Below are 94,030 nucleotides of genomic sequence, written 5' to 3'. Positions count from 1 at the left end.
TGCGCGAGGCGGTTCCGGGCCTGGGTCCCCTCAGCGTGCTGGGGCCGGTGCCGACCGACGACGGCGCGCGTGCGCTGGTGCGGGTCGACTACGCGCACGGGCGGGCGGTGGCCGAGCAGCTGCGGGCCTCGGTCGTCGCCGACGCCGTCCGCGGTCGACGGCGGGGTCCGGGGCCGCGGACTACACTCAGGGTTCGGCTCGATGTGCCCGAGCTCGATCTGTGAGGACCTGAATGCGCGTCGTTTTCGCCGGAACCCCCGAACCGGCCGTCCCCTCGCTCCGCGCCCTCGCGGCTTCGTCCCACGAGATCGTCGGCGTCGTCACCCGTCGCGACGCCCCCGTCGGACGCAAGCGCGTGCTGACGCCGTCCCCGGTCGCGGTGGCGGCCGAGGAGCTCGGACTGACCGTCGTCAAGGCCGACCGGCTCGACGAAGCGGCGACCGCCGAGATCGCCGCCCTCGGCGCGGACCTCGGTGTCATCGTCGCGTACGGCGGTCTCGTGCGGGAGCCCCTGCTCTCGACGCCCCGGCACGGATGGATCAACCTGCACTTCTCGCTGCTGCCCAAGTGGCGCGGCGCCGCGCCGGTGCAGCACGCGCTCATCGCGGGCGACCGGGTGACGGGCGCCGCCGTGTTCCAGCTCGTCCCGGCCCTGGATGCGGGCGACGTGTACGACGAGATGCGCTACGACGTCCCGCGCGGGGCGACCGCAGGTGACGTGCTCGCCGACCTGGCGGTCTCGGGTGCTCAGCTGGTGTCCGGCGTCGTCGACGCGATCGATGACGGCACCGCCGCCCCGACCCCGCAGCAGGGGGAGCCGACGCTCGCGCCCAAGCTCACGCAGGCGGACGGTGCGCTCGACCTGACGCAGCCCGCCGACCGGGTCGTCGACCGCTTCCGCGGGACGACCCCCGAACCCGGCGCGCACCTCTCCGTCGGCGGCGCCCGCGTGAAGGTCCATGCCGCCCTGCGCGGTCCCGACATCGACCTCGAGGTCGGCCGGCTCGCTCTCGTCGGCCGGGACGTGCTCGTGGGGACGGGGGAGGGGACGCTGCTCCTGCGCACCGTTCAGCCGGCCGGCAAGGGCGCCATGCCCGCCGCGGACTGGTGGCGTGGCCTCCGGTCCGACGATCCGCGCGCCGACCTGCCGGGGGAGTCCTCGTGACCGCGCGTGACGTCGCGTACACCGTCATCCACGCGGTCGGTGCGGAGGACGCCTACGCCAACCTCCTGCTCCCGCGAGAACTCGAGCGTGCCCGTCTGTCGACGGCGGATGCCGCCCTCGCCACCGAACTCACCTACGGCACGCTCCGCCGGGTGGGCACCTACGACGCGATCATCGAGATCGCCGCGGCACGCCCGGTCTCGGGCATCGACCCCGCCGTCCTGGACGCGCTGCGGCTGGGGGCGCATCAGCTGCTGGCGACGCGCGTCCCCGCGCACGCCGCGGTCCACGAGACGGTCGACCTCGTGGGGCGCGTCGCCGGACGTCGTGCGACGGGTTTCGCGAACGCCGTCCTGCGCCGCGTGTCCGAGCGGGACGAGGAGGAGTGGCTGTCGCGCATCGAGGATGCTGCCCGCTCCGACGACGAGCGGCTGTCGGTGCGCTTTGCCCATCCCGTCTGGATCATCCGCGCCTTCCGACGCGCCCTCGCCGCGGAGGGGCGCGAGGCGGAGCTGCTCGACCTGCTGGCGGCGGACAACGCCGCGCCCACGGTGACGCTGTCGGCCCTCCCGGGCGTGGGCGAGATCCCGGCGGACGCCGATCGCACGCCGTTCTCGCCGCTGGGCTTCCGGCTCGCCGGCGGTGACCCCGATCGCATCGTGCGCGCCTCGGGCGGCGCTGTGCGCGTCCAGGACGAAGGGTCCCAGCTCGCCGCCCTCGCGTTGTCCCGTGCGCTGCCCGTCCGCAAGGGCGAGCGCTGGCTCGACCTGTGCGCCGCTCCGGGCGGCAAGACGGCGGTCCTCGCGGCCGAGGCGGTCGCGCACGACGCCCGGCTCGAGGCGAACGAGCTCTCCCCGGCACGCGCGCGACTGGTGCGCCAGTCGGTCGCCGCGGTCCCGCTCGAGGTGCCGGTGTCGGAGGAGGACGGCCGCTCGCGTGCCGGGCGGGGCGTCTACGATCGCATCCTCGTCGACGCGCCGTGCACCGGACTCGGTGCCCTCCGTCGGCGCCCCGAGGCGCGGTGGCGCAAGGCCCCCGCCGACGTCCCCGAGCTCACGCAGTTGCAGACCGAGCTCCTCACCGCGGCGGTCGATGCGCTCGCTCCCGGCGGGGTCGTCGCCTACGTCACGTGCTCCCCGCACCTGGCCGAGACGGCGGGTGTGGTGGCCGAGGTCGAGCGTCGTTTCGGCGCCGAGATCACCCAGCTCGACGCCCGCGCGGTGCTCCGTGAGATCTCCGGCGGCGACATCGATCTCGCCGCACCGGCCGACGGTTCCGGTCGCGCGCAGCTGTGGCCGCACCGTCACGCGACCGACGCCATGTCGATCTGGCTCCTGCGCCGTTCGTGACCCTGCAGGAAAGACGACGGGGCGCCGGGATAATGGCTGACGTGGCCCATTCCGACGTACGCATCAACCCCAGCATCCTCGCCGCCGACTTCGTGAACATGCAGGCCGAGCTCGCCCGCATCGCGTCGGCGGACTTCGTCCACGTCGATGTGATGGACAACCACTTCGTCCCCAACCTGACGTTCGGCCCGCAGATGGTCGAGCGCATCCAGGCGACCAGTCCGGTGCCGCTCGACGTGCACCTCATGATCAGCGACGCCGACCGGTGGGCGCCGGGCTACGCCGAGATCGGCGCGGCATCCGTCACCTTCCACCTCGAAGCGGCCGCCGAACCCGTCGCGCTCGCGCGGCGCCTGCGTGACATCGGGGCGCGCGCCGGTGTCGCCGTGAAGCCGGCGACCCCCGTCGAGCAGCTCTTCGACGTGCTCGACGAGTTCGACCAGATCCTCGTGATGACCGTCGAGCCCGGCTTCGGCGGGCAGAGCTTCATGGCCGACCAGATGCCGAAGCTCCGTCGCCTGGCCGACGAGGCGCGCCGGCGCGGGTCGCAGGTCTGGTTGCAGGTCGACGGCGGTATCGGCGAGTCGACCATCGCGCAGGCGGCGGAGGCCGGGGCCGACACGTTCGTGGCGGGCTCCGCGGTGTTCGGCGCCGAGGACCCCGGCGCGGCGATCCGCGCCCTCCGGTCGGCCGCGGCATCCGCTCACCGGCACTGACGGCATCGTCACGGGAACCGGACCGCGGCGCCGTGCCGGTACCCTGGATGGTGTGAAGACCTTCGACGGACTGTTCTCCGAGCTGACCGAGACGGCGCAGACCCGTCCCGAGGGATCCGGAACCGTCGCGCAGCTCGACCGGGGCGTCCACGCGATCGGCAAGAAGATCGTCGAAGAGGCGGCCGAGGTCTGGATGGCCGCCGAATACCAGTCCGACGCCGAGACGGCCGAGGAGATCTCGCAGCTGCTGTACCACCTGCAGGTGCTGATGCTCGCGAAGGGGCTGACGCTCGAGGACGTGTACCGACATCTCTGATCGGTCCTTCCCGCCGTCCGCATACCTCACACCGAAAGACGTTCCATGCTGCGCATCGCCGTCCCCAACAAGGGCATGCTCGCCGAGACCACGGCGGGGATGCTCGCCGAAGCCGGGTACACCGGCCGACGTGACCCCAAGGACCTCCACGTCATCGACCCCGTCAACGACGTGGAGTTCTTCTACCTCCGTCCGAAGGACATCGCGACCTACGTCGGTTCCGGCGCGCTCGACGTCGGGATCACCGGCCGCGACCTGCTGCTGGACGCCCGGATGCCGGGGGCCCGCGAGATCGAGCAGCTCGGCTTCGGCGGCTCGACGTTCCGATTCGCCGGTCCTCCGGGACGCTTCACCGAGCTCTCCGACCTCGATGGTCTGCGTGTCGCGACGGCCTACCCGGGCCTCGTCGACGGCTACCTCGACGAGCACGGCGTGGCTGTGGACCTCGTGCCCCTCGACGGAGCGGTCGAGTCCGCCGTGCAGCTGGGGGTGGCGGATGCCGTCGCCGACGTGGTCTCGACGGGGACGACGCTCCGCCAGGCCGGGCTCGAGATCTTCGGCCCCGTCCTGCTCGAGTCCGAGGCGGTCCTCATCGGCGCCCCGACCGAGGCGCCCGGCACCGAGACGCTGCTGCGGCGCCTGCGCGGCGTGATGGTCGCCCGCCGCTACGTGCTCATCGACTACGACCTGCCGGCGCACCTCGTCGACCAGGCGGTCGCGCTGACCCCGGGCATCGAGTCCCCGACGATCTCGCCGCTGCGCGACCCGGAGTGGGTGGCCGTGCGCGTCATGAGCCCGCGCAAGACCGTGAACCAGGTCATGGACGCGCTGTACGAGATCGGCGCCCGCGCGATCCTCGTGACGGCGATCCACAACGCGAGGCTCTGACGTGTCGCTCGTCTGCCGGGTCATCCCGTGCCTCGACGTGGCCGCCGGCAAGGTCGTGAAGGGCGTCAACTTCGAGAACCTGCGCGAGATGGGCGACCCCGTCGAACTCGCCCGCCGGTACTACGAGCAGGGTGCGGACGAGATCACCTTCCTCGACGTCACCGCGACCGTCGACGCGCGCGACACGACCTACGACGTCGTGCAGCGCACCGCCGAGCAGGTCTTCATCCCACTCACGGTCGGCGGCGGCGTGCGCTCGGCCGAGGACGTCGCCCGCCTCCTCGGCGTCGGTGCCGACAAGGTCGGCGTGAACTCGGCGGCCATCGCGCGGCCGGAGCTCCTCGGCGAGATCGCCGACCGGTTCGGCACGCAGGTGCTCGTCCTGTCGCTCGACGTCAAGCGCGCACCGCACACTGCCTCCGGGTTCGCCGTCACGACCCACGGCGGCCGCACCCTGACCGACCTCGACGCGCTCGCCTGGGCGCGTGAGGCGATCGAGCGCGGTGCGGGCGAGCTCCTCGTCAACTCGATCGACGCGGACGGTACGAAGGACGGTTTCGACCTCGAGCTCGTCGCCCTCATGCGCGAGGTCTCGTCCGTGCCCGTGATCGCCTCGGGCGGCGCCGGCGACGCGGCGCACTTCGCCCCGGCGATCGAGGCCGGCGCCGACGCGGTGCTCGCGGCATCCGTCTTCCACTCCGGCCAGCTGACCGTCGGCGACGTGAAACAGGCCCTCGCGGCCTCGGGTGTGGAGGTGCGGCGATGACCGGATCGATCGACGAACGCATGGCGCGGGTCGTCTACAACGCCGACGGCCTCGTGCCCGCGATCGTGCAGCAGCACGACACGCGCGAGGTCCTCATGCTGGGGTGGATGGATGCCGAGGCCCTCCGCCGCACGCTCACCGAGGGTCGCGTGACGTTCTGGTCCCGGTCGCGGCAGGAGTACTGGCGCAAGGGCGACACCTCCGGCCACGCGCAGTTCGTCCGCGGCGTGCGCCTCGACTGCGACGGCGACACCCTCCTCGTGAGCGTCGAGCAGGTCGGGGCCGCCTGCCACACCGGCGACCGCACGTGCTTCGACGCCGACGACCTCGACCCCGTGATCGGCGAGTTCTCGTGACCGAGGCCACCGCGCGCCGGATGCGGCTGTCCGCCGTGCTGGCGATCCTCCTCGGCGGCGCGGTCGGCATCATCGGGTCGACCCAGACCTGGCTGAACGCGACCTTGAACGACGGCTCGCAGCTCGCGGTCCCGGTCCCCGGCGCCGACGCGCTGGCGGTGCTCGCGCCGCTCAGCCTCGCCGCGCTCGCGCTCGGCCTCGCGCTCACGATCGTCGGGCGTGCGCTCCGCTACGTCTTCGCGGTCGTCGCGATCGGCCTGGGGGCGGGGCTCGGCTGGGGCTCGTACCGCATCGCAGCGGAGCAGCCCATCGACGCCGTCGCAGGGCCGGTGACGGATGCCACGGGCCTCAGCGGCGCGCAGGGTATCTCCGGCATCGTGTCCGGGATCACGGCGACGCCCTGGCCCGGGGTGACGGCCGCGGCATCCGTCCTCATCGTGCTGGGCGGCGTCCTCATCCTCGCGACCGCCCACCGGTGGAGCGCCGGCGGCCGCAAGTACCGCACGACGGGGGCCGCGGGGACCGGCCCCCGCGACAGCATCGATTCCTGGGACGACCTGTCCCGCGGTGAGGATCCGACGAGCTGACGCGTCCGGGGCGGGGGGAGGGTGCCCGCCCCGCTAGACTGGTGGTGCGGCTCCGGCCGCCCCGAACCTGCATGCGAAGGAGAACAATGAGCGGCATCGAGGACCCCGGCCACGGACACTCCCCGGCGGCATGGACGACGGTCGTCATCATGCTCATCGCCCTGACGATCGGCACCGTTTTCTTCTTCCTCGAGATGCCGCTCATGGTCTGGCTCTCGGTCGTCCTGCTGGTCATCGGCCTCATCGTCGGCTACATCATGACCAAGGCGGGCTACGGCGTCGGCGGATCCAAGACCGTCTCGAAGCAGCACTGACGTGCTCGCCGACCTGACGGCCGGCGCGGTGGAGGATGCACGGGAGCGGGAGACCGTCCGCCCCCTGGCCGTGGTGGAGAAGCTCGCGCTCGCGCAGCCTGCCGCCATCGATGCGCTGGCCGCTCTCGCCCCCGCCGACAGCGTCAAGATCATTGCCGAGGTCAAGCGCGCGAGCCCGTCGCGCGGTGATCTCGCTGACATCCCCGATCCCGCGCTGCAGGCGCGTCGCTACGAGATCGGGGGAGCGTCCGCGATCTCGGTGCTCACCGAGGGGCGCAAGTTCAAGGGTTCGCTCGCCGACCTCGAGTCGGTGCGGGCAGCCGTCACCCTCCCGGTGCTCCGCAAGGACTTCATCGCGACGCCGTACCAGGTGTTCGAGGCCCGCGCCGCCGGCGCCGACCTCGTTCTCCTCATCGTGGCGGGTCTCGAGCAGCGCGTGCTGGCCGAGCTGTACGACCTCGTCGTCGAACTCGGCATGACGCCGCTCGTCGAGACCCATTCCGCCGAAGAGGTCGCGCGCGCGGGCGACATCGGCGCGCGCCTGGTGGGTGTCAACGCCCGCAACCTCTCCACCTTCGAGCTCGACCGGGACCTCTTCGGCCGGCTCGCCCCCGAGCTGCCGGACGGCGTGATCAAGATCGCCGAGTCCGCCGTGCTCTCACCCGCCGACGTCGCCCATTACCGCGGCGCCGGCGCCGACGTCGTCCTGATCGGCGAAGCGCTCGTCACGAACGACCCCGTGTCGACGCTCGCCGCCTTCCTGGAGGCAGGCTCATGAGTCTTCGCGCAGTGAACGGTCCCTTCTTCGGCGAGTTCGGCGGGCGATACATGCCCGAGTCGCTGATCGCGGCGATCGACGAGCTCACGGCGGTCTACGAGGACGCGAAGGCCGACCCCGCCTTCGCGGCCGAGTTCGCCCGCTTGCTGAACGTCTACGCGGGGCGGCCCTCCGCCCTCACCGAGGTGCCACGGTTCGCCGAGCACGCCGGCGGCGCACGCATCTTCCTCAAGCGCGAGGACCTCAACCACACCGGGTCGCACAAGATCAACAACGTGATCGGTCAGGCGCTCATCACGCAGAAGCTCGGCAAGAAGCGGGTCATCGCCGAGACCGGCGCCGGCCAGCACGGCGTCGCCACCGCGACCGCCGCCGCGCTGTTCGGCTTCGAGTGCACGATCTACATGGGCGAGGTCGACACCGAGCGCCAGGCCCTCAACGTCGCTCGGATGCGGCTGCTGGGCGCTGAGGTCGTGCCGGTCACGACCGGCTCCCGCACCCTCAAGGACGCCATCAACGAGGCGTACCGCGACTGGGTCGCCTCGGTCGAGACGACCAACTACATCTTCGGCACCGCCGCGGGCCCGCACCCGTTCCCCGCGATGGTGCGCGACTTCCAGAAGGTCATCAGCGAGGAGGCGCGTCAGCAGCTCCTCGACGAAACCGGCCGCCTCCCCGACGCCGTCATCGCGTGCGTCGGCGGCGGGTCGAACGCGATAGGCATGTTCGACGCGTTCCTCGACGACGAAGGCGTCGCGCTGTACGGAGTGGAAGCTGCCGGTGACGGCGTCGACACGCCGAAGCACGCGGCGTCCATCGAACGCGGCCGTCCCGGCATCCTCCACGGTGCGAAGACCTTCGTCCTGCAGGACGAGGACGGGCAGACGACCGAGTCGCACTCGATCTCCGCCGGCCTCGACTACCCGGGCGTCGGGCCCGAGCACGCGTGGCTCGCGAGCATCGGCCGCGCGCGGTACATCCCCGCGACCGACACCGAGGCCATGGAGGCGCTGCGCCTGCTGAGCCGCACCGAGGGCATCATCCCCGCGATCGAATCGGCGCACGCCCTCGCCGGCGCACTCCGCATCGGCCGCGAGCTCGGTCCGGGCGCGATCCTCGCCGTCAACCTCTCCGGCCGCGGCGACAAGGACATGGACACCGCCGCGCGCTGGTTCGAGCTGTACGACGCCGACAAGGAGCCCGTCGAGATCCCGGCCGACCCCGAGCACGGCAGCGGCGAAGGGGTCGAGCTGTGACCTCGCGCGTCGCCGCCGCGATCGCCGCCGCGAAGGAATCCGGTCGGGGCGCGTTCGTCGGCTACCTCCCGATCGGATACCCCGACCTGCAGACGAGCATCGACGCCGCCGTGGCCCTGGCCGACAACGGCGCGGACATCCTCGAGCTCGGCCCGCCTTACTCCGACCCCGTCATGGACGGCGTCGTCATCCAGGAGGCCACGCAGGCCGCCCTCGCGGCGGGCTTCCGCTTCCGCGACACGTTCACGGCCGTCCGCGCCATCGCCGAACGCGTCGATGTGCCGATCGTCGTCATGACGTACTGGAATCCTGTGTTCCAGTACGGCGTGGACCGGTTCGCCGACGACCTCGCCGCCGCCGGCGGTGCGGGACTCATCACCCCCGACATCACGCCCGACGCAGCGGCCGAGTGGATCGCCGCGTCCGAGCGCACCGGGCTCGATCGCATCTTCCTCGCGGCACCGTCCTCGACCGACGAGCGCATCAGGATGATCGCCGAGCACTCCACCGGTTTCGTGTACACCGTCTCGACGATGGGCATCACGGGGGAGCGGACGGAATTGGATGCCGCGGCCCGCGCCCTCGTCGATCGCCTGCGCGCGCACGGCGTCGAGAACGCCTGCGTCGGCATCGGCATCTCGACGGCCGACCAAGTCGACGGTGTCCTCGACTACGCCGACGGCGCCATCGTGGGCACCGCGCTCGTGCGCGCGCTCCGCGACGGCGGTGTGGACGGCCTCGCCGCGACGACCCGTGAGCTGTCCCGCGGCGCAGGTCCGCGTCCGGGCACCGCGTAGACTCGCCGTCGTGACTTCTGCAGCCCTCTCCGTCGTCGCGAGCATCCCCAGCCCGCCGATCAACTCGTTCCAGCTCGGCCCACTGACGATTTACTTCTACGCCCTCTGCATCCTCGCGGGCATCGTGGTGGCCACGTTCTGGACCAACCGCCGTCTGACCAAGCGCGGCGCGGAGCCGTGGGTCGTCATCGACATCGCGCTGCTCGCGGTGCCGCTGGCCATCATCGGCGCACGCATCTTCCACGTCCTCACGCACCCGGGGTTCTACTTCGGCGAGGACAAGGACCTGTGGGCGATCTTCCGCATCTGGGAGGGCGGCATCGCCATTTTCGGCGCCCTGATCGGCGGCGCCGTGGGTGCGTGGCTCGGCTGCAAGTGGAGCGGCATCCGCTTCTGGACCTTCGCCGACGCGCTCGCGCCCGCGCTCCTGCTGGCGCAGGCGTTCGGCCGCTTCGGCAACTGGTTCAACCAGGAGCTCTACGGCCTGCCCACCGACCTGCCGTGGGGCCTGGAGATCAGGTACCCGAACCCGGCCTGGCCGGCGGGTCTGCCCGAAGGCACCCTCTTCCACCCGACCTTCCTCTACGAGGTCATCTGGAACGTCATGGGTGTGATCATCATCGCCGCGGCCGGTCGCCGCTTCCGTCTGCAGTGGGGCCGGCTGTTCGGCCTCTACCTCGTCTGGTACTGCGCCGGTCGCATCGTGTGGGAGTCCATCCGCATCGACCCGAGCGAGGTCTACCTCGGTCTGCGCACCAACGTGTGGGCCGCGATCCTCGGCGTCGTCGTGGGTCTGGTCATCATGATCGTGCAGAAGCGCCGGCACCCCGGGTTCGAGCCGTCGCCGTATCAGCCGGGACGCGAATGGACGCCTCCGGGCGCGGTACATTCGCAGGGAACCGATGACTTCGTCGACGTGAGCGCACCCCCCGCGTCCGAAGAATCCTCCGACTCGGCCACAAGCTCAGTCACCACCCGATAGCACCGCAGGGCCGACGTCGTCCCAGGTTGAGCACCCATGTGAGGACGGTAGGCATGCCCTCGAGCTCCCGTCACGAAGACACCACGACCCGGTCGGCCGGGACCATCGCCGGTGGTTCGTTCCCTGCGAAACAGGGGATGTACAACCCGGCGTTCGAAAAGGACGCCTGCGGTCTGGCGATGGTCGCGACGCTGCGCGGTGAGGCGGGCCACGACATCGTGGACCTCGCCCTCACCGCGCTGCGCAACCTCGAGCACCGCGGCGCGATCGGGTCGGATGCCGGTACCGGTGACGGCGCCGGCATCCTGACGCAGATGCCCGACGCGTTCCTGCGCGCGGTGGTCGACATCGACCTGCCGCCCGTGGGGGAGTACGCCGCGGGACTCGCGTTCCTCCCGACGGACCACGACGAGCGCGCGGCCCAGAAGAGCGCGATCGAGGCGATCGCGCGGAGCGAGGGCCTCACCGTCCTCGGCTGGCGCGTGGTGCCGACGGCCGACGAGAACCTCGGCAAGCTGGCGTTCCACGCCCGTCCGGCCTTCGAGCAGCTGTTCGTGTCGCGGCCGGCGGTCGGCGACGCGCCGGCGCTGTCGGGCATCGCGCTCGACCGGCGGACCTACCGCCTCCGCAAGCGCGCCCAGCACGAGCTGGACGCCTACTTCGTCTCGCTCTCGAGCCGCACCCTCGGCTACAAGGGCATGGTCACGACCCTGCAGCTCGAGCCGTTCTACCCGGACCTGCAGGACGAGCGGTTCGCGACCGAGCTCGCCGTCGTCCACTCGCGGTACTCCACCAACACGTTCCCGTCGTGGCCGCTCGCGCAGCCGCTGCGCATGCTGGCGCACAACGGTGAGATCAACACCGTCAACGGCAACCGCAACTGGATGCGGGCGCGTCAGTCGCAGCTCGAGTCCGAGCTGCTCGGCGACATCCGTCCGCTCCTGCCGATCTGCAGCCCGGGCCAGAGCGACTCGGCCTCGTTCGACGAGGTGCTCGAGCTGCTGACGCTGACCGGGCGCAGCCTGCCGCACGCGATCATGATGATGGTGCCCGAGGCTTACGAGAAGCAGGCCGACATCCCGGCCGACCTGCGCGCCTTCTACGAGTACCACTCGATGCAGATGGAGCAGTGGGACGGCCCGGCCGCCCTCATCTTCACCGACGGCTCGCTCGTGGGGGCGACGCTCGACCGCAACGGCCTGCGTCCGGGTCGGTGGACCGAGACCACCGACGGACTGGTCGTCATCGGCAGTGAGACCGGTGTGCTCGACTTCGAACCCGAGCGCATCAAGCGTCGCGGTCGTCTGCAGCCCGGACGCATGTTCGTCGTCGACACCGCGCAGGGGCGCATCGTGGAGGACGAGGAGATCAAGCGCGACCTCGCCACCCTGCACCCGTGGCAGGAGTGGTTGGACGAGGGTCGCGTGCGCCTCAAAGACCTCCCCGAGCGCGAGCACATCGTGCACCCCATCGCCTCGATCACGCGCCGCCAGCGCACCTTCGGCTACACCGAGGAGGAGGTCCGCATCCTCCTGACGCCGATGGGCCAGACGGGCGCCGAGCCGCTCGGTGCGATGGGTTCCGACACCCCCATCGCCGTCCTCAGCGAGCGTCCCCGCCTGCTGTTCGACTACTTCGTGCAGCAGTTCGCGCAGGTCACGAACCCGCCGCTGGACTCCATCCGCGAAGAGGTCGTCACCTCGCTCGGGCTCGGGCTCGGTCCCGAGCGGAACCTCCTGGCATCCGGACCGGACCACACGCGCGTCATCACGCTCGACTTCCCGGTCATCGACAACGACGAACTCGCGAAGCTGCAGAACATCGACCGCGCCCTCCCCGGTCGGCGCTCCATCACGATCCGCGGTCTCTACCGCGCCGACGACGACGCGGACTCGCTCCGTGCGCGCCTCGACGAGATCAACGCCGAAGTGGATGCCGCCATCGCCGACGGCGTCGAGTTCATCATCCTCAGCGATCGCGACTCCACCTCGGACCTGGTTCCGATCCCGTCCCTGTTGACGCTCTCGTCGGTGCACCACCACCTCATCCGCAACGAGAACCGCATGAAGGTCGGTCTCGTCGTCGAGGCGGGCGACGTCCGCGAGGTGCACCACGTCGCGACCCTGATCGGCTACGGCGCGTCGGCGGTCAACCCGTACCTCGCGATGGAGACGGTCGAGTACCTCGTCCGCGCGGGCTACATCACCGGTGTCGAGCCCGAGAAGGCCGTCCGCAACCTGATCTACGCGCTCGGCAAGGGCGTGCTGAAGATCATGTCGAAGATGGGCATCTCGACGGTGTCCTCGTACGCGGGAGCGCAGGTCTTCGAGGCCGTCGGCCTGTCGCAGGAGTTCGTCGACACCTACTTCACCGGCACCGAGACGAAGCTCGGCGGCATCGGGATCGAGGAGATCTCGCGCGAGAACCTGGCCCGTCACGAGTTCGCGTACCCGGCGGACCAGGCCGCCCGTGCGCACGAGCGGCTGTGGACCGGTGGCGAGTACCAGTGGCGTCGCGACGGCTCGCCGCACCTCTTCAACCCCGATACGATCTTCCGTCTGCAGCACGCGACGCGAACCCGTCGGTACGACATCTTCCGCGAGTACACCCACCTGATCGACGAGCAGGCCGCCGAGCTCAAGACGCTCCGCGGACTGTTCCGCCTCAAGACCGGAGTGCGTCCGGCGGTGCCGATCGACGAGGTCGAGCCGGTGTCCTCGATCGTCAAGCGCTTCTCGACGGGCGCGATGAGCTACGGCTCGATCTCGAAGGAGGCGCACGAGACCCTCGCGATCGCGATGAACCGTCTCGGCGCGAAGTCCAACACGGGTGAAGGCGGCGAGGACGTCGATCGTCTGCTCGACCCCGAGCGGCGCAGCTCCATCAAGCAGGTCGCGTCGGGACGCTTCGGTGTCACGAGCATGTACCTCACGCACGCCGACGACATCCAGATCAAGCTCGCCCAGGGCGCCAAGCCCGGCGAAGGCGGTCAGCTGCCCCCCGGCAAGGTGTACCCGTGGATCGCCCGCACGCGCGGCGGCACCCCGGGCGTCGGCCTGATCTCGCCCCCGCCGCACCACGACATCTACTCGATCGAAGACCTCAAGCAGCTCATCTTCGACCTGAAGCGCGCCAACCCGTCCGCGCGGGTGCACGTCAAGCTCGTGAGCCAGTCGGGCATCGGCGCGGTCGCGGCCGGCACCGCGAAGGCGCTGGCCGACGTCATCCTCGTCTCCGGCCATGACGGGGGGACGGGCGCGAGCCCGCTCAACTCCCTCAAGCACGCGGGCACCCCGTGGGAGCTCGGTCTCGCCGAGACGCAGCAGACGCTGATGATCAACGACATGCGCGGCCGCGTCGTCGTGCAGGCCGACGGTCAGCTCAAGACCGGGCGCGACGTGCTCATCGCCGCGCTCCTGGGCGCCGAGGAGTTCGGTTTCGCGACGAGTGCGCTCGTGGTGGAGGGGTGCATCATGATGCGCGTCTGCCACCTCGACACCTGCCCCGTGGGTGTCGCGACGCAGAACCCCGAGCTGCGCAAGCGCTTCACGGGCAAGGCGGAGCACGTCGTCAACTTCATGGAGTTCATCGCCCAGGAGGTCCGCGAGTATCTCGCCGAGCTCGGCTTCCGCTCGATAGACGAGGCCGTGGGGCACACCGAGGTCCTCGACGTGCAGCCCGCCGTCGACCACTGGAAGGCGCACGGCCTCGACCTGTCGCCCATCCTGCGGGGTCCCGCCTTCTCCGACGACGCGCCGCGACGCCGGGTGCAGGAGCAGGAGCACGAGCTCGAGGAGCACTTCGACGTCGCCCTGCTCAACCGGGCGCGCGACGTCGTCGAGCACGGCGGCCACCTGACGATCGACCTGCCGGTGCGCAACACCGAGCGCGCCGTCGGCACGATGCTCGGCCACCACGTCACCAAGGTGCACGGCGAGAACGGTCTGCCCTCCGGCACGATCGAGGTCAACCTGACCGGGTCGGCGGGGCAGTCCTTCGGCGCGTTCCTCCCCTCGGGGATCACACTGCGCCTGGAGGGCGACTCGAACGACTACGTCGGCAAGGGACTCTCCGGAGGCGAGATCGTCGTCCGGCCGCCGCGTGCGGCGACCTTCGACGCGTCGAAGAACGTCATCGCCGGCAACGTCATCGGCTACGGCGCGACGCGGGGCTCGATGTTCCTGCGCGGCGTCGTCGGCGAGCGGTTCCTCGTCCGCAACTCCGGCGCGACCGCGGTCGTCGAGGGTGTCGGCGACCACGCGCTCGAGTACATGACCGGGGGACTCGCCGTCATCCTCGGCCCGACCGGGCGCAACCTCGGGGCGGGCATGTCGGGCGGTTCGGCCTACATCTACCGGCTCGACCGGGCGCTCATCAACCGCGAGGCGCTCGCGACCGGCGAACTCGAGCTGCTCGAGCTGGGTGCCGGCGACGTCGAGATCCTCCGCGACCTGCTGAGCCGTCACGCCGAGGAGACCGGATCGGACCTCGCCGAGCGACTGCTCGCGAACCTCGACACCGAGGTCGCGAACTTCACTCGGGTCCTGCCGCGGGACTACGCGGCCGTTCTGAAAACCCGCCAGGAGGCGGCCGCCGAGGGGCTCGACCCCGACAGCGACGTCGTCTGGACCCGCATCCTGGAGGTGACCGGTGGCTGATCCGAAGGGCTTCCTCAAAGTCACCGAGCGCGAGCTGCCGCCGCGCCGGCCCGTTCCCGTACGCATCATGGACTGGAAGGAGGTGTACGAGCAGGGCGACCAGGCCGTGCTCCGCCGACAGGCCGGCCGCTGCATGGACTGCGGTGTGCCGTTCTGCCACCACGGATGCCCGCTCGGCAACCTCATCCCGGAGTGGAACGACCTCACCTGGCGGGGCGAGGGTCGTGCGGCCATCGAGCGGCTGCACGCGACGAACAACTTCCCCGAGTTCACGGGTCGACTGTGCCCGGCCCCCTGCGAGAGCTCCTGCGTGCTCGGCATCAACCAGCCGGCCGTCACGATCAAGCAGATCGAGGTCTCGACGATCGACGAGGCCTTCGCCAACGGCTGGGTCGAGGCCGAGCCCCCCGGGCGCCTCACCGGCAAGACGGTCGCGGTCGTCGGCTCGGGGCCCGCGGGTCTCGCCGCCGCTCAGCAGCTGACCCGCGCCGGTCACACCGTGGCCGTGTACGAGCGCGACGACCGCATCGGCGGTCTGCTGCGCTACGGCATCCCGGACTTCAAGATGGAGAAGCGACACCTCGAGACGCGCCTGCGTCAGATGCGCGACGAGGGCACCCGCTTCCGCGCGGGGGTCGAGATCGGCAAGGACCTGTCGTGGGCGGACCTGCGCGCCCGCTACGACGCGGTCGTCGTCGCCACCGGCGCCACCGTTCCGCGCGACCTGGCGATCCCCGGGCGCGACCTCGACGGGGTGCACTTCGCCATGGAGTACCTCGTCGAGTCCAACAAGGCCGTCGCGGGCGACCAGGTTCCCCACCAGATCCACGCCGAGGGCAAGCACGTCGTCGTCATCGGGGGTGGCGACACCGGTGCGGACTGCATCGGCACCGCTCACCGCCAGGGCGCGCTGAGCGTCACCAACCTCGCGATCGGCAAGCAGCCGCCGAAGTCGCGGCCGGACCACCAGCCGTGGCCCATGATGCCCACGATCTTCGAGGTCGCCTCGGCGCACGAAGAGGGCGGCGAACGCTCCTACCTCGCCTCGACGGTCGAGTTCCTCGGCAACGAGGCGGGCGAGGTGCGCGCCCTGCGCGTGGCCGAGACCGAGTTCGTCGACGGCCGCCGCGTCCCCAAGAGCGGGACCGAGCGCGAGATCCCCGCCGACCTCGTCCTCATCGCGATGGGCTTCACCGGCCCCGAACGCACCGCCCTCGAGGAGCAACTCGGCGCCGTGTTCGACACGCGCGGCAACGTCGAGCGTGCCGATGACTGGCAGTCGACCGCCCCGGGCGTGTTCGTGGCGGGGGATGCCGGGCGCGGCCAGTCCCTCATCGTCTGGGCGATCGCGGAGGGACGCGCGGCCGCTTCGGCTGTCGACGAGTACCTCATGGGATCGACCAGCCTCCCGGCGCCGGTCCGTCCGACCGACGTCGCGATCGGTCTCCCGCACGCCTAGGCTGTAACCGATCCCAGATCCCGAATCACTACCCGACGGAGCTATTTCTGTGAGACGCGCGAAGATCGTCGCCACGCTGGGTCCTGCCACCGAGAGCTATGAGATGGTCCGCGCGATCATCGACGCCGGTGTGGACGTGACCCGTTTCAACCTCAGCCACGGCGACTACGCCGACCACGACGCCCGACTGGCCAACGTCCGGAAGGCGTCGGACGACGCCGGCCGTGCCGTCGCCGTCCTCGTGGACCTTCAGGGACCGAAGATCCGTCTCGGTCGCTTCGCCGAAGGCCCCCACTTCCTCGCCGTGGGCGACGTCTTCAAGATCACGACCGAGGACATCGCCGGCACGAAGGAGATCGTCGGAACGACCTTCAAGGGTCTGCCCGACGACGTGAAGAAGGGCGACTTCCTCCTGATCGACGACGGCAAGGTCCGCGTCCAGGTCACCGGTGTCGAAGGCCCCGTCGTCACGACCGAGGTGATCGTCGCCGGCTACGTGTCCAACAACAAGGGCATCAACCTGCCCGGTGTCGCCGTCAACGTCCCCGCCCTCTCCGAGAAGGACGAGGCCGACCTCCGATGGGGTCTCCAGGCCGGTGCCGACATCATCGCGCTCTCGTTCGTGCGCAACGCCGCCGACGTGACGCGGGTGCACGAGATCATGGCGGAGGAAGGCCGCAAGGTCCCCGTCATCGCCAAGATCGAGAAGCCCCAGGCGGTCGACGCGCTCGAGGAGATCATCGACGCCTTCGACGGCATCATGGTCGCCCGCGGCGACCTCGGCGTCGAGCTCCCGCTGGAGGCCGTGCCCATCGTGCAGAAGCGCGCGGTCGAGCTCTGCCGTCGCATGGCCAAGCCCGTCATCGTCGCGACGCAGATGCTCGAGACGATGATCGAGAACCCCGTCCCCACCCGCGCCGAGACCAGTGACGTCGCCAACGCCGTCCTCGACGGTGCGGACGCCGTCATGCTCTCGGGCGAGACGAGCGTCGGCAAGCACCCCGTCGGCGTCGTCGAGACGATGGCGCGCATCATCGATGCCACCGAGACCCACGGGCTCGAGCGCATCCCGCCGCTGACGGCCAAGCCCCGCACGCAGGGTGGCATCATCACCCTCGCTGCCAACGAGGTGGCCGAGTTCGTCGAGGCGAAGTTCATCTGCCTGTTCACCGAGTCGGGAGACACCGCCCGCCGCATGTCGCGGTTGCGCCCCGGCATCCCGATGCTGGCGTTCGCGATCGACCCGGCGATCCGTCGCCGTATGGCGATCACGTGGGGCATCCAGTCGGCCCTCGTCGAGCATGTGGCCCACACGGACCTCATGTTCCTGCAGGTCGACGACTACTTCCTCTCGCGCGGTCTCCTCGAGGAGGGCGACAAGGTCGTGGTCATCTCCGGTTCCCCTCCCGGGATCATCGGGGCGACCAACGACATCCGCATCCACAAGATCGGCGACGCCGTCCACGGCAAGGCACCGATCTACAAGGCGGAGAGCTGACGCCTCACGGTCGTCGGAAGCGGGCAGTCCTTCGGGACTGCCCGCTTTCTAGCACTCGGGATGCCGCGGCGGAAGGCCCCCGGCCGGAGGTTCCGGCGGGCGTAGGGTCGGGCGGCAGGTAGTCACCACCCGATCACAGGAGGTCATCATGGGATTCTTCGGTTTTCTGATCCTGGGGCTCATCGCCGGCGCCATCGCCAAGCTGATCCTTCCGGGCAAGCAGGGCGGGGGCTGGTTCGTCACGCTCATCCTGGGCGTCGTCGGAGCGCTCTTGGGAGGGTGGCTGGGCAGCGTGCTGTTCAACGCGCCCCTCGAAGAGTTCTTCAGCATCCAGACGTGGCTGCTCGCCATCGGCGGCTCGCTCATCGTCCTGCTGATCTACGGCCTGATCGTCGGCCGTCGTCGGACCACCTGACGACGCGGAGAACACGGAACGGCGCCCCTGCGGGGGCGCCGTTCCGCTGTGGTGCCGGTGGTGGGAGTCGAACCCACACGCCCTTTCGGGCAACCGAGTTTGAGTCGGTCGCGTCTGCCATTCCGCCACACCGGCGCGAGCCTCAACGACGATACCGCAGGATGGCGGGTCGCCCTGGCCTAGGATGGACGGGTGACTGAGCAGGAACCCTCCACCGCCCCCCAGGCTGCCCCGGCTCCCCGACGCGTCGTCGTCGCGGAGGACGAGTCGCTGATCCGCCTCGACATCGTCGAGATCCTGCGTGACAGCGGCTTCGACGTCGTCGGCGAGGCGGGCGACGGTGAGACCGCCGTCCAGCTGGCCACCGAGCTGCGTCCCGACCTCGTCATCATGGACGTGAAGATGCCGATCCTCGACGGGATCAGCGCGGCGGAGAAGCTCAGCAAGAACCACGTCGCCCCCGTGGTCCTCCTCACGGCCTTCAGCCAGAAGGAGCTCGTCGAGCGGGCGAGCGAGGCGGGCGCCCTCGCCTACGTCGTGAAGCCGTTCACCCCGAACGACCTCCTGCCGGCCATCGAGATCGCCCTCGCACGCTACGAGCAGATCATCACGCTCGAGGCCGAGGTCGCCGACATGGTCGAGCGCTTCGAGACCCGCAAGCTCGTCGACCGCGCCAAGGGCCTGCTCAACGAGAAGATGGGCCTGTCCGAGCCCGAGGCCTTCCGTTGGATCCAGAAGGCGTCGATGGACCGCCGACTGACCATGCAGGACGTCGCGAAGGCGATCATCGAGCAGCTCGCGCCCAAGAAGTCCTGACGCGGTCGCCGTGATCGACGAGTTCGATCTCCCGGTCGACCTCGCCTCCCCTCGCGGCACGATCACGCTCCGCGGTGCGGAGGAGGGCGACCTCGACGCGATCGTCGCGCTGCTGTCGGACGACCCCGTCAGCGCAGGCCGCGGCGACGTCGCGGCATCCGACGCTCGTCCGCTCTACCTGCGGGGGCTGCGGCGCATCCTCGCCGCGGAGGGCAACGACCTGCTCGTCGTCGAGCGCGAGGGTCGCATCGTCGGGACGATGCAGCTGACCGTGGTGCCGGGCATGGCGCGGCGGGGGAGCACACGCCTCATGGTCGAGGCCGTGCGTGTCGCCGGCTCGCAGCGCTCGGGCGGGATCGGAGCCGGGATGATGACGTGGGTCACCGACGTCGCGGCGCGTGCCGTGGGCGCATCCCTCGTCCAGCTCACGTCGGATGCCGCGCGCACCGAGGCGCACCGGTTCTACACGCGGCTGGGCTTCGTCGACTCGCACATCGGCTTCAAGTACCCCGTCTCGCGCTGAGCCGGTCAGGATGCCGGCCGGTCCCGCACCATGTTGGTGATCCGGACCGTCGAACACCGCCTGCCCCGGTCGTCGGTCACCACGATCTCGTGCACCGTGAGGCTGCGGCCGAGATGCAGCGGGGTGCACACGCCCGTCACCCAGCCCTCCGTCGCGGAGCGGGTGTGGGTCGCGTTGATGTCGATGCCGACGGCGAGGCGGCCGGGTCCCGCGTGCAGGTTGGCGTGCATCGATCCGAGCGATTCGCCCAGCACGACGTAGGCGCCGCCGTGCAGGAGACCGACCGGCTGGGTGTTGCCGGCCACCGGCATCCGTGCCACCGCCTTCTCGAGGGTGAACTCGACGAGCTCGATCCCCATCTTGTCGGCGAGGGCGCCGAGGCCGCGGTCTTTCGCCCAGCTCAGGCCGTCGCCGGCGGAGAGGGCGTCGGGGGAGGGGGCGTTCTCGGACATGGCTCGGACCTCGGCTTCGGGTGGCGCCGACCCGGCGCCGCTGCGGGGGAGTCGATGTCGCACGCCCGAACTAGGCTGGCTGGGTGAGCGACTCCGCACAGCCTACTCTGCTCGTCGTCGACGGCCACTCGCTGGCCTACCGGGCGTTCTTCGCGCTCCCGGTCGACAACTTCTCGACGAAGGACGGCCAGCACACCAACGGCATTTACGGCTTCCTGTCGATGTTCGTGAACCTCGTGAAGGCCGAACGTCCCACGCACCTCGCGGTCGCGTTCGACACCTCGCGGCAGTCGTTCCGCACCCGCGTCTACGAGGAGTACAAGGCGAACCGGTCCGAGTCCCCGGCCGAGTTCAAGGGGCAGATCCCGCTGCTGCAGGACTGCCTCGCGGCGATGGGCGTGCCGGTCCTCACGAAGGAGGACGTCGAAGCCGACGACATCCTGGCGACGCTCGCGACCCAGGGTGTCGAGAGCGGCTTCCAGGTGCTCGTCTGCTCGGGCGACCGCGACACGATTCAGCTCGTCACAGACGACGTGACGCTGCTCTACCCGAGCGTGCAAGGGGTCTCGCAGCTGAAGCGCTACACCCCGGACGCCGTCGTGGAGAAGTACGGCCTGCCGCCCGAGAACTACCCCGACATCGCGGCGCTCGTCGGCGAGACGAGCGACAACCTCCCGGGCGTCCCGAAGGTCGGCGAGAAGACGGCGGTCAAGTGGCTCACGCAGTTCGGGTCGCTCGACGAGCTGCTGAACCGCGCCGACGAGATCAAGGGGGTCGTCGGCGGCAACCTCCGCGAGCACCTCGACGACGTCCGCCGCAACCGTCAGCTCAACGCCCTCCTGCGCGACGTCGAGCTCGAGCTCACCCCGCAGGACCTCGCGGTCCAGCCGATGGACACGCAGGCGGTCCGCGACATCTTCGCCCGCCTGGAGTTCCGGACCCTCCTGCCGCGCGTCTTCGACGCGTTCGGTGCGGACGCCGAGCCGCCGGCTCCCGAGGTGGCGGCCCCCGAACCGCAGGAGACGGATGCCGCGACCCTCGTGGCGTGGCTGGCGGAGCAGAGCGGCGAGCTCGCCCTCACCGTCGCGGTCACGGGCGGGCTCCCGACCCGCGTCGGCGTCGCGACGACGGATGCGGTGCGCGAGACCGCGTGGGATGAGTCCGCCCGCACGGCGCTCGCCCCGTGGCTCGAGGGCGACGCGCCGAAGGTGATGGTCGACGCGAAGCCGCAGGTGAAGGCGCTGCGCCGGGCGGGCGTGCGCCTCGGCGGGCTCGCGTTCGACGTCCTCCTCGCCGGGTGGCTGCTGCGGCCGAGCCTGCCCGACAAGAACCTCGCGGACCTCGTCGACCGCTACCTCGACGAGAAGCTCCCCGAGGCCGACCCGTCGCAGCTGGTGCCCGAGACCGAGGGCGCGACCCCGGGTCAGCTCGCCTGGTTCGCCCTGCGCGTCGCGGCCGCCGAGCGGGTGGAACTCCCGGCATCCGTCTCCGCGGTGCTGACCGACATCGAGCTCCCGACCCTCGACGCCCTGGCCGACATGGAGCTCGCGGGCGTCTCGGTCTCGCGCGACAAGCTGTCGGGTTTCTCGGGTGAGCTCGCCGCCCGCGCCGACGCGATCGCGCAGGACGCGTACGCGATCATCGGGCGCGAGGTGAACCTCGGCTCGCCGAAGCAGTTGCAGGAGGTGCTGTTCGACCAGCTCGAACTGCCGAAGACCCGCAAGACCAAGACCGGGTACTCGACGGATGCCGCGGTCCTTGCCGACCTGCAAGACACCCACCCGCACCCGTTCCTCGGCCTGCTGCTGCAGCACCGCGAGGCCACGAAACTGCGCCAGATCATCGAGTCGCTGACGGTCGGAATCGCCGACGACGGCCGCATCCACACGACCTACGTCCAGACCGGCAGCCAGACGGGGCGGCTCTCGAGCACGGATCCGAACCTGCAGAACATCCCGATCCGCAACGAGGAGTCGCGCCGGATCCGCGCGGCGTTCGAGGTCGGGGCGGGGTACGAGACCCTCCTGACGGCCGACTACTCGCAGATCGAGATGCGCATCATGGCGCACCTGTCCGGCGACCCCGGCCTCATCGAGGCGTTCAACTCGGGCGAGGACCTGCACCGGTTCGTGGGCGCCCGCGTGTTCGGCGTCGAGCCCGCCGAGGTGACGGCTCCGATGCGGACCAAGGTCAAGGCGATGTCCTACGGGCTCGTCTACGGCCTCAGCGCGTTCGGCCTGTCGAAGCAGCTGCGCATCGAGCAGTCCGAGGCGAAGCAGCTCATGCTCGAGTACTTCGCGCGGTTCGGCGCCGTGCGGGACTACCTGCGGTCCTCGGTCGAGCAGGCCCGCATCGACGGGTACACCGAGACGATCTTCGGTCGCCGCCGCCCGTTCCCCGACCTGACGAGCCCCAACCGGGTGCTCCGCGAGAACGCCGAGCGGGCCGCGCTCAACGCTCCCATCCAGGGCAGCGCCGCGGACATCATGAAGATCGCCCTCGTCGAGATCCACCAGGACCTCCTCGATCAGGGCCTCGGCTCACGCGTGCTGCTGCAGATCCACGACGAACTCGTCGTCGAGGTGGCCGCGGGGGAGTGGGATGCCGTGGAGCAGATCGTCCGCACGCGCATGGGCGACGCGGCCGACCTCTCGGTGCCGCTCGAGGTGCAGATCGGCCGGGGCGGCGACTGGGACGAGGCGGCTCACTGACGCGGCGCGTGCGACGCTCTACGCTCGGAGGATGACCGACGCACAACGCACACCCACTCCGATCGACACGATCGCGGACCGCTGGGTGGACACGCTGGCCGAACTCTCCCCGAGCCTCGCCACCTACATCGGGCGCACGGAGCACAACGGCCGACTGGACGACTACTCGCCCGCCGGGCACGAGCGTCTGGCCGCCGCTGCAGCCGAGACGCTCCGCGCGCTCGACGCTGCGGACGCGGTCGACGACGTCGACGAGGTCACGAAGATGGACCTCTCGGCCGAGCTGGGGCTCCACCTCGACCTCCACGCGGCGAAGTCGCACCTGCGCGACCTGAACGTCATCGCGTCGCCGTCGCAGGACATCCGCTCCGTCTTCGATCTGATGCCGACCGACACGGTAGACGACTGGTCGGTCGTCGCCACACGCCTCGCCGCCATCCCGGGGGCCCTCACCGGTTACGTCGAGACACTCCGACAGGGCATCTCGGAGGGTGTCGTCCCCGCGCAGCGGCAGGTCCGGGAGGTCGTGACGCAGATCGCGCGTTACACGAGCGACACGGGCTTCTTCGCGTCCTTCGTCGGTGAGGCCGCGCCCGCCGAAGGGCACCTCCCCGCCTCGCTGGCCCGCGACCTCGCCGACAACGCCGGCGCCGCGCGGGTCGCCTACGATCAGCTCGCCGCATTCCTGCGCGACGAGCTGGTACCCGTCGCGTCCGAGACCGACGCCGTCGGCCGGGAGCTCTACGCCCTCCACTCCCGCAGCTTCCTGGGTGCGACGATCGACCTCGACGAGACCTACGAGTGGGGGGTCGAGGAACTGGCCCGCATGGTCGCCGAGCAGGAGGCCATCGCGAACGAGATCAAGAGCGGCGCCACCGTCGAGGAGGCGGTCGCCTTCCTCGAGCAGGACGAGAGCCGCAAGCTCCACGGCACCGCGGCTCTGCAGGCCTGGATGCAGGAGACCAGCGACCGGGCCGTCGAAGAACTCGGCCGCACGCACTTCGACATCCCCGAGCCGATCCGTCGCCTCGAGTGCATGATCGCCCCCACGAACGAGGGCGGTATCTACTACACCGGGCCCACCGACGACTTCTCGCGGCCCGGCCGCATGTGGTGGTCGGTCCCCGAGGGCGTCGACTCGTTCGACACCTGGCGGGAACTCACGACCGTCTACCACGAGGGCGTCCCCGGGCATCACCTGCAGATCGCCCAGGCCGTCTACAACCGCGCAGAGCTCAACTCGTGGCGCCGACTCCTGGCGGGCTCGAGCGGCCACGCCGAGGGCTGGGCGCTCTATGCCGAACGCCTGATGGCTGACCTCGGCTACCTCGACGACCCGGCCGACCGCCTCGGGATGCTCGACGGTCAGCGGATGCGCGCCGCCCGTGTCGTCCTCGACATCGGCGTGCACCTCGGCAAGCCGCGTCTGGACGGCACCGGGGTGTGGGATGCCGACTACGCGCTCGAGTTCATGCGTCGCAACGTCAACATGTCGGACGAGTTCATCCGCTTCGAGGTGAACCGCTACCTCGGCTGGCCCGGCCAGGCCCCGTCGTACAAGGTCGGCCAGCGTATCTGGGAGCAGATCCGCGACGAGGCGGCGCAGCGCGGGGGCGCCGACTTCGACATCAAGCAGTTCCACATGCGGGCACTCCGCCTCGGCGGCGTCGGTCTCGACACGTTGCGGGCCGCTCTGCGCGACGACTGAGCGACGCGGACAGACGAACGGGGATGCCGGGAATAGCCGGCATCCCCGTTATCGTTCATTCAGCTGAATGAAAGGGGCGGACATGACCGCAGTGGAGCTGGGCCTCGACACCTTCGGGGACATCACCGTCGACGAGCGGGGCGAGCGCGTGTCGGGCGCGCAGGCGATCCGCAACCTGCTGGCGCAGGCGGAACTCGCCGATCAGGTGGGGGTCGACTTCATCGGGGTCGGGGAGCACCACCGCGCCGAGTACGCCGTCTCGAGCCCCGAGATCGTGCTGTCCGCGATCGCCGCGCGCACCGAACGGATCCGGGTCGGGACGGCCGTGACCGTCCTCTCCAGCGACGACCCGGTACGCGTCTACGAGCGCTTCGCGACGCTCGCGGCGATCTCCGAGGGGCGCGCTGAGGTGATCCTCGGGCGCGGGTCGTTCATCGAGTCCTTCCCGCTCTTCGGCTTCGACCTGTCGGACTACGAGACGCTCTTCGAGGAGCGGCTCGAGCTGTTCTCGCTCCTGCGCCAGGAGAAGCCGGTGACGTGGCAGGGGACGACCCGCCCCGCACTGCAGCAGGCGGACGTCTTCCCGAAGACCGAGGCGGGCATACGCGCCTGGGTAGGCGTGGGGGGATCCCCCGAATCGGTGATCCGCACCGCGCGCTACGGGTACGGCCTCATGCTCGCCATCATCGGCGGCCCGGCCGCGCGCTTCCGCCCGTACGTAGACCTCTACCACCGCGCGATCGGCGAGCTCGGCACCGAGGCGCAGCCCATCGGCATCCACTCGCCTGGTCACATCGCCGACACCGACGAACAGGCGTGGGAGGAGGCGTACCCGGGCTTCGAGGCGCAGAACAACACGATCGGCCGCGACCGCGGGTGGCCGCCGTACAGCCGGATGCGGTTCCAGCACGAGATCGGACCCGAGGGGTCGATCTACGCCGGCTCGCCCGAGACCGTCGCGCGGAAGATCGCCGACACGGTGAGGACCCTGGGGGCCGGCCGCTTCGACCTGAAGTACGCCAACGGCACCCTCGGCCACGACAAGCTCATGCGCTCGGTCGAGCTCTACGGCACGAAGGTCATCCCGCTCGTGCGCGAGATGCTCGGCGAGTGACCCGGGCGCGGCCCCGACCCTCGTACGATGCAGGGATGACCGCGACCTCGACCGGCACGCTGACCGCCCGTCTCGATCGGCTGCCGTTCACGCGCACCCACCTGCGCGTCCTCACCGGATCGGGAACGGGCTGGGCGCTCGACGCGATGGACGTCGGGCTCATCTCCTTCGTCATCGCGGCCCTTGTGGACCAGTGGCAGCTGTCGACCTCGCAGACGTCGTGGATCGCCTCGGCGGGCTTCGCCGGCATGGCGGTCGGCGCCACCGTCGGCGGACTGCTCGCCGACCGCATCGGACGCCGCTCCGTCTTCGCGCTGACGCTCCTCGTCTACGGCATCGCGACGGGCGCGAGTGCGCTCGCGGGCGGTCTCGTCGCGCTCATCGCGCTGCGTTTCGTCGTCGGCCTGGGTCTCGGCGCCGAACTGCCCGTGGCGAGCACCTACGTGAGCGAGTTCGCACCGGCACGGATGCGGGGACGCATCATCGTCGTGCTCGAGGCGTTCTGGGCGGTCGGATGGACGGCCTCCGCGCTCATCGGGTACCTCGTGATCCCGACGGCCGCAGAGGGGTGGCGGTGGGCGCTCGCGATCGGCGCGATCCCCGCGGTCTACGCGCTCGTCGTGCGCTGGGGGCTGCCGGAGTCGCCGCGCTGGCTCGCCTCCCGCGGGCGGACGGCGGACGCCGAACGGGTCATGGCGGGCCTCGAGGCCTCTCCCGCGGTGTTCGGACGCCTCGCTCCGGCCGCGGTCGACGCGGTCGAGGCGCCGGCCGCTCCGGCCACGACCGTGGCGATGCGGCTGCGAGGACTCTGGGCGCCGGGGATGCGGCGGCGCACCGCTGCGCTGTGGGCCGTGTGGTTCTGCGTGAACTTCTCCTATTACGGCGCGTTCATCTGGATCCCGACGCTCCTCGTCTCGCAGGGGTTCGGTCTCGTGCGCAGCTTCGAGTTCACCCTCATCATCACGCTCGCCCAGGTACCGGGGTACGCGGTCGCCGCCTGGCTCATCGAGGTGTGGGGCCGCCGCGCGACACTGTCGGTCTTCCTCGCGGGCTCCGCGGTGGCGGCGATCGTGTTCGGCCAGGCCACGACGGTGCCCATGATCCTCGGGGCCGGGATGGCGCTGTCCTTCTTCAACCTGGGCGCGTGGGGCGCCCTGTACGCCGTCACCCCCGAGACCTATCCGACGTCGCTGCGCGCGACGGGCGCGGGCTGGGCCGCCGGCATCGGCCGGATCGCGTCGATCCTGGCGCCGCCTGCCGTCCCCGCACTCCAGGCGATCGGCGGCGTCCCGGTGGTTTTCGTCGTCCTCAGCGCGTTCTTCGCCGTCGCCGCCGCGGCGACGTGGGGGCTCGCCGAGTCCCGCGGGCGGAGCCTCGCCGAGTGAGCGCGTCCTACGCTGGAGGGATGCCGCAGGACATCCGCTACGTCGCGATCGGGGACTCGTTCACGGAGGGTGTCGGCGACGAGCTGCCGGACGGGAGCGTCCGCGGCTGGGCGGACCTCGTCGCGCAGGGCTGGGCGGATTCCCGCGGCGCAGCGATCTCGTACGCGAACCTGGCCATCCGCGGCAAGCTCATGCAGCCGATCGTCGAGGAGCAGCTCGAACGCGCGCTCGCCCTCCGGCCGACTCACCTGTCCTTCAACGGTGGCGGCAACGACATGCTGCGTCCGCGCACGCCGATCGCGCGCATCGCCGACGCGTTCTCGCACGTGCTCCGCCGCTGCGACGAGGAGGGCGTCACGATGATCGTCCTGTCGGGGGCGAACCCGTCCGCGCAGTTGCCGCTGGCGGGCCTCATCCAGAGACGCGGCGACGAACTGTGTCGCGCGGTGACCGACCGCATCCGCGGACGCCACGACCTGGTCGTCGCGTTGAACTGGCCCGACCGCGAGCTCTCGGACCCGTCGTTCTGGTCGGCGGACCGGCTGCACATGAACGCGCGCGGGCATCACCGCGTCGCCGCGCGCGTGCTGGAGGCGCTGGGGGAGCAGCCCCCGACCGAGTGGTGGCGGCTGGAGGAGGACGACACGGCGGTCGCCCTCGGTCGCGGCCGGTACTTCCGCGAGCACCTCGGGCCCTGGTTGCGGCGCCGGCTCACGGGCACCTCGTCGGGAGACGGACGCGAGCCGAAGTTCGCGGAGTGGCTGACGGTCGAACCGCGCTGAAACCGGATTCGACCGTCCTGTCAAGACCATCCAGGTTCTTTGCAGCATCCGGGATGATCGGAGCACACAGCCTAGAAAGGGAGTGTGCGCATGAGCATCGGAACCGGAATCGTGCTGTTCGTCATCGGGGCCATCCTGGTGTTCGCCGTCAACGTCGACGTCCAGTACGTCAACCTCGACATGATCGGCTACATCCTGATGGCCGCCGGCGCTGTCGTCTTCATCATCGGACTCGTGCTGATGCTGCGGCGGCGTTCCAGCGAGTCGACCGTCCGAACGGTCGACCCTGTTGCGGGGGAGCGGGTCACCCGCTCCGAGACGCGCACGTCGGGAGACGGCACGTACTGACGCGTGACAGACTTCGAAGGCCCGTCCCCAGGGGGCGGGCCTTCGTCGTGCGGGCGGTCACCGGCGCGGCCGGCGGGGCGGATCCATCCCGAGGTGGATGCGGGTGCGCCGCCGCTCGATGCTGATGAACGTCGCGCCCACGAGCCACAGCGGGATCTGGACGAGGAAGGCGATGCGGAAGGCCTCGAGCCGGTAGGTGTCGGGGGTGCCCGCGCCCTGGAGGTCGAGGACGAGGCCGATCGCGAAGATCGCCAGCAGCGCAGCGAGGAAGCCGCCGGCGTTCGTGACGCCCGTCGCGGTGCTGAGCCGGTGCGACGGATTGTGCGTGCGGGCGTGGTCGAAGGCGATCATCGACGCCGGTCCTCCCATCGCCAGGGCGACGAGGAGGACGATCAGCAGCCAGAGGGGCGCGGGGCCCGGCCACAGGATGACGGCCGACCACGCCGCGAACTGGAAGCCGACGGCCGGCAGGACGAGCGCGCGGGAGCGCCGGTGCGGGACGCGCCGCGAGAGCTCGCCGAGGACGGGGCCGAGGGCCATGCCGGCGAACACGTACAGCGAGGTGAGGGCGCCCGCCTCGGCGACGGTCCGCCCCTCGCCCGCCGTCAGGTACGGGAAACCCCACAGGAGGATGAACGCCGTGCCCGCGAAGGGGGTCGTGAAGTGGGACCAGAACGCGAGACGTGTGCCCGGATGCGCGAGGGCGGCGCGGATGCCGACACCGGTGTCGATCGTCGAGGTCACGACCCGGATCGCCCCCGTGTCGGTGTCGACGCTGACGTCGCGCGCGAGGTCCGGCGGACGGTTGCGGACGAGGGCGAACACGAGGACGGCGAACAGGACGCACAGTCCGGCGATCCCGCCGAAGGTGACCGACCAGGAGGTCGCGTGGAGGATCGTCGCGATGGGGATGACGGCGACGAGCTGACCCGCTTGACCCAGGATGCCGGTGAGCTGCACCATGAGCGGTCCGCGCTGCGCGGGGAACCAGGTCGCGACGAGGCGGAGCACCCCCGGGAACACCGCCGCATCCCCCGCACCGAGGAGCATGCGCGCGACGATGGCGACACCGACGCTGGGGGAGAGGGCCATCGTCAGCTGACCGATGGCCATGAGGATCATGCCGGCGGTCATGATCGGACGCGAGCCGAAGCGGTCGAGGAGGATGCCGACGGGGATCTGCATCCCGCCGTAGACGGCCAGCTGGACGACCGCGAACAACGACAGGGTCGCGGCATCCGCCTGGAACCTGTCCGCCGCGTCGACGCCGACCGCGGCGAGCGAGGTGCGGTTGGTGACGGCGAGGACGTACGCGGCGACGCCGGTGCCCCAGATGATCCATGCGCGCACGCTCGGACCGGTTCGACTCACCCCGCCCACGCTACTCTCCGGCGGGCGTACGCTGGCTCCACCCCACCCGGGCGAACGGAGGACGACATGAAGGCCACCATCGGCGACACCGTCATCGCGGAGGCGGACGACGACCAGATCATCCGCATCGAGGGGAACGCCTACTTCCCGCCCTCGTCGGTGAAGGCCGGCGTGCTCGTCGAGAGTCCGACCCCGTACACGTGTCCGTGGAAGGGCGAGTGCCAGTACTTCCACATCGAAGCGGGCTCCGAGCGCCTCGCGGACGGCGCCTGGTCGTACCCGAACCCGTACCCGTCGGCGTTCGACCGCGTCGGTGCGGACTTCTCGGGTTACGTCGCCTTCTCGCCGGGGGTCACGGTCGGCGCCTGACGCCGCATCCGCTCACTCGTGCAGCGGGCCGAGCTCGGCGGCGCGGACGAACCGGGCGGTGACGGGGAGCGGCTGCTCGAGCTCGATCACCGTCCGCAGCGCACTCGGTCGAGGAGAGCGTGGCCGAGCGCTCGCATCATCGAGTTGACATAATGTTCATTATCGGCTGTTTTCGATCGCTCATGAGTGCTGGTGCCATCTCTATCCCCGGGAAACTGCAGGCGCGCGCCCAGACGGCGGGGTGAGGCCACGGTCTCGGAGCGCACGTGCAGTCTCGCGGACGTGCCGGCGAGCGCAGACGTTCAGGACTCGTCCTGGATCGATGCCTCCGGTTCCCAGCGCAGCAGGTCGCCGGGCTGGCACTCCAGCACCTCGCACAGCGCATCCAGGGTGGTGAAGCGCACCGCCTTCGCGCGACCGTTCTTCAGGACGGCGAGGTTGGCCGGCGTGATGCCGATGCGTGCGGCGAGGTCCCCGACGGCCATCTTCCGCCGTGCGAGCATGACGTCGATGTCGACGATGATCGGCATCAGACCACCTCGTCCAGCTCGGTGCGCATCTCGATCGCCTTGCGCAGCAGTGAGCGCATGACGACCACAACGAGCGCGACTCCCCCGGTCGCCACGGCGGCTCCGTAGATGAGGCCGACGACACCCGGGGCGACGTCTCCGGGCACGAGCAGCGTGGCGAGGCCGGCGGTCAGGACGGCGGCGACCGTGATCGCACCGATGATGATGTCGACGAAGCGGAAAGCACCGACCGAGAACACGGCCTCCACGGCGGCCATCGAGACGAGCCGCCAGATGCACACCGCGACGACCTGCAGGCACACGACCCACAGTGCGAGGATCGAGACGGCGGCCACCCGCCACGCGAGCGGCACGGTCTCGAGGTCCCGCCAGATCGCGGGAAGGATGCCGACCTGCACGAGGAGCGAGCCCACGAGGGACGCCACCAGCGCCGTTCGGAGCGTCAGGATCGTTGCTGTGCTCATCATCGCCTTTCGATCTCAATCTATCGAAAAACGATAGCTTCTCCCCCGGTCCTCCGCAACTGGAGACCCGCCCTAGGCTCGAAGGGTGCTCGCAGTCCTCACGGGATTCCTCGTCATCGGCGTCGCGATCGCCGTGGGATGGCTGATCGGGCGCATCGATCTGCTCGGCCCGACTGGTGGGCAGGTGCTCAGCAGGCTGGCCTTCTTCGTCCTGAGCCCGTTCCTGCTGTTCGTGGTCCTGTCCCAAGCCGACGTACGCACGCTCTTCTCGTCGCTGCTGCCGGTCTCGGCGATCGCGGCGGTCGCCATGTTCGCCGTCTACGTTCTCGTCGCGCGCGTCATCTGGCGGCGCCCGGCCGGTGAGGTGCTCATCGGCGCGCTGTCGGCGGGGCAGGTGAACTCGAACAACATCGGCATCCCCCTGTCGCTCTACGTCCTCGGAAGCGCGGCCTACCCCGCTCCCGTCATCCTGTTCCAGCTCCTGGTGCTCACCCCGATCACGATGGCGATCTTCGAGGCGCTCACCTCCCCCACCGGGCGGCGTCCCTGGCCGATCCTGAGGCGGACGATCACCAACCCGATCGTCGTCGGCTCGCTCCTCGGCACGATCGTGTCGGCCACCGGCATCCCGCTCCCACCGATCGTCCTCGACCCGCTGCAGCTGGTCGCGAACGCCGCGGTCCCGATCCTGCTGATCAGCTACGGCATCTCGCTCAACGGTCAGCGCGTGCTGGGGACGACGGGCCGGCGCCGCGACATCCTCCTGGCGAGCGGACTCAAACTGCTCGCCATGCCGGCGGTGGCATGGGTCGTGGCGGCGCTGCTGTTCCGCCTCTCCCCCGCCGAGGTCCTCGTCGTCACCGTGCTGGCGGCCCTCCCGACCGCGCAGAACGTCTTCAACTACGCGCAGCGGTACGCGACGGGGAGGACCATCGCGCGCGACACCGTCTTCCTGACGACGATCGGATGCGTCCCCGTGCTGTTCCTCGTGGTGCTGCTGCTGGGGCATTCGGCCTGACCGACCGGCGGTGTCAGGCGCCGAAGGAGCTGGTGTCGCCGATGAGACGCGTGTGGTCGGCCGGGATCGGCTCGACGGCGGCCCGGGCGACTTCAGCGGCGAACTCCGCGACGTTGTAGAGCTTGCCGGCGCTCTCGCGGCGCTCCGCGATCGCTCCGGGGTTCGCACGCTCGAGCAGGGTCGCCGTGATCGTGCCCTCGATCATGTCGCCCGAGACGACGACGAACTCGACGCCCTTCTCGGTCAGGGCCGGGATCCGCTCGCGGAGGGCGTCCTCGCCGGCGCGCTTGGAGCGAGCGACCGGCTCGTACTCGGGCATGGTCGGCGTGGTCTCGATGAAGTGGGCCTGGTGGCTCGTCACGAACACGACCCGGCTGCCTTCGGACATCAGCGGGAGCGCCGCCTCGAGGGCTCCCACCTGGGCGTCGCGGTTGAGCGTCAGTGCGTAGTCCTCGGCCATGCCGCCTTCCATGCCGCCGGAGGCATTGAGCACGAGGATGTCGAGGGAACCGAAGCGTTCCTTCACCGCGGCGAACATCTCCGAGACGGATGCCGGATCCGTGAGGTCCGCACCGACCGTGAGCACATCGACTCCGAGGCCGCGCAGCTCCGTCGCGAGCTTCTCGGCGCGCGGTGCCTTGTTGCGGAAGTTGATGACGACGTTCGCGCCCGCCTGCGCGAGGTAGCGGGCGGTGTCGGCGCCGATCCCGCGGGACGATCCGGTGACGAGGGCGGTCTGGCCGGTCAGGGATGCGGCGGGAACGGGCTGCGACATGGGGACTCCTGCGGGGTGCTCGGCGGGTGCACGAGACGGACGGGACGGGGACGAGCCTATCAATCGGGGGCGGTTCGGCCTGGCCGTCGACCCCGGTTGGTAGGGTGCGAGGACACGCTCACCGAAGGAGCCGACGATGTTCCCCGATCTCATCCAGTACCTGTGGATCGGTTGGCTGGTGCTCGCGGTCCTCTTCGTCATCATCGAGCTGCTCACCCTCGAGTTCACGTTCCTGATGCTCGCCGCCGGCACCCTCATCGGCGGCCTCGGCGCGAACCTCGCCGGAGGGGTGTGGTGGCTCCAGGTGCTCGCCGCCGCCGCGGTGTCGGCGCTCCTCCTCTTCACGATCCGCCCGCTCCTGCTGCGCGCCCTGCATCGCTCCAGCCAGCACGTCCCGACCAACGTCGACGCGCTCACCGGGATGTCGGCGCGGGCGGTCTCGGCGTTCGTGGACGGCGACGGCTCGGTCAAGCTCGACAACGGCGAGACCTGGACCGCCCGTCTGCTCGACGCCACGGCATCCGTCATACCGGGTCAACGTGTGACCGTCACCGCCGTCCGCGGCGCCACCGTCGTGGTGGCACCCGAAGAAGGGAACCCCGCATGACCTTCCCCGCCCGCGTCGACGTCGGCGCGTTCGTCGGCCAGATCTTCGTCGTCGTCCTCCTGGTCGTCGTCGCGATCTTCGTCGTCGTCGTCCTGTTCCGCTCCATCCGGATCATCCCGCAGGCGTACGCGGGTGTCGTGGAGCGGTTGGGTCGCTATCAGCGCACCCTCTCCCCCGGCCTGAACCTCCTCGTTCCCTTCATCGACCGGCTCCTCCCGCTGGTGGACATGCGCGAACAGGTGGTGTCCTTCCCGCCGCAGCCCGTCATCACCGAGGACAACCTGGTCGTCTCCATCGACACGGTCGTCTACTTCCAGGTGACCGACGCACGCGCGGCGACGTACGAGATCAACAACTACCTCGGTGCCGTTGAACAGCTCACGACGACGACGCTCCGCAACGTGGTGGGTGGTCTGAACCTCGAAGAGGCCCTCACCAGCCGCGACAACATCAACACGCAGCTGCGTGTCGTCCTCGACGAGGCGACCGGCAAGTGGGGCATCCGCGTCTCGCGCGTCGAGCTGAAGGCGATCGATCCGCCCGTGTCCATCCAGGACTCCATGGAGAAGCAGATGCGCGCCGAACGCGACCGGCGTGCCGCGATCCTCACCGCCGAGGGGTCCAAGCAGTCCCAGATCCTCGAAGCGGAGGGCCGCCGGCAGGCCGAGATCCTCCGGGCCGAGGGTGACAAGCAGGCAGCCGTCCTCCGCGCCGAGGGCGAGGCCCAGGCGATCCAGTACGTCTTCGACGCGATCCACAAGGGCGACCCCGACGAGAAGCTGCTCGCGTACCAGTACCTGCAGACTCTGCCGAAGATCAGCGAAGGGGCGTCGAACAAGCTCTGGGTCATCCCCAGCGAGTTCACCGATGCCCTCAAGTCGTTCAGCACCGCGTTCGGCGGACCCGCCCGGCCGACGGACGGGACGACACCGGCACCATGACGCATCCGTGGTTCCTCGGTGAGGAGGCACCGCGGGTGCTCGCCCATCGCGGGTTCGTGCCGCCGGACTCCGAGCAGGTCGTCGAGAATTCCGTCGCCGCCCTCGCCGCCGCGCGCGCGACCGGCACCGTCTACCTCGAGTCCGACTGCCACGTCACCGCCGACGGCGACGTGATCCTCTTCCACGACGACGATCTGCGACGCGTCACCGGAGACCCCCGCCCCGTCGCGACCGTCCGCACCCGCGAACTCGTCGAGATCATGTCGACGCGCGGCGGCCTCGCCGTGCTGCCCGATGTCCTCGATGCGTTCCCGGACGCGCGGTTCAATCTGGACGTGAAGGCGGATGCCGCGGCCGAACCCGTCGGCAGGCTCACCGCGCGCGAGTCGCACCGCGTGCTCCTCACGAGCTTCTCGGACGCCCGCCGCGCCGCGGCCCTGACCTCGGCCCGCGGGCGGGGTGGTGAGCCGGCGACGTCCGCGGGGTCGCGCACGCTCGCGCGGGTGCTGGCGGCTGTCACGGCCCGGCTCCCCCGCCTCGCGGCGCGGCACCTCGAGGGGCTCGACGCGCTCCAGATCCCGGAGCGTCATCGCGGCATCCGGATCCTGTCCCCGCGCCTCATCGACGCCGCGCACGCGGCGGGCGTCGAGGTGCACGTGTGGACCGTCGACGACCCCGCTCGCATGCGCCATCTGTGGGACATGGGCGTCGACGGCGTCGTGACCGATCGGACCGATGTCGGCGTCTCGACGAGGGCATCTCGCGTATAACCGGCGGTCCTGGAGATCGGCTGTGAATAGCACACTCGTTGAGGTCTTCTCGGATGATCCGCACAGGTGAGTTCGTTATACCTGAGGACGACGACGAGAGGACCACACAATGGCAGATCGCAGCCTGCGCGGCATGCGTCTCGGCGCTTCGAGCCTACAGAGCGAAGAGGGCGTCGTGTTCGTGGAGCGCACCAACCACACCTACGTCTGCACCCAGTGCGAGCGCGAGACTGTTCTCACGTTCGCGGCAGACGCCGAGGTTCCCGAGGCCTGGGAGTGCCGCACCTGCGGTTCCGAGGCCGTTCGACGCATCGGCGACACGGTCGCCGTGGTCGACCACTCCGGTGACAAGGCCGCACGCACCCACTGGGACATGCTGATGGAGCGTCGCACCATCCCCGAGCTCGAGGAGCTCCTGGAGGAGCGGCTCGCTCTGCTGCGCGCCCGTCGCGGCGGCAGCTCGGACAAGCTGAGCGCCTGACCCTCACACTCCAGCGGCGTCGTCCTCTTCGGACGGCGCCGCTTTTGTGCGCCCGCGGGCGAGGATCCCGAGCAGGACGAGCATCGGAAGCGCCGACCACCCCAGCAGCCACTGGAGGGCCGGACCGAGGACGACCGCGGGGGTGAGTCCGGATCGTAGCGGCACGTCGACCAGGAGCGCCCCGGCCGTGTCGGCGGCGAGGCCGTCGATGACGGAGCCATCCGGGGCGATCACCTGGCTGGTCCCGACGGTGGAGATGTTGACGACCGAGCGGCCCGTCTCGATGGCGCGCATGCGGGCGAAACCGAGCTGCTGAACGTTCTCGTCGGTCCCGCGGAAGTCGGCATTGTTCGTTTGGAACATGTAGACCTCGGCGCCGTCGCGGGCACCGTCCCAGATGACGTCGTCGTAGATCACGTCGAAGCAGATGGCCAGCCCGACGCCGACGCCGTCCACGTCGAAGAAGGGCGGGTTCGTGCCCGGGGTGTACTCACGCTGGATCAACCCGACGAGGTCGGGCGCGAGCGCTTCGAAGAACCATCGGTCGGGGACGTACTCCCCCATCGGGACGGGACGCGTCTTGTCGTGGAGTGCGAGCGGGTTCTCCGCGCCGGCCTGCCACAGCATCGAGGTGTTGTAGATCTTGTCGCCGCGCTCGGTCGCGGCGTTCAGCAGGAGCGGCGCGTCGACCTGGGTGGAGAGGTCGTCGAGCGCATCGGCGATGGAGGAGTTGTTGATCGGGTCGGCGTCGACGCCTCCCTCCGGCCACAGCAGGAGGTCGAGGTCCTGGCCGATCAGGGGCTGCGTGGCGGCGAGCTGGGCGCGGAAGACGGCGTAGGGCTCGCGCTGGTCGAAGTACCCCGACGGGCCGTTCCCCTGCACCGCGCCGACACGCATCGTCCCGGCATCCGTCGTCGGGAACTGCGGTACCAGCAGGAGAAGGGCGGCGGCGACGGCCGCGGGCACGGCGAGCCGTACGCGACGCCACACCCGCAGGCGGACGGCCTCGATGACGGCGGCCGTCAAGAAGACCATGACGAAGGTCAGGCCGCTGACGCCGAGCCACGAGGCGAGCTCGGCGAGCGGACCGTCGGACTGACTCATCCCGAGCCGCGCCCACGGGAACCCCGTGTACGGCCACGATCCGACGAACTGCTCGCGCGCCGTCCAGGCGGCGGCCACGAGGGCAGGCAGTGCGGCGACGCGCGCCCACGGGCCGGGCAGCACCTTCGGCAACCATCTGTAGGCCAGCGTGATGGCGATCGCGCCCACGGCATTCAGCACCGTCTCAACCCCGGCGAGGGCGAACCACGGGACCGGGCCGAGGTAGCGGGTGATCCACGCGATGTGCAGCATGTAGAAGGATGCCGCGAACGCCGCACCGACAGCGACCGCACCCCATGCGGACCGGCCGATGAGCGTCACCAGGGTCATCGCCGCGCCGACGAAGGCGAGCGGCCAGACCCCGATGTCGGGGAAGGCGAGGTCCAGGACGGCGCCGCCGGCGACCGCCACGGGCAGGGCCAGCCAGAGCGGGAGGAGGGGGCGGTCGCGCATGGAGGAAGCCTAGATGAGACCCGCTATGGCGACGCTGAAAAGCCGCCTCACGCCGCGTCGCCGTGACGGGCGGAGTGGTCGAGGTAGATCGCGGCGTTGCGGAGGATCCCCGCCCGCTCCTCCGGGGTGAGGGGGCGACGCACCGTCGCGGGGACTCCCGCGACCAGCGAGCCGTCGGGGATGACGGCGCCCTCGAGCACGACCGCTCCCCCGGCGATGAGGCATCCCGCACCGATGACCGCGCCGGAGAGGATCACCGAGCCCATCCCGACGAGGGTGCCGTCGCCGATGCGGCAGCCGTGGACGACGGCGTTGTGGCCGATCGAGACGTCCTCCCCCACCTCGACGCCGTGTTCGGCGTCGACGTGGACGGCGACGCCGTCCTGCACGTTGCTGCGGGCACCGATCGAGATCGGCGCACTGTCGCCACGGAGGACCGCGTTGTACCAGACACTCGCGCGGTCGCCGAGGGTGACCGCGCCGACCACGCGCGCGCCGGCGGCGACGAAGGCGGAGTCGGCGACCTCGGGGGTCGCCTCCGGGAGGGCGAGCAGGGTGGCCTGGTCGGACACGGTCATCGGGGTCTCCTCAGGGGGCGATGTGGGTGAGCCGGCCTGCGACCGTCGTCGCGCCCACGCGTGTCGCGCGGAGACCGGGGTCGTCGGCGGCGAGAGGATCGCGGTCGATCAGGGCGAGGTCCGCGGTCAGGCCGGGCTCGAGCGCACTCCCGGTGGCGGAGCCGCCCGCCGTCGACGCCCCGAGCGCGGTCGCCGCGTCGAGACCCTGCTCGGGGCGCCACGGGGCGCGTCCCCCGCGGGTGCGGTGGACGGCGGCCGCCATCGCGGCCCACGGGTCGAGCGGCGACACCGGAGCGTCCGATCCGAACAGCAGGTTGGCCCCCGAATCGGCGAGGGCGCGCAGCGGGTACGGCAGCGCGGTCTGCGCCGCCCACACCGAATCGGTCAGGTCCCGGTCGTCGACGGCGTGCTCGGGCTGCACGCTGGCACCGACGCCGAGTCGAGCGAAGCGTGGGATGTCGGCGTGCGCGACGAGCTGAGCGTGCTCGATCGTGCCCGTGGCGCCGGTGAGGGCGAAGGCGTCCAACGCGTGCGAGTTCGCGACGTCGCCGATCGCGTGGATCGCGCAGGAGAACCCGGCGCCGGTGGCCCGGATCATCAGGTCCACCAACTCGTCGGGAGCCACCGTCAGGACACCTGTGTTGTGCGGATCGTCGGGATACGGATGCGAGCACGCGGCGGTCCTCGTGCCGAGGGAGCCGTCGGTGATGACCTTCAGGGAGCCCATGCGCACCAGCCCGAGCGGGTCGACGGCGTCGCCGGTGGCCAGTCCGACGGCGATCGCGCGGTCGAGGAGGTCGGGGTACACGCCGAACGAGACGCGAAGGCTGTCGAAGCCGGCGTTCAGGCGCCGGGCCCAGGCATCCGCGTTCCACGCCATGTCGAGGTCGACGATGCCCGTCACGCCGCGGGCGGCGGCACGGTCGAGGGCGTCGCGGACGAAGCGGTCCGAGACGGCGGGATCCACGTCGTTGAGCCGGCGCGAGATCTCGAACGCCGGTCCTTCGCGGAGGATGCCGTCCGCGGTCGGGGCGATCGACTCGCGGCGGAACGCGGCGCTGTTCAGCCAGACGCTGTGGACGTCCGCGTTGATGAGATACGTCGGGACCTCGCCGGTGTGCTCGTCCAGCAGACGGAGCGAGGGGGTGTCGGGCCACAGCGCGTCACGGAAGCCGGTGCCGACGCGTCGTCCGTCGTCGAGGACGGGAGAGTGCCCCATGACGGATGCCGCCTGCACCGCATTCGTCACGCCGCCGAGCGGCGTCCGCTGCGCGACGAGGGCCCACTGCACGGTGTGGACGTGGTGGTCCCACAGCCCCGGGACGAGCCATCCGCCGTCGCCGTCGACGACGACACCACGGCGGGGCAGCGCACCGGCCGGGGCGATGTCCGTGATGACGCCGCCGCGCAGGTGCACGTCGACCGGCGCGTCGCCGAACGGGTCGACCCGCCCGGCGCCGGTCAACCGGACGCCGGCGATGACGTCGACCTGCTCGCCGCGCGACGCCGTCACGAGCGTGCCGCCCGGATCGCGTCGTGGGCGCGTCGCATCTCGTCGGCCAGACGCGGATCGGCATACGGGCTGTCACCGGCGTCGAGGCGGTCGATGATCGTGTCGACGACCTCGTCGGGACGGTTCTGGCTGAGCTTGCGCTTAGCCGTCACGTGCGTCGGAGTCAGTCGGAAGCCGACCGTGCCCTTCTCCAGCCGGCGCACGAACTCGTCGTCGTTCGGCGCCTCCCACATGCGGCGCGGCTGCGGCATCGACCCCTCGAACCGGTCGACGAGACGGTCGAGGACAGCGAGGTTCTCCTCCGCCGAGAGGATCTCGGGTACACCGCGCAGGTGCACCGAGACGAAATTCCAGGTGGGGACGGCGGGGCCGTCGCCGTACCAGCCGGGCGAGATGTATCCGTGCGGGCCCTGGACGACGACGAGGATCTCGGCCTCGCCGAGGCCGTGGATGAGATCGTCCGGGCGTCCGACGTGCCCGACGATCGTCAGGTCCTCGCGTGTCGGGTCCAGCAGGACCGCGTAGTGGGACGCCACCAGTCCCGCCTCGGTGTCGCTCACGATCGTGACCCAGGGGTTCTCGTCGATCACGCGGCGGAGCTCGGCGGCATCCGTCATCGTGAAACTCGGGTTCTGCCTCACCGTGCGCCCTTCCCGTCCCGGATCACGCCTGGCACCGCGGGCACCAGTACAGCTTCCGCGCGGCCATCTCCTCGAGGACGATCGCCGTGCCGCACACACGGCATGGGAGCCCTGCGCGGTGATAGACCCAGTGTCGGTCGTCGCGGTGCGCCATGGCACGGCGGTACGCCTCCGGGTCGAGGTCGTCCATCGTCATCATCTGGCCGGTCTCGACACCGATCGCGAGCAGGCGCACCCAGTCCTGCCACAGACCCCGCACCGTCTCCTCGGGCACGTCGCGCGCCGGCGTGTGCGGGTTGAGGTTCGCGCGGAAGAGCAGCTCGGCCCGATAGACGTTCCCGATCCCGCTCACGACCTTCTGATCCATCAGCACCTGGCCGATGGGCGTCGGCTTGCGCCGGACGGCGGCGACGAAACGCTCCTCGCCCTCCGCCACGTCGTCCACCAACGGGTCGGGTCCGAGTGCGGCGACGGTGGCGAGCATCTCGTCCACGGTCTGCAGCTCGCACGCTGTGGGGCCGCGCAGGTCCGCGGACGTCGACGCGGTCAGCAGTCGCAGGCGCACCTGCCCAACGACGGGCGGCGGCCACTCGGCATCCGTCGTCTCGTCGAGTCCGCGGGTCTGCTCGCTCATCCGCACCGCGCCGCGCGTGCGACGGGGCGCTCCGATCGACGACAGCGAGTTCTCGCCCGCGTCGTCGTAGACCGGATCGACCCCGCGCTGGTTCGTCTGCCCCATCCGTCCGTTCGCCGACGCGATCGTGGGGTCGAGGAGGATCTCACCCGCGAAGTCCCACGCGCCGTAGATCCCGAGGTGCACCCGCAGCCACACGTCAGCATCGAACTCGAGGAACATCTGCTTGCCGACCGCGCGCACCTGCGTGGGGGTCCGGCTGTCGAGGACGGCGGCGCCCTCCGCGAAACGTCCCTGCGGGCTCGAGGCGGCGACCGGGCGGCCGACGAAGTTGCGGTCGAACTGACGGGCGATGCGATGGACGGAATGACCCTCGGGCATCAGCCCGCTTCCGGGTCGAAGGTCTCCGAGGCGTCGAGCACGTCGGGCTTCGCGGCGCGCGGATCGGCCTCGAGGGTGCCGTCCGTCTCGTACGCCGCGAGCTGCGCGATGCGACGCGCGTGACGCTCCTCTCCCGGGAACGGGGTCGCGATGAAGCGGTCGATGAACCCGACCGCCTCGTCGAACGTGTGCTGGCGCGCGCCGATCGCGATGACGTTGGCGTCGTTGTGCTCACGCGCGAGTTCGGCCGTCGCGATGTTCCACACGAGGGCCGCGCGGATGCCGCGCACCTTGTTCGCGGCGATCTGCTCGCCGTTGCCGGAACCGCCGAACACGACACCGAGCGTCGGGATGCCGCGCGCCTGGTCCTCGGCGACCGCCTGGGCCGCTCGGATGCAGAAGGCCGGGTAGTCGTCGAGGGGGTCGTAGGTGACGGGACCGTGGTCGACGACGTCGTGACCGGCTTCGGCCAGGTGGTGCTGCAGGCGGGTCGAGAACTCCATGCCCGCGTGATCGGTCGCGATGTGGATGCGCATGTGACGATTCTAGGGAGGCGGATCCCCCGTTCCGGCGAGTCGTCGGCGTAGGCTGGGACGGTTGCCGTCGGCGCCAGCAGCGCCTGTCCACGGCACCCCACCCTCACCCCTGGGAGACACGAACGTGCCTGGAGAGAACCTCACCCGCATCGAAGCGCAGGAGCGCCGCGCGACCGTCGAGACGCACGCGTACGACGTCGCCCTCGATCTGACCACCGGTGACGAGGTCTTCGCGTCGCGCAGCGTCATCCGCTTCGCCGCCACCGCCGGCGCGTCGACCTTCGTCGACCTGATCGCCCGCACCGTCCGCGAGATCACGCTCAACGGTCGCTCGCTCGACCCCGCCGCGGTGTACGCCGATTCGCGCATCGCGCTCGAGGGACTCACCGACGAGAACGAGCTCGTCGTCGTCGCCGACTGCGAGTACACGAACACCGGGGAGGGCCTGCACCGCTTCGTCGACCCCGTCGACGGCGAGGTCTACCTCTACACGCAGTTCGAGGTGCCGGACTCGCGTCGCGTCTTCGCGGTCTTCGAGCAGCCCGACCTGAAGGCCACGTTCCGCTTCACCGTGACGGCTCCCGACGCGTGGAAGGTGGTCTCCAACTCCCCTACCCCCGAGCCGCAGCCCGCGGGTGAGGGCCTCGCGACCTGGTCGTTCGAGCCGACGCCGCGCATCTCGTCGTACATCACGGCCCTCGTCGCCGGTCCGTACGAGCAGGTGTTCTCGGAGCTCACGAGCTCGGACGGGCGCACGATCCCGCTCGGCGTCTACGCGCGCAAGAGCCTGTGGCAGTACCTCGACGCCGACTACGTCTTCGAGAAGACCCGCCAGGGCTTCGCCTACTTCGAGGACAAGTTCGGCGTCCCCTACCCGTTCGCGAAGTACGACCAGCTGTTCGTGCCCGAGTTCAACGCGGGCGCCATGGAGAACGCCGGCGCCGTCACCTTCACCGAGACCTACGTGTTCCGCTCGAAGGTGACGGATGCCGTCAAGGAGCGCCGCGTCGTCACGATCCTCCACGAGCTCGCGCACATGTGGTTCGGCGACCTCGTCACCATGAAGTGGTGGAACGACCTCTGGCTGAACGAATCGTTCGCCGAGTGGGCGTCGACCATCGCCACGGCGGAGGCGACGGAGTGGACCGAGGCGTGGACGACGTTCAACGCCATGGAGAAGACCTGGGCGTACCGTCAGGACCAGCTCCCCTCGACGCATCCCGTCTTCGCCGAGATCAACGATCTCGAGGACGTGCAGGTCAACTTCGACGGCATCACGTACGCCAAGGGCGGATCCGTCCTCAAACAGCTCGCCGCCTGGGTGGGCATCGAGGCGTTCTTCGCGGGGGTGTCGGCGTACTTCCAGAAGCACGCGTGGGGCAACACCGAGCTCAGCGACCTCCTGGTCGAGCTCGAGAGCACGAGTGGGCGAGAGCTCACCACCTGGTCCAAGAAGTGGCTCGAGACCGCCGGCGTCAACACGCTCGCTCCCGAGATCCGCGTCGACGGCGACGGGGTGATCACGCGCTTCGCGATCGTCCAGACCGCCCCCGCCGACTACCCGACGATCCGCCCGCACCGCCTGGGCGTCGGCTTCTACACGCTGCAGGGCGAAGAGCTCGTGCGGACGCACCACTCCGAGCTCGACGTCGACGGCGACCTCACCGAGGTCCCCGACCTCGTGGGGCACCGGCAGCCGGACCTCGTGCTGCTGAACGACAACGACCTCGCGTACGCCAAGATCCGGCTCGACGAGAAGTCGCTGCGCACCGCCACGGCGCACCTCAGCAAGATCAGCGACCCGCTCGCCCGCTCGCTCGTCTGGGGTGCGGCGTGGGACCAGACGCGCGACGGAGAGGCGTCGGCGACCGAGTACCTCGACCTGGTGCTGCAGAACATCGGCACCGAGACCGAGTCGACCACCGTGCGCACCACGCTCGCCCAGCTGCAGCTCGCCGCGAACTCCTACGTGGACCCGGCGACCCGCGACGCCGCGCGCGAGCGCGTCGCCGAGGGCCTCTGGGCACTCGCGCAGGATGCCGAGGCCGGCAGCGACAGCCAGCTGCAGTTCGTCACGGCGTACGCGTCGGCGGCATCCACCCCCGCTCAGTGGGAGCGCGTCGCGCAGCTGCGCTCCGGCGCGCAGGAGCTGCCCGGGCTCGAGATCGACGCCGACCTCTCGTGGGCGCTCCTCGTGTCGCTCGCCGCCGGCGGAGTCGTCTCCGCAGCGGAGATCGACGAGGCCCTGGCGGCCGACAACACCGCGAAGGGCGGCGAGTTCGCCGCCCAGGCGCGCGCGGCGCTCCCGTCGGTGGAGGCCAAGCGCGCCGCCTGGCAGTCCCTCGTCGACAGCGCCGACCTGCCCAACACCGTGGTGCGTTCGGCCGCGGCCGGATTCGTACACCCCGCGGGCGTGCCTGCGCTCCGCGAGTTCGTCGACGCGTACTTCGACATGCTGCTGCCGGTGTGGGAGTCGCGCACGTACCAGATCGCGCAGTACCTGATCGTGGGGCTGTACCCGGCTCCCCTCGCCGATGCCGCCCTGCGTGACGCCACGCGCGGCTGGCTCGCCGAGCACCGGGACGCGCCCGCTGCACTCCGACGCCTGGTGAACGAGAACCTCGCCGGCGTCGAGCGTGCCCTCTCCGTGCAGGAGCGCGACCGCCAGGACTGAGCCGCCGGACACACGAGGGGGCGTCGTACCGTGGTACGACGCCCCCTCGTCGATATCGCCCTCACGGGGGACGCGGCGGACGCATCCGGTCCGTAACGTCGAGGTCATGATCGTTGCAGAAGGCCTCACGAAGAGGTACGGAGACAAGACCGCCGTCGACGGGATCGACTTCGCCGTCCAACCCGGGAAGGTGACGGGATTCCTCGGCCCGAACGGCGCCGGGAAGTCGACGACGATGCGCATGATCGTCGGGCTCGACCGGCCCACGGCCGGCCGGGTCACCCTGGACGGACGCGAGTACCGGTCGATGCGCTCGCCCTTGACGGAGGTCGGCATCCTCCTCGACGCGAAGGCGGTCCACACCGGCCGCAGCGCGCGCAGTCACCTGCGGGCCATGGCCGCGACCCACGGCATCCCGCGTTCGCGCGTCGACGAGGTGATCGAGATCACGGGTCTCCAGAGCGTCGCCGGCAAACGCGCCGGCGGGTTCTCGCTCGGCATGGGCCAGCGCCTCGGGATCGCCGCCGCCCTGCTCGGTGACCCGCGCACCCTCATCCTCGACGAGCCCGTCAACGGACTCGACCCCGAGGGTGTCCGCTGGGTCCGGCAGTTCGTGCGAGCGCAGGCCGCCGAGGGGCGGACCGTCCTGCTGTCGAGCCACTTGATGAGCGAGATGGCGCAGACGGCGGACCACGTCATCGTCCTGGGTCGCGGGCGCGTGCTCGCGGATGCGGGCATCGATGAGATCGTGCGCGCCTGGACCCGGGCCACCGTGCTGGTGCGCTCTCCGCGCGCCGCCGAGCTCGCGAACGCCTTGGCCGCCGCGGACGTGACCGTCTCGTCCGGTGCCGACGGCGTGCTCGAGGTCACCGGCCTCACCGCCGCGGCGATCGGCGACACCGCCGCCCGTGCCGGCATCCCGCTCCACGAGCTGACTCCGCGCAGCGGGTCGCTCGAAGACGCCTACCTCGCCCTCACCGAAGGTGCTGTCGAGTACCAGACCAAGGAGGTCGCGCGATGACCGCCATCGCCCCGTCCGCTCCCCTGACCCGTCAGACGTCCGCCCCGGGTCACCGGTCCGCCCGGCTGTCGTTCGGTCGCCTCGTGCGCAGCGAGTTCCTCAAACTGTTCACGCTGCGCTCGACCTGGTGGTCCTTGGGCATCGCGGCCTTTCTCACCGTGGGACTCGCCGCGATGGTCGCCGGTGCGTCGTCGAGCTTCGGTCCCGGGTTGAGCCCCGTCGCCGCCATCACCCTGCCCGTCCAGTTCACGATGCTCGTGGCCGGCATCCTGGGCGCCATGGCGATCACCGGCGAGTACTCGACCGGGATGATCCGCTCGACCATCACGGCGGAGCCCCGCCGTGGTCGGGTGCTCGTGGCCAAGTCCGTCGTGATCGCGACGACCCTCGCCCTGCTCGCGGCCGTGACGTCGGCGATCGCCGGGCTCGTGATCATGCCGATCCTCGGCGCCGACTCCTACGCCTGGGGCGACGCGAAGGAGCTGTGGCTGCCGCTGCTGCTCAGCGTGCTGGCCATGGCCACGTTCGGTCTGCTCGGCCTCGGGTGGGGGTTCATCATCCGCAACGGTGCCGGGGCGATCGCGACGACCGTCGGCATCCTGTTCGTCCTGCCCCTCGTGCTGCAGGTGTTCATGCTGTTCGGCGAGTCGTGGCAGTGGATCGTCGATCTCGGCCGTTGGCTGCCGGGCAACGCGGCCGCGGCGCTCACGGACCTGGACGGAGAGGTCTTCTGGCCCTCTCTCGCCGCGACCGTCGCCTGGCCCGCGGGCGCCCTGCTCCTCGGCTGGGCCGTGCTGCGCACCCGCGACGCGTAAGGTCATCGGGTGATCACCGGAAGCCGTGGCGACGCCTCTCCCGAGGCCGAGCCGCGGCTTCCGCGTCCCCCCGGCGTCCTCCGGCGGTTCTGGGCGCGTCACCCGGTCCTCACCGACATCGCGATCGCGGGCTTCTGCCTGATCCTCTCGGTCGCTCCGGTCGTCGCCCTGCCGGACCGGGCCGTCGCAGACGATCGGATCGACCCGCAGACCTGGGACCGCATCTGGCCGGTCCTCGCGTCGGTCGTCGTCCTCGGGAGCTTCGCCCTCCTCGTCCGTCGTCGCAACCCCGTCGGGGTCTTCGCGATCACCGTCCTCGTCGCGGCGGCCTACCTCTTCTCCCCGGTGTCGCTGGGCGGGCCGCTCGTCGGGATCGCGACCTACACCGTCGCGGTCTACCGCGGCAATCGGGTCTGCCTGATCGCCGTGGGAGCGGGGCTCTCGCTGTTGGTCGTCGTGGCGGGCACGCTCGGGTTCAGCGGCATCATCGCCCCCGACATCGCCTGGAACGTCCTCATCGGCGAAGCGCTTCTGATGCTGATCGGAGGGCTCGTCGGCGCGAACGTCGGCGGCCGCAAACGCTACGTCGAAGCCCTCATCGCGCACTCCCGCCGCCTCCTCGTCGAGCGGGATCAGCAGGCGCAGCTCGCCGCCGCAGCCGAGCGCGAGCGGATCGCCCGCGAGCTGCACGACATCGTCGCCCACTCGCTATCGGTGATGGTCACGCTGGCCGAGGGGGTGGCCGCGTCGAAGGATGCCGCGCACGCCCGTCCCGGTGCGGAGGCGATCTCGGCGACGGGTCGCGAGGCGCTCCGCGACATGCGGGCGACCCTCGGTGTCCTGCGGGACGCGGATGCCGCTCCGCTCGCGCCTCTCGTCCGTGACACGACGGCGGAGACGGTCGCCTCCGCCCGCGCTGCGGGCTTCGAGACGCACCTCACGGTGGTGGGCGAGCCCGACGTGCCGACGGCGACGCGGTTGGCGGTGTCGCGGATCGTCCAGGAGGGCGTGACCAACGTCCTGCGCCATGCCCGTGCGGCCACCCGCATCGACGTGGACATCCGGTACACCGACGAAGGAGTCACGGTCTCGGTCGTCGACGACGGCCTGTCCGCCCCGATTCCCTCGGCGGCGGGAGGCTTCGGCCTCCAGGGTGTGCGCGAGCGCGTCGAACTCGCGGGCGGCACCGTGACGGCCGGCCCCGGCGAGCAGCGAGGATGGACGGTGCGGGCGTGGCTGCCGCGGGAGGAGCAGGGATGAGCGAGCGACCGATCCGCGTGGTCATCACCGACGATCAGTCCCTCATCCGCCTGGGGTTCCGGATGGTGCTCGAAGCCGCCGACGACATCGAGGTGGTCGGCGAGGCCGCGGACGGAGCCGCGGCCGTCGACGCCGTCGCCGCGCTCGCGCCCGACGTCGTTCTGATGGACGTGCGGATGCCGGGGATGGACGGCATCGAGGCGACCGGCCGCATCCGTCGCGATCATCCCGGCACCCGCGTGCTCGTCCTGACGACGTTCGACCTCGACGAGTACGCCTTCGGCGCGCTCCGCGCCGGTGCCGGCGGCTTCCTTCTGAAGGATGCCGAGCGGGAAGAGCTCGTCGCGGCCGTCCGGGCGGTCGCTGCCGGCGAGGCCACGCTCTCGCCCCGCGTCACCCGCCGGATGATCGAGCTGGTCACCGCGGGAGGGCGACCGCACCCCGCGCCGCACCGGAGCGCCGCATTGACGGCCCGCGAGCAGGAGGTGCTCGACGCGATGGCGCGCGGGCTCACGAACGCGGAGATCTCCGCGGCGCTGTTCCTCGGCGAATCCACCGTCAAGACGCACGTCGGGCGGATCCTCGCCAAGCTCCCGGCGCGCGACCGGGTGCACGCTGTGCTCATCGCCCACGGGCTGGCGGACCCGGCCGACTCCTGACGCGTCTCAGGTCGGTCCGGGACGGGCTCGATAGGATCGGTGGGATGAACGGAACGGGTGCTGTCGACTGGGAGACCGTCCGCGACGGCTTCCTCCGCTTCCTCGTCGATGCGGGCTGGAACATCCTGTGGGTGGCGGTCACCGTCGTGGTGGCCCTCGCCGCGTCGTGGCTGATGCGACGGCTCATCGCGCGCGTCGTGGACCGGATCGTGACGGGCGCCAAGTCCCGCGCGGCCGCCGAGGACACGCGCGCGATCGACATGTCGCCGCTGGCGCGGGTCCGGATCGTCCAGCGCACCCGCACGCTGGGATCGATCCTCACCAACATCGTCAACGTGGCGATCGTCATCGTCGCGGTGCTCACGATCGTGTCGATCATCAACCAGGGGGTGCTCGGCTCCTTCGCCCTGCTGTCCGCGGCCATCGGTGCGGGCTTGGGCTTCGGCGCGCAGAACATCGTCAAGGACGTCCTCAACGGCATCTTCATCGTGGCCGAGGACCAGATCGGCATCGGCGACGTCGTCGATGTGGGGCTCGCGACCGGCATCGTCGAGTACGTGAGCGTCCGCGTCACGCACGTGCGCGATGTCAACGGCACGCTCTGGTTCGTCCGTAACGGCGAGATCACCCGGATCGGCAACATGTCGCAGGGCTGGGCGCGCGTCGTGATCGATGTCGGGGTCCCGGCCGATGCCGACATCGACGCCGTCGAGGACGCCATGCTCACCGCGGCGAAGGATCTCGTCCGCGAACCGAAATGGCGTACGCGCATCATCGACAAGCCCGAGATCTGGGGGCTCGAGTCGATCGACGGCGACACCCTCGTGACGCGTCTCGTGCTCAAGACCCGGCCGAACGCGAAGGACGACGTCTCGCGTGCGCTGCGCAAGCGCCTGAAGTCGGCGCTCGACACGCTCGGTGTGCCGCTCCCCCAGCTCCAGTCCACCCTGCTCGAGGGTGCGGACGCCGTGCAGAGCATCCGCGGAGCGAACCCACCGAAGACCAAGCCCCAGCAGGTCGCTCCGGCTACTCCGCCGCGGCTGGCGTGGCGGCCGAAGAAACGCGGGCGCACCGACGGAGACGCACCCGAGGGGAGCTCGGCCCCGTGAGCGAGACCGTGAGCTTCTACGACGAGGTCGGCGGGCACGAGGTGTTCCAGCGCATCGTCGACGTGTTCTACCGCGAGGTCGCCGCCGACGACGTGCTCCGACCCATGTACCCGGAGGAGGACCTCGGTCCCGCCGCCGAACGGCTGCTGCTCTTCCTCGAGCACTACTGGGGCGGTCCGACCACCTACGGCGAGACGCGCGGTCACCCGCGCCTGCGGATGCGCCACGCGCCGTTCCACGTCAACCCGGACGCCCGCGACCGCTGGTTGCGAGCCATGCGCATCGCGGTCGACGAGGCGCACCTGTCGCCGCTGCACGAGGCGACGCTGTGGGATTACCTCCAGCGTGCCGCCCACGCCATGGTGAACACCTTCGAGCCGACGGGCATCGGACCGACCGCGAAGCCGCACGGCGGATCGACGCTGCCGGTGCGTCCCGAGTCCTGAGCCCGTCGTCCGCTCAGCGGATGCCGGTCGCGCGCACGGCGGTCAGCCCCGTCGGGTTGCCCGCCCGGACGAGGACGTGACCGCGGGGCAGCGTGACACGTGTCCACGTGCCGGTCCGGAGGACGGATGCCTCCCCTCCCGCATCCGGCCCGAGGAACCCGAGTGCGTCGGCCGCGAAGGCGACCCCGGCGATGAGCCCGTTCAACTCGGTGTCCTCGGCGCCCCAGACGGCGGCGCGGACGGTGCGCACGAGGTCCTCCCCGGGGGACGCCGGCAGCGCACGGGCCACCTCGTCGACGCCGCGACGCACGGCGCGCGCGAGGTTCTCGACCGGCACCGGATCGCCCGGCACCCATCCGCTGCGCGGCGGGGAGATGCCCGCCCACGCCGCTGAGACGCCGCTGTCGGGCAGGGCGACACGGGTGGCGTCGTCTCCCGCGCGGAGGGCACCGGCATCCACCACCAGATCGCAGGCGAGCTCGGGGTCGATGCGCAGGAACCGCATGCCGAGCACCGTCGGGGTGTCCTCGCCGAACCCGCGCGGCGAGAGCGGGGCCGCGGAGACGGCGAGCGTGCCGGAGGCGGCGCGGAGGCGGACGGCGGGATCGCCCAGTCGGGCGGCGCGTCCGGCGAACGTGAGGAGGTCTGCCGCCGAGCGCGGGTCGGGGAAAACGAGCTGCGGGGCCATCCGACCTAAACTACCAACCGGGCGCCGCCTCGGGTCGCCCGGGAGGGGACGCTGTGCGCGAATCGGATCACGTCGACGGTTTGCTGGCGGTGTTGGATCTCGCGTCGAGCGATGCCCGCACGACCGAGGACATCTTCACCGGGGTGTCGCAGTCGATGCCGCTCGGCCGGGTGTTCGGCGGGCAGGTCCTCGCACAGGCGGTCATCGCCGCGGAGCGCACCGTCGAGGACGATCGCGCCGCCCACTCGATGCACGGCTACTTCCTGCGGCCGGGTGACTCGACGCGCGGGATGACCTTCTCCGTGGACCGCATCCACGACGGCCGGTCGTTCTCGACCCGCCGCACTCAGGCGTTCCAGGAGGGCGTCCCGATCTTCTCGATGATCGCGTCGTTCGAGACGGACGCCACGGGGCTCGAGCACCAGGACGAGATGCCGGCGGGCGTCCCCGGACCCGAGGACCTGTCGGACGACGCGGTGCTCGCCGGACTCCACCCGATGAGCAAGCGGCACTTCGACCAGAGTCCCATCGAGGTGCGTCACGTCGAGCAGCCCCTTTACGCGACGGCGGGCGACGAGAAGGTGGCGCAGCAGTCCGTCTGGGTCCGCACCCGCGGCGACCTGCCCGACGACCCGCGCCTGCACCGGGCCGCCCTCGCGTATATGAGCGATCTCACGATCCAGGAGCCGGTGCTGCGGGCGCACGGCACGTCGTGGTCCACCCCCGGCCTCAAGGTCGCGAGCCTCGACCACGCGATGTGGTGGCACCGCCCGGCGCGGGTCGACGAGTGGCTGCTGTACGTGCAGCAGTCGCCGAGCGCGCAGGGCGGTCGCGGGCTCGCGACGGGCCGGATCTTCTCCCGCGACGGTCAGCTGGTGGCCTCGGTCGCGCAGGAGATCATGATCCGGGTGCCCGCACCCGAGTGAGCCGCCTCAGCGGCGTCCGAGCGGCGGCAGCGGTTCGCCGAGGTAGGGCTCCCAGGCGGCACGCGTCTCTGGCGACAGCCGCACAGGGCGCCCGGTGACCGCATCCACCTGGACGATGACGGTGGATGCCCGTGCGTACAGCGTCCGCGGTTCGTGGCCCTCGGGCGTGAAGACCTCGTAGTGCACCTCGGCGCTCGATCCGCCGATCTTGCCGAACCACATCTGCACGTCGATCGGGTCCCGCTGGTACGGCACCGGCGCGAGGTACTCGATCTCCTGCCGCGCGATGAGCGTCAGCTGCGCCGCGCCGTGGCTCGCGTCGATGACCGCGGTGGGCACGGCGCGCTCGGTGGCGCCCGGCATCCAGAAGGCGCGGACGCGCGCCTCCTCGAGGAGTTTCAGCATGGACGCGTTGTTGACGTGGTTGTACGCGTCCAGGTCCCCCCACCGGAGGTGGATGGGGACCCGGATGCGGGCCTCAGTCACGCGTCAGCTTGCGGTAGGTCGACTTGGCCGGGTTGGCGGCATCCGCCCCCAGTCGCTCGACCTTGTTCGCCTCGTACGCCTCGAAGTTGCCCTCGAACCAGTACCACTGGTCGGGCTTCTCGGCCGTGCCCTCGTAGGCGAGGATGTGCGTCGCGATGCGGTCGAGGAACCACCGGTCGTGGGTGATGACCACGGCGCAGCCGGGGAACTCGAGCAGGGCGTTCTCGAGCGAGCTCAGGGTCTCGACGTCGAGGTCGTTCGTCGGCTCGTCGAGGAGGAGCAGGTTGCCGCCCTCCTTGAGGGTGAGAGCCAGGTTCAGGCGGTTCCGCTCACCGCCGGAGAGCACCCCGGCCTTCTTCTGCTGGTCCGGTCCCTTGAAACCGAACTTCGACACGTAGGCGCGCGAGGGGATCTCGGTCTTGCCGACCGTGATGATGTCGAGCCCGTCCGAGACGACCTCCCACAGCGTCTTGTTGGGGTCGATGTTGGCGCGCGACTGGTCGACGTAGCTGATCTTGACGGTCTCGCCGATCTTCAGGTCGCCGCCGTCGAGGGGTTCGAGACCGACGATCGTCTTGAAGAGGGTCGTCTTGCCGACGCCGTTGGGGCCGATGACGCCGACGATACCGTTCGGCGGCAGGCTGAAGCTGAGCCCGTCGATGAGCGAACGGTCGCCGAAGCCCTTCTGCAGCTTCTTCGCCTCGATGACGACGTTGCCCAGACGCGGCCCGGGCGGGATCGTGATCTCCTCGAAGTCGAGCTTGCGCGTGCGCTCGGCCTCGGCGGCCATCTCCTCGTAGCGGGCCAGGCGCGCCTTCGACTTGGTCTGGCGGCCCTTGGCGCTCGAGCGCACCCAGTCGAGCTCGTCCTTCAGGCGCTTGGCGAGCTTGGCGTCCTTCTTGCCCTGGATGTCGAGGCGCTCGGCCTTCTTCTCCAGGTAGGTCGAGTAGTTGCCCTCGTAGCCGATGAGGCGCCCGCGGTCGACCTCGGCGATCCACTCCGCGACGTTGTCGAGGAAGTACCGGTCGTGGGTGATGGCGATGACGGCGCCCTTGTAGGCCTGCAGGTGCTGCTCGAGCCACAGGACGCTCTCGGCGTCGAGGTGGTTGGTGGGCTCGTCGAGGAGCAGGAGGTCCGGCTTCTGGAGCAGGAGCTTGGCGAGGGCGACGCGGCGCTTCTCACCACCGGACAGCGGCGCGATGGCGGCGTCGGCCGGCGGGGTGCGCAGCGCATCCATGGCCTGCGCCAGCTGGGAGTCGAGGTCCCAGCCGTCGGCGGCGTCGATCTCCTCCTGCAGGGTGCCCATCTCGGCCAGGAGCGCGTCGAAGTCGGCGTCGGGGTCCGCCATGAGGGCGGAGATCTCGTTGAAGCGGTCGAGCTTGGGCTTGATCGCCACGCCGTCCTGGATGTTCTCGAGGACCGTCTTGGACTCGTCGAGCTCGGGCTCCTGCATGAGGATGCCGACCGAGAAGCCCGGGGACAGCTTCGCCTCGCCGTTGGACGGGGTGTCGAGGCCCGCCATGATCTTCAGGATCGTCGACTTACCGGCGCCGTTGGGGCCGACCATGCCGATCTTGGCACCGGGCAGGAACGCCATCGTGACGTCGTCGAGGATGAGCTTTTCGCCGACGGCCTTGCGGGCGCGGACCATGGAGTAGATGTATTCGGCCATAACGACCCAAGTCTACGGGCGACGCTTCGTCCTGCGGCACCGCGGAGCGGTCACCAGTCGATCGGGCGGGTCTCCCCCACCAGGCACTCCCCCGCGGGAAGCCCCGGCATCACGAGCGCGGTCGGGCCCGGCACCGACGGACCGACCTGCCCGACGAGGCACTCGTCATCGATGCGCACCGAGAACTGGATGCTGTCGGCCGGGAGGCCGACGGACGTCTCGTCGAAGGTGACCTGCATGGCGTCCTTCGCGAATCCGGCGGCGACGAGCGCGTCGACGTAGTCGCGGCCTTTCACGGACTTCGATCCGCGCCACACCTCGTCCATGACGGAGGTGAAGGTCGGCAGGAGCGCCTCCGCCGAGCCGTCGGCAGGACCCGGGGTCCCCGTGGGCGTGGGACCGGGCGACGACATCGACGGCGAAGGAGAGGCCGGCTCGGAGGCACGCGGCGCCGCATCCGGCGCGCACGCGACGAGGGACACGGCCACGGCGGGGGCGAACGCGATGAGAAGCAGGCGGGTTCCCCGCGGGGACTGGTGTCGGCGCACGGGCCAGAGTCTAGGGCGTGCGCCCTCCGAGCCGGCTGGGTCCCCTCAGAACGGCGTCGCGACCGGTTCGGGGCGGTCGACGCGGTCGTCCGCGGAGTCCTCGACCGGCCCGGCCGGTGCCCACTCGGCATCCGCCTCGACCGGTCGGGCCTCTTCCCGCGGCCGACTCGTTCCGGTGAAGACGGTCGTCCCGAACGCGAGGTCGTGCCCGACGGCGAGAGCGTCGATCTCGGCATCCGTCCCCGACTTCTCCCCGGCCTCCCACCGCTTGATCGCGAGGGTGCCGAGCACGACGACGCGCTGTCCCCGTCGGACGGAGGCGGCCACGTGCTCGCCGAGGGCGCGGAACACCGACACCCGGTACCAGCTCGTGTGTCCGTCGACCCACGCGCCGGCCTTCGCGTCGTACCGGCGTTCGGTGCTCGCCACCCGCAGGGAGACCACCGGTGTGCCGTCGGGCAGCCGCCGGAACTCGGGGTCCGCGCCGACGTTGCCGACGATCGTGATGTGATCCTTCATTGCGACTCCTTGAGAGGTCGGGGGCACGGCGTGCCCGGATGATGCTCCGACGCCCGCGTGCCCGGCGGGCGTCGGAGCCCCCTCAGAATCGCGCCGGAGCCGCACGCACGAACGCCTCGGCCCCCGACCGGTGGATCCGATCGGGGGCCGAGGCGTTGTGGAGGAGGCTCAGCTGCGGGCGTACTCGCCGAACCGCGCCCGGACCTTGTTCACCTTCGGAACGGCGACGGCGAGGCAGTAGCCCTGACCGGGGTTCTTCGCGAAGAAGTCCTGGTGGTAGTCCTCGGCCGGGTACCACTCCGTCAGCGGCTCCATGGTGGTGACGAGTCCGCCGCCCCACCACTCGGCCGCGCGCTCGGCGGCACGCTCGAACGTCTCACGCTGCGCGTCGTCGGCGGGGAACATCGCCGACCGGTACTGGGTGCCGACGTCGTTGCCCTGGCGGTTCAGCTGCCGCGGGTCGTGCATCGTGAAGAACGCATCGAGGATGACGTCGGACGGGATGACCTCCTCGTCGAAGGTCACCTTGACCGCCTCGGCGTGCCCGGTGGTCCCGGTGCACACCTGCTCGTACGTCGGCGACGGCACCGATCCGCCGACGTATCCCGACTCCACCGAGACGACTCCGTTGAGAGCGCGGTAGGCGGCGTCGAGACACCAGAAGCAGCCTCCGGCAAGCACATAGGTCTGCATGCGAGACCTTCCTTTCACTGTGGGATCGTCACCGGTGAGAACGCGCGCGACGGCTGCGCTGTTCCCCGAGGGAGGAGTGTCGGAGGCCGAGCGTACCGTGTGGAACCGTCGGAGGAGGGTCCATGAGCACCATCGCAGCGAGCACCGCCCACCGGCTCCGTGCGTACCGGTTGGTCGCGGTGTCCGACCGCGTGGCGCGTGTCGTCGACGGGTCGGGCCGCGTGATCGGCCACGTCGCACGGACCGGTGACGGCGACGAATGCCGCTACCTCGCCCGACGCTACCGCGTCGCGGCGGGCGGTTTCGTCGACGTCGGGGAGTTCTGGCGTATGGACGACGCCGTCGCGGCCCTCCACGATTCCCGCTGAGCGACGAATCAGACGATCGCGGCGACCGCTTCGCGCTCCTCGACGGGGTGGAGCGCGGTGCGACCGGTCACCTCCGGCCACACGCGTGCCAGGACGGCGACCGCCTGACGGATCTGCTCCGGCGGTGCGGTGAAGGGCAGGCGCAGGTGTCCGTCGTAGCCGCCGTCCACCGAGAAGCGCGGACCCGCCGAGAGGAGCACCCCCTCGCGACGAGCCGCCAGGACCAGGCCGCCGCTGCGCGGCGCGTCCAGCCCGACCCAGAGCGAGACACCGCCACGGGGAACCGGGACCGACCAGGTCGGCACCGTCTCGCGCAGCGCGGCGACGGCGGCGTCCCTCCCCCGCCCGAGGAGCTCCGCCCGCTGGGGCAGGATCTCGTGCATCGAACGGACCAGCCGCGTCGCGACGGCCTGCTCGAACTCCGCCGTCCCGAGGTCCCGCCGCGGCCGCGACGCGACGAGGCGGCGGACGAACGCCCGCTCGGCGCGGACCCACCCCACACGCAGTCCGCCCCAGACCGTCTTGCCGAGGGATCCGATCCGGACGGCGCGCGGGCCGAAGTCGAGCGCGGCGGGGGTGTCGCCGTCGATGGAGAGCTCCGCCGTCGTCTCGTCGATCACGAGCACGGTGCCCGCGCCGGCGGCCGCGGAGCGGAACGTCGCCGCATCCGCCGTCGTCATGCTCCGTCCCGTCGGATTCTGGAACCACGGCATGAGGTACGCGAGGGTGGGCCGGGCGCGGCGGAAGGCCTGGACCGCTCGGTCGAGGTCCCAGCCGTCCTCCACCGTGACCGGTGTCCCCGTCACCCTCGCGCCCGTCGCCTTGATCGCCTCAGTCGCGTGCGGGTAGGTGGGCGTCTCGAGCAGCGCCGTCGTGCCCGGACGCAGGAGGGCGGAGGTGACGAGATGGATGGCGTGCTGGCCGCCGTTCGTCACCAGGATCTCGTCGGGAGCAGTCGGGAGGCCCCGCATCGTGTACCGGTCCGCAATCGCCGTGCGCAGCTCGCTGCTGCCGACGATGTCGTAGCCCGGCCGGCCGACGAGGGATGCCGCATCGGCACCGACGTCGGCGATGATCCCCGCGAGGCCGGGCCACGCGGCCGGACTCGCCTGCTGCAGATCGATGCCGTCCCCGTCGTCGAAGACCCGGGCCGTCCCGCGACGCACCTGCGGGAGCGTCACGCTCCCCGATCCGCGGGTGCTCTCGATGTGACCGCTGTCGCGCAGCGAGCGGTACGCGGCGGCGACGGTCGCGCGGCTGAGTCCGAGGGTCACGGCGAGTTCCCGCTCGGCGGGAAGGGCGGTGTTGGCCGGGATGCGGTTGTCGAGGCAGAGGAGCCGGATGCCGTCGGCGAGGGCTTCGTAGGTGGGCGTGCGCGTCCGCCAGCCGCCGAGGGCGCCGGCGAGGGTCCGGGCGCCGATTCGAGAGTCCATGGTCCACCGATCCAAGATTGGACTGTGTGCAGGAGGCCAATCGTACGCTGGAATGGACTCATGACCCTCCGCCTCATCCGTCTCGTCGTCGGCCTCGCTCTCTTCGGCGTCGGATGCGCCGTGCTCGTCCAGGCCGGCATCGGCCTCGACCCCTGGACGGTGCTCGCAGAGGGACTCGCGCTGCAGACCGGGATCGGCATCGGCTGGATCGTCGTCCTCACCGGCGCCCTCGTCCTGGTGGCGTGGATCCCGCTCCGCCAGAAGCCCGGGATCGGAACGATCGCGAACATCCTCGTCGTCGGGACGGTCATGCAGGACGCGCTGGCCGTGATCCCCCCGGTCGGGAACTACCTCTGGGGCGTCGTCGTCTTCCTCCTGGGCATCGCGCTCATCGCCGCCGCATCCGGGATCTACCTCGGGGCCGACCTCGGGCCGGGCCCTCGGGACGGACTCATGACGGGGCTGCACGCGCGGTTCGGCTGGCCGATCTGGGTGTGCCGGTTCGCGGTCGAGGGCAGCGTGCTCGTCACCGGATGGCTCCTCGGCGGCACGGTCGGGCTCGGGACCGTCCTGTTCGCCGTGCTCATCGGCCCCGGCGTCCACCTCGCCCTCGCCCTGTCGGCACGCTGGCGGGCGCTGCGTGTGCGCCGAGCGACCATCGCGGTCTGAGCGGTAGCCTGGGGAACGAGCATCCTTCCCTCCATAGCTCAGTGGACAGAGCGAGCGGTTTCTACCCGCCAGGTCGGGGGTTCGAATCCTCCTGGAGGGGCTCCGAGTCGCCGTGACCACGCCGACTCCTGTGGGAGGAGACCACGTGTCAGCTGCGGAGAACGACCGCCTCGTCTGGATCGACTGCGAGATGACGGGCCTCGACCTGTCGGTGGACGAGCTCGTCGAGGTCGCCGTCGTGATCACCGACTTCGACCTCCGCGTGCTCGACCCGGGGTTCCAGATCGTCATCAAGCCGGACGACTCGGCCCTCGCCCACATGAACGACTTCGTCACGAAGATGCACGAGAGCTCGGGTCTGCTGACCGAGATCCCGAACGGCGTCAGCCTCGCCGACGCCGAGTTCCAGGTGCTCGAGTACATCCAGCGCTTCGTGCCCGAGGGCAAGGCGCCGCTGGCGGGCAACACGATCGGCACGGACCGGATGTTCCTCGCCCGCTACATGCCGCGTGTCGACCGGTGGCTGCACTACCGCAATGTGGACGTGTCGAGCGTGAAGGAACTGGCCCGGCGGTGGTACCCCCGCGCGTACTTCAACGCCCCCGCGAAGGACGGCGGACACCGCGCCCTCGCCGACATCCGCGAGAGCATCCGCGAACTCGCGTACTACCGCGAGACGGTCTTCGTCGCCGCCCCCGGACCGACGAGCGACGACGCGCGGAGCGCCGCGGCCGCGACGGTGTCATCGTTCGCCTCGGGTCTGTAATACACTTGTGTGGTTGCCCGGAGACGGGCACATGGTGGGTATAGCTCAGTTGGTAGAGCACCTGGTTGTGGTCCAGGGGGTCGCGGGTTCGAGTCCCGTTACTCACCCCATGCTTTCCCCTCATGAGGCGCAATCGTGATCGAGATGGATGCCGAGGCCTTCGAGGACCTCGTGGCGTCCGAACTCGACGCCCTGCCCGATGAGATGGTCGCCGGTCTCGACAACGTCGTCTTCGTCGTCGAGGACCGCCCCGAGGACGGATCCCTCGATCTGCTCGGACTGTACGACGGCCTCGCCCTGACCGAGCGCGACCGGTACGGAATGGGAGATCTCCCCGACCGCATCATCGTCTACCGCGAGCCGCACCTGGATGCGTGCGACGACCTCGATCAGCTGCGCGACGAGGTGCACACGACACTCGTGCACGAGATCGCCCACTTCTACGGGATCGACGACACGCGCCTGCACGAACTGGGATGGGCGTGACATGAGCATCGCGAGCCCCGACCTCGACGAACAGGTCGACCTGCAGGCATCCACCTCGGGTCCCTGGCAGACGGTCGTCTGGAACGACCCGGTGAACCTCATGAGCTACGTCGTCCACGTCTTCCGCGAGTACTTCGGGTACTCCCGTGAGAAGGCGCACCGGTTGATGCTGGCGGTCCACCACGACGGGCACGCCGTCGTGGCCGAAGGGTCGCGGGAGCAGATGGAACTCCACGCGCAGGCGATGCACGACTACGGACTCTGGGCGACCGTGCGCGAGGCCGGCTCGTGACCGGTCGGAGGATCACCCTCGAGCTCACGCTGCTCGAGGCGGCGCACCTGTCGGACCTTCTCGCGCAGTTCGAGGAGGTCGTGGCCGAGCGCGACGCACGCGATCCCGCCGTCCGCCGGCTCGTCCCCGATGCCTACCGCGACGACGCCGACGCAGCCGCGGAGTTCCGCCGGCTCACGCAGGACGACATCCTGGAGCGACGGCTGACGGATACCGGGGTGGTGCGCGCGTCGCTGCGCCGGGACGGACGCGACCTGGACCCCGCGGAGCTCGACCGTACCCAGGCCGAGGACGCGCTGGTCGTCGAGCTGACGCCGGAGGTCGCCGGCGCGTGGCTGCGGACCCTCGCCGCACTGCGGCTCGTGCTCGCGGAGCGGCTCGGCGTCACCGGCGAGGACCACGACGGCGACGGGGATCCCCGCTTCGGGGTGTACGAGTGGGTCGGCTACCGACTCGACGTGCTCGTCCGCGCCCTCGACGGTTGAGGCCCGGTCAGGGTAGCGGCACGACGATCCGCGCGAGCTCCGCCGGTCGGTTCTCGCGCAGGTGCGCATCCTCCTGCGTCGCCCACCGCTCCCAGTGCGGGCGATAGGCATCGCCGTCGCGGGCGAGGGCGCGCGTCTTGCGCGCGGCATCCGGTGCCTCCAGCCAGACCGTGATGTCCGCGAGAGCGGCGGATGCCGCGGTGAGGACCCCGGCTCCTTCGACGATGATCACCGGGGCGGGGTCCACCGTCGCGTGACGTCCCGACGGTCTGTCGCGGGACCAGTCCCACAGCGGCCATCTTGCGGCCTCCCCGCGCCGGAGCGGCGTCAGGACCCGCTCGTGCACGATGTCGGTCGCCGCCCGCAGTCCGTCCCACCCCGGGTAGACGTCGTCGAGCCGCACGACGGCCGCATCCGGGAACCGCGCGGCCAGCGTGTCGGCGAAGGTCGATTTGCCGGCACCCGAGCGTCCGTCGATCAGGACGACGACCGGGACGCCGGGCGCCGCGTTCACCGCGTCGGCGACCCGCTCGATCCCCGCCGCTGCCGCAGTGGTGAGGGAGGGATCAGCGGGTGAGGGCACGGATGACGCGGCTGAGCGCCCGTCCGGCGACCCACACGAAGGGGATCCCGACCGCGAGGAGCGAGACGAGGTTCGGCTCGAACCGCAGGTCGTCGCCCTTGCGGATGTAGGCGCCGACCGGGATCGCGGCACCTCCGCCACCGCCGCCGCCGCCGTTGGGGTCCTCCCCCGCGCCGAAGCCCGACCAGGTGAGGGCGACGGGGATGAGCCGGATGCCGTCGACGTCCTGCTGCTCGCCGTAGACGCTCGTGACACCGAGGGACGCGAACTGCTTGCCGAGTTCGAGAGGGAGGTTGGCCATGACGACCACGCTAGCCGGTCGCACGGTCACGCACAGGGGCTTGCGCGTGACGCGTCCTCACTCCTGCACCGGTCGCGGGTTGGTCGGCAGCGCATTGACGTCGCGTCTGGGGCCGAGTGTGCTCGCCCTCGTCACGGCGCCGCGCCCGAAGCGCGAGCGCGCGTCGTCGAGTGCGGCGTCGACGCGGCGCCACTCGGCATCGTCGTCCCACAGTGCGAGGCCGCCCACGCCGTCGGCGGTCAGCTTCTCGCCGCGCACGCCGATGAGGCGCACGGGTTGCACGAGATCGATCTTCGAGAAGAGGTCGAGGGCGACGTCGCCGATGCGTTGGCCGACGTTGGTGGGCTCGGGGACGCTCACCGACCGCGACAGCGTCGTGAAGTCGGAGAACCGCACCTTCACCGCGATCGTGCGGGCCTCCCAGCCGCCCGCGCGGAGGCGGCTCGCGACCCGGTCCGACAACCGCCGGAACTCGCTCCGCAGCGTCGCGACGTCGGACACGTCCTCGAGGAAGGTCTCTTCGTGTCCGACGCTCTTCTCGGTGTGCTCGGTCTGCACGGACCGCGGATCGATCCCGCGGGCCAGCTGCGACACGCGGGCGCCCATCGCCGGTCCCAGCGCCCGGTCGAGGACGCCTCGGGGCGTGTTCAGGATGTCCGAGACCATCCGGATGCCGCGGGCCTCGAGCGCCTCGGCTGCTTTCGGTCCCACGCCCCACAGCGCGCCCACGGGGCGCGCCGCGAGGAACGCCTGGGTCTCCGGCTCACTGACGATGAGGAGCCCGTCGGGTTTCGAGACGGTCGAGGCGATCTTGGCGACGTGTTTCGTGGCGGCGACGCCGATGCTGCACGTCAGTCCGGTCTCGTCGAGCACGCGACGCCGGACCATGCGGGCGATCTCGCCGGGACTCCCCCACAGCCGGCGCGCGCCGCTCACATCGAGGAAGGCCTCGTCGATCGAGAGCGGCTCCACGAGCGGGGTGACGTCGCGGAAGATGGCCATGACCTTCTTCGACAGCTCCGAGTAGCGCTCGAACCGCGGCACGACGACGATCGCCTGCGGGCACAGCTGCAGGGCGCGCCCGACCGACATGGCGGAGCGCACGCCGAAGCGCCGGGCCTCGTACGAGGCGCTGGAGACGACGCCGCGCCCCTCCATGCCGCCGACGATGAGCGGCTTGCCCGCCAGGGAAGGGTCGTAGAGGACCTCGACGGACGCGTAGAACGCGTCCATGTCGACGTGGAGGATGCGGGTGCCGGTGTCGTCGGCGCCGTCGGGCGAGACGATCCGCCCCGTCCCGTCACCGCGTCCCATACGTCCATTGTCGACGATGCCGCCGACACCGGTACGGATCCGGGGCCGACGGCATCGTCAGGGCGTCACTGGCCGGCGCGCTCCAGGATGAGCTCGCGGACACGGGCGGCGTCCGCCTGGCCCTTCATCGCCTTCATGACCGCACCGATGACGGCGCCGGCGGCCTGAACTTTGCCGTCCTGGATCTTCGCGAGCACGTCGGGCTGGGCGGCGAGGGCCTCGTCGATCGCGGCGATGAGCGCCCCGTCGTCCGAGACCACGGCGAGACCGCGGGCGTCGACGACCTCCTGGGGCGTGCCCTCCCCTGCGATGACGCCTTCCAGGACCTGGCGGGCCAGCTTGTCGGTGAGGGTGCCGGCATCCACCAGCTTCTGCAGCTGCGCCACCGACTCGGGCGACACGAGGGCGGCGGGCTCGGTGCCCTGCGCGTTCGCGATGCGGGTGATCTCGCCGGTCCACCACTTGCGGGCGGATGCCGGTGACGCGCCGGCGGCGATCGTCGCCTCGACTTCGGCGAGCAGCCCGCCGTTCGCGACGTCCTGGAACTCGAGGTCGGTGAACCCCCACTCCGCCTTCAGCCGGCGCCGGTACACCGCCGGAGCCTCGGGGAGCGCCGCGCGGAGCTCTTCGATCAGCTCTGCGGACGGCTCGACGGGGAGCAGGTCGGGCTCGGGGAAGTAGCGGTAGTCGTCGGCATCCGACTTGGGACGACCCGGCGAGGTGCGTCCGGTGTCCTCGTGCCAGTGCCGCGTCTCCTGCGTGAGGGTGCCGCCGGCGGCGAGGATCGCGGCCTGCCGCTGGATCTCGTAGCGCACCGCGCGCTCGACCGAGCGCATCGAGTTGACGTTCTTCGTCTCGGTGCGGGTGCCGAGCTTCTCCTGTCCGCGCGGGCGCAGCGAGACGTTCGCGTCGCAGCGGAGGTTGCCGCGCTCCATGCGAGCCTCGGAGATGCCGAGCGAGCGCACGATGTCGCGGATCGCGGCGACGTAGGCCTTGGCGACCTCGGGGGCGCGGTGCTCCGTGCCGAAGATTGGCTTGGTGACGATCTCGACGAGGGGCACGCCGGCGCGGTTGTAGTCGACGAGCGAGTACTCGGCGCCCTGGATGCGACCGGTCGCGCCGCCCATGTGCGTGAGCTTGCCGGCATCCTCCTCCATGTGCGCACGCTCGATCGGCACGACGACGACGTCGCCGCCCTCGAGCTCGATCTCGACGCTGCCCTCGAAGGCGATGGGCTCGTCGTACTGCGAGATCTGGTAGTTCTTGCCGAGGTCGGGGTAGAAGTAGTTCTTCCGCGCGAACCGCGACGACGGCGCGATCGAGCAGCCGAGGGCGAGGCCCAGGCTGATCGAATAGCGGACGGCGGTCTCGTTCACGACGGGCAGCGACCCCGGCAGCCCCATGTCGACGGGCGCGACGAGCGTGTTGGGTGCCGCATCGTGGTTCGCCTCGTTCGCCGGGTTGCCGGCGGGCGAGAACATCTTGGTCTCGGTGTTGAGCTCGACGTGGACCTCGAATCCGAGGACGGGCTCGAACAGCTCGAGCGCCTTGTCGAAGTCCATCAGCGCGTCCTTGGCCATCAGCGGGCTCCTCCGAGGATCGGGGCGCGGTCCAGGATCGGACCGCCCCAGCTGTCGACGAGCAGCGCCTCGAGCGCCGCCCCCACGCGGTACAGTCGCGCGTCCTCGCGGGCGGGAGCGACGAACTGGATGCCGACGGGCAACCCGTCTTCTTCCGCGAGGCCCGAGGGGATCGAGATGCCGGGGACGCCGGCGAGGTTGACCGGGATGGTCGTCACGTCGTTGAGGTACATCTGCAGCGGGTCGTCGAGCTGCTCGCCCAGGCGGAATGCGGTCGTCGGCGCGGACGGCGTCGCGATGACGTCGACCTGCGCGAACGCCTCGTCGAAGTCGCGCTGGATGAGGGTGCGGACCTTCTGCGCGCTGCCGTAGTAGGCGTCGTAGTAGCCCGCCGAGAGCGCGTAGGTGCCGAGGATGACGCGGCGCTTGACCTCGTCGCCGAAGCCGGCGTCGCGCGTGGCGGCCATGACGTCCTCGACGGTGCCGCCGGGCACGTTCACCCGCATCCCGAAACGGACCGAGTCGAACTTCGCCAGGTTGCTGGACGCCTCCGCCGGGAGGATCAGGTAGTATGCGGCGACGCCGTACTCGAAGTGCGGTGCGCTGACCTCGACGATCTCGGCGCCGGCTGCCTCCATCGCGGCGAGGGACGCTCGGAAGGATGCCGACACGCCGGACTGGAAGCCGGAGTCGTCGAGCTCGCGGATGACGCCGACCTTCAGACCCTTGAGGACCTCGCCGGTCGCGCCCTCGCGGGCGGCGGCGGCGAACGACGGCCAGGCGTCGGTCAGCGACGTCGCGTCGTGCGGGTCGTGCCCGCCGATGACGTCGTGCAGGAGCGCCGAGTCGAGGACGGTGCGCGAGACGGGACCGACCTGGTCGAGGCTCGAGGCGAGGGCGATCGCGCCGTAGCGGCTCACACCGCCGTACGTGGGCTTCATACCGACGGTGCCGGTGACGTGCGCAGGCTGGCGGATCGAGCCGCCCGTATCGGAACCGAGCGCGAGCGGCGCTTCGAACGCGGCCACCGCAGCGGCCGAACCGCCGCCGGAGCCGCCGGGGATCCGATCGAGGTCCCACGGGTTGCGGGTCGGGCCGTACGCCGAGTGCTCGGTCGACGAGCCCATCGCGAACTCGTCCATGTTGGTCTTGCCGAGCGGGACGAGGCCCGCCGCCCGGGACCGTGCGACGACGGTCGCGTCGTAGGGCGACATGTAGCCCTCGAGGATCTTCGAACCGCTCGTGGAGGGCATGTCGGTCGTCACGAGGACGTCCTTGATCGCCAGGGGCACGCCGGCCAGTTCGCCGAGCTCCTCGCCGGCGGCGCGGCGGCGGTCGATGTCGGCCGCGACCTCGACCGCGTGGTCGGAGACGTGGAGGAAGGCGTGCACGTCGCCGTCGACGGCGGCGATGCGGTCGAGGTGGGCCTGCGTGGCCTCGACGCTCGAGAGCTCGCCGGAGCGCAGCTTCGCGGAGAGGTCGGCGGCGGTCAGCTTCAGGATGTCGCTCACTGCTCCTCCCCCAGGATCGCGGTCACGCGGAACCGGCCGTCGGCGGCATCCGGTGCGTTCTGGAGCACCTCGTCGACGGTCAGCATGTCGCCGGGGACATCGGGGCGGAAGACGTTGCGCAGCGGGATCGGGTGGCTCGTCGCGGCGACCTCGGGGGTGGCGACTTCGGACACCTTGGCGATGTTGTCGACGATCGCGTCGAGCTGGCCGGTGAGCCGCTCCACCTCCTCGTCGCTCAGCTGGATCCGGGCGAGCACGCCGAGATGGCGCACGAGATCGGGGGTGATTTCAGACACCCCGACAGTCTAGTTCCGGCCGGTCGCCCTCCCGAGCCCGCGCGGACCCGCGCCCTAGGCTGGGGGCGTGACCGATTCGCCCTCCGCCGATCGCCCGTGGCTCTCCTCGTACGGTGAGGGCGTCCCCCTCGACCTGCCCCCCATCGACGGGTCGTTGATGGACCTGCTCGACGAGTCCGCTCGCGACTATCCCGAGGCGCCCGCTCTGCAGTTCTTCGGACGCGAGACGACGTACGCGGCCCTGCACGACGCCGTGAACCGGGCGGCCGCGGGGCTGCGCGATCTCGGGGTGAACAAGGGCGACCGGGTCGCGATCGTCCTCCCCAACTGCCCGCAGCACATCATCGCGTTCTACGCCGTCCTGCGACTGGGCGCGGTCGTCGTCGAGCACAACCCCCTCTACACCCCGCGCGAGCTGCGGACGCAGTTCCAGGACCACGGTGCGCGGCACGCCATCGTGTGGGACAAGGTCGCGCCGACCGTGCAGGGGTTCCCCGCGGACCTCCGCGTCGAGGCGCTCATCGCCGTCGACGTCACGCGGGCGCTGCCCCTCCACACGCGCCTCGCGCTGCGGCTGCCCGTGAAGAAGGCGCGGGAATCGCGTGCCGCGTTGACCTCGCCGGCGCGCGGTGCGCTGTCGTGGGACGACCTCGTGAGGACGCCCGCCCTGGCGGCATCCCACCCCGGGCCGCGGACCGAGGACCTCGCGGTCCTGCAGTACACCTCGGGGACGACGGGGACGCCGAAGGGGGCGATGCTGACGCACCGCAACCTGCTCGCCAACGCCCGGCAGAGCCAAGCGTTCATCCCGGCCGTGCAGCGCGGGGACGGATGCGTCTTCTACGCCGTCCTGCCGATGTTCCACGCCTACGGGCTCACCCTCTGCCTCACCTTCGCCATGTCGATGGGGGCGCGTCTCGTGCTGTTCCCCAAGTTCGACGCCGACATGGTGATCGATGCGATCAAGAAGCACCCGCCCACGGTCCTGCCGCTCGTCCCCCCGATAGCCGAGCGCCTGCTGGCACGCGCCCGCGAACGCGGGGCCTCGATCCGCGGCATCCGCATCGGCGTGTCGGGCGCCATGGCCCTCTCCCCTGCGCTGGTCGAACCGTTCGAGGAGGCGACCGGCGGGTACCTCATCGAAGGCTACGGGCTCAGTGAGTGCTCCCCCGTCCTGATGGTCAACCCCCCGGCCGACAACCGGAAGGCCGGAACCATCGGCATCCCCATCCCCGGAACGGACGCACGCGTCGTCGACCCCGAGAACCCGTCCCGCATCCTCGGCGACGGCGAACCGGGCGAACTCGTGGTGCGGGGACCGCAGGTGTTCTCGGGGTACTACGGCAAGCCGGACGAAACCGAGAAGGTGCTCGTCGACGGCTGGTTCCGCACCGGCGACATCGTCGAGCGCGACGCCGACGGGTTCTTCCGGGTGGTCGACCGCCTGAAGGAACTCATCGTCACGGGCGGGTTCAACGTGTCGCCCTCCGAGGTGGAGGCCACGCTTCGGCAGCACCCGCAGGTCGCGGATGCCGCCGTCGTCGGTCTCCCCGACGCGCACAGCGGCGAGCAGGTCGTCGCCGTCGTGATCCCCTCGCCGGGGGTGAGCGAGGTCGACGTCGAGGACGTGCGCGCGTTCGCCCGCACCCGGCTGACGCCCTACAAGGTGCCGAAGCGGATCGAGACGGTCGAGGAGCTGCCGCGGTCGCTCATCGGCAAGGTCCTGCGCCGACAGGTGCGCGACGCGCTCCTCGCGAAGGACGCCTGAGCGTCACTCCGCGGCGGGCGCGTCGCCGAGCGCGGCCGGACCCTCGGTGACGAGGACGTGGAACTGCGCGGCGTCGATGATCCGGATGCCGAGGGCCTCGGCCTTCGCGAGCTTCGATCCCGCACCGGGCCCGGCGGCGACGAAGTCCGTCTTCTTCGAGACGCTCGACGCCGCTTTGCCGCCCGCCTGCATGATGGCCTCCTGCGCGCCCTCGCGGGTGTACCCCTCGAGCGACCCCGTCGCGACGACGGTGATGCCCTCGAGCACTCCTCCGGCCGCGGCCGCGGCGCCGGGACCCGGGTGCCCGCGCGTCGCCAGCCGCGCGCCCGCGGCGGTCCAGCGGTCGACGATCTCGACGTGCCAGTCGACGGCGAACCAGTCGATGAGCGCGTCGGCGATGATCCCGCCGACACCGTCGACCGCAGCGAGCTCGTCGCGCGAGGCGGCCCGGATCGCGTCGAGCGAGCCGAAGTACTGCGCCAGGGCGCGGGCGGCGACGGGTCCGACGTGGCGGATGTTCAACGCGACGAGGAAGCGCCACAGATCCTTCGTCTTGGCCTTCTCGAGCTCGTCGATGAGGGTGAGGGCCTGCGCCGACGGCTGCGGTCCCGTGAGGCCCTCCTTCTTCTCCGCCGCGGTGGGGTTGCGGCGGAACGGCGCGCGGCGGACGACCTCGCCGGTGCTCTCGTCGACCCGCGGCTCGCCGGTCTCGGCGTCGCGGACGATGACCTCGATGGGCACGAGCCGCTCCAGAGTCAGCTCGAACAGTCCCGCCTCGGTCTCGAGCGCCGGCTGCTGCGGATCGATCGGCTGGGTCAGCGCGGCCGCAGTGACCTCGCCGAGCGCCTCGATGTCGAGCGCGCCACGCGAGCCGATGTGCTCGACGCGCCCGCGGACCTGCGCGGGGCAGCCGCGCGTGTTGGGGCAGCGCAGGTCGATGTCGCCCTCTTTGGCCGGCGCGAGGGTCGATCCGCACTCCGGGCACGCCGTCGGCATGACGAAGGCGCGCTCCGTGCCGTCGCGGAGTTCGGCGACCGGGCCCAGCACCTCGGGGATGACGTCCCCGGCCTTGCGGAGCACGACCATGTCGCCGATCAGGACGCCCTTCGCCTTGACGACGTCCTGATTGTGCAGGGTCGCCTGGCGCACGACGCTGCCCGCGACGAGCGCCGGTGCCATCTGCGCGTATGGGGTGGCGCGGCCGGTGCGCCCGACCGACACGATGATGTCGAGGAGCCGCGTCTGCACCTCTTCGGGCGGGTACTTGTACGCGATCGCCCAGCGCGGGGCACGGCTGGTCGCGCCGAGCTCGTCGTGCAGGGAGAGCTCGTCGACCTTCACGACGATGCCGTCGAGTTCGTGCGCGACCGAGTGGCGCTTCTCGCCGTACTCGGCGACGAAGGCGAGGACGCCGTCGACGTCGTCGAATGTCTGCGGATACGGGCTGACCGGCAGGCCCCATTCGGCGAGCAGGCCGTACACCTCGCTCTGAGCGGACACGGGCGGGTCGGGCCACGCGCCGATGCCGTGGACGTACATGCGGAGGGACGAGAGACGGGCCTCGCCGGCCTCGAGTTCGAGCCCCGACTTCTTGTCGAGCTGCTGGCGCAGACCTCCGCTCGCGGCGTTGCGCGGATTGGCGAACGCCGGGAAGCGCCGCGCCGCGCTCTTCTGCGCCTTCTCCTCGTCATAGCGGGGGCGGGAGGCGGCGTCGGCGACGACGCGGTCGCGCAGACGCGCCTGCAGCGCGTTGAGTTCTTCGAAGGCCGCCACCGGGATGAAGACCTCCCCCCGCACCTCCACGAGAGGGGGGTGCCCCTGCCCCGACAGCCGCTCCGGGATACCGGCCACGCGCACCGCGTTCACCGTGACGTCCTCCCCGATGCGGCCGTCGCCGCGGGTCGCCGCCGAGGTCAGCACACCGTTCTCGTAGCGCAGCGAGATGGCGAGCCCGTCGATCTTGAGCTCCGTCAGCCATCGCACCTTGCGCCCCGCTGCGGCCTCGGCCTTCGTGCACCACTCCCGCAGTTCGTCCGGCGAGAAGACGTTGTCGAGGCTCAGCATCCGCTCGGCGTGCTCGACGGGAGCGAACATCGACGACTCCGCCGCGCCGACGGTCTGCGTCGGCGAATCCTGCCCCTGCAGCTCGGGGTGCGCGCGCTCGATGGCTTCGAGCCGCTGCATCCACCCGTCGTAGGTGGCGTCGTCGACCAGACCGACGTCGCCGCCGTAGTAGGCCTCGCGCGCGCCGAGGATCTTCTCCGTGAGCCGCGCGGCCTCTGCGCGGGCCCCATCGAGGGTCAGTTCGGGGAGTTCTGCGTCAGCCACATCGACAGTGTAGGGAGGCCCGGCGACACCGCCGGGACCGTTCCGCGCTCCGGCAGGATGCGGTAGACGAAGGTCCCGGAGTAGCGGAAGACCTCGCCGAGCAACCGGCGACGTGACCGGGTAGCGTCGAGGCATGTCCCGTCCTCGTGCCGTCGTCGCCGGTGCCGGCGGATTCATCGGCGAGGCTCTCGTCGCAGCCCTCACGGACGACGGGTACGACGTCGTCACCGTCGGACGCACCGCCGCCGTCCGCTGGGACGACCCCGCCGCGCTCGCGGCCGCCGTCGACGGCTCCGACCTGCTCGTGAACCTCGCCGGGAAGTCCGTCGACTGTCGCTACACCGATCGCAACCGCGACGAGATCCTGCGGTCGCGGGTGGAGACGACGCGCGCCCTGCACGCTGCGGTGGCCGCGGCATCCGCCCCGCCCCGGCTCTGGCTCAATGCGTCCACCGCGACGATCTACCGCCACGCGATGGACCGCCCGAACACCGAATCGGGCGGCGAACTCGGGCAGGGCTTCTCGGTCGACGTCGCGCGGTCGTGGGAGCGTGCGTTCTTCGCGGGAGAACTGCCGCGCACGCGCCGCGTCGCCCTGCGTCTGGCGATCGTCGTCGGCGACGGCCCCGCCTCCCGGATGCTGCTCACCCTCGCACGTACCGGACTCGGTGGGCCGCAGCACGACGGCTGGCTCCCGCCGCACCGTCGCTACCGGGGCATCGGCGACGAGCCGACGGGCGACCGGCCGCCCTGGCACCTCACCCGGGGGCGCCAGCGCTTCAGCTGGGTGCACATCGAGGACGTGCTCCGCGCCGTCCGCTTCCTCATCGAGCGGGACGACATCTCCGGCCCCGTCAACATCGCGGTGCCCGAGGCATCCGACAACCGCACCCTCATGCGCACCCTCCGCGGCGTCGTCGGGATGCCGGTGGGCCTGCCGTCGCTGCGCTGGATGCTCGAGATCGCCATGTGGGTGCTGCGGACCGAGCCCGAGCTGATCCTCAAGAGCAGATGGGTCTTCCCCGAGCGGCTCGTCGACGCCGGATTCCGGTTCGCGCACACCGACCTCCGCGCGGCGTTCGCCGAGGTCGAACGGGGCGGCCGGGTCAGGCGTTCTGGGGAACGGCGGAGACGGTCCGCGCGATCGTGAACTGCCCGATCACCCGGGTCCCGTCGTACAGCACCGCCGTCTGACCGGGCGCGACGCCGTCGAAAGGGATCTCGGGGACGACCGTGATCGACCCGTCGCGCACGCTCGCCCGAGCGGGGACCGGATCGGCGTGCGCGCGGATCTGCACGTCGCAGGCGAACACGCCGTCGGCAGGAGCACGTCCGGCCCAGCTGTGCCGCTCCCCGGAGATCTCCGCCGTCGCGAGAGCCTCCTTCGGCCCGACGACAACCGTGTTCGAGACGGGACGCACCTCGAGGACGAACCGCGGCTTGCCGTCCGCGGCGGGGACGCCGAGCTGCAGCCCCCGGCGCTGACCGACCGTGAACGCGTGCGCTCCCTCGTGCCGCCCGACGACCGATCCCTCGCGGTCCACGACGTCGCCCTGCTCGGCGCCCACCTTCTCGGCCAGCCACCCGCGGGTGTCGCCGTCGGGGATGAAGCAGATGTCGTGGCTGTCCGGCTTCTGCGCGACCGTGAGACCGCGCTCGGCGGCCTCGGCGCGGACGACGGCCTTCGACGGCGTCGTCCCGAGCGGGAAGTAGGTGTGGGCGAGCTGGTCCGCGGTGAGCACCCCGAGGACGTAGGACTGGTCCTTCGCCTCATCCGACGCGCGGTGCAGTTCGCGCCCCTCCGGGCCGTCGACGAGGGTCGCGTAGTGGCCGGTGCAGACGGCGTCGAAACCGAGCTCGAGGGCCCGTTCGAGCAGGGCCGCGAACTTGATCTTCTCGTTGCACCGCATGCACGGGTTCGGTGTGCGTCCCGCCCGGTACTCGCTGATGAAGTCGTCGATGACGTCGTCGCGGAAGCGCTCGGAGAAGTCCCACACGTAGAACGGGATGCCGAGGAGGTCGGCCGCGCGCCGGGCGTCGAGCGCGTCCTCGATCGTGCAGCAGCCCCGGCTGCCGGTGCGGAGGGTGCCTCCGGCGCGCGAGAGCGCCAGGTGGACGCCGACGACGTCGTGACCCGCGTCCACCGCGCGCGCCGCGGCGACGGCCGAATCGACCCCACCGCTCATGGCTGCCAGTACGCGCATCGTCCCAGTCTACGAGCGCGACCCCGCACGGGCGCTGGACGCCGCCGCGCGGCGGTGCGCCTCGGGGAGTGCGGCGAGGAACGCGTCGACGTCGGCCGCCGTGGTCGTGCGCCCGAGCGTGACCCGCAGGACCGAACGGGCCTCGCGATCGGTGCGACCGAGGGCGAGGACGACGTGGCTCGGTTCGGCGACACCCGCTTGGCATGCCGATCCGGTCGACACGCGCACGCCCGCGGAGTCGAGGAGGAACAGGAGGGTCTCCCCCAGCGCGTCGGGGAAGAGGAGGTGCAGGTGGCCGGGTAGTCGCTGGTCCGGTGCGCCGAGCAGTACGACCTCCGGGGCGATGTCGTGCACACCGATCAGGAGCCGGTCGGACAGCGGACGCAGGCGTTCCGCCTCGGCGGCGCGCTCCGCCGCCGTGAGCTCGAGGGCCACGGCCAGGGCGGCGGCACCGGCGACATCCGGTGTGCCCGAGCGGAGGCCACGCTGCTGCCCCCCGCCGTGAAGGACCGCGCCCATGCGGGCGTGACGCGACACGACGAGCGCCCCCGTCCCGACCGGCGCACCCACCTTGTGGCCTGCGACGCTCAGCGCGACGAGTCCGCCGCGACCGGCCCCCGGTCCCCGCAGCGCGGCGAAGTCGAGCGACAGATGGGCGATGGCCCCGACGGCGTCGAGGTGGAGGGGCACGTCTGCCGCCGCCGCCGATGCCGCCAGGGCGGCGACATCCGACACGCTCCCGACCTCGTTGTTGGCCACGAGCGCCGTCGCCAGGGCGGCGCCCGGGAGTGCCGCATCGAAGGCCGCGACATCGATCGCCGCGCTCTCGTCGAGCGGCACGGGTCGTACCTCCGCCCCCTGGGCGGAAGCGAGCCACGACACCGTCTCGAGGGTCGCGTGGTGCTCACCGTCGGGCAGGACGACCGCCGACCGGTCCGGGTCGCGCGCCCACCACGTCCCCTGGAGGGCGAGGTTCACCGACTCCGTGCCCCCCGAGGTCAGCACCACTTCGATGGGGTCGCACCCCAGCACCGCCGCGATCCGCTCACGGGCGTCCTCGAGCAGCCTCCGCGCCGCCTGGCCGGCGCCGTGCACGGACGACGCGTTGCCGGTGACCTCCGACGCGGCGAGCCACGCATCACGCGCCTCCGGTCGCAGCGGAGTGGATGCCGCGTGGTCGAGATAGACCGCCATGACCCTCCGCCTGCCGCTGACCTTCATCGCCTGCTCACTACTGTAGGACGCATGACCTTCGCTCCGGCCGGCCCGACGACCGCGGCGTCCCACACCCCCGTCCCGGGGATGCTGTCGGACGTCTACGACCGGCTCGGGGTACGCCTGCACGACGGGGGCGGGACGCTGCGGGTGTGGTCGGAGCACGCCACCGGCGTCGAGCTCGTGGTCTTCGACGACGACGACCCGGACTGGATCGTCGACACCGTCCCGCTGGCCCCCGTGGGCGGCGGCGTGTGGGAGGCGACGACGTCCGCGCTGCGGGTCGGCGTCACCTACAGCGTGCGGGTCGACGGACCGCACGGCCCCGGGATGACCTTCAACCCGGCGACGCTGCTGATCGATCCCTACGCGCGGGGGTTGGCGTCCCCCGGCATCCACTCCTGGCGGTCCGTCGTCGTCGACGACTGCTTCGACTGGGGCGGCGTCGCGAAGCCGATGACGCCGCTCGATCGCACCGTCGTCTACGAAGCGCACGTCAAGGGCCTCACGAAACGGCATCCCGGTGTGCCGGCGGCGTTGCACGGCACCTACGCCGGGATGGCGCATCCGGCCATGATCGAGCACTACCGGAGCCTCGGGGTGACCGCGATCGAGCTGCTCCCGGTCCACGCCTTCGCGAGCGAGCCCCGCCTCCTGCAGCTGGGGTTGACCAACTACTGGGGCTACAACTCGGTCGGCTTCTTCGCGCCGCACGCCCCGTATGCGACGGCCGCCGCCCAGGCCGAAGGCGCCACCGCGGTGCTTCGCGAGGTGAAGGGGATGGTGAAGCTGCTGCACGCGGCCGGCATCGAGGTGATCCTCGACGTCGTCTTCAACCACACCTCCGAGCAGGGACTCGGCGAGCCCCGCTCGAGCTTCCGCGGGATCGACAACCGGTCGTACTACCGGCAGGCCGACGACGGCACCTACATCGACGTGACCGGATGCGGGAACTCCCTGAACACGTCGACGGATGCCGCGTCCCGCCTCGTCCTCGATTCGCTGCGTTACTGGGCGAACGAGGTGCAGATCGACGGGTTCCGCTTCGACCTCGCCCCCGTCCTGGGGCGCGATGCCTCCCACGCCTTCACCCCGGAGCACCCGCTCCTGCAGGCGATCGTCCAGGACCCCGCGCTGGCGGGCGTCAAGATGATCGCCGAACCCTGGGACGTCGGCATCGGCGGCTGGCAGACGGGGGCGTTCGGCGCCGGCTGGAGCGAATGGAACGACCGCTACCGCGATCGGGTCCGCAACTTCTGGCTGAGCGACATCGACTACTCCCGCCGCGCCGCTGTCACGCCGGTGGGGATCGGCGGGTTCGCGACCCGGCTCGCCGGATCGGCCAACACGTTCAGCGCCGAGCGCGGTCCGCTGGCGAGCGTCAACTTCGTCACCGCGCACGACGGGTTCACCCTCCACGACCTCGTCTCCTACGACTCCAAGCGCAACGAGGCCAACGGCGAGCACGGGCGGGACGGGGCGGACACGAACCGTTCCTTCAACCACGGCTTCGAGGGGCCGACCGACGATCCGACCGTCCTCGCGGCCCGCCGGCGCGCGATGCGCAACCTGCTGGGCACGCTCCTGCTCTCGGCGGGCGTTCCGATGATCACCGCGGGCGACGAGATCGGGCGCACGCAGCACGGCAACAACAACGCGTACTGCCACGACTCCGCGCTGACCTGGTACGACTGGAGCCGCGAACCCTGGCAGGACGACCTGCGCGCCCACGTCGAGCTGCTCACCCGCATCCGCCGGGAGAACCCGGCCCTGCGACCCGTCCGGTTCGCCCATGCCGAGATGACCGTTCCGGGCGCGTCCGTCATCGACTGGTATGACGAGCAGGGGAACACGATGTCGGTCGAGCAGTGGACGGATCCCTCGCACCGCACGCTGCAGTACGACGCCAGCTCCACACCCGAGAGCGAAGCGCCCAACCGCACGCTCCTGGTGGTCCACGGCCGCGAGAGCGACGTCGAGATCATCCTCCCGGCGCTGGAGGGTGTGACGCGCTTCGCCCCCCTGTGGTCGAGCGTCGACGAGCGTCCGCGCTCGGATGCCGCCCCGCTCGCCCCCGGCGACGCGTTCACCGCGACCGGTCCGTCAATGTACCTGTTCCGGGCCGAGTGATCCAGGCCGTTTCGCGCCTTCCTCGGCACCGGTAGGTTCGGATCGTGGCCACACAGATCTCCCCCGCTTCCGTCCGCAGCTCCGCTGAGATCCCGGTCCGACCGGTGAAGGCGACCAGGAAGGATGCCGGCATCCGCAACGGCCGCATCCCGATCGCCTCCCATCGTCCCAGCGTCCCGGGCGGCCGGTTCGCGCCGACCGCGTTCGTCGGCGAGGCGGTGCCGTTCACGGTCGCCGCCTTCCGCGAAGGACACGACCGCATCGGCGTGCACCTGCGGCTGACGGCGCCCTCGGGCGCGGTCACGCTCCACCGGCTCCAGCCCCTCGACGACGGCTTCGACAATTGGCGCGTCGTCGTGGCACCCCTCGAGCAGGGCACCTGGAAGTTCCGTTTCGAGACGTTCGCCGACGACTACGCGACCTGGCGTCATGCCGCGGAGCTGAAGATCGCCGCGGGTGTGGACCCGATCCTCATGCGGGAGATCGGCGCGCGGCTGTTCGAGCGCGCCGCTGCGGAGAAGACCCGTCCCGTCGAGGAGCGCACCGCCCTCACCTCCGCGGCGCGCGCCCTCCGCGATGACGCCGTGGACGACGAGGCGGCCCTCATCGTCGTGCACGACCCGGGGCTCGCCCGGGCGTTCGCCGACCGCCCGGCCCTCTCGCTCCACACCCTCCACGAGGAGAACACGCTCCTCGTCGAGCGCGAGCGAGCCGGCGTGGGCGCCTGGTACGAGTTCTTCCCGCGCTCCGAGGGGGCGGTCCGCCTGCCGGACGGCACCGTCCGCAGCGGCACCTTCCGCACGGCGGCCGAACGCCTCCCCGCCGTGGCCGCGATGGGCTTCGACGTGGTCTACCTCCCGCCCATCCACCCGATCGGCGAGGTGAACCGCAAGGGCCCCAACAACACCCTGAACGCCGGTCCCGGGGATCCGGGATCGCCGTGGGCCATCGGCTCGGCGGACGGCGGACACGATGCGGTCCACCCCGACCTCGGGACGCTCGAGGACTTCCGCGCGTTCGTGGACACCGCGAACGCCCACGGCCTGGAGATCGCCCTCGACCTCGCCCTCCAGGCCGCTCCCGACCACCCTTGGGTGACAGAGCACCCGGAGTGGTTCACGACGCTGCCGGACGGTTCGATCGCCTTCGCCGAGAACCCGCCGAAGAAGTACCAGGACATCTACCCGGTCAACTTCGACAACGACCCGGTCGGCATCCGCGCCGAGGTGCTGCGCATCGTCCAGCACTGGATCCGGCAAGGGGTGAAGATCTTCCGCGTCGACAACCCCCACACCAAGCCGCTGCAGTTCTGGGAGTGGCTCATCCGCACCGTCAACGCCGAGCACCCCGACGTCGTCTTCCTGGCCGAGGCGTTCACCCGTCCCATGCCGATGCGGGCGCTCGCACAGAGCGGCTTCCAGCAGAGCTACTCGTACTTCACGTGGCGCAACACCAAGACCGAGCTGGAGGAGTTCTTCGCCTCGATCTCGGACGAGACGGCGGATTTCATGCGCCCGAACCTCTTCGTCAACACCCCCGACATCCTCACCGAGTACCTGCAGTTCGGCGGTCGCCCCGCCTACCGGATCCGCGCCGCTCTCGCGGCCACCGCGGGGGCCAGCTACGGCGTCTACGCGGGTTACGAGCTCTACGAGAACGTCGCCCGCCCGGGGTCCGAGGAGAACATCGACAACGAGAAGTACGAGTACAAGTTCCGCGACTGGGCGGGCGCCGAGGCCGCGGGCGACTCCCTCGCCCCGTACCTGCGGCGGCTGAACGAGATCCGCCGGGCGCATCCCGCGCTCCGGCAGCTGCGCGGTCTGCACCTGCAGGGGACGGACGACGACGCGATCCTCGCCTACGTGAAGCACCTGCCCGCGGCGGTGGCCGAGCGCGGCGAATCCGACACGATCATCGTCGTCGTGAACGTCGACCCGCACTCGGCGCGCGAGACGACGGTGCACGTCGATTCGCAGATCTGGGGACTCCCCCGCGGCCACGACTACGAGGTCGAGGACCTCCTCACCGGCGCGCGCTGGACGTGGAACGAGCACAACTACGTCCGACTCGACGCTTTCGCCGAACCCGTCCACATCCTCCACGTGAAGGCACACTCATGACCCGTCCCGATGATTCGATCCTGGATGCCGTCGGTGCCGGCGCCTACCACGCCCCCCACGACGTGCTGGGCCCGCACCCCGAGGGCGACGAATGGGTGATCCGGGCGCGGCGTCCCTTCGCGCAGACCGTGACCGCCGTGCTGGCCGACGGCTCCCGCGTCGAGCTCGAGCACATCCGTCAAGGGGTCTGGGAGGGCGTCACGGAGACGCAGCCGACCGCCTACGATCTCGTCGCGACGTACGAGGGCGCTCCCGACTACCGCGTGGACGACCCGTACCGGCATCTGCCGTCGCTCGGCGAGATGGACCTGCACCTCATCCGCGAGGGGCGCCACGAGCAGCTGTGGACCGTCCTCGGGGCCCACGTCCGCCACTACGGCCCCGTCAGCGGCGTCTCCTTCGCGGTGTGGGCGCCCAACGCCCGGGCCGTCCGCGTCGTCGGCGATCTGAACGGGTGGGACGGCACCCAGCACGCCATGCGCTCGCTCGGATCGAGTGGCGTCTGGGAACTGTTCGTCCCGGGTATCGGCGCGGGCTCGGCCTACAAGTTCGAGATCCTCACCGCCGCGAACCACTGGGTGATGAAGGCCGACCCGATGGCCCGGGCCGCCGAGGTCCCGCCCGCGACGGCATCCGTCGTCACGGAGAGCGAGTACACCTGGTCGGACGACGAGTGGATCGCCGCACGGTCGTCCGGCTCCGTGCACGACAAGCCGATGTCCACCTACGAACTCCATCTCGGCTCGTGGCGGCCCGGTCTCAGCTACCGCGACGCCGCCGACGAGCTCGTGGACTATGTGGGGGCGCAGGGCTTCACCCACGTCGAGTTCCTCCCACTCGCCGAGCACCCCTTCGGGGGCTCCTGGGGCTATCAGGTGACGGGCTACTACGCCCCGACGAGCCGCTTCGGCAGCCCCGACGACCTCCGCTATCTCATCGACCGGCTGCACCAGGCGGGCATCGGCGTCATCATGGACTGGGTGCCCGGGCACTTCCCGAAGGACGAGTTCGCGCTCGCGCGCTTCGACGGAGCCCCGCTCTACGAGCACCCGGATCCCCGGCGCGGCGAGCACCGCGACTGGGGCACGTACATCTTCGACTACGGGCGCAACGAGGTGCGTAACTTCCTCGTCGCGAACGCGCTCTACTGGTTCGAGGAGTTCCACGTCGACGGCCTGCGTGTCGACGCCGTCGCCTCGATGCTCTACCTGGACTACTCCCGCGAGGAAGGGCAGTGGGAGCCGAACATCCACGGCGGCCGCGAGAACCTCGAGGCGATCCGCTTCTTGCAGGAGGTCAACGCCACCGCCTACAAGCGCTACCCGGGCATCGCGATGATCGCGGAGGAGTCGACGAGCTTCCCCGGTGTGACGGCTCCGACCAGCCAGGGCGGTCTCGGCTTCGGCTTCAAGTGGAACATGGGCTGGATGAACGACTCGCTCGTGTACATCGGCCGCGATCCGCTCTACCGCTCGCACCACGAGGGCGAGCTCTCGTTCTCGTTCGTCTACGCGTTCAGCGAGAACTTCGTGCTCCCCATCAGCCACGACGAGGTCGTGCACGGCAAGGGGTCGCTGTTCACCCGGATGCCGGGCGACCACTGGCAGCAGCTCGCCAACATGCGAGCCTTCCTGGCGTACATGTGGGGGCACCCGGGCAAGCAGCTCCTGTTCATGGGGCAGGAGTTCGGGCAGATGTCCGAATGGTCCGAGGGGCGCGGCCTGGACTGGTGGATGCTGGATCAGCCGGCGCACCAGCAGTTGCAGCACTTCGTCGCCGCCCTCAACCGCACCTACCGGGACGAAGCGCCGCTGTGGTCGCGCGACACCGACGGGTCCGCTTTCTCCCGCGTCTGGCCGCACACCCCCGACGGCAACATCCTCGGGTTCGCCCGCCGCGACCACGACGGCGGCACGGTGGTCGTGCTGTGCAATTTCGCCGGCTCCCCCCGCCACGACGTGCGGATCACCCTGCCCGAGGCCGGGGCGTGGGCCGAGATCCTCAACAGCGACGCGCAGGAGTTCGGCGGGTCCGGGGTCGGCAACTTCGGCGGCGTGACGACGGATGCCGACGGCACCGCGACCGTCGTCCTGCCGCCGCTCGGCGTCCTCTGGCTCCGTCACCAGGCGTGAGAGAAAGGGGGTCCGGGCTGATGCCCGGACCCCCTTTCCTCTGTCAGAAGAGCAGACTCGCGAGTCGTCCCCGCGCTCGGATGACCCGAGGGTCTGCGTCGCCCACGACGCCGAAGAGTTCGAGCAGACGTGCCCGCACGGGCGCGCGCTCGTCCGTCGGCAGAGCGGCGAACAGATCCAGCAGTCGCGCGAACGCGTCGTCGACGTGCCCGCCGGCGAGATCGAGATCGGCGACGGCGAACTGCGCCTCGACGTCGTGCGGAGCGGCAGCGGCAGCGGCGCGCGCCGCGGCGAGGTCCAGGTTCTGCACACGGCCGAGCAGATGCACCTGCGCGAGGCCGGCTTTCGCGTCCTCGTCGCGGGGGTTCTCGGCGAGAGCCTGTTCGTACGCTGCCGCGGCGGCCTGGTAGTCACCGGACTCGATGGCGTCGAAGGCCGCCTGATGGAGCGGCGGCAAGGCGGCCGGGCGGTCCTCGGCATCCGTCTCAGCGCCTTCGACGGGCACCGTCCCGGTCACCCCGTGCTGCGCGGCGAGCTGCAGCAGTTGCGTGAAGACCTCGCGCACCTGCGCCTCGGGCACGGCCCCCGTGAAGAGCTGGACGGGCTGACCGGCGACGAGGGCGACCACGAGCGGGATCGACTGCGCACGGAAGCTCTGCGCGAGCTGCGGGTTCGCGTCGACGTCCACCTTCGCGAGCACGAGCCTGCCGCCGAGCTCGGTCACGAGCTTCTCGAGCACGGGGCTCAGCTGCTTGCAGGGGCCGCACCAGTCGGCCCAGAGGTCGACGACGACGGGGACGGTCCGCGACAGCTCGAGGACCTGACCGAAGTCGGCATCCGTCACGTCGAAGATGAGGCGGGATGCCGGGGCTCCGCCGCCGGCGGGCGCGGCGGCCTCGGGCTGTCCCGCGGGCCGGTTGCGAAGGGACGAGAGATCGACGGCGCCGCGGAGGACGGCGCCGGGTGCGGGGGTGCTCACTCTTTTTCAACCACCTTGGCGTCGAGGACGTTGGAACGGGAGGCCAGCAGCTGGATCTTGTCGTTCGAACCCTGCGCGGGCACGAAGAAGTACAGCTGATCGGTGTAACGGGTCTGGAAGCCGGTGCTCGACTGCGAGACGCCCGAGAGCGCCTTCACCACGACGTTCTCGCCGAGTTTGATCACGGCGTCGTCATCGGTCGGGACGGCGGTCTCGTTCTCCGTGACGGTGACGGCCACGATCGCACCGCTGTCGAGTGTGACGAGGGAGAGCGGCTCGGAATCGCCGGGCTCGGCCAGGAACGAGACCCGGCCGGTCTCCTCACCGGTCTCGTTGAACTTCTTGAGGACCGCAGCGCGGTTCTCGGCGACGAGGGAGCGGAACGTGTCGGTCTTCTCGTCGAACAGGGCGGCGAACTCGCTCTTGTCGCCCTTGTCGAGGACGTCCGCGTACGCGGCGGCCAGGTTCTCGGGCGGCATGAGGAGGAACGGTGAGTTGGGCTCCACGGCCACGGCGCCGACGTACTCCGCGGCGAGGTTCATCGTGGCATCGGCGCGGAGACTCGAGATGTAGGCGACCTTGTAGTCGGCCCACGGGTCGCTCTGCGTCGCCGTCATGACGGTGGCGACGCCGTCCGCGTCCTCGACCACCGCCATGAACATCCGCGGCCAGTCGTTCTTCGCCTGCGGCAGCAGGGCGGTCATCGTGCCGGCCGGGATGGCGGGCAGCGGGTCGGCATCGGGGAGCTCGGTGCGGAGTCGGTAGTTCGTCTCACGCTCGGTGAGGGCGGGCCCCGTGAGCCGCAGTGCCGCGGCCTTCGGGTCCTTCGCCTCGTCGGCGGCGGTGACCTGCTCGGAGATCCGGCCGAGGATGCGCTCGGCCTGCGTCTTCGTCACGGCGGGCGCTCCCTGGCCCTCGGGCACGATGACGGATGCCGAGGGCGATGGCGTCGCCTCGGGCTGCAGGTCCGGCCAGGCGTCGGGCGAGCAGCCGGTGAGCGCGATCCCGCCGACGAGGAGGGCGGAGAGCGCGACGAACGGGCGCCGTCCGCGGCCGAGTCGCTTCCGCGCGGGAGCCGCCGTGATGACGCCCTTCTCCGCCTCCTCCACCGAGAGGTCGATGGGTTGCGTCGCAGTGGTCGGCAGACCCTTGCGACGCGGGCCCCGGGACCGCCGGACGTGACGCAGAGCGAGGATGTACAGGACGAGGCCCACGACGGCCATCAGGATGCCGCCGGCCAGCAGCGGTCCCGCCCACGGCGTGGTCGCGCCGGTCGGCCAGGTGACGCTCAGATCGGACGGAGCCGCCGCGGTGCCGTCCGAGGCGACCAGGACGCTCATGTCCGCGGGGAGGCGGAGTGTGGTGGCGAGAGACCCGTCCTGCTCGAACTCGTCCAGCCAGAGGTCCGACCCAGCGGGCGCCGCGGTCGGCGCATCGCCCTCGACGGGGGCCGACGCGGCGACGGTCTCGGAGACGGGCAGGTCCTCGGCGCCGAGGGTCACGTGGACGTACTCGGTGGGAGCCAGCCACGCCGCGATGTCCTGCGTCCGACCGTAGGCGGCGAAGACCGGGCCGTCACCGGCGATGCGGAGGGTCTGCGCGCCCGGGCGGCTGGCGAGGACCGCACCGTCGATGAGGACGTAGGGGGCGTCGGCATCCGTCGTGAGGGTCGCCGTCTCGGTCGCCGGTGCCTCGAGGATCGTGCGCTGGGCCACTCCGGCGCCGATCATCAGCGTGGCAAGGACGAAGGCGATGATCGCCCACACGAATCTCACGAACTGCCGCCCTCCTCCAGCCGGCATCCGGGGTGCACGGCCGATCATTCGACATTCCAGCCTAGCGAACGGTGCTGGCAAACGCGTGGGAGGGCGTCGCTCCCGCGTCGGGGCGCATCGGCGAACTAGGGTGAGGGAAGACCTGGGAGAGGGCACCGTGAAGATCCAGCATCCGTTCCGCACCGCGCTGATCGCCACCCTCGGCGTGGGCGTCGGCGTCCTCATCCTCACCGGGGTGCAGACCCTGTCAACCGTCCTGCTCTACATCGGGACGGCCCTCTTCCTCGCCCTGGGACTCGACCCCGTCGTGTCGTTCTTCGAACGCCGCGGACTCCCCCGCTGGGGCGCGCTGCTGGCGACCTTCGCGGGCCTCCTCGCCATCGCGACGGCGCTCGTGCTCATCGTGGTCCCGGTCCTCGTCGACCAGATCGCCAAGCTCGTCCAGCAGATCCAGACACTGGTGGAGAGCGCGGTCGATCAGGAGTGGAACCCGGTCACGGTCGCGCGGGACTGGCTCGCGCACACGTTCCCCCTGCTGCAGGTCGACATGGTGTTGGGCTACGTCAACGATTGGTGGAACGGGCTCGACTTCGCCGACATCGGAGCGGCCCTCGGCACCGGCCTGCTCTCCTTCGGTGCGGGGATCGTCGCGACGACGACGGGGACCATCATCGTCCTCATCCTGACGATCTACTTCACCGCCTCGATGCGCTCCCTCAAGCGCTCCGTCTACCAACTGGCACCGGCGTCGAAGCGCGAGCGCTTCGTCGGCCTCTCCGAGCAGATCACGGCATCCGTCGGCTACTACGTCATGGGGCAGGTCGTCCTCGGCGCGATCAACGGCATCCTGAGCGCCATCTTCCTCACCATCATCAAGGCGCCGTTCCCCGCAGTCCTGGCCGTGATCGCCTTCTTCTTCTCGTTGATCCCGCTGGTGGGGACCCTGACCGGATCCGCCATCATCGTGCTCGCCTGCCTGGGGCTCGCGTCGCCGTTGACCGCGCTGGTCGCCCTCGTCTGGTATCTCGTCTACATGCAGGTCGAGGCGTACTTCCTCTCCCCCAGGATCATGAGTCGGGCCGTCTCGGTACCCGGTGCCGTCGTCGTGATCGCCGCCCTCGCGGGTGGATCGCTCCTCGGCCTGCTGGGTGCGCTCATCGCCATCCCCGTGGCAGCGAGCGTTCTGATCATCTACCGCCAGGTGCTGATCCCCCGCCAGAACGAACTCTGATCAGGCGATCCGCCAGCACGCCGTGTGCCAGTGCCGCCTCGCGGCCAGGTCCGCGGCATCCCCGAGCACACCGTCGGCACGCCAGACGACGACGTGCGCCGTCCCGGCCGCCACGGTCCGTCCGCATCCCGGGCACACGTAGTCCTTCTGCGCCTGGACGGCGGACACCGGCTGCACCGTCCACTCGACACCGCGGCGCTGCTCCGTGCGCTTCCAGCCCGCAAGGAGACGGTCGAACGACGCGTCCGGACCGCTGGGCTTGCGCCGATTCGACCGGGGCACGGCTCAGTACCAGCCCGAGCGCTGCGACTTCCCCCAGGCGCCGCACGGGGTGCCGTAGCGACCCTGGATGTATTTCAGGCCCCACGTGATCTGGGTCGCAGGGTTCGTCTCCCAGTCGGATCCGACCGAGGACATCTTGCGGCCCGGCAGGGCCTGCGGGATGCCGTAGGCACCGCTCGAGGCGTTGTAGGCGTTCACCCGCCAGCCGGATTCCTTCTTCCAGAGCGCGACGAGGCAGGCGAACTCCGAGTCCCCCCAGCCGCGAGCGGTCACCATGTCGTACGCGATGGCCTGCGCACTGCCGGGATTCGGCGAGACGAACGGCGGCTGCCAAGAGGAGGACGACCGCTTCGACGAGGACGACCCGGTCGGGAGCGGCGGAGGCGGCGTCGGGGTGGGCTTCACGTAGACGGTGTACTCACTCGCCCGCTCGAGCTCCACGACGGGGGCGTCGCCGGCCTGATACCGCTGCGCGTCCTCGACCGCCGACGCGTAGAGCGAGAGCGGGTCGAGTTGCGCCGCTTCGGCCGGATCGGGGAACGAGACCAGCGGGACGAGCGTCGCGGCCACGAATCCGGCGGTCGCGACCACCGAGAAGACAGCCAGCACGCTGCGCCGCCGAGACCAGCGCGACGGCGGAGCCGCGCGCCCGGACCGCCGGACGGTCTGCGTCGCGACGCCGGCGCGCGATGGGAGGATCTCGTTGCCGGAAGTCACAGTCTCCCGATCATATCGGCGACGCACGGCACCCGCCACGCATCAACCGACGGACTGCATGACGTCGACGACGGCGTCGAGGACGGCGTCGACCTGCGCCTCGTCGTAACCGCGGAGCTGCATGCGGAAGGCGACCGAACGGACCTGTTCGATCGTCAGCCCCTCCCCGGATTCGAGGTAGCGCGCGATCCGACCCGCGACGAGATCCACCTCGTCGACCCGGTACCCGAAACGGAGCGGGGAAACCCGACGGAAGCGGTGTCGCGGCTTCCGAGAGAGGCGGTCGAGGATCTCCTGCGCCAGCGCACGGGACGCCCCCACCCAGGCGCGGGCGCCCCGCTGATTCATCGCCGTCACGCGCTCCCGCTGCGCGAAGGCATCCTCGATGCGGGCGAGGGCCGCGTCGACCGCGTCGATCGCATACCCCTCGCTCACCAGCGGGAACGCGGCGGCGCGGACGTCGGCGGAGGTGAGGTCGGTGTCGTCGGCCTCGAAAGCGGCGCGCGCGGAGGCGAGGAACTCGTCGACCGCGCGGGGGGCGTAGCCCTTGCGACGCCCCGAGGTCTTCGGGAAGGCGGCGGGAGAGGTGAGCTCGGTCATGACAGTCCGCTCAGGGGGCTCAGGAGGATGTACAGGGCGAGACCCGGCACGAGCGACGGCAGGATCGAGTCGAGGCGATCGAGCACTCCGCCGTGACCGGGCAGGAAGGAGCTCATGTCCTTGATGCCGAGGTCCCGCTTGATGAGTGATTCGCCGAGATCGCCGATCGTCGCCGACACGAGGATCGCGACCCCGAGGACCGCACCCGCCCACAGCGGCAGCTGCAGCATCAGCACGGCGAGCAGTCCGCCGGCGACCAGACTCGCGACGACGGCACCCGCGAAGCCCTCCCACGTCTTGTTGGGGCTGATCCGCGGGGCCATGGGATGCCGCCCGAAAGCGACCCCGCTCGCATAGGCCCCCGTGTCGACCGAGACCGCGATGACGAGGACGGCCAGCAACCACAGCTCACCGTGCTCCTGGCGCAGGATCACGAGCGCCAGGCTGCCGTGGAAGACGACGTACAGCTGGACGAGGGCGCCCGCGAGGACGTCGGTGACGACGTCACCGTAGCGACGACCGTCGCCGGCGGCCATCTGCGCGATGAGGCGCCACACGATCACGAGGACGACGGCGGCGAACAGGACGAACCACTGCGTGAGGTAGCCGACGAAGGCGGCCCCCAGCACCAGCGCGCCGGCGGTCAGCTGCGCGGGGACGTCGATCCGCCGGCCCGATGCTTGCAAGGCCCGCGAGAACTCGAACGCCCCGAGGAGGCACAGCGGCACCGCGAACGCGATGAACGCCCACTTCCAGAAGAGGAGCGATCCCAGCACGATCGCGCCGATGCCGAGGCCGATGAGGGTCGCCATGATCAGGTTGCGACCCGATCGCGCGTTGATGCGCTCGTTGGCCTCTTCGAACTCGACCCGGGCGCGCTCGATCTGACTCTCGAACTCGCTGCGCGCCGCGCGGACGTGCGACTGGAACGAGGACGGGTCGCCCGTCGCCCGACCGGCCCGCTTCAGCTCGGATCTGCTCGGCGGCGTCTCCGGTCCGACCGCGCTCCCCGGTGCGTCTTCGGACATGGCGCTCTCAGACCTCGAGGAGTTCTGCCTCTTTGCGCTTCAACGCCTCGTCGATGAGCTCGACGTGCGTCTTGGTCACCGCGTCGAGCTCCTTCTCGGCCCGAGCGAGGTCGTCGTCGCTCACCTCGCCCTTCAGGGCGTCGAGCTCGTCCTTGGACTTGCGGCGGATGCCGCGCACGTGGACCTTCGCGTCCTCCGCCTTGCTCTTGACGAGCTTGACGTACTCCTTGCGGCGGTCCGCGGTGAGCTCGGGCATCGTCACGCGCACGATGTTGCCGTCGTTCGTCGGGTTCGCCCCGAGGTTCGGCATGTCGCGGATCGCCTGTTCGATCGCCTTCAGCGCGGACTTGTCGTACGGCGTGATCACGAGGGTGCGCGCCTCGGGGGCGTTGAGCGACGCGAGCTGCGCGAGCGGCGTCGGCGTGCCGTAGTACTCGACCTGGACCTTCTGGAAGAGCTGGGGGTTCGCCCGTCCGGTGCGGACGGTCGCGAAGTCCTCCTTGGCGGCCTCCACGGCGCGGTCCATGCGGGTCTTCGTGTCGGCCAGGATGTCGGCGATCACGGTCTCTCCATTCGTCGGTACGTCCGGTTAAGTCTAGTCGGCAGCGTCCCCCGCCTCAGACGCTGACGAGCGTGCCGATCGATTCGCCGAGGAGGGCGCGGGTCACGTTGCCGCCGGGCTCCATGCCGAACACGCGCATGTCCATGCCGTTGTCCATGCAGAGGCTGAACGCGGTCGAGTCGACGACCTTCAGCCCGCGCTGCAGTGCGTCACGGTAGGTGATCGTGTCGAGCTTCTCGGCCGAGGCATCCGTCCTCGGGTCGGCCGTATAGACGCCGTCCACGCCGTTCTTCGCCACGAGCACCTCGACGGCGCCTATCTCGAGCGCACGCTGCGCCGCGACGGTGTCGGTGGAGAAGTACGGTAGGCCGGCACCGGCGCCGAAGATGACGACGCGTCCCTTCTCGAGGTGACGCTCCGCCCGCCGCGGGATGTAGGGCTCCGCGACCTGGGTCATCGAGATGGCGGACTGGACGCGGGTCGCCGCACCCGCCTGCTCGAGGAAGTCCTGCAGGGCGAGCGCGTTCATGACGGTGCCGAGCATGCCCATGTAGTCGGCGCGCCCGCGGTCCATCCCGCGCTGGCTGAGTTCGGCGCCGCGGAAGAAGTTGCCGCCGCCGACGACGACGGCGACCTCGACCCGGTCGACCGCTGCGGCGATCTCCTGTGCGATCTGGCTGACGACATCGGGGTTGACCCCCAGCTGTCCTGCGCCGAACGCTTCGCCGGACAGTTTCAGAAGGACGCGACGGCGTCCGGTGTTCTCGTCGATCACGCGGGGATCCTCTCGTCTAGGGGGAGACTATCGAACGGCATGGAAAAGGGGTTCGCATCATCCGATGCGAACCCCTTTCTCATGTGCTTACGCGCCGACCTTGAAGCGGGCGAAGCCGGTGACCGTGATCCCGGCGTCGGCCGCGACCTTCGCGACGGACAGCTTGTTGTCCTTGGCGTAGTCCTGGTCGAGCAGGGCGACCTGCTTGAAGAACGCGTTGACGCGGCCCTCGACGATCTTCGGGAGCGCAGCCTCGGGCTTGCCCTCGTTGCGGGAGATCTCGGTGACGATCTCGCGCTCCTTCTCGACATCCGCCTCGGGCACCTCGTCGCGCGACAGGTACGTCGGGTTCGCGAACGAGATGTGCTGCGCGATCGAGCGAGCGGTCTCGGCGTCGTCACCAGAGTAGGCGACGACGACGCCGACCTGCGGGGGCAGGTCCTTGCTGGTCTTGTGCAGGTACACCTGGAAGGCGTCCCCGGACAGCGTGCGCACGCGGCGCAGCTCGACCTTCTCGCCGATGATGGCGGCCTCGTCCGAGATGAGGTCGGCGACGGTCTTGCCGCCGGCGTCGGCCGCGAGGGCCTCCTCGGCGGAGTCGGCACCGGCCGCGGCAGCGGCGTCGAGGACCTTCTCCGACAGCGCGATGAAGCGCTCGTTCTTCGCGACGAAGTCGGTCTCGGTGTTCAGCTCGATGAGCGTGACCTTGCCGTCCTGCTCCTTCGCGGCGACGAGTCCCTCGCTCGTGGAGCGGTCGGCACGCTTCGCGTTGCCCTTCGCGCCCTTGAGACGCAGGATCTCGACAGCCTTCTCGAGGTCGCCGTCGGCCTCCTCGAGCGCCTTCTTCGTGTCGACCATTCCCGTGCCGAGCTGCTCGCGCAGCGCCTTGATGTCGGCGATGGTGAAGTTTGCCATGGGTGGCGGCTCCTCAGTAGTTGGGTGGGTGTTTCCAGGCGCCTGCGCCCCGCGGATGGCGGGGCACAGGCGGGATGATCACTCGGCGGACTTCGCCTCGGCGGTCTCGTCGGCGGCGGGAGCCTCAGCGGCCTCCTCCGCGGCGGGGGCCTCGTCAGCGGGCGCCTCGGCGGCGGGGGCCTCGGTCTGCTCGGCCGGAGCGGACTCGAGCAGCTCGCGCTCCCAGTCGGCCAGCGGCTCGGCCTCGGCCGACTCGTCGGTCGGGTTGTGGCGCTGGATGAGACCCTCGGCAGCGGCGTCGGCGATGATGCGCGTCAGCAGGCTGACCGAGCGGATCGCGTCGTCGTTGCCCGGGATCGGGAACTGGAACTCGTCGGGGTCGGCGTTCGTGTCGAGGATGCCGATCACGGGGATGCCGAGCTTCTTGGCCTCGTCGATGGCGAGGTGCTCGCGCTTGGCGTCGACGACCCAGATCGCCGACGGGGTCTTCTGCAGGTTGCGGATACCCCCGAGCGACTTGTGGAGCTTGTCGAGCTCGCGCTTCTTGAGGAGGAGCTCCTTCTTCGTGAAGCCGCTCTCGGCCGGGTTCTCGAAGTCGAGCTCCTCGAGCTCCTTCATGCGCGCGAGGCGCTTGGAGACCGTCGAGAAGTTGGTGAGGAGGCCACCGAGCCACCGCTGGTTGACGAAGGGCTGTCCGACACGCGTGGCCTGCTCGGCGATGATCTCCTGCGCCTGCTTCTTGGTGCCGACGAAGAGGATCGTGCCGCCGTGGGCGACCGTCTCGCGCACGTACTCGTACGCCTTGTCGATGTACCCGAGCGACTGCTGCAGGTCGATGATGTGGATGCCGCTGCGCTCCGTGAGGATGAAGCGCTTGACCTTCGGGTTCCACCGACGGGTCTGGTGTCCGAAGTGAACGCCGCTGTCGAGCAGCTGGCGGATGGTGACGACGGCCATGGCCGTTCTCCTGTTCGTTGTGGTTGATCGCGCCGGACGATGGTCGCGGCGAGCCTGGTGCCCGGCACGCACCCGCTCCCGGAGGAGACCGTTGGGTGGGATGCCGCGATGTCGATCGACGGTGTCGGATCGAGCCGCTGTGGGCACGCGTAGTCACCCCGACGGACGGGGTGCCCCACCAGCATAGCAAGAACGAGACCTCCTCCCCCGCCGCCGCCCGCCACGATCCATCCCCCGTCGCCGAGCGGGACGCCCGTGCCGGCCACGTCGCGGAGCACCATCGGCTCATGCCCTCGATCCGCCGCGTGACCCTGGCTCTGGTGGCTGCCGCCACCCTCGTCCTGCTGACACCTCTGCGCGTCGACGCGGCCCCCGACGGCGCGCCGGCCTGGCGACTGCCGGCGGAGGGTGCCAACGTGGTCGCCCCGTTCGAAGCCCCCGCCCACGACTACGGCGCGGGCCACCGGGGAATCGACATCGGACCCGTGGCGGGTCCCGTCGTCGCACCGGCGGCGGGGGTGGTCGCCTTCGCGGGAACGGTCGTCGACCGCGGTGTCGTCACGATCGACCACGGGGGCGGGTGGGTCACGAGCGTCGAGCCGATCGCGCCCTCCGTCGCCGTGGGCGACGTGGTGGCGGCCGGGGATCCGATCGGCACCGTGTCCACGGGAGGTCACGCGCCCGCAGGGACGCTCCACGTCGGCGTCCGGCTGGACGGGGAGTACGTCAACCCGCTCCTGCTGCTCGGGCGGGTGCCGAGAGCGATCCTGCTGCCGTGTTGCTGACCTGGAGGTCCGGGTGTCTCAGGCCCGGGGGTGGGCCAGTCGATACGCGGCTGTGAGCCGTTCGGTCGAGACGTGCGTGTAGATCTGCGTCGTGCCGAGACTCGCGTGTCCGAGCATCTCCTGGACGGCCCGGAGGTCCGCGCCCCCGTCGAGCAGGTGCGTCGCCGCCGAGTGCCGCAGGGCGTGGGGACCGACGGCATCCGCGCCGATCACGGGGCCGAGCGTGCGACGGACGACCTCGTAGGCCGTGCGGACACCGAGACGGCCGCCGCGGGCTCCGAGGAACAACGCGGTGGTCCCGGGGTCGGTCAGAAGAGCGGGTCGCCCGCGGACCAACCACGCATCGACGGCTCGGGCGGCTGGAGCGCCGTAGGGGACCACTCGCTCCTTTCCGCCTTTGCCGAGGACGCGGACGGTCGCCGCTGCGCGGTCGAGCGACCCGAGGTCGAGCCCGCAGGCCTCCGACACGCGGAGGGCTGCGCCGTAGAGGAGCTCCAGCAGTGCCGTATCCCGCAGCGCGACGGGGTCTCCTGTCCCGTCGGCGCCGACGCGCTGCGCTTCCAGCACGGTGTCGAGCTCCGCCGCGGCGGCGACGGTCGGTAGCGTGCGACCGCGCTTGGGCGTCACGAGGCGGAGCGTCGGGTCGTCTTCCCGCATCCGCTCGGCGGACAGCCAACCGAAGAACCCGCGCAGCGAGGCGGTGCGCCGCGCGAGGCTCGCGCGGGAGATGCCGCGCTGCGTGGCGGACCAGAGCCACTCGCGCAGGTCCTCGACGTCGAGGTCGGCGACCGCCGGGTCGTCCGCGAAGGCCGCGAGGTCGGCGAGGTCGGCCCGGTAGGCGCGGACCGTGGCCGGCGACAGCCGCCGCACCCTGGCCAGATGCTCCGTGTAAAGCTCGACCGCCTCCGACATCCGCATCCTCCCAGGATGCCTCGCCCTTCGCCCTTCCGGCGCGAGGCGTGCGGGGAAGCCCCTGCCCGACGGATGGTCACCGCGGCGCCGGGGCGCGGCGCCACCCCTCCGGTCCGCGCTGCGCGCGGCCGTCGAGCTCGAGCAGCGCCAGCAGGCCCCTGGCCTCGCCGGGGGAGAATCCGGCGCGACGGGCGACGTCGTCCGGGGTCCGCGGGCTGCGCGCGCTCAGGGCGTCCAGGATCCTCGTCGCATCATCGACCCGTTCGGCGGACGCGTCGACCCGGGGGCTGTTGAGTCCGAGGAGCTCGCGGGCCTCGTCGGCGGAGGTCACGCACCGCGCGTCGTACTCGCGGAGCAGTCGATGGCACCCCGCCGATGCGGCGCTCGTCACAGGTCCCGGGACGGCGCCCAGGGGTCTCCCGAGCGCGGCGGCATGCCCCGCGGTGTTGAGCGAGCCGCTGCGCCACCCCGCTTCGATGACGACCGTCGCTCCCGACAACGCCGCGATCAGCCTGTTCCGCTGGAGGAAGCGCCATTTCGTCGGCGCGGTCCCACAGGGCACCTCGGCGACCACGACACCCGGACCCGCCGCGATCCGCGCGAGGAGGTCCGCATGGCCCGACGGATAGGCGCGGTCGACACCGCCGGCGAGGACGGCCACCGTCACACCGCCGGCGGCGAGCGAAGCACGGTGGGCCATGCCGTCGATCCCGTAGGCCCCGCCGGAGACGACGCGGACGCCCGCGCGCACCAGATGCGTGGCGAACTCCCCCGTCATGTGCTCCCCGTACCCGGTGGCGGCCCGCGCACCGACGAGGGCCAGAGCCGGACGCGCACCGCCCAACGCGGTGGTGTCACCGCGTGCCCACAGGGCGCGCGGAGCGTGGACGCCGAGATCGTCGACCTCCCGTGGCCACCCGTGACCGCCGGGGACCAGGAGCTGGGCGCCCACCCGGCGTGCGCGATCGAACGCATCCTCGACGGAGTCCCGCCGCGCATGCCACCGCCGTCTTCCCGCCTCGAGCTCCGCCGAGGTCGGCCCGCCGCTCCCCCACGCGACGTGGAGCGCAGCGACCGCGCCGAGTTCCGCGATGAGGGATCCCGCGACGCCGTCACCGGGTTCCGTCAGGCACGACCAGACGGCGCAGGCGTGATGGTGGGCGACGGCATCCTCGTCCGCGAGGACGTCTTCCGGCACGAGACCGGCCAATCGCTCGCGCTGCCGAGCGAGGCTCACGGTCAGCACGACGATGCCCCGCGCTTCAGGAACAGGGCTCCGCCGATGTCGGCCGCGTCCGGGCGCTCTCTGCCGGCGAGGTCCGCCAGGGTCCACGCGACGCGCAGCACGCGGTCGTACCCGCGCAGCGTCAGCGATCCCCGGTGCAGGGCGTCGTCGAGCGGCCTGGTGGACTCGGGCGCGGGGCGCAGAGGTCCAGATCTCAGCCACGTGCCGTCGACCTCGCCGTTGGTCGTCCACGGTGTGCCGGCGAGCCGTCGTCGTGCGCGGTCGCGTGCCGCCCGGACGCGCTCGCGGGCGGCGGCGCTCGTGACACCGGCGCCCACCGTCTGCGTCGCCGACACCCGCTGGAGACCGAGCTCGATGTCGATGCGGTCGATCAACGGACCGGAGAGCCTGCCGAGGTAGCGGCGGATGGCCAGCGACGGGCACGAGCAGACGCCTCCGGGGATCCCGTAGTTGCCGCACGGGCAGGGGTTCGTCGCGACCACCAGCTGGAAGCGGGCCGGGAGCACGGCGCGGAATCCGACCCGGTGTATCTCGATGCGACCGGACTCGAGCGGTTGCCGGAGGGCGTCGAGCGCGTGGCCGCTGAACTCCCCGGCCTCGTCGAGGAAGAGCACTCCGCCGCTCGCCCTCGCGATCGCCCCCGGCTGGAGGATGCGGCTGCCGCCCCCGACGAGCGCGACGGCGGATGCGGTGTGGTGCGGCGCCTCGAAGGGCGGTCGCCGTCGGAGGGTGGTGACGGGCAGACCTGCGAGCGATCGGATCGATGCGACCTGCAACGCCGTCTCGTCATCCAGGTCCGGGAGGAGCCCGGGCAGCCTGCGGGCGAGCATCGTCTTGCCCGCCCCGGGCGGACCGCTCATGAGGACGTGGTGTCCGCCCGCAGCGGCGACGATGAGCGCCTCGACCGCATCGCTCTGCCCGATGACGTCCGCGAGATCGGGGACCGACTCCTCCTCCGCCGGCGCGCTCTCGGGGGCCGGCACGGGTTCGGCGACGACATCGGGGACGTCGAGGCCGTGAGCGCGGGCGACATCACGCAGGCTGACCGCGCCGCGGACCTCGATCCCGTCGACCAACTCCGCCTCGGAGAGGTTCGCGTGCGGCACGATGACGCGACGGAACCCTGCGCGAGCGGCCGCCAGGACCGCGGGCAGCACGCCGGAGACCGGGCGCAGACGACCGTCGAGCCCGAGCTCCCCCAGGTGGACGGTCTCGGCCAGCGACTGCCGGTCGAGAGGCGCCTCCGTCGCCACCGCGGCGATCGCGACGGCGACGTCCAGCGCGGATCCGCGCTTCGGGAGGTTCGCCGGCGACAGATTGACCGTCACGTGTCGCCGCGGCAGCGGGAGGTCGCTGTTCGCGCACGCGTTGTGCACGCGCTGCTGCGCCTCCCCGATCGCCTTGTCTGCCAATCCGATGATGGAGAAGCCCGGCACCTGGTTCGACAGATCGGCCTCCACCTCGACGATGTCGCCGACCAGCCCGGTGAGGACGACCGACCACGTGCGCCCCAGGCTCATCGCAGGTCCTCGAGGTGCTCCACCACGGCCGACTCCGGGTCGGGTCCCGTGATGCCGATGACATCGAGTCGCAGTCGGCGTCCCCGGGCCGCCTCGGGGTGTGCCACGATCCACGCAGCGGCAAGCCGCCACAGGCGATCCCGCTTGCGGGCGTCGACGGCGGCGAACGGATGCCCGAACCACTCCCCTCGGCGGGTCTTCACCTCGACGACCACGAGATCGGCCCCGTGCGCCGCGACGATGTCGATCTCCCCGCCGTGGGTACGCCAGTTCCGGTCGAGGATCCGATACCCGCCGGCACGCAGATGCCGCTCGGCGCGCTCCTCACCGGCCCGTCCGAGGTCGTCTTTCGCTGCCATGCGACCAGCGTGGCCCGCGCGTCCCGGCGAACGGCGTCGTCGACCCGCCCCGGTGGACGAACGCGGAGGGACGACTCCTGGGGAGGAGGCTCAGCCGTCGAGCGAGAGCTCCTCCGGCAGCTGGAAGTCGCGCCGCTGGAGTTCCTCGACGTTCACGTCCTTGAAGGTGAGCACCCGCACGGACTTCACGAACCGGTCGGCGCGGTAGATGTCCCACACCCACACGTCGTTCATCGAGATCTCGAAGTAGAAGTCGTGCTCGGTGTCGCGGCGGACGACGTTGACCTCGTTGGCGAGGTAGAACCGGCGCTCGGTCTCGATCACGTACTGGAACTGACCGACGACGTCGCGGTACTCCTTGTACAGGGCCAGCTCGAGTTCGCGGTCGTAGTCCTCGAAGACTTCGTCATCCATGGTGACTCCATCCTAGGCGGGCGGCGAACGGCCCCGGACCTAGATGTACTGACCGGAGACGTTGGTCAATCGTGAGAAGGGCGGCTGGTTCCCGCAGGCCGTGTGGGGCCGGTGATGGTTGTAGTAGTGCAGCCATCCGTCGAGTTCGCCGCGGCGCTCCGTCTCGGAGGT

Annotated in this window: 95 protein-coding genes, 3 tRNA genes and 1 pseudogene; 55 read left to right on the top strand and 44 right to left on the bottom strand. The window is 70.8% G+C overall.

The genetic code is table 11. The annotated features are described in order from the left end of the window. From NH287_RS03290 to NH287_RS03205, 18 genes and pseudogenes are all read left to right on the top strand, one after another. Positions 1-224, top strand: a pseudogene (locus NH287_RS03290) (primosomal protein N'); the annotation flags it as partial. An 8-nt stretch (positions 225-232) separates the two neighbouring features. Further along, entirely contained in the window at positions 233-1,165 is a 933-nt protein-coding gene (gene fmt / locus NH287_RS03285) for a methionyl-tRNA formyltransferase (RefSeq protein WP_253034454.1), read from the top strand. After that, a complete protein-coding gene (locus tag NH287_RS03280; protein ID WP_253034453.1) occupies positions 1,162-2,514 on the top strand; it encodes a transcription antitermination factor NusB in 1,353 nt (450 codons plus the stop codon). The genes fmt and NH287_RS03280 overlap by 4 nt, the downstream gene beginning before the upstream one ends. 32 nt (positions 2,515-2,546) lie before the next feature. Continuing rightward, positions 2,547-3,230 (top strand): ribulose-phosphate 3-epimerase, encoded by a 684-nt coding sequence (gene rpe / locus NH287_RS03275; RefSeq protein WP_217531899.1) that lies wholly within the window; start codon positions 2,547-2,549, stop codon positions 3,228-3,230. A gap of 52 nt (positions 3,231-3,282) precedes the next feature. Further along, positions 3,283-3,546: a phosphoribosyl-ATP diphosphatase gene (locus NH287_RS03270; protein WP_064002055.1), complete on the top strand. Its 264-nt coding sequence runs from the start codon at positions 3,283-3,285 to the stop codon at positions 3,544-3,546. 45 nt (positions 3,547-3,591) lie between these two features. After that, a complete protein-coding gene (gene hisG / locus NH287_RS03265) occupies positions 3,592-4,434 on the top strand; it encodes an ATP phosphoribosyltransferase (protein ID WP_217531897.1) in 843 nt (280 codons plus the stop codon). A gap of 1 nt (position 4,435) precedes the next feature. Further along, on the top strand, positions 4,436-5,200 hold the full coding sequence (gene hisF, locus NH287_RS03260; protein ID WP_253034452.1) for an imidazole glycerol phosphate synthase subunit HisF: 765 nt from the start codon (positions 4,436-4,438) through the stop codon (positions 5,198-5,200). Then, positions 5,197-5,556: a phosphoribosyl-AMP cyclohydrolase gene (hisI, locus tag NH287_RS03255; protein WP_064002052.1), complete on the top strand. Its 360-nt coding sequence runs from the start codon at positions 5,197-5,199 to the stop codon at positions 5,554-5,556. The genes hisF and hisI overlap by 4 nt, the downstream gene beginning before the upstream one ends. Next, positions 5,553-6,143, top strand: a complete 591-nt coding sequence (locus NH287_RS03250; protein WP_217531893.1) for a Trp biosynthesis-associated membrane protein — start codon at positions 5,553-5,555, stop codon at positions 6,141-6,143. Before hisI ends, NH287_RS03250 begins: the two co-directional genes overlap by 4 nt. Before the next feature lie 86 nt (positions 6,144-6,229). Continuing rightward, positions 6,230-6,457, top strand: coding sequence for a DUF6704 family protein (locus NH287_RS03245; protein WP_217531891.1), 228 nt, complete (start codon positions 6,230-6,232; stop codon positions 6,455-6,457). Between the two features lies 1 nt (position 6,458). Beyond that, positions 6,459-7,235 carry an indole-3-glycerol phosphate synthase TrpC gene (gene trpC / locus NH287_RS03240; RefSeq protein WP_217531889.1) on the top strand — a complete coding sequence of 259 codons (777 nt, stop codon included), beginning with the start codon at positions 6,459-6,461 and terminating at the stop codon, positions 7,233-7,235. Continuing rightward, entirely contained in the window at positions 7,232-8,491 is a 1,260-nt protein-coding gene (trpB, locus tag NH287_RS03235; RefSeq protein ID WP_253034451.1) for a tryptophan synthase subunit beta, read from the top strand. The genes trpC and trpB overlap by 4 nt, the downstream gene beginning before the upstream one ends. Then, positions 8,488-9,288 carry a tryptophan synthase subunit alpha gene (trpA, locus tag NH287_RS03230; protein ID WP_217531885.1) on the top strand — a complete coding sequence of 267 codons (801 nt, stop codon included), beginning with the start codon at positions 8,488-8,490 and terminating at the stop codon, positions 9,286-9,288. The genes trpB and trpA overlap by 4 nt, the downstream gene beginning before the upstream one ends. Before the next feature lie 10 nt (positions 9,289-9,298). After that, a complete protein-coding gene (gene lgt, locus NH287_RS03225) occupies positions 9,299-10,270 on the top strand; it encodes a prolipoprotein diacylglyceryl transferase (RefSeq protein ID WP_253034450.1) in 972 nt (323 codons plus the stop codon). A gap of 53 nt (positions 10,271-10,323) precedes the next feature. Beyond that, on the top strand, positions 10,324-14,928 hold the full coding sequence (gene gltB / locus NH287_RS03220; RefSeq protein WP_253034449.1) for a glutamate synthase large subunit: 4,605 nt from the start codon (positions 10,324-10,326) through the stop codon (positions 14,926-14,928). After that, entirely contained in the window at positions 14,921-16,387 is a 1,467-nt protein-coding gene (locus NH287_RS03215) for a glutamate synthase subunit beta (protein WP_253034448.1), read from the top strand. Before gltB ends, NH287_RS03215 begins: the two co-directional genes overlap by 8 nt. Positions 16,388-16,436: 49 nt before the next feature. Further along, a complete protein-coding gene (pyk, locus tag NH287_RS03210) occupies positions 16,437-17,885 on the top strand; it encodes a pyruvate kinase (protein WP_253034447.1) in 1,449 nt (482 codons plus the stop codon). 148 nt (positions 17,886-18,033) lie between these two features. After that, positions 18,034-18,300: a GlsB/YeaQ/YmgE family stress response membrane protein gene (locus NH287_RS03205; RefSeq protein WP_064002043.1), complete on the top strand. Its 267-nt coding sequence runs from the start codon at positions 18,034-18,036 to the stop codon at positions 18,298-18,300. A gap of 49 nt (positions 18,301-18,349) precedes the next feature. Here NH287_RS03205 and NH287_RS03200 read toward each other — a convergent pair. Then, a tRNA-Leu gene (locus tag NH287_RS03200) sits at positions 18,350-18,435 on the bottom strand. Between the two features lie 57 nt (positions 18,436-18,492). Here NH287_RS03200 and NH287_RS03195 point away from each other — a divergent pair. Both NH287_RS03195 and NH287_RS03190 read left to right on the top strand, forming a co-directional pair. Further along, positions 18,493-19,116 (top strand): ANTAR domain-containing response regulator, encoded by a 624-nt coding sequence (locus tag NH287_RS03195; protein WP_064002042.1) that lies wholly within the window; start codon positions 18,493-18,495, stop codon positions 19,114-19,116. 10 nt (positions 19,117-19,126) lie between these two features. Beyond that, positions 19,127-19,639, top strand: coding sequence for a GNAT family N-acetyltransferase (locus tag NH287_RS03190; protein WP_253034446.1), 513 nt, complete (start codon positions 19,127-19,129; stop codon positions 19,637-19,639). A 5-nt stretch (positions 19,640-19,644) separates the two neighbouring features. Here NH287_RS03190 and NH287_RS03185 read toward each other — a convergent pair whose 3' ends face one another. After that, positions 19,645-20,091 carry a PaaI family thioesterase gene (locus NH287_RS03185; protein ID WP_253034445.1) on the bottom strand — a complete coding sequence of 149 codons (447 nt, stop codon included), beginning with the start codon at positions 20,089-20,091 and terminating at the stop codon, positions 19,645-19,647. Between the two features lie 83 nt (positions 20,092-20,174). On the opposite strand from NH287_RS03185, the gene polA reads away from it, so the two are divergent. From polA to NH287_RS03155, 6 genes are all read left to right on the top strand, one after another. Continuing rightward, on the top strand, positions 20,175-22,802 hold the full coding sequence (gene polA / locus NH287_RS03180) for a DNA polymerase I (protein WP_253034444.1): 2,628 nt from the start codon (positions 20,175-20,177) through the stop codon (positions 22,800-22,802). Between the two features lie 31 nt (positions 22,803-22,833). Next, the gene (locus tag NH287_RS03175; protein ID WP_253034443.1) at positions 22,834-24,510 is read left to right on the top strand and encodes a DUF885 domain-containing protein; all 1,677 of its coding nucleotides are present in this window, start codon (positions 22,834-22,836) and stop codon (positions 24,508-24,510) included. 82 nt (positions 24,511-24,592) lie between these two features. Then, positions 24,593-25,624 carry an LLM class flavin-dependent oxidoreductase gene (locus NH287_RS03170; RefSeq protein ID WP_217531871.1) on the top strand — a complete coding sequence of 344 codons (1,032 nt, stop codon included), beginning with the start codon at positions 24,593-24,595 and terminating at the stop codon, positions 25,622-25,624. 35 nt (positions 25,625-25,659) lie between these two features. Next, complete coding sequence (locus NH287_RS03165) at positions 25,660-27,009, top strand: MFS transporter (protein ID WP_253034442.1); 1,350 nt, start codon at positions 25,660-25,662, stop codon at positions 27,007-27,009. Between the two features lie 20 nt (positions 27,010-27,029). Continuing rightward, a complete protein-coding gene (locus tag NH287_RS03160; protein WP_253034441.1) occupies positions 27,030-27,791 on the top strand; it encodes an SGNH/GDSL hydrolase family protein in 762 nt (253 codons plus the stop codon). A 90-nt stretch (positions 27,792-27,881) separates the two neighbouring features. Next, a complete protein-coding gene (locus NH287_RS03155; protein WP_064002034.1) occupies positions 27,882-28,139 on the top strand; it encodes a DUF6458 family protein in 258 nt (85 codons plus the stop codon). A gap of 57 nt (positions 28,140-28,196) precedes the next feature. Here the strand turns inward: NH287_RS03155 and NH287_RS03150 are convergent, their stop codons facing one another. Next, positions 28,197-29,510 carry an MFS transporter gene (locus tag NH287_RS03150; RefSeq protein WP_253034440.1) on the bottom strand — a complete coding sequence of 438 codons (1,314 nt, stop codon included), beginning with the start codon at positions 29,508-29,510 and terminating at the stop codon, positions 28,197-28,199. A 66-nt stretch (positions 29,511-29,576) separates the two neighbouring features. On the opposite strand from NH287_RS03150, the gene NH287_RS03145 reads away from it, so the two are divergent. After that, positions 29,577-29,879: a DUF427 domain-containing protein gene (locus NH287_RS03145; RefSeq protein WP_253034439.1), complete on the top strand. Its 303-nt coding sequence runs from the start codon at positions 29,577-29,579 to the stop codon at positions 29,877-29,879. Between the two features lie 302 nt (positions 29,880-30,181). On the opposite strand, the gene NH287_RS03140 is transcribed toward NH287_RS03145, so the two are convergent. Both NH287_RS03140 and NH287_RS03135 read right to left on the bottom strand, forming a co-directional pair. Continuing rightward, positions 30,182-30,409 carry a helix-turn-helix transcriptional regulator gene (locus NH287_RS03140; RefSeq protein WP_217531867.1) on the bottom strand — a complete coding sequence of 76 codons (228 nt, stop codon included), beginning with the start codon at positions 30,407-30,409 and terminating at the stop codon, positions 30,182-30,184. Beyond that, positions 30,409-30,876 (bottom strand): DUF2975 domain-containing protein, encoded by a 468-nt coding sequence (locus tag NH287_RS03135; RefSeq protein ID WP_308210380.1) that lies wholly within the window; start codon positions 30,874-30,876, stop codon positions 30,409-30,411. The genes NH287_RS03140 and NH287_RS03135 overlap by 1 nt, the downstream gene beginning before the upstream one ends. An 82-nt stretch (positions 30,877-30,958) precedes the next feature. On the opposite strand from NH287_RS03135, the gene NH287_RS03130 reads away from it, so the two are divergent. Next, on the top strand, positions 30,959-31,891 hold the full coding sequence (locus tag NH287_RS03130; protein ID WP_253034438.1) for an AEC family transporter: 933 nt from the start codon (positions 30,959-30,961) through the stop codon (positions 31,889-31,891). Between the two features lie 13 nt (positions 31,892-31,904). On the opposite strand, the gene NH287_RS03125 is transcribed toward NH287_RS03130, so the two are convergent. Continuing rightward, positions 31,905-32,666 carry an SDR family oxidoreductase gene (locus NH287_RS03125; protein ID WP_217531861.1) on the bottom strand — a complete coding sequence of 254 codons (762 nt, stop codon included), beginning with the start codon at positions 32,664-32,666 and terminating at the stop codon, positions 31,905-31,907. A gap of 136 nt (positions 32,667-32,802) precedes the next feature. On the opposite strand from NH287_RS03125, the gene NH287_RS03120 reads away from it, so the two are divergent. From NH287_RS03120 to NH287_RS03105, 4 genes are all read left to right on the top strand, one after another. Beyond that, on the top strand, positions 32,803-33,273 hold the full coding sequence (locus tag NH287_RS03120; protein WP_217531859.1) for an NfeD family protein: 471 nt from the start codon (positions 32,803-32,805) through the stop codon (positions 33,271-33,273). Next, positions 33,270-34,214, top strand: a complete 945-nt coding sequence (locus NH287_RS03115; protein WP_217531858.1) for an SPFH domain-containing protein — start codon at positions 33,270-33,272, stop codon at positions 34,212-34,214. The genes NH287_RS03120 and NH287_RS03115 overlap by 4 nt, the downstream gene beginning before the upstream one ends. Next, complete coding sequence (locus tag NH287_RS03110) at positions 34,211-34,984, top strand: glycerophosphodiester phosphodiesterase family protein (protein WP_253034437.1); 774 nt, start codon at positions 34,211-34,213, stop codon at positions 34,982-34,984. The genes NH287_RS03115 and NH287_RS03110 overlap by 4 nt, the downstream gene beginning before the upstream one ends. A 109-nt stretch (positions 34,985-35,093) precedes the next feature. Continuing rightward, positions 35,094-35,465: an RNA polymerase-binding protein RbpA gene (locus tag NH287_RS03105; RefSeq protein ID WP_064002015.1), complete on the top strand. Its 372-nt coding sequence runs from the start codon at positions 35,094-35,096 to the stop codon at positions 35,463-35,465. Between the two features lie 3 nt (positions 35,466-35,468). Here NH287_RS03105 and lnt read toward each other — a convergent pair whose 3' ends face one another. Genes lnt through NH287_RS03075 form a run of 6 tightly spaced genes read right to left on the bottom strand, consistent with a single transcriptional unit; the run spans position 35,469 to position 41,305 of the window. Continuing rightward, the gene (gene lnt, locus NH287_RS03100; protein ID WP_253034436.1) at positions 35,469-37,022 is read right to left on the bottom strand and encodes an apolipoprotein N-acyltransferase; all 1,554 of its coding nucleotides are present in this window, start codon (positions 37,020-37,022) and stop codon (positions 35,469-35,471) included. A gap of 47 nt (positions 37,023-37,069) precedes the next feature. Next, positions 37,070-37,600: a gamma carbonic anhydrase family protein gene (locus tag NH287_RS03095; protein ID WP_253034435.1), complete on the bottom strand. Its 531-nt coding sequence runs from the start codon at positions 37,598-37,600 to the stop codon at positions 37,070-37,072. A gap of 10 nt (positions 37,601-37,610) precedes the next feature. Then, positions 37,611-39,113 (bottom strand): amidohydrolase family protein, encoded by a 1,503-nt coding sequence (locus NH287_RS03090; protein WP_253034434.1) that lies wholly within the window; start codon positions 39,111-39,113, stop codon positions 37,611-37,613. Then, positions 39,110-39,754, bottom strand: coding sequence for an FMN-binding negative transcriptional regulator (locus tag NH287_RS03085; protein WP_217531846.1), 645 nt, complete (start codon positions 39,752-39,754; stop codon positions 39,110-39,112). The genes NH287_RS03090 and NH287_RS03085 overlap by 4 nt, the downstream gene beginning before the upstream one ends. Positions 39,755-39,776: 22 nt before the next feature. Continuing rightward, on the bottom strand, positions 39,777-40,769 hold the full coding sequence (locus tag NH287_RS03080) for an Fpg/Nei family DNA glycosylase (RefSeq protein ID WP_253034433.1): 993 nt from the start codon (positions 40,767-40,769) through the stop codon (positions 39,777-39,779). Next, complete coding sequence (locus NH287_RS03075; protein WP_217531842.1) at positions 40,769-41,305, bottom strand: ribose-5-phosphate isomerase; 537 nt, start codon at positions 41,303-41,305, stop codon at positions 40,769-40,771. The genes NH287_RS03080 and NH287_RS03075 overlap by 1 nt, the downstream gene beginning before the upstream one ends. A gap of 124 nt (positions 41,306-41,429) precedes the next feature. Here NH287_RS03075 and pepN point away from each other — a divergent pair, with 124 nt between their 5' ends. From pepN to NH287_RS03040, 7 genes are all read left to right on the top strand, one after another. Beyond that, positions 41,430-43,979 carry an aminopeptidase N gene (gene pepN, locus NH287_RS03070; protein ID WP_253034432.1) on the top strand — a complete coding sequence of 850 codons (2,550 nt, stop codon included), beginning with the start codon at positions 41,430-41,432 and terminating at the stop codon, positions 43,977-43,979. A gap of 106 nt (positions 43,980-44,085) precedes the next feature. Then, positions 44,086-45,000 (top strand): ABC transporter ATP-binding protein, encoded by a 915-nt coding sequence (locus NH287_RS03065; protein ID WP_253034431.1) that lies wholly within the window; start codon positions 44,086-44,088, stop codon positions 44,998-45,000. Then, positions 44,997-45,815, top strand: coding sequence for an ABC transporter permease (locus tag NH287_RS03060; RefSeq protein WP_253034430.1), 819 nt, complete (start codon positions 44,997-44,999; stop codon positions 45,813-45,815). The genes NH287_RS03065 and NH287_RS03060 overlap by 4 nt, the downstream gene beginning before the upstream one ends. A gap of 9 nt (positions 45,816-45,824) precedes the next feature. After that, positions 45,825-47,075: a histidine kinase gene (locus NH287_RS03055; protein ID WP_253034429.1), complete on the top strand. Its 1,251-nt coding sequence runs from the start codon at positions 45,825-45,827 to the stop codon at positions 47,073-47,075. Next, on the top strand, positions 47,072-47,734 hold the full coding sequence (locus NH287_RS03050) for a response regulator transcription factor (RefSeq protein WP_253034428.1): 663 nt from the start codon (positions 47,072-47,074) through the stop codon (positions 47,732-47,734). The genes NH287_RS03055 and NH287_RS03050 overlap by 4 nt, the downstream gene beginning before the upstream one ends. Positions 47,735-47,778: 44 nt before the next feature. Further along, complete coding sequence (locus tag NH287_RS03045; RefSeq protein WP_064002004.1) at positions 47,779-48,843, top strand: mechanosensitive ion channel family protein; 1,065 nt, start codon at positions 47,779-47,781, stop codon at positions 48,841-48,843. After that, a complete protein-coding gene (locus NH287_RS03040) occupies positions 48,840-49,289 on the top strand; it encodes a globin (protein WP_308210379.1) in 450 nt (149 codons plus the stop codon). The genes NH287_RS03045 and NH287_RS03040 overlap by 4 nt, the downstream gene beginning before the upstream one ends. A 13-nt stretch (positions 49,290-49,302) precedes the next feature. Here NH287_RS03040 and NH287_RS03035 read toward each other — a convergent pair whose 3' ends face one another. Then, the gene (locus NH287_RS03035) at positions 49,303-49,977 is read right to left on the bottom strand and encodes a hypothetical protein (protein ID WP_253034427.1); all 675 of its coding nucleotides are present in this window, start codon (positions 49,975-49,977) and stop codon (positions 49,303-49,305) included. 53 nt (positions 49,978-50,030) lie between these two features. Between NH287_RS03035 and NH287_RS03030 the strand changes: the two genes are divergently transcribed. Then, complete coding sequence (locus NH287_RS03030; RefSeq protein ID WP_217531826.1) at positions 50,031-50,903, top strand: acyl-CoA thioesterase II; 873 nt, start codon at positions 50,031-50,033, stop codon at positions 50,901-50,903. Between the two features lie 6 nt (positions 50,904-50,909). Here the strand turns inward: NH287_RS03030 and NH287_RS03025 are convergent, their stop codons facing one another. From NH287_RS03025 to msrA, 5 genes are all read right to left on the bottom strand, one after another. Beyond that, on the bottom strand, positions 50,910-51,389 hold the full coding sequence (locus tag NH287_RS03025) for a thioesterase family protein (RefSeq protein WP_253034426.1): 480 nt from the start codon (positions 51,387-51,389) through the stop codon (positions 50,910-50,912). Beyond that, positions 51,382-53,061, bottom strand: coding sequence for an energy-dependent translational throttle protein EttA (gene ettA / locus NH287_RS03020; RefSeq protein ID WP_064001999.1), 1,680 nt, complete (start codon positions 53,059-53,061; stop codon positions 51,382-51,384). The genes NH287_RS03025 and ettA overlap by 8 nt, the downstream gene beginning before the upstream one ends. 50 nt (positions 53,062-53,111) lie before the next feature. Beyond that, a complete protein-coding gene (locus NH287_RS03015; RefSeq protein ID WP_253034425.1) occupies positions 53,112-53,609 on the bottom strand; it encodes a hypothetical protein in 498 nt (165 codons plus the stop codon). 45 nt (positions 53,610-53,654) lie between these two features. Then, positions 53,655-54,128: a single-stranded DNA-binding protein gene (locus tag NH287_RS03010; protein WP_217531820.1), complete on the bottom strand. Its 474-nt coding sequence runs from the start codon at positions 54,126-54,128 to the stop codon at positions 53,655-53,657. Positions 54,129-54,296: 168 nt separating this feature from the next. Beyond that, the gene (gene msrA / locus NH287_RS03005) at positions 54,297-54,821 is read right to left on the bottom strand and encodes a peptide-methionine (S)-S-oxide reductase MsrA (RefSeq protein ID WP_253034424.1); all 525 of its coding nucleotides are present in this window, start codon (positions 54,819-54,821) and stop codon (positions 54,297-54,299) included. A gap of 122 nt (positions 54,822-54,943) precedes the next feature. Between msrA and NH287_RS03000 the strand changes: the two genes are divergently transcribed. Beyond that, positions 54,944-55,189 carry a hypothetical protein gene (locus NH287_RS03000; RefSeq protein WP_253034423.1) on the top strand — a complete coding sequence of 82 codons (246 nt, stop codon included), beginning with the start codon at positions 54,944-54,946 and terminating at the stop codon, positions 55,187-55,189. Positions 55,190-55,197: 8 nt separating this feature from the next. Here the strand turns inward: NH287_RS03000 and NH287_RS02995 are convergent, their stop codons facing one another. Next, on the bottom strand, positions 55,198-56,622 hold the full coding sequence (locus NH287_RS02995) for a PLP-dependent aminotransferase family protein (protein ID WP_253034422.1): 1,425 nt from the start codon (positions 56,620-56,622) through the stop codon (positions 55,198-55,200). 60 nt (positions 56,623-56,682) lie between these two features. Here NH287_RS02995 and NH287_RS02990 point away from each other — a divergent pair, with 60 nt between their 5' ends. From NH287_RS02990 to NH287_RS02960, 7 genes are all read left to right on the top strand, one after another. After that, entirely contained in the window at positions 56,683-57,291 is a 609-nt protein-coding gene (locus NH287_RS02990) for a YitT family protein (protein WP_253034421.1), read from the top strand. Between the two features lie 27 nt (positions 57,292-57,318). Further along, positions 57,319-57,391 (top strand) — tRNA-Arg (locus NH287_RS02985). A 45-nt stretch (positions 57,392-57,436) separates the two neighbouring features. Continuing rightward, a complete protein-coding gene (orn, locus tag NH287_RS02980) occupies positions 57,437-58,057 on the top strand; it encodes an oligoribonuclease (RefSeq protein ID WP_082886092.1) in 621 nt (206 codons plus the stop codon). 34 nt (positions 58,058-58,091) lie between these two features. Further along, positions 58,092-58,167, top strand: a tRNA-His gene (locus tag NH287_RS02975). Between the two features lie 34 nt (positions 58,168-58,201). After that, positions 58,202-58,543, top strand: a complete 342-nt coding sequence (locus tag NH287_RS02970; protein WP_064002475.1) for a metallopeptidase family protein — start codon at positions 58,202-58,204, stop codon at positions 58,541-58,543. A 1-nt stretch (position 58,544) separates the two neighbouring features. Continuing rightward, positions 58,545-58,835, top strand: a complete 291-nt coding sequence (gene clpS, locus NH287_RS02965; RefSeq protein WP_064001993.1) for an ATP-dependent Clp protease adapter ClpS — start codon at positions 58,545-58,547, stop codon at positions 58,833-58,835. After that, entirely contained in the window at positions 58,832-59,320 is a 489-nt protein-coding gene (locus NH287_RS02960) for a DUF2017 family protein (protein ID WP_253034420.1), read from the top strand. The genes clpS and NH287_RS02960 overlap by 4 nt, the downstream gene beginning before the upstream one ends. A gap of 7 nt (positions 59,321-59,327) precedes the next feature. Here the strand turns inward: NH287_RS02960 and NH287_RS02955 are convergent, their stop codons facing one another. The 6 genes from NH287_RS02955 to gatC all read right to left on the bottom strand — a co-directional run bounded on the left by NH287_RS02955 (position 59,328) and on the right by gatC (position 64,905). Continuing rightward, positions 59,328-59,903 (bottom strand): hypothetical protein, encoded by a 576-nt coding sequence (locus NH287_RS02955; protein WP_253034419.1) that lies wholly within the window; start codon positions 59,901-59,903, stop codon positions 59,328-59,330. Then, positions 59,887-60,204 (bottom strand): hypothetical protein, encoded by a 318-nt coding sequence (locus NH287_RS02950; RefSeq protein ID WP_064002474.1) that lies wholly within the window; start codon positions 60,202-60,204, stop codon positions 59,887-59,889. Before NH287_RS02950 ends, NH287_RS02955 begins: the two co-directional genes overlap by 17 nt. 57 nt (positions 60,205-60,261) lie before the next feature. Further along, on the bottom strand, positions 60,262-61,518 hold the full coding sequence (gene dinB / locus NH287_RS02945) for a DNA polymerase IV (RefSeq protein WP_253034418.1): 1,257 nt from the start codon (positions 61,516-61,518) through the stop codon (positions 60,262-60,264). Between the two features lie 65 nt (positions 61,519-61,583). After that, a complete protein-coding gene (gatB, locus tag NH287_RS02940; RefSeq protein WP_253034417.1) occupies positions 61,584-63,098 on the bottom strand; it encodes an Asp-tRNA(Asn)/Glu-tRNA(Gln) amidotransferase subunit GatB in 1,515 nt (504 codons plus the stop codon). After that, the gene (gene gatA / locus NH287_RS02935; RefSeq protein WP_217531980.1) at positions 63,098-64,609 is read right to left on the bottom strand and encodes an Asp-tRNA(Asn)/Glu-tRNA(Gln) amidotransferase subunit GatA; all 1,512 of its coding nucleotides are present in this window, start codon (positions 64,607-64,609) and stop codon (positions 63,098-63,100) included. Before gatA ends, gatB begins: the two co-directional genes overlap by 1 nt. Continuing rightward, positions 64,606-64,905 carry an Asp-tRNA(Asn)/Glu-tRNA(Gln) amidotransferase subunit GatC gene (gene gatC / locus NH287_RS02930; protein ID WP_251580976.1) on the bottom strand — a complete coding sequence of 100 codons (300 nt, stop codon included), beginning with the start codon at positions 64,903-64,905 and terminating at the stop codon, positions 64,606-64,608. Before gatC ends, gatA begins: the two co-directional genes overlap by 4 nt. Positions 64,906-64,972: 67 nt before the next feature. Between gatC and NH287_RS02925 the strand changes: the two genes are divergently transcribed. Beyond that, positions 64,973-66,673 (top strand): long-chain-fatty-acid--CoA ligase, encoded by a 1,701-nt coding sequence (locus tag NH287_RS02925; RefSeq protein WP_253034416.1) that lies wholly within the window; start codon positions 64,973-64,975, stop codon positions 66,671-66,673. A 3-nt stretch (positions 66,674-66,676) separates the two neighbouring features. Here NH287_RS02925 and ligA read toward each other — a convergent pair whose 3' ends face one another. After that, on the bottom strand, positions 66,677-69,001 hold the full coding sequence (gene ligA, locus NH287_RS02920; RefSeq protein WP_253034415.1) for an NAD-dependent DNA ligase LigA: 2,325 nt from the start codon (positions 68,999-69,001) through the stop codon (positions 66,677-66,679). Between the two features lie 133 nt (positions 69,002-69,134). Between ligA and NH287_RS02915 the strand changes: the two genes are divergently transcribed. Further along, positions 69,135-70,151, top strand: a complete 1,017-nt coding sequence (locus tag NH287_RS02915) for an epimerase (RefSeq protein WP_253034414.1) — start codon at positions 69,135-69,137, stop codon at positions 70,149-70,151. Here the strand turns inward: NH287_RS02915 and mnmA are convergent. Continuing rightward, positions 70,108-71,205: a tRNA 2-thiouridine(34) synthase MnmA gene (mnmA, locus tag NH287_RS02910; RefSeq protein WP_253034413.1), complete on the bottom strand. Its 1,098-nt coding sequence runs from the start codon at positions 71,203-71,205 to the stop codon at positions 70,108-70,110. The two genes, NH287_RS02915 and mnmA, sit on opposite strands and share 44 nt — an antisense overlap. 9 nt (positions 71,206-71,214) lie before the next feature. After that, positions 71,215-72,399, bottom strand: coding sequence for a cysteine desulfurase family protein (locus NH287_RS02905; RefSeq protein ID WP_253034412.1), 1,185 nt, complete (start codon positions 72,397-72,399; stop codon positions 71,215-71,217). A gap of 51 nt (positions 72,400-72,450) precedes the next feature. Here NH287_RS02905 and glgX point away from each other — a divergent pair, with 51 nt between their 5' ends. Genes glgX through glgB form a run of 3 tightly spaced genes read left to right on the top strand, consistent with a single transcriptional unit; the run spans position 72,451 to position 78,802 of the window. Then, entirely contained in the window at positions 72,451-74,550 is a 2,100-nt protein-coding gene (gene glgX / locus NH287_RS02900; RefSeq protein ID WP_253034411.1) for a glycogen debranching protein GlgX, read from the top strand. A 44-nt stretch (positions 74,551-74,594) separates the two neighbouring features. Then, positions 74,595-76,670 (top strand): alpha-1,4-glucan--maltose-1-phosphate maltosyltransferase, encoded by a 2,076-nt coding sequence (locus NH287_RS02895; RefSeq protein WP_253034410.1) that lies wholly within the window; start codon positions 74,595-74,597, stop codon positions 76,668-76,670. After that, positions 76,667-78,802 carry a 1,4-alpha-glucan branching protein GlgB gene (gene glgB / locus NH287_RS02890; RefSeq protein ID WP_253034409.1) on the top strand — a complete coding sequence of 712 codons (2,136 nt, stop codon included), beginning with the start codon at positions 76,667-76,669 and terminating at the stop codon, positions 78,800-78,802. Before NH287_RS02895 ends, glgB begins: the two co-directional genes overlap by 4 nt. A 43-nt stretch (positions 78,803-78,845) precedes the next feature. Here glgB and NH287_RS02885 read toward each other — a convergent pair whose 3' ends face one another. Together NH287_RS02885 and NH287_RS02880 are read right to left on the bottom strand one after the other, a co-directional pair. Then, positions 78,846-79,781 carry a tetratricopeptide repeat protein gene (locus NH287_RS02885; protein WP_253034408.1) on the bottom strand — a complete coding sequence of 312 codons (936 nt, stop codon included), beginning with the start codon at positions 79,779-79,781 and terminating at the stop codon, positions 78,846-78,848. Next, a complete protein-coding gene (locus NH287_RS02880; RefSeq protein ID WP_253034407.1) occupies positions 79,778-81,556 on the bottom strand; it encodes a glycosyl transferase in 1,779 nt (592 codons plus the stop codon). Before NH287_RS02880 ends, NH287_RS02885 begins: the two co-directional genes overlap by 4 nt. A gap of 157 nt (positions 81,557-81,713) precedes the next feature. On the opposite strand from NH287_RS02880, the gene NH287_RS02875 reads away from it, so the two are divergent. Beyond that, complete coding sequence (locus NH287_RS02875; RefSeq protein ID WP_217532096.1) at positions 81,714-82,787, top strand: AI-2E family transporter; 1,074 nt, start codon at positions 81,714-81,716, stop codon at positions 82,785-82,787. On the opposite strand, the gene NH287_RS02870 is transcribed toward NH287_RS02875, so the two are convergent. The 8 genes from NH287_RS02870 to rpsB form a co-directional block, all read right to left on the bottom strand. Next, positions 82,788-83,069: a hypothetical protein gene (locus NH287_RS02870; RefSeq protein WP_217532004.1), complete on the bottom strand. Its 282-nt coding sequence runs from the start codon at positions 83,067-83,069 to the stop codon at positions 82,788-82,790. A 3-nt stretch (positions 83,070-83,072) separates the two neighbouring features. Next, entirely contained in the window at positions 83,073-83,786 is a 714-nt protein-coding gene (locus NH287_RS02865) for a lytic transglycosylase domain-containing protein (RefSeq protein WP_253034406.1), read from the bottom strand. Between the two features lie 42 nt (positions 83,787-83,828). Then, positions 83,829-84,386, bottom strand: coding sequence for a DivIVA domain-containing protein (locus tag NH287_RS02860; RefSeq protein WP_253034405.1), 558 nt, complete (start codon positions 84,384-84,386; stop codon positions 83,829-83,831). Then, positions 84,383-85,414 (bottom strand): phosphatidate cytidylyltransferase, encoded by a 1,032-nt coding sequence (locus NH287_RS02855; RefSeq protein WP_253034404.1) that lies wholly within the window; start codon positions 85,412-85,414, stop codon positions 84,383-84,385. Before NH287_RS02855 ends, NH287_RS02860 begins: the two co-directional genes overlap by 4 nt. Positions 85,415-85,421: 7 nt before the next feature. Further along, entirely contained in the window at positions 85,422-85,976 is a 555-nt protein-coding gene (gene frr, locus NH287_RS02850) for a ribosome recycling factor (protein ID WP_217532011.1), read from the bottom strand. A 55-nt stretch (positions 85,977-86,031) separates the two neighbouring features. Then, positions 86,032-86,751 (bottom strand): UMP kinase, encoded by a 720-nt coding sequence (gene pyrH, locus NH287_RS02845; RefSeq protein ID WP_064001971.1) that lies wholly within the window; start codon positions 86,749-86,751, stop codon positions 86,032-86,034. Positions 86,752-86,838: 87 nt separating this feature from the next. Then, positions 86,839-87,666, bottom strand: a complete 828-nt coding sequence (gene tsf, locus NH287_RS02840; RefSeq protein ID WP_064001970.1) for a translation elongation factor Ts — start codon at positions 87,664-87,666, stop codon at positions 86,839-86,841. A 78-nt stretch (positions 87,667-87,744) separates the two neighbouring features. After that, positions 87,745-88,623, bottom strand: a complete 879-nt coding sequence (gene rpsB, locus NH287_RS02835; protein ID WP_253034403.1) for a 30S ribosomal protein S2 — start codon at positions 88,621-88,623, stop codon at positions 87,745-87,747. Between the two features lie 287 nt (positions 88,624-88,910). On the opposite strand from rpsB, the gene NH287_RS02830 reads away from it, so the two are divergent. Next, a complete protein-coding gene (locus NH287_RS02830) occupies positions 88,911-89,408 on the top strand; it encodes a murein hydrolase activator EnvC (RefSeq protein ID WP_253034402.1) in 498 nt (165 codons plus the stop codon). A gap of 18 nt (positions 89,409-89,426) precedes the next feature. On the opposite strand, the gene NH287_RS02825 is transcribed toward NH287_RS02830, so the two are convergent. The 6 genes from NH287_RS02825 to NH287_RS02800 form a co-directional block, all read right to left on the bottom strand. Further along, on the bottom strand, positions 89,427-90,326 hold the full coding sequence (locus tag NH287_RS02825; RefSeq protein ID WP_253034401.1) for a tyrosine recombinase XerC: 900 nt from the start codon (positions 90,324-90,326) through the stop codon (positions 89,427-89,429). Positions 90,327-90,396: 70 nt separating this feature from the next. Beyond that, complete coding sequence (dprA, locus tag NH287_RS02820) at positions 90,397-91,566, bottom strand: DNA-processing protein DprA (RefSeq protein WP_253034400.1); 1,170 nt, start codon at positions 91,564-91,566, stop codon at positions 90,397-90,399. Then, positions 91,560-93,086 (bottom strand): YifB family Mg chelatase-like AAA ATPase, encoded by a 1,527-nt coding sequence (locus NH287_RS02815; protein WP_253034399.1) that lies wholly within the window; start codon positions 93,084-93,086, stop codon positions 91,560-91,562. The genes dprA and NH287_RS02815 overlap by 7 nt, the downstream gene beginning before the upstream one ends. Further along, entirely contained in the window at positions 93,083-93,445 is a 363-nt protein-coding gene (locus NH287_RS02810; RefSeq protein ID WP_064001965.1) for a YraN family protein, read from the bottom strand. Before NH287_RS02810 ends, NH287_RS02815 begins: the two co-directional genes overlap by 4 nt. Before the next feature lie 90 nt (positions 93,446-93,535). Beyond that, entirely contained in the window at positions 93,536-93,859 is a 324-nt protein-coding gene (locus tag NH287_RS02805) for a DUF2469 family protein (RefSeq protein ID WP_036309185.1), read from the bottom strand. Positions 93,860-93,898: 39 nt separating this feature from the next. After that, a partial coding sequence (locus NH287_RS02800; protein ID WP_253034455.1) for an integrase core domain-containing protein occupies positions 93,899-94,030 on the bottom strand: 132 nt, incomplete at its 5' end.

It is taken from the genome of Microbacterium sp. CnD16-F, from assembly GCF_024124465.1.
Taxonomy (GTDB): Bacteria; Actinomycetota; Actinomycetes; order Actinomycetales; family Microbacteriaceae; genus Microbacterium; species Microbacterium gawkjiense.
Note: the sequence above shows the minus strand (reverse complement) of the source record. Positions and strands in the feature narration are given on the sequence as shown.

Excerpts from the sequence above, each read along its gene's own strand:
- NH287_RS02825 (WP_253034401.1), bottom strand. The coding sequence starts at position 90,326 with ATGCGGATGTCGGAGGCGGTCGAGCTTTACACGGAGCATCTGGCCAGG.
- NH287_RS03095 (WP_253034435.1), bottom strand. The coding sequence starts at position 37,600 with ATGACCGTGTCCGACCAGGCCACCCTGCTCGCCCTCCCGGAGGCGACC.
- NH287_RS03080 (WP_253034433.1), bottom strand. The coding sequence starts at position 40,769 with ATGCCCGAGGGTCATTCCGTCCATCGCATCGCCCGTCAGTTCGACCGC.
- NH287_RS02815 (WP_253034399.1), bottom strand. The coding sequence starts at position 93,086 with ATGAGCCTGGGGCGCACGTGGTCGGTCGTCCTCACCGGGCTGGTCGGC.
- NH287_RS03175 (WP_253034443.1), top strand. The coding sequence starts at position 22,834 with ATGACCGACGCACAACGCACACCCACTCCGATCGACACGATCGCGGAC.
- lnt (WP_253034436.1), bottom strand. The coding sequence starts at position 37,022 with ATGCGCGACCGCCCCCTCCTCCCGCTCTGGCTGGCCCTGCCCGTGGCG.
- NH287_RS02995 (WP_253034422.1), bottom strand. The coding sequence starts at position 56,622 with ATGGACTCTCGAATCGGCGCCCGGACCCTCGCCGGCGCCCTCGGCGGC.
- clpS (WP_064001993.1), top strand. The coding sequence starts at position 58,545 with ATGAGCATCGCGAGCCCCGACCTCGACGAACAGGTCGACCTGCAGGCA.
- NH287_RS02970 (WP_064002475.1), top strand. The coding sequence starts at position 58,202 with ATGGATGCCGAGGCCTTCGAGGACCTCGTGGCGTCCGAACTCGACGCC.
- NH287_RS03160 (WP_253034441.1), top strand. The coding sequence starts at position 27,030 with ATGCCGCAGGACATCCGCTACGTCGCGATCGGGGACTCGTTCACGGAG.
- NH287_RS03000 (WP_253034423.1), top strand. The coding sequence starts at position 54,944 with ATGAGCACCATCGCAGCGAGCACCGCCCACCGGCTCCGTGCGTACCGG.
- NH287_RS03125 (WP_217531861.1), bottom strand. The coding sequence starts at position 32,666 with ATGTCGCAGCCCGTTCCCGCCGCATCCCTGACCGGCCAGACCGCCCTC.
- NH287_RS03140 (WP_217531867.1), bottom strand. The coding sequence starts at position 30,409 with ATGCCGATCATCGTCGACATCGACGTCATGCTCGCACGGCGGAAGATG.
- hisI (WP_064002052.1), top strand. The coding sequence starts at position 5,197 with ATGACCGGATCGATCGACGAACGCATGGCGCGGGTCGTCTACAACGCC.
- NH287_RS02830 (WP_253034402.1), top strand. The coding sequence starts at position 88,911 with ATGCCCTCGATCCGCCGCGTGACCCTGGCTCTGGTGGCTGCCGCCACC.
- trpB (WP_253034451.1), top strand. The coding sequence starts at position 7,232 with ATGAGTCTTCGCGCAGTGAACGGTCCCTTCTTCGGCGAGTTCGGCGGG.
- NH287_RS02990 (WP_253034421.1), top strand. The coding sequence starts at position 56,683 with ATGACCCTCCGCCTCATCCGTCTCGTCGTCGGCCTCGCTCTCTTCGGC.
- NH287_RS03120 (WP_217531859.1), top strand. The coding sequence starts at position 32,803 with ATGTTCCCCGATCTCATCCAGTACCTGTGGATCGGTTGGCTGGTGCTC.
- gltB (WP_253034449.1), top strand. The coding sequence starts at position 10,324 with ATGCCCTCGAGCTCCCGTCACGAAGACACCACGACCCGGTCGGCCGGG.
- NH287_RS03165 (WP_253034442.1), top strand. The coding sequence starts at position 25,660 with ATGACCGCGACCTCGACCGGCACGCTGACCGCCCGTCTCGATCGGCTG.
- NH287_RS03035 (WP_253034427.1), bottom strand. The coding sequence starts at position 49,977 with ATGGCCCCGCAGCTCGTTTTCCCCGACCCGCGCTCGGCGGCAGACCTC.
- NH287_RS03135 (WP_308210380.1), bottom strand. The coding sequence starts at position 30,876 with ATGATGAGCACAGCAACGATCCTGACGCTCCGAACGGCGCTGGTGGCG.
- NH287_RS02905 (WP_253034412.1), bottom strand. The coding sequence starts at position 72,399 with ATGGCGGTCTATCTCGACCACGCGGCATCCACTCCGCTGCGACCGGAG.
- hisG (WP_217531897.1), top strand. The coding sequence starts at position 3,592 with ATGCTGCGCATCGCCGTCCCCAACAAGGGCATGCTCGCCGAGACCACG.
- msrA (WP_253034424.1), bottom strand. The coding sequence starts at position 54,821 with ATGCAGACCTATGTGCTTGCCGGAGGCTGCTTCTGGTGTCTCGACGCC.
- NH287_RS03205 (WP_064002043.1), top strand. The coding sequence starts at position 18,034 with ATGGGATTCTTCGGTTTTCTGATCCTGGGGCTCATCGCCGGCGCCATC.
- NH287_RS02860 (WP_253034405.1), bottom strand. The coding sequence starts at position 84,386 with ATGACCGAGCTCACCTCTCCCGCCGCCTTCCCGAAGACCTCGGGGCGT.
- NH287_RS03075 (WP_217531842.1), bottom strand. The coding sequence starts at position 41,305 with ATGCGCATCCACATCGCGACCGATCACGCGGGCATGGAGTTCTCGACC.
- NH287_RS03105 (WP_064002015.1), top strand. The coding sequence starts at position 35,094 with ATGGCAGATCGCAGCCTGCGCGGCATGCGTCTCGGCGCTTCGAGCCTA.
- NH287_RS03245 (WP_217531891.1), top strand. The coding sequence starts at position 6,230 with ATGAGCGGCATCGAGGACCCCGGCCACGGACACTCCCCGGCGGCATGG.
- NH287_RS03170 (WP_217531871.1), top strand. The coding sequence starts at position 24,593 with ATGACCGCAGTGGAGCTGGGCCTCGACACCTTCGGGGACATCACCGTC.
- tsf (WP_064001970.1), bottom strand. The coding sequence starts at position 87,666 with ATGGCAAACTTCACCATCGCCGACATCAAGGCGCTGCGCGAGCAGCTC.
- NH287_RS02855 (WP_253034404.1), bottom strand. The coding sequence starts at position 85,414 with ATGTCCGAAGACGCACCGGGGAGCGCGGTCGGACCGGAGACGCCGCCG.
- NH287_RS02805 (WP_036309185.1), bottom strand. The coding sequence starts at position 93,859 with ATGGATGACGAAGTCTTCGAGGACTACGACCGCGAACTCGAGCTGGCC.
- NH287_RS02810 (WP_064001965.1), bottom strand. The coding sequence starts at position 93,445 with ATGGCAGCGAAAGACGACCTCGGACGGGCCGGTGAGGAGCGCGCCGAG.
- NH287_RS03110 (WP_253034437.1), top strand. The coding sequence starts at position 34,211 with ATGACGCATCCGTGGTTCCTCGGTGAGGAGGCACCGCGGGTGCTCGCC.
- NH287_RS03060 (WP_253034430.1), top strand. The coding sequence starts at position 44,997 with ATGACCGCCATCGCCCCGTCCGCTCCCCTGACCCGTCAGACGTCCGCC.
- NH287_RS03050 (WP_253034428.1), top strand. The coding sequence starts at position 47,072 with ATGAGCGAGCGACCGATCCGCGTGGTCATCACCGACGATCAGTCCCTC.
- glgX (WP_253034411.1), top strand. The coding sequence starts at position 72,451 with ATGACCTTCGCTCCGGCCGGCCCGACGACCGCGGCGTCCCACACCCCC.
- gatB (WP_253034417.1), bottom strand. The coding sequence starts at position 63,098 with ATGGCCAAGGACGCGCTGATGGACTTCGACAAGGCGCTCGAGCTGTTC.
- NH287_RS03115 (WP_217531858.1), top strand. The coding sequence starts at position 33,270 with ATGACCTTCCCCGCCCGCGTCGACGTCGGCGCGTTCGTCGGCCAGATC.
- NH287_RS03155 (WP_064002034.1), top strand. The coding sequence starts at position 27,882 with ATGAGCATCGGAACCGGAATCGTGCTGTTCGTCATCGGGGCCATCCTG.
- NH287_RS02915 (WP_253034414.1), top strand. The coding sequence starts at position 69,135 with ATGTCCCGTCCTCGTGCCGTCGTCGCCGGTGCCGGCGGATTCATCGGC.
- NH287_RS03065 (WP_253034431.1), top strand. The coding sequence starts at position 44,086 with ATGATCGTTGCAGAAGGCCTCACGAAGAGGTACGGAGACAAGACCGCC.
- NH287_RS03045 (WP_064002004.1), top strand. The coding sequence starts at position 47,779 with ATGAACGGAACGGGTGCTGTCGACTGGGAGACCGTCCGCGACGGCTTC.
- NH287_RS02950 (WP_064002474.1), bottom strand. The coding sequence starts at position 60,204 with ATGGCCAACCTCCCTCTCGAACTCGGCAAGCAGTTCGCGTCCCTCGGT.
- ettA (WP_064001999.1), bottom strand. The coding sequence starts at position 53,061 with ATGGCCGAATACATCTACTCCATGGTCCGCGCCCGCAAGGCCGTCGGC.
- glgB (WP_253034409.1), top strand. The coding sequence starts at position 76,667 with ATGACCCGTCCCGATGATTCGATCCTGGATGCCGTCGGTGCCGGCGCC.
- NH287_RS03185 (WP_253034445.1), bottom strand. The coding sequence starts at position 20,091 with ATGTCCGAGAACGCCCCCTCCCCCGACGCCCTCTCCGCCGGCGACGGC.
- rpe (WP_217531899.1), top strand. The coding sequence starts at position 2,547 with ATGGCTGACGTGGCCCATTCCGACGTACGCATCAACCCCAGCATCCTC.
- mnmA (WP_253034413.1), bottom strand. The coding sequence starts at position 71,205 with ATGCGCGTACTGGCAGCCATGAGCGGTGGGGTCGATTCGGCCGTCGCC.
- dinB (WP_253034418.1), bottom strand. The coding sequence starts at position 61,518 with ATGGGACGCGGTGACGGGACGGGGCGGATCGTCTCGCCCGACGGCGCC.
- rpsB (WP_253034403.1), bottom strand. The coding sequence starts at position 88,623 with ATGGCCGTCGTCACCATCCGCCAGCTGCTCGACAGCGGCGTTCACTTC.
- NH287_RS03145 (WP_253034439.1), top strand. The coding sequence starts at position 29,577 with ATGAAGGCCACCATCGGCGACACCGTCATCGCGGAGGCGGACGACGAC.
- NH287_RS03010 (WP_217531820.1), bottom strand. The coding sequence starts at position 54,128 with ATGAAGGATCACATCACGATCGTCGGCAACGTCGGCGCGGACCCCGAG.
- fmt (WP_253034454.1), top strand. The coding sequence starts at position 233 with ATGCGCGTCGTTTTCGCCGGAACCCCCGAACCGGCCGTCCCCTCGCTC.